General features: G+C 73.6%; 86 protein-coding genes. 37 read left to right on the plus strand and 49 right to left on the minus strand.

Features of this window, described 5'->3' with window-relative positions; genetic code table 11:
- Positions 1 to 1366 (minus strand): FG-GAP-like repeat-containing protein (locus ACIA5A_RS20845; protein WP_396764672.1); only part of this gene is annotated, 1366 nt, incomplete at its 3' end.
- Positions 1367 to 1920: 554 nt separating this feature from the next.
- On the opposite strand from ACIA5A_RS20845, the gene ACIA5A_RS20850 reads away from it, so the two are divergent.
- Complete coding sequence (locus ACIA5A_RS20850) at positions 1921 to 2892, plus strand: LuxR C-terminal-related transcriptional regulator (RefSeq protein WP_396764675.1); 972 nt, start codon at positions 1921 to 1923, stop codon at positions 2890 to 2892.
- A 40-nt stretch (positions 2893 to 2932) separates the two neighbouring features.
- On the opposite strand, the gene ACIA5A_RS20855 is transcribed toward ACIA5A_RS20850, so the two are convergent.
- A complete protein-coding gene (locus ACIA5A_RS20855) occupies positions 2933 to 3607 on the minus strand; it encodes a hypothetical protein (protein ID WP_396764678.1) in 675 nt (224 codons plus the stop codon).
- Between the two features lie 160 nt (positions 3608 to 3767).
- On the opposite strand from ACIA5A_RS20855, the gene ACIA5A_RS20860 reads away from it, so the two are divergent.
- Entirely contained in the window at positions 3768 to 4097 is a 330-nt protein-coding gene (locus ACIA5A_RS20860; protein ID WP_396764681.1) for a nuclear transport factor 2 family protein, read from the plus strand.
- A gap of 16 nt (positions 4098 to 4113) precedes the next feature.
- On the opposite strand, the gene ACIA5A_RS20865 is transcribed toward ACIA5A_RS20860, so the two are convergent.
- From ACIA5A_RS20865 to ACIA5A_RS20880, 4 genes are read right to left on the minus strand one after another with little or no spacing between them, the layout of a single operon-like run.
- A complete protein-coding gene (locus ACIA5A_RS20865) occupies positions 4114 to 4719 on the minus strand; it encodes a response regulator transcription factor (protein WP_396764683.1) in 606 nt (201 codons plus the stop codon).
- Positions 4716 to 5858: a sensor histidine kinase gene (locus ACIA5A_RS20870; RefSeq protein WP_396764686.1), complete on the minus strand. Its 1143-nt coding sequence runs from the start codon at positions 5856 to 5858 to the stop codon at positions 4716 to 4718. The genes ACIA5A_RS20865 and ACIA5A_RS20870 overlap by 4 nt, the downstream gene beginning before the upstream one ends.
- Positions 5859 to 5877: 19 nt before the next feature.
- A complete protein-coding gene (locus ACIA5A_RS20875) occupies positions 5878 to 6606 on the minus strand; it encodes an ABC transporter permease (protein ID WP_396764688.1) in 729 nt (242 codons plus the stop codon).
- 1 nt (position 6607) lies between these two features.
- Complete coding sequence (locus ACIA5A_RS20880) at positions 6608 to 7498, minus strand: ABC transporter ATP-binding protein (RefSeq protein WP_396764691.1); 891 nt, start codon at positions 7496 to 7498, stop codon at positions 6608 to 6610.
- A 112-nt stretch (positions 7499 to 7610) separates the two neighbouring features.
- Here ACIA5A_RS20880 and ACIA5A_RS20885 point away from each other — a divergent pair, with 112 nt between their 5' ends.
- Both ACIA5A_RS20885 and ACIA5A_RS20890 read left to right on the plus strand, forming a co-directional pair.
- A complete protein-coding gene (locus ACIA5A_RS20885) occupies positions 7611 to 7838 on the plus strand; it encodes a hypothetical protein (RefSeq protein WP_396764694.1) in 228 nt (75 codons plus the stop codon).
- Positions 7839 to 7903: 65 nt separating this feature from the next.
- Positions 7904 to 8995, plus strand: coding sequence for a winged helix DNA-binding domain-containing protein (locus ACIA5A_RS20890; protein WP_396764696.1), 1092 nt, complete (start codon positions 7904 to 7906; stop codon positions 8993 to 8995).
- Between the two features lie 117 nt (positions 8996 to 9112).
- Here the strand turns inward: ACIA5A_RS20890 and ACIA5A_RS20895 are convergent, their stop codons facing one another.
- Genes ACIA5A_RS20895 through ACIA5A_RS20910 form a run of 4 tightly spaced genes read right to left on the minus strand, consistent with a single transcriptional unit; the run spans position 9113 to position 11568 of the window.
- Positions 9113 to 9475, minus strand: coding sequence for a hypothetical protein (locus ACIA5A_RS20895; RefSeq protein WP_396764699.1), 363 nt, complete (start codon positions 9473 to 9475; stop codon positions 9113 to 9115).
- A gap of 22 nt (positions 9476 to 9497) precedes the next feature.
- Positions 9498 to 10154, minus strand: coding sequence for a hypothetical protein (locus ACIA5A_RS20900; protein WP_396764702.1), 657 nt, complete (start codon positions 10152 to 10154; stop codon positions 9498 to 9500).
- Positions 10155 to 10172: 18 nt separating this feature from the next.
- A complete protein-coding gene (locus ACIA5A_RS20905) occupies positions 10173 to 10604 on the minus strand; it encodes a hypothetical protein (RefSeq protein WP_396764705.1) in 432 nt (143 codons plus the stop codon).
- A gap of 10 nt (positions 10605 to 10614) precedes the next feature.
- Positions 10615 to 11568, minus strand: a complete 954-nt coding sequence (locus ACIA5A_RS20910) for a LysR family transcriptional regulator (protein WP_396764708.1) — start codon at positions 11566 to 11568, stop codon at positions 10615 to 10617.
- A gap of 91 nt (positions 11569 to 11659) precedes the next feature.
- Between ACIA5A_RS20910 and ACIA5A_RS20915 the strand changes: the two genes are divergently transcribed.
- Entirely contained in the window at positions 11660 to 12898 is a 1239-nt protein-coding gene (locus tag ACIA5A_RS20915) for an MFS transporter (RefSeq protein WP_396764710.1), read from the plus strand.
- A gap of 73 nt (positions 12899 to 12971) precedes the next feature.
- Positions 12972 to 13952 carry a HEAT repeat domain-containing protein gene (locus tag ACIA5A_RS20920; protein WP_396764713.1) on the plus strand — a complete coding sequence of 327 codons (981 nt, stop codon included), beginning with the start codon at positions 12972 to 12974 and terminating at the stop codon, positions 13950 to 13952.
- A gap of 4 nt (positions 13953 to 13956) precedes the next feature.
- Here ACIA5A_RS20920 and ACIA5A_RS20925 read toward each other — a convergent pair whose 3' ends face one another.
- The 5 genes from ACIA5A_RS20925 to ACIA5A_RS20945 all read right to left on the minus strand — a co-directional run bounded on the left by ACIA5A_RS20925 (position 13957) and on the right by ACIA5A_RS20945 (position 17747).
- Positions 13957 to 14562 carry a GNAT family N-acetyltransferase gene (locus ACIA5A_RS20925; protein WP_396764716.1) on the minus strand — a complete coding sequence of 202 codons (606 nt, stop codon included), beginning with the start codon at positions 14560 to 14562 and terminating at the stop codon, positions 13957 to 13959.
- Between the two features lie 62 nt (positions 14563 to 14624).
- On the minus strand, positions 14625 to 15233 hold the full coding sequence (locus tag ACIA5A_RS20930) for a class I SAM-dependent DNA methyltransferase (RefSeq protein ID WP_396764719.1): 609 nt from the start codon (positions 15231 to 15233) through the stop codon (positions 14625 to 14627).
- Between the two features lie 16 nt (positions 15234 to 15249).
- Entirely contained in the window at positions 15250 to 15639 is a 390-nt protein-coding gene (locus ACIA5A_RS20935) for an OsmC family protein (RefSeq protein ID WP_396764722.1), read from the minus strand.
- Between the two features lie 82 nt (positions 15640 to 15721).
- Entirely contained in the window at positions 15722 to 17029 is a 1308-nt protein-coding gene (locus ACIA5A_RS20940) for a low temperature requirement protein A (RefSeq protein WP_396764724.1), read from the minus strand.
- Positions 17030 to 17102: 73 nt separating this feature from the next.
- The gene (locus tag ACIA5A_RS20945; protein WP_396764727.1) at positions 17103 to 17747 is read right to left on the minus strand and encodes an alpha/beta fold hydrolase; all 645 of its coding nucleotides are present in this window, start codon (positions 17745 to 17747) and stop codon (positions 17103 to 17105) included.
- Between the two features lie 90 nt (positions 17748 to 17837).
- On the opposite strand from ACIA5A_RS20945, the gene ACIA5A_RS20950 reads away from it, so the two are divergent.
- Positions 17838 to 18443 carry a YdeI family protein gene (locus ACIA5A_RS20950; protein ID WP_396764730.1) on the plus strand — a complete coding sequence of 202 codons (606 nt, stop codon included), beginning with the start codon at positions 17838 to 17840 and terminating at the stop codon, positions 18441 to 18443.
- A gap of 41 nt (positions 18444 to 18484) precedes the next feature.
- Here ACIA5A_RS20950 and ACIA5A_RS20955 read toward each other — a convergent pair whose 3' ends face one another.
- From ACIA5A_RS20955 to ACIA5A_RS20965, 3 genes are all read right to left on the minus strand, one after another.
- Entirely contained in the window at positions 18485 to 19417 is a 933-nt protein-coding gene (locus tag ACIA5A_RS20955) for a hypothetical protein (RefSeq protein WP_396764733.1), read from the minus strand.
- A gap of 164 nt (positions 19418 to 19581) precedes the next feature.
- Complete coding sequence (locus ACIA5A_RS20960; RefSeq protein ID WP_396764736.1) at positions 19582 to 21900, minus strand: FtsX-like permease family protein; 2319 nt, start codon at positions 21898 to 21900, stop codon at positions 19582 to 19584.
- Positions 21897 to 22571, minus strand: coding sequence for an ABC transporter ATP-binding protein (locus ACIA5A_RS20965; protein WP_396764739.1), 675 nt, complete (start codon positions 22569 to 22571; stop codon positions 21897 to 21899). Before ACIA5A_RS20965 ends, ACIA5A_RS20960 begins: the two co-directional genes overlap by 4 nt.
- Positions 22572 to 22771: 200 nt before the next feature.
- Here ACIA5A_RS20965 and ACIA5A_RS20970 point away from each other — a divergent pair, with 200 nt between their 5' ends.
- Both ACIA5A_RS20970 and ACIA5A_RS20975 read left to right on the plus strand, forming a co-directional pair.
- Positions 22772 to 24022: a sensor histidine kinase gene (locus ACIA5A_RS20970; protein ID WP_396764742.1), complete on the plus strand. Its 1251-nt coding sequence runs from the start codon at positions 22772 to 22774 to the stop codon at positions 24020 to 24022.
- Positions 24019 to 24687, plus strand: coding sequence for a response regulator (locus ACIA5A_RS20975; RefSeq protein WP_396764745.1), 669 nt, complete (start codon positions 24019 to 24021; stop codon positions 24685 to 24687). Before ACIA5A_RS20970 ends, ACIA5A_RS20975 begins: the two co-directional genes overlap by 4 nt.
- Here the strand turns inward: ACIA5A_RS20975 and ACIA5A_RS20980 are convergent.
- A complete protein-coding gene (locus ACIA5A_RS20980) occupies positions 24645 to 25901 on the minus strand; it encodes an MFS transporter (protein WP_396764748.1) in 1257 nt (418 codons plus the stop codon). The two genes, ACIA5A_RS20975 and ACIA5A_RS20980, sit on opposite strands and share 43 nt — an antisense overlap.
- A 75-nt stretch (positions 25902 to 25976) precedes the next feature.
- Between ACIA5A_RS20980 and ACIA5A_RS20985 the strand changes: the two genes are divergently transcribed.
- From ACIA5A_RS20985 to ACIA5A_RS21000, 4 genes are all read left to right on the plus strand, one after another.
- A complete protein-coding gene (locus tag ACIA5A_RS20985) occupies positions 25977 to 26933 on the plus strand; it encodes a sulfotransferase family protein (RefSeq protein WP_396764750.1) in 957 nt (318 codons plus the stop codon).
- Between the two features lie 58 nt (positions 26934 to 26991).
- Positions 26992 to 27399, plus strand: coding sequence for a nitroreductase family deazaflavin-dependent oxidoreductase (locus ACIA5A_RS20990; protein WP_396764753.1), 408 nt, complete (start codon positions 26992 to 26994; stop codon positions 27397 to 27399).
- Between the two features lie 8 nt (positions 27400 to 27407).
- On the plus strand, positions 27408 to 28238 hold the full coding sequence (locus tag ACIA5A_RS20995) for a helix-turn-helix domain-containing protein (RefSeq protein ID WP_396764755.1): 831 nt from the start codon (positions 27408 to 27410) through the stop codon (positions 28236 to 28238).
- Positions 28239 to 28304: 66 nt separating this feature from the next.
- Positions 28305 to 28886 carry a dihydrofolate reductase family protein gene (locus ACIA5A_RS21000; protein ID WP_396764757.1) on the plus strand — a complete coding sequence of 194 codons (582 nt, stop codon included), beginning with the start codon at positions 28305 to 28307 and terminating at the stop codon, positions 28884 to 28886.
- A gap of 8 nt (positions 28887 to 28894) precedes the next feature.
- Here ACIA5A_RS21000 and ACIA5A_RS21005 read toward each other — a convergent pair whose 3' ends face one another.
- Positions 28895 to 29548 carry an AAA family ATPase gene (locus tag ACIA5A_RS21005; RefSeq protein ID WP_396764760.1) on the minus strand — a complete coding sequence of 218 codons (654 nt, stop codon included), beginning with the start codon at positions 29546 to 29548 and terminating at the stop codon, positions 28895 to 28897.
- 4 nt (positions 29549 to 29552) lie between these two features.
- A complete protein-coding gene (locus ACIA5A_RS21010) occupies positions 29553 to 30272 on the minus strand; it encodes a GNAT family N-acetyltransferase (RefSeq protein WP_396764763.1) in 720 nt (239 codons plus the stop codon).
- Positions 30273 to 30384: 112 nt separating this feature from the next.
- Between ACIA5A_RS21010 and ACIA5A_RS21015 the strand changes: the two genes are divergently transcribed.
- The 4 genes from ACIA5A_RS21015 to ACIA5A_RS21030 all read left to right on the plus strand — a co-directional run bounded on the left by ACIA5A_RS21015 (position 30385) and on the right by ACIA5A_RS21030 (position 33791).
- Positions 30385 to 31335 carry a DUF1963 domain-containing protein gene (locus tag ACIA5A_RS21015; RefSeq protein ID WP_396764766.1) on the plus strand — a complete coding sequence of 317 codons (951 nt, stop codon included), beginning with the start codon at positions 30385 to 30387 and terminating at the stop codon, positions 31333 to 31335.
- Between the two features lie 50 nt (positions 31336 to 31385).
- Positions 31386 to 32684 carry a hypothetical protein gene (locus tag ACIA5A_RS21020; protein WP_396764769.1) on the plus strand — a complete coding sequence of 433 codons (1299 nt, stop codon included), beginning with the start codon at positions 31386 to 31388 and terminating at the stop codon, positions 32682 to 32684.
- Between the two features lie 13 nt (positions 32685 to 32697).
- The gene (locus ACIA5A_RS21025) at positions 32698 to 33231 is read left to right on the plus strand and encodes a DUF2716 domain-containing protein (RefSeq protein WP_396764771.1); all 534 of its coding nucleotides are present in this window, start codon (positions 32698 to 32700) and stop codon (positions 33229 to 33231) included.
- 113 nt (positions 33232 to 33344) lie between these two features.
- Positions 33345 to 33791, plus strand: coding sequence for a GNAT family N-acetyltransferase (locus ACIA5A_RS21030; protein WP_396764774.1), 447 nt, complete (start codon positions 33345 to 33347; stop codon positions 33789 to 33791).
- Between the two features lie 94 nt (positions 33792 to 33885).
- On the opposite strand, the gene ACIA5A_RS21035 is transcribed toward ACIA5A_RS21030, so the two are convergent.
- Entirely contained in the window at positions 33886 to 34674 is a 789-nt protein-coding gene (locus ACIA5A_RS21035; RefSeq protein WP_396764777.1) for a DinB family protein, read from the minus strand.
- A 161-nt stretch (positions 34675 to 34835) separates the two neighbouring features.
- Complete coding sequence (locus ACIA5A_RS21040) at positions 34836 to 35834, minus strand: hypothetical protein (RefSeq protein ID WP_396764780.1); 999 nt, start codon at positions 35832 to 35834, stop codon at positions 34836 to 34838.
- A gap of 470 nt (positions 35835 to 36304) precedes the next feature.
- Between ACIA5A_RS21040 and ACIA5A_RS21045 the strand changes: the two genes are divergently transcribed.
- Positions 36305 to 36679, plus strand: a complete 375-nt coding sequence (locus tag ACIA5A_RS21045; protein WP_396764782.1) for a DUF885 family protein — start codon at positions 36305 to 36307, stop codon at positions 36677 to 36679.
- A 113-nt stretch (positions 36680 to 36792) separates the two neighbouring features.
- Here the strand turns inward: ACIA5A_RS21045 and ACIA5A_RS21050 are convergent, their stop codons facing one another.
- The 6 genes from ACIA5A_RS21050 to ACIA5A_RS21075 form a co-directional block, all read right to left on the minus strand.
- Positions 36793 to 38604, minus strand: a complete 1812-nt coding sequence (locus tag ACIA5A_RS21050; RefSeq protein ID WP_396764784.1) for an acyl-CoA dehydrogenase — start codon at positions 38602 to 38604, stop codon at positions 36793 to 36795.
- A gap of 17 nt (positions 38605 to 38621) precedes the next feature.
- On the minus strand, positions 38622 to 40094 hold the full coding sequence (locus ACIA5A_RS21055) for an ATP-binding protein (RefSeq protein WP_396764787.1): 1473 nt from the start codon (positions 40092 to 40094) through the stop codon (positions 38622 to 38624).
- Positions 40095 to 40159: 65 nt separating this feature from the next.
- Positions 40160 to 41332 carry an alanine--tRNA ligase-related protein gene (locus ACIA5A_RS21060; RefSeq protein ID WP_396764789.1) on the minus strand — a complete coding sequence of 391 codons (1173 nt, stop codon included), beginning with the start codon at positions 41330 to 41332 and terminating at the stop codon, positions 40160 to 40162.
- 281 nt (positions 41333 to 41613) lie between these two features.
- Positions 41614 to 43185, minus strand: a complete 1572-nt coding sequence (locus ACIA5A_RS21065) for a glycosyltransferase family 4 protein (RefSeq protein WP_396764792.1) — start codon at positions 43183 to 43185, stop codon at positions 41614 to 41616.
- Positions 43186 to 43305: 120 nt separating this feature from the next.
- Positions 43306 to 44445 carry a fatty acid desaturase family protein gene (locus ACIA5A_RS21070; protein ID WP_396764795.1) on the minus strand — a complete coding sequence of 380 codons (1140 nt, stop codon included), beginning with the start codon at positions 44443 to 44445 and terminating at the stop codon, positions 43306 to 43308.
- A gap of 12 nt (positions 44446 to 44457) precedes the next feature.
- Complete coding sequence (locus ACIA5A_RS21075) at positions 44458 to 45549, minus strand: ferredoxin reductase (protein WP_396764797.1); 1092 nt, start codon at positions 45547 to 45549, stop codon at positions 44458 to 44460.
- Between the two features lie 83 nt (positions 45550 to 45632).
- Between ACIA5A_RS21075 and ACIA5A_RS21080 the strand changes: the two genes are divergently transcribed.
- The 11 genes from ACIA5A_RS21080 (at position 45633) to ACIA5A_RS21130 (ending at position 57618) form a co-directional block, all read left to right on the plus strand.
- A complete protein-coding gene (locus ACIA5A_RS21080) occupies positions 45633 to 46862 on the plus strand; it encodes a PucR family transcriptional regulator (RefSeq protein ID WP_396764800.1) in 1230 nt (409 codons plus the stop codon).
- Positions 46863 to 46996: 134 nt separating this feature from the next.
- Positions 46997 to 48001 (plus strand): Acg family FMN-binding oxidoreductase, encoded by a 1005-nt coding sequence (locus ACIA5A_RS21085; protein ID WP_396764803.1) that lies wholly within the window; start codon positions 46997 to 46999, stop codon positions 47999 to 48001.
- Positions 48002 to 48038: 37 nt separating this feature from the next.
- The gene (locus ACIA5A_RS21090) at positions 48039 to 48779 is read left to right on the plus strand and encodes a serine/threonine protein kinase (protein WP_396764806.1); all 741 of its coding nucleotides are present in this window, start codon (positions 48039 to 48041) and stop codon (positions 48777 to 48779) included.
- Positions 48780 to 49393: 614 nt separating this feature from the next.
- Complete coding sequence (locus ACIA5A_RS21095; RefSeq protein WP_396764909.1) at positions 49394 to 50851, plus strand: DegT/DnrJ/EryC1/StrS family aminotransferase; 1458 nt, start codon at positions 49394 to 49396, stop codon at positions 50849 to 50851.
- Complete coding sequence (locus ACIA5A_RS21100; protein ID WP_396764809.1) at positions 50848 to 52026, plus strand: MFS transporter; 1179 nt, start codon at positions 50848 to 50850, stop codon at positions 52024 to 52026. The genes ACIA5A_RS21095 and ACIA5A_RS21100 overlap by 4 nt, the downstream gene beginning before the upstream one ends.
- Complete coding sequence (locus ACIA5A_RS21105) at positions 52023 to 52985, plus strand: sulfotransferase (RefSeq protein ID WP_396764812.1); 963 nt, start codon at positions 52023 to 52025, stop codon at positions 52983 to 52985. The genes ACIA5A_RS21100 and ACIA5A_RS21105 overlap by 4 nt, the downstream gene beginning before the upstream one ends.
- A 5-nt stretch (positions 52986 to 52990) precedes the next feature.
- Positions 52991 to 53821, plus strand: coding sequence for an SDR family NAD(P)-dependent oxidoreductase (locus ACIA5A_RS21110; RefSeq protein WP_396764815.1), 831 nt, complete (start codon positions 52991 to 52993; stop codon positions 53819 to 53821).
- Positions 53822 to 53852: 31 nt separating this feature from the next.
- On the plus strand, positions 53853 to 54692 hold the full coding sequence (locus tag ACIA5A_RS21115) for a class I SAM-dependent methyltransferase (protein ID WP_396764818.1): 840 nt from the start codon (positions 53853 to 53855) through the stop codon (positions 54690 to 54692).
- A gap of 14 nt (positions 54693 to 54706) precedes the next feature.
- Positions 54707 to 55585, plus strand: coding sequence for a family 3 encapsulin nanocompartment shell protein (locus ACIA5A_RS21120; protein WP_396764821.1), 879 nt, complete (start codon positions 54707 to 54709; stop codon positions 55583 to 55585).
- Between the two features lie 12 nt (positions 55586 to 55597).
- Complete coding sequence (locus ACIA5A_RS21125; protein WP_396764823.1) at positions 55598 to 56875, plus strand: NAD(P)/FAD-dependent oxidoreductase; 1278 nt, start codon at positions 55598 to 55600, stop codon at positions 56873 to 56875.
- Complete coding sequence (locus ACIA5A_RS21130) at positions 56875 to 57618, plus strand: aspartate/glutamate racemase family protein (RefSeq protein WP_396764825.1); 744 nt, start codon at positions 56875 to 56877, stop codon at positions 57616 to 57618. Before ACIA5A_RS21125 ends, ACIA5A_RS21130 begins: the two co-directional genes overlap by 1 nt.
- Here ACIA5A_RS21130 and ACIA5A_RS21135 read toward each other — a convergent pair.
- Positions 57558 to 58433 carry an alpha/beta fold hydrolase gene (locus ACIA5A_RS21135; protein ID WP_396764828.1) on the minus strand — a complete coding sequence of 292 codons (876 nt, stop codon included), beginning with the start codon at positions 58431 to 58433 and terminating at the stop codon, positions 57558 to 57560. The two genes, ACIA5A_RS21130 and ACIA5A_RS21135, sit on opposite strands and share 61 nt — an antisense overlap.
- A 139-nt stretch (positions 58434 to 58572) precedes the next feature.
- Here ACIA5A_RS21135 and ACIA5A_RS21140 point away from each other — a divergent pair, with 139 nt between their 5' ends.
- The gene (locus tag ACIA5A_RS21140; RefSeq protein WP_396764830.1) at positions 58573 to 58743 is read left to right on the plus strand and encodes a hypothetical protein; all 171 of its coding nucleotides are present in this window, start codon (positions 58573 to 58575) and stop codon (positions 58741 to 58743) included.
- Between the two features lie 13 nt (positions 58744 to 58756).
- Here ACIA5A_RS21140 and ACIA5A_RS21145 read toward each other — a convergent pair whose 3' ends face one another.
- Both ACIA5A_RS21145 and ACIA5A_RS21150 read right to left on the minus strand, forming a co-directional pair.
- A complete protein-coding gene (locus ACIA5A_RS21145; protein WP_396764833.1) occupies positions 58757 to 59020 on the minus strand; it encodes a hypothetical protein in 264 nt (87 codons plus the stop codon).
- 18 nt (positions 59021 to 59038) lie between these two features.
- Positions 59039 to 60820 carry an N-acetylglutaminylglutamine amidotransferase gene (locus tag ACIA5A_RS21150; RefSeq protein ID WP_396764835.1) on the minus strand — a complete coding sequence of 594 codons (1782 nt, stop codon included), beginning with the start codon at positions 60818 to 60820 and terminating at the stop codon, positions 59039 to 59041.
- A gap of 157 nt (positions 60821 to 60977) precedes the next feature.
- Here ACIA5A_RS21150 and glnA point away from each other — a divergent pair, with 157 nt between their 5' ends.
- The gene (gene glnA / locus ACIA5A_RS21155) at positions 60978 to 62402 is read left to right on the plus strand and encodes a type I glutamate--ammonia ligase (protein ID WP_396764838.1); all 1425 of its coding nucleotides are present in this window, start codon (positions 60978 to 60980) and stop codon (positions 62400 to 62402) included.
- Between the two features lie 158 nt (positions 62403 to 62560).
- Complete coding sequence (locus ACIA5A_RS21160) at positions 62561 to 63700, plus strand: glutamate--cysteine ligase (protein ID WP_396764841.1); 1140 nt, start codon at positions 62561 to 62563, stop codon at positions 63698 to 63700.
- Between the two features lie 20 nt (positions 63701 to 63720).
- Here the strand turns inward: ACIA5A_RS21160 and ACIA5A_RS21165 are convergent, their stop codons facing one another.
- Positions 63721 to 64548 carry a PIG-L family deacetylase gene (locus ACIA5A_RS21165; RefSeq protein WP_396764844.1) on the minus strand — a complete coding sequence of 276 codons (828 nt, stop codon included), beginning with the start codon at positions 64546 to 64548 and terminating at the stop codon, positions 63721 to 63723.
- 73 nt (positions 64549 to 64621) lie between these two features.
- On the opposite strand from ACIA5A_RS21165, the gene ACIA5A_RS21170 reads away from it, so the two are divergent.
- Positions 64622 to 65338 carry a hypothetical protein gene (locus tag ACIA5A_RS21170; protein ID WP_396764846.1) on the plus strand — a complete coding sequence of 239 codons (717 nt, stop codon included), beginning with the start codon at positions 64622 to 64624 and terminating at the stop codon, positions 65336 to 65338.
- Positions 65339 to 65400: 62 nt separating this feature from the next.
- Here the strand turns inward: ACIA5A_RS21170 and ACIA5A_RS21175 are convergent, their stop codons facing one another.
- From ACIA5A_RS21175 to ACIA5A_RS21200, 6 genes are all read right to left on the minus strand, one after another.
- Entirely contained in the window at positions 65401 to 68217 is a 2817-nt protein-coding gene (locus ACIA5A_RS21175) for a glycosyl hydrolase family 95 catalytic domain-containing protein (RefSeq protein ID WP_396764849.1), read from the minus strand.
- Positions 68218 to 68411: 194 nt separating this feature from the next.
- Positions 68412 to 69446 (minus strand): nitroreductase, encoded by a 1035-nt coding sequence (locus ACIA5A_RS21180; protein WP_396764852.1) that lies wholly within the window; start codon positions 69444 to 69446, stop codon positions 68412 to 68414.
- 1 nt (position 69447) lies between these two features.
- A complete protein-coding gene (locus ACIA5A_RS21185; protein WP_396764855.1) occupies positions 69448 to 70530 on the minus strand; it encodes a GNAT family N-acetyltransferase in 1083 nt (360 codons plus the stop codon).
- On the minus strand, positions 70527 to 70967 hold the full coding sequence (locus ACIA5A_RS21190) for a DUF4188 domain-containing protein (RefSeq protein ID WP_396764857.1): 441 nt from the start codon (positions 70965 to 70967) through the stop codon (positions 70527 to 70529). Before ACIA5A_RS21190 ends, ACIA5A_RS21185 begins: the two co-directional genes overlap by 4 nt.
- A 3-nt stretch (positions 70968 to 70970) precedes the next feature.
- Positions 70971 to 72524, minus strand: a complete 1554-nt coding sequence (locus ACIA5A_RS21195; protein ID WP_396764860.1) for a phenylacetate--CoA ligase family protein — start codon at positions 72522 to 72524, stop codon at positions 70971 to 70973.
- Between the two features lie 52 nt (positions 72525 to 72576).
- Positions 72577 to 73545 (minus strand): hypothetical protein, encoded by a 969-nt coding sequence (locus ACIA5A_RS21200; protein WP_396764862.1) that lies wholly within the window; start codon positions 73543 to 73545, stop codon positions 72577 to 72579.
- 147 nt (positions 73546 to 73692) lie between these two features.
- Here ACIA5A_RS21200 and ACIA5A_RS21205 point away from each other — a divergent pair, with 147 nt between their 5' ends.
- Positions 73693 to 74103, plus strand: coding sequence for a hypothetical protein (locus tag ACIA5A_RS21205; RefSeq protein WP_396764865.1), 411 nt, complete (start codon positions 73693 to 73695; stop codon positions 74101 to 74103).
- Positions 74104 to 74110: 7 nt separating this feature from the next.
- On the plus strand, positions 74111 to 75154 hold the full coding sequence (locus ACIA5A_RS21210; protein ID WP_396764868.1) for a polyprenyl synthetase family protein: 1044 nt from the start codon (positions 74111 to 74113) through the stop codon (positions 75152 to 75154).
- On the opposite strand, the gene ACIA5A_RS21215 is transcribed toward ACIA5A_RS21210, so the two are convergent.
- From ACIA5A_RS21215 to ACIA5A_RS21255, 9 genes are all read right to left on the minus strand, one after another.
- Positions 75151 to 75573: a cold-shock protein gene (locus ACIA5A_RS21215; protein ID WP_396764871.1), complete on the minus strand. Its 423-nt coding sequence runs from the start codon at positions 75571 to 75573 to the stop codon at positions 75151 to 75153. The two genes, ACIA5A_RS21210 and ACIA5A_RS21215, sit on opposite strands and share 4 nt — an antisense overlap.
- A gap of 45 nt (positions 75574 to 75618) precedes the next feature.
- Positions 75619 to 75825 (minus strand): hypothetical protein, encoded by a 207-nt coding sequence (locus tag ACIA5A_RS21220; protein WP_396764874.1) that lies wholly within the window; start codon positions 75823 to 75825, stop codon positions 75619 to 75621.
- Positions 75826 to 75872: 47 nt separating this feature from the next.
- A complete protein-coding gene (mnhG, locus tag ACIA5A_RS21225; RefSeq protein WP_396764877.1) occupies positions 75873 to 76271 on the minus strand; it encodes a monovalent cation/H(+) antiporter subunit G in 399 nt (132 codons plus the stop codon).
- Positions 76268 to 76531, minus strand: coding sequence for a monovalent cation/H+ antiporter complex subunit F (locus tag ACIA5A_RS21230; RefSeq protein WP_396764880.1), 264 nt, complete (start codon positions 76529 to 76531; stop codon positions 76268 to 76270). The genes mnhG and ACIA5A_RS21230 overlap by 4 nt, the downstream gene beginning before the upstream one ends.
- The gene (locus ACIA5A_RS21235) at positions 76528 to 77133 is read right to left on the minus strand and encodes a Na+/H+ antiporter subunit E (protein WP_396764883.1); all 606 of its coding nucleotides are present in this window, start codon (positions 77131 to 77133) and stop codon (positions 76528 to 76530) included. The genes ACIA5A_RS21230 and ACIA5A_RS21235 overlap by 4 nt, the downstream gene beginning before the upstream one ends.
- The gene (locus ACIA5A_RS21240) at positions 77130 to 78701 is read right to left on the minus strand and encodes a Na+/H+ antiporter subunit D (RefSeq protein WP_396764886.1); all 1572 of its coding nucleotides are present in this window, start codon (positions 78699 to 78701) and stop codon (positions 77130 to 77132) included. The genes ACIA5A_RS21235 and ACIA5A_RS21240 overlap by 4 nt, the downstream gene beginning before the upstream one ends.
- A complete protein-coding gene (locus tag ACIA5A_RS21245; RefSeq protein ID WP_181567919.1) occupies positions 78698 to 79162 on the minus strand; it encodes a Na(+)/H(+) antiporter subunit C in 465 nt (154 codons plus the stop codon). Before ACIA5A_RS21245 ends, ACIA5A_RS21240 begins: the two co-directional genes overlap by 4 nt.
- Positions 79159 to 81993 (minus strand): Na+/H+ antiporter subunit A, encoded by a 2835-nt coding sequence (locus ACIA5A_RS21250; protein WP_396764890.1) that lies wholly within the window; start codon positions 81991 to 81993, stop codon positions 79159 to 79161. The genes ACIA5A_RS21245 and ACIA5A_RS21250 overlap by 4 nt, the downstream gene beginning before the upstream one ends.
- A 186-nt stretch (positions 81994 to 82179) precedes the next feature.
- Positions 82180 to 82857 carry a DUF6891 domain-containing protein gene (locus ACIA5A_RS21255; RefSeq protein ID WP_396764892.1) on the minus strand — a complete coding sequence of 226 codons (678 nt, stop codon included), beginning with the start codon at positions 82855 to 82857 and terminating at the stop codon, positions 82180 to 82182.
- A gap of 180 nt (positions 82858 to 83037) precedes the next feature.
- Between ACIA5A_RS21255 and ACIA5A_RS21260 the strand changes: the two genes are divergently transcribed.
- Positions 83038 to 85008, plus strand: a complete 1971-nt coding sequence (locus ACIA5A_RS21260) for an acyl-CoA dehydrogenase (RefSeq protein ID WP_396764894.1) — start codon at positions 83038 to 83040, stop codon at positions 85006 to 85008.
- Between the two features lie 12 nt (positions 85009 to 85020).
- Here ACIA5A_RS21260 and ACIA5A_RS21265 read toward each other — a convergent pair whose 3' ends face one another.
- A complete protein-coding gene (locus ACIA5A_RS21265; protein ID WP_396764896.1) occupies positions 85021 to 85869 on the minus strand; it encodes a hypothetical protein in 849 nt (282 codons plus the stop codon).
- Positions 85870 to 86037: 168 nt separating this feature from the next.
- Between ACIA5A_RS21265 and ACIA5A_RS21270 the strand changes: the two genes are divergently transcribed.
- On the plus strand, positions 86038 to 87345 hold the full coding sequence (locus ACIA5A_RS21270; RefSeq protein ID WP_396764898.1) for an alpha/beta hydrolase family protein: 1308 nt from the start codon (positions 86038 to 86040) through the stop codon (positions 87343 to 87345).
- Positions 87346 to 87550: the final 205 nt, after the last annotated feature.

The following is an 87550-nucleotide window of genomic DNA, read 5'->3' on the forward strand; positions in this document are numbered from 1 at the left end:
TCGAGAACAACCACATCGTCCCGTCGGACTTCACACCCAGCAGATCGGTGAACCCGTCACCGTTCACGTCACCCGAGACGATCCGCGCGTAGTTGCTCCAGCCACTGCCGACCTGACGCACGTCGCCGAACGGCACCCCGCCGTCACGGACGAAGTTGTTCGAGAACAACCACATCGTCCCGTCGGACTTCACACCCAGCAGATCGGTGAACCCGTCACCGTTCACGTCACCCGAGACGATCCGCGCGTAGTTGCTCCAGCCGCTGCCGACCTGACGCACGTCGCCGTAGGCGTAACCGCCGTCCCGGTTGAAGTTGTTCGAGAACAGCCACATCGTGCCGTCGGACTTCACACCCAGCAGATCGACGAAGCCGTCACCCGTCACATCGGCGTTGACCAGACGCTCGTACGCCGACCAGTTGCTGCCGACGTTCCGGACGTCGTTGAACGGGTTCCCCCCGTCCCGGTTGAAGTTGTTCGGGAACATCCACATCGAGCCGTCGCTCTTGGTCGCCACGAGGTCGGCGAAGCCGTCACCGCTGACGTCGGCGATCCATCGCTCCGCCGCCGCCGGCGTCGTCCCACCCGTGACGCCCACCGCCGTGGTGAAACCGACGATGTCCGGGTTGGTGGCGTAGTTGTAGTAGGTGTGGGCCGCCGTCCGGTTGCTGGTGTTCCCCTCGATCGTGTTGACGCTGCTGCCGGAGACGCTGCGCACGATGCCGACGTGGTCGATGACCCCGTCCTGCTGCCAGTCGAAGACCACCGCGTCGCCGGCCCTGGGCACGTAACTGCCCCGGGCGTGCCAGGTGCCGTTGTTCTGCCCGTAGGTCTTGAACGACCGCGCGTATCCGTCGATCTGCGAGAGGCCGGTGGTGACGCCACCCTCCCGCCACACGTATTTCGCGAAGGCCGCGCACCACGCGTACGCGCCCCCGCCGCCACCCCACCCGGACTTGCCGCCGCACGCGGGCCAGCCGAACATCACGCCCCCGTAATAACTGCAGTTGTCGGGGATCTCGTAGTTCCGGCTGGAGTCGTTCAGTTCTCTCTTGGCGATGGTCACGATGCCGTCGGCGGTCGGCGCCGCCAACGCCTGCGACGGGGCGACGGCGGTTCCCAGGATTGCGGCGGCAAGCGCCAGGAAACCTGCCGCCCCACGGATCCTGTACGACTTCTTCATGATTTTCCTCCCGTTGTTTCCGGACGTGACGTGGACATGGATGTGGACGGACCGGTTGGATCCGTGGAGACGCTCAGCGGATTCGCCAGAGCGCGAGTTGAGGTTCGTGGCGGATCGCTCTGCCCACGACGCGATGAAGGCAGCGGGCAGCTTCCTCGCGGTCGCCGAGTTCGACGAAGGCAAGGACGTCGAGGCCCTCCGGCCCCGCCCGGACACGGACGTGTCCGACCGCGTCCGCCGACGTCGCATGGGCCCGTAGCAGCGCTTCCAGGACGCGCGGCGTGACCGTTTCCGCCTGTGGACCGAGCGGCACCAGTCGGAGATAGGCCGGGACCATCACACCGACGCTTCCGGGGCGACCGGACGCGCTCCGCCCCAACCGAATCCCTCGGCCGAAACCCGAATTCCGTCCGAGGCGCCGGCATTCGAGAAACCCGTTCCCGAAAGCCCGAGAACAGCGAGGAGAACGGTGGCGAGCAGGGCGCGGGTCACGTTCGAATTCGATTTCAGGCAGGCAGGCATCAGCGATCGTCCGATCAAGGGAGAGGGAGAGTGATTCCGGCCGAGGATTTGTTTTCCTCCGCTGCAAACAATCCTCGCCCGACGGATCGACGGTGTCACCGGTAAGTGGCTGGCGTGAGGACGCCAGGCGTGATGCCGCCAGGCGCCGTCACGGGGCACCGCGAGCCCGCGCGCTACGGCAAGATGCGAGCATCGATCACGCACCGGGAGGGCCGATGTTCGACCTGTTGGGGTTGTCCACCGAGCACGAGGCGGTCTATCGGGCGATGCTGCAACGTCCCGACCTCACGGTCGCCGGCTTGGCCGCCCTGCTGGCCGTCCCGCCCGAGCAGGTGCATGACGCGCTGGACGTGCTGTCCGACCTCGCGCTGGTCCGGGTCGCCGCCGACGGCGACCGGCTCCGCGCGGTGCGCCCGCAACCTGGGTTGATGGCGTTGCTGGCGAAGGTGGAGGCGGAGGTCGCGGTCCGGCAGCAGCAGGTCGAGGCGACCAGGGCCGCGATCGCCGCGATCGCCGTGGCCCACGACGACTACGGCAGGGCACCGGAGGGGCGCAGTCTCGACGGAGTCGACGCCGTCCGTGAACGGCTCGCCGAACTGGCCCACACGGCGAGCAGCGAGTGCCTGTCCTTCACCCCCGGGCGCGCGCAGAGCCCGGACACCGTTCAGGCCGAAGTGCCACTCAACGAGGCCGCCCTTCGCCGCGGGGTGCGCATCCGCAACGTCTACCAGGACAGCTTCCGCAACGATCCGGCGACTCTTGCGCACGCCCGGTGGATGGCGACGCTCGGCAGCCAGTCCCGGACCACCGCCACCCTGCCCATGCGGATGGTGATCGTCGACCGCCGCACCGCTCTGGTGCCCATCGACCCCGAAGACCCGCGACGCGGGGCACTGGAACTCAGCGGCATCGGCGTCATCGCGGCGCTCGTCGCGCTGTTCGAGCAGGTCTGGCGCAGCGGGGTGCCGTTCGGCACGGCGCCGTCGCGTGACGAGCAGGGCCTCACGCCACAAGAACGTGATCTTCTGGGGCTACTCGCGGACGGCCACACCGACGAGTCGGCAGCCCGTAAGCTCTCCGTCTCCGTCCGCAGCGTGCAACGAACGATGTCCTCGCTGTCCGAGCGGCTCGGGGCCGCCAGCCGGTTCCAGGCCGGCCTGCAGGCGGGCCGTCAAGGCTGGGTCTGAGGGCCCGTGCGCCACCGCGGCCGGGGCGTGCCGCCCCGCGTCAGTCGACCGGATAGCCGATCGCCACGACGTCGTCCCGGACGTCGGCGAGGGCGACGCGCGGGTTCAGCGCCCGCGTCACCGCGTCGGTCAGCGGCCGGTGGGCGACCACGTGCGTGACAGCGGCCCGGTCCACGGCGAACCCGTAGTAGTCGCCGGCGAATCCCACGTACCGGTCCACGATGTCGTCGAGGAGGATCGTCAGCATGCCGGACCCGTCCGGCCCCACGTCGTCGTACGGACCGGCGAGCGGCGGGAAGGCGATGTCCGCGCCGGCGTGCCAGCGGTCGTCGTCGCCCCGCCGCCACAGCACGGCGGTCGCGACGACGTTCCCCTCCCCGTCGTCGAACGCCTGCTCGGTCACCATCGGGCGCAGCGCCTCCGGCATGCCGTCGAGCAGTCCCGGCCACAACTCGCGGTCCGGGTCGGCGTACGGCGACATGGACGACTCGTGGTCGAAGACCCGGACGAACGCGCCGTCGGCGGTGAACACGACGGCCCACTCGTCGCCGCTGCCGTTGCTCATCGACGCCGCCTCGTGCGGGCCCCACGCCGGATCGTAGGTGTAGTACGGATAGCTGCCGTCTAGGACGCGTTCCAGCACGGCCAGCGCACGACACCGCCGTCTGAGCACGTCGACGTCGGGCAGCGCGGCGGCGATGTCGTACACGGTCACCGCGCGACCCTATCCGCTCCGGCACCGAGCGCGGCGCGGGACGACCCTCGTCGACCGTGGCCCGTTCTGCCGTGCGCGAAGCGACCGATCACGACCCGTCCGGACCGGCCAGAATCGAGGGATGACGGACCCTGGACCCGAGGCGTCACGATCGCGGCTCGTGAGCCTCTACGCGGCGTTCAACGCGCGCGACGTGCCGACCCTGCTGGCGTCGATGACGCCGGACGTCTCCTGGCCCAACGGTTGGGAGGGTGGCGTCCTGCGCGGCCGGGACGAGGTGGGCGACTACTGGCGCCGGCAGTGGGCCGCGATCGATCCGACCGTCACGCCTACCGCGTTCGCGGTGGAACCCGACGGCCGCATCGCCGTGTCGGTGCGTCAGGTGGTGCGGGACAGGGCCGGCGCCGAGCTGGCGAACCACACCGTCACCCACGTCTACCGCCTCGTCGGCGGGCTGGTGGCCGAGATGGAGATCCGCGAGCGGTCCTGAGCGCGCGGCAGGCCGGTCAGAGCCACCCGTTGGCCCGGGCGGCGCGGGCCGCCTCGATCCGGTTGCGGGTGCCGGTCTTGCCGATCGCCGCCGACAGGTAGTTGCGGACCGTGCTCTCCGACAGGTGCAGCGCGGCCGCCACGTCGGCGACCGTCGCGCCGTCCATGGCGGCGGCGAGCACCTCGCGTTCCCGGTCGGTCAGCGGGTCCGGCCCGGCCGAGAGCGCGGCCACCGCCAGCGCCGGATCGATCACCCGTTCGCCGGCCAGGACCCGCCGCACCGCCGCCGCCAACTCCTCCACCGGCCCGTCCTTGACCAGGAAACCCCGGGCGCCGGCCGCCATCGCCCGGTGCAGGTAGCCGGGCCGGCCGAACGTGGTGAGGATGAGCACCCGGCAGGTCGGCACGTCGGTCCGCAGCGTGGCGGCGGCGTCCAACCCCGTGCCGCCGGGCATCTCGATGTCGAGCAGCGCCACGTCCGGGCGCAGCCGCCGGGCCGCCTCGACCGCGTCCGCGCCGGTGCCCGCCTCGGCCACCACCTCGATGTCGGGTTCCAGGTTCAGCAGCAGGGCCAACGCGCCGCGCATCATGCCCTGGTCCTCGGCCAGCAGCAGCCGGATCATCGGGACACCACCGGGGTCGGCCGGTGCCGCACCCGGGCGGTGAGCCGCAGGCCGCCGTCGGGATCCGGGGCGACGTCCAGCGTGCCCCGCTCCCGGCCCAGGCGCTCGGCGAGACCGCGCAGCCCGTTGCCGTGGCCGGGTCGACCGCCGACGCCGTCGTCGCGCACGGTCAGCACCGCGCCGTCGGCGTCGACGCGCACGTCGATCTCGCACCGGGTCGCCCGGCTGTGCCGCAGCACGTTCGTCACCGCCTCCCGCAGCACCCAGCCGAACGTGTCGTCGACCGTCGCGTCGAGCGGGTCGCCGTCACGCCGTACCGTCACCGCGATCCCGGCGTCGGCAAGCGCGGCGCGGGCGTTGGCCAGTTCCCGGCCGAAGCTGTGGTCCCGGTAGCCGGTGACCGCCTCGCGCACCTCGGCCAGCGCGGTCCGGCCGATCCGCTCGATGTCCGCCGCCTCCGCCGCCGCCCGGTCCGGGTCCGCCGGCACGAGCCGGCGCACCACCTCCGCCTTCACCACCACCAGCGACAGCGTGTGCCCGAGCAGGTCGTGCAGGTCGCGGGCGAACCGCAGCCGTTCCTGCCGCACCGCCGCGCGGGCCAACTCCCGCTGGGTCCGGCGCAGCTCGCCGACGAGCTGCGCCATCCGGGCGAACGCCAGCGTCATGGCCCCGGCCAGCATGGTGATCAGCGCCGTCTGCGCGGTCTCCGCGGCGGGCGCGCCCCGGGTCGCGCCGATCACCGCGACGGCGGCGACCGCGCCGCCGACCCATCCGAAGCCCCACGCCGGCCGGTCCACCGTCACCGCGCCCGCCGCCGCCACGTACACCAGCAGGATCAGCCAACCGCCGGGGCCACCGGCGTACGCGGCGGCGAGCGCCACACCCAGCAACGCGAAGACCGCCAGCGCGAGGCGTCGCGGCAGCGGCGGGACCGGCAGCGACAGCACCGGTACCGCCACCATCGTCAGGTAGAGCACCGCGAACCCGGTCAGCCCCACGGCCGCCGTCGCGGCGGGGCGCACCTCGCCGCCGGCGATCGCGGCGGCCGGTGGGACGAGCAGCCAGAACCACAGGGTGTGCGCCGCGACCAGCGCGATCCCCCGCCGCCGGGCGGCGGCGTCGACGTCGGGGCGGGCCATGTCAGTCACGGTACGGCGGTCAGCGGCGGGCGGTCGAGCGACGGTACGCGCCTGCCGCCGACACCGCGAACACCCCGGTCCAGACGAGCAGCAGTGCCAACCCGGCCGGCGCCGGCGCCCGCCCGTCGACCGCGCGCCACCCCAGTTCGGCGAACCGGTAGGTGGGCAGCGCGTGGGCGAGGTGGCGCAGCGCGTCCGGGAAGTACGTCACCGGCACCAGCAGGCCGCCGAGCACGGACAGGGCGAGGAAGACGAGGAACACCGCCGGCTGGGCGAGGTGCGGCGCCAGCGCGTACCCGATGGCGAGCCCGAGCAGCGCGAACGGCGCGGTGCCGAGCCACAGCGCGACCACCAGCGCGGCCCACCGCCCGGCGGAGAGCTCGACGTGGTGCTGGAGCACGCCGGTGACGCCGACCGCGACGACCGCCGGTACGCCGCTGAGCATGCCGGTCAGGGCCTTCGCGACCACCACCTGCCGGGGCGGCAACGGGGTGACCCGGAGCTGGCGCAACCAGCCGGACGCGCGTTCCTGCGCGACCGCACCGGTCACCGTGAGCGCGCCGGCCACCGCGCCGTAGCCGGCCAGGCCGACCATGAGCGCGGTGGCGGCGTCGAGGTCCTCCAGCTTCTCGCCGCCGGCAAGCGGCGAGAAGATCAGGTAGGTCACCACCGGCCCCAGGACGGTGAACAGGGTCAGCCGCGGGTCCCGGACCAGCCGCCGCAGCTCGAAGCGCAGGTAGGCACGCATGTCAGTGCTCCGTCGTCGAGGTGAGCACGTGGAAGGCGGCCTCCAGGCCCGGACCGGCGACCTCCAGGCCCCGGAAGCCCCGGCCGGCGGCCAGCGCGAGCACCGTCGCGTCGGCGTTCTCGGTGGTGAGCACCACCCGGTCGCCCCGTACCCGCACCGACCGCACGGCGGGCAGCAGCGCCAGGTCGTCGACCGGCCCGCCGGCCAGGTCGAAGGCGACCGTCCGGGCCCCGGCCAGCGCGCGGACCTGCTCCGGTGTCCCGTCGGCCACCACCCGCCCGGCGGCGAGCACCACGACCCGGTCGGCGTACTCGTCGGCCTCGGACAACTGGTGGGTGCTGAACAGCACGGTGCGGCCGTCGTCGGCGTAGCGCCGGATGGCGGTCCAGAACGTCCGGCGGGCCTCGACGTCCAGCGCGGCCGTGGGCTCGTCGAGGACCAGCAGGTCCGGCTGGCCGGCCAGCGCGAACGCGAACCGGGCGCGTTGCGTCTCCCCGCCGGAGAGCCGGTCGACCCGGCGGGTGGCCACCTCGGTCAGCCCGGCCAGACGCAGGATCCGGTCGGTCTCCCACGGGTGGGGGTAGAGCGTCCGGGCCAGCTCGACCAGGTCGGTGACCGTGGCGCCGGGGACGAACCCGGCGCCCTGGAGCATCGCGCCGACCCGGCCGGCCCGGACCGCCCCGGCGGGCGCCTCGCCGAACAGCGACACCGTCCCGGCGTCGGCCGGCGCGAGCCCCAGCAGGATCTCCAGTGTGGTGGTCTTGCCGGCGCCGTTCGGGCCGAGCAGGGCCACCGTGCTGCCCCGCGCCACCGTCAGGTCGAGTCCGTCGACCGCCCGGACCCGGCCGTAGTGCCGGGTCAGCCCGGCCAGTCGTACCGCGTCGTCGTCCATGTCCGAGACGGTAGGCGGACGGCGACGACGCGGGCAGGGCCGGCGATACCCGGTCCGCCGGTACAAATGTCACCCGGTTTGCCGGCGTGACGCCACGGGTAGACGGGCGTCCATGATGGATTCACGGGGCAAGGCGGTCGGGCGGTATCTCCTGCGACTCGTCGGCGGGGTTTCGGTGATCATCGGGCTGCTCATGGCGTTCAGCAGCCTCGCCGACGGCAATCTGGTCGGGATCGTGCTCAGCGCCGTCCTCATCGGCGGCGGGGTGTTCGCGCTCAAGCGTTCGGGCGGTCCGCGCCGGGCGGAGGCCTCGACCTCCGTGCCGGCCGCGGGACGGTAGGCACGCCGGCCCGACACCGGCCGCGTCTCGCGGCCGGTGTCGGTGCCCGCGCCTAGGCTGTGGCGATGGTCGACCGACGGCAGGTGATGAGCTTCCGCGTCCGGGCCCAGCAGCTCGACCGCGCCGCGGGCTCGCTCGCCGACACCACAGTGCTCGACCTCGGCGCGCAGGACACCGGCCCCGACGGCGGCCGGTGGGCGCTGGCCCTGCGCGGGGTCGACGCGTCGGCGTCCGTCGGCAACGACCTGGTCCTGCTCTGGACCGTGCGCGGCGCTCCGCACCTCTACCGTCGCGCCGACGCCGGGCGGGTAGCGGCCGCGGTCGAGCCGTTCTCCGACGCCGACGCGGCCAAGCGCATCTACGACGCGGCCAAACCGTTGAAGGCGGCCGGCATCGGCATCGTCGCCGCGCTCGACGAGGTGGCGGCGCGGATGCGCACGATCGTCACCGGGCCGACGGTCAAGGGCGACGTCTCGGGCCGCCTCGCCGACCTGCTGCCCGAGCCTTACCTGCGCTTCTGCCGGCCGTGCGGCGTCATCCACCTCTACGAGATGCCGTTCCGGCTGGCCGCCGTGCGGGCCGGCCTGGAGCTGACGCCCGGCACCTCACCGCCGGTGCTGCGCCGCATCCCGTCCTTCCGCCCGGCGGCGGCCCCCGGAGACCGGCTCGACCTCGTCCGCGCCTACCTGCGGCTGCTCGGCCCGGCCACACCGAAGCACGTGGCCGACTACCTCGACGCCCCGGTCAAGGACGTCAAGGCCCGCTGGCCGCAGGACGCGGTGGAGGTGACGGTCGACGGCGAGACCCGCTGGCTGCTGGCCGCCGACGAGGCGGCGCTGTCGTCGGCCGAGAGCACCGCGACCCGCCTGCTCGGCCCGTTCGACCTCTTCCTCCAGGCGAAGGACCGGGCGACCCTGGCGCCCGACCCGGCCCGCGCCAAGGAGCTGTGGCCGGTGCTGGGCCGTCCGGGCGCGGTGCTGGCCGACGGCGACCTGGTCGGCACCTGGCGCCCCCGCAAGTCCGGCGCGAAGCTCACCGTCGCCGTGCAGCCCTGGCGGAAGCTCACCGCCGCCCGCCGCCGCGTCGTGGCCGAGCAGGCCGAGCGCCTCGCCGCGCACCGCTCGGCCACCCTCGCCGGCGTCGAGTTCGCTGACTGAGGGAAGCCGCGGCAGTGGGCGACGAACCGCCGGCACACCTGGATGTTCTTCCAGCTCACAGACGTCTCCGGCGACGGCCTACGGACCGTGCGCGAGCAGTGGTTCCCGCGCGGGTGATCACTCTTGGAGCCAGGACAGCGAGGGTGTCGCCTCCTCCCGGATCCGTCCGGCGCGCACCTCCCACCCGGTGGCGCCACCGCGTTCGTCGGACACGAGGAACAGGCCGACCGGTCGGTCGCCGTCCTCGTCCACCGGCCGCATCGCCGCCAACTCGTCGAGCTGCGCGCGCAGCCAGGGCAGTCGCGCCTCGCGGATGTCCCCGCCGTAGAAGAGATAGAGCGTCCAATTGAACGGCGCCGTCGGGAAGGCCCAGCCACCGGAGTAGAGATCGTCGTGATGCCGCCGGATGATCTCCTCCGCCGCACTCCGCTGCTTGAAGTCGATCTCCAACCAACCGCGAACCGACGCGTACATGCCCATGCGTCCACCGTAGGCACAAGCATCAGCCGAGGCACTCGACGGTCGCGGGCACCAGGCCGTGGCCGCGCACGACGCCGGTGAGCCGGCGCAGCAGCGACCGCAGCACGTCCCGGTCGAGCGGCTCGGCGGTCACGTCCAGGCACCACGCCACCCCGCCGGCGTGCCGCAGCTCCCAACGGAACGTCGTCCCGTCGACGCGCAGCCGGCCGACGCCCTGGTCCGTGCGCCCGTCGAGACGCAGGGCCGACCGCACCGCGGCCAGCCGCTCGGCGTCGAGCCCGCCGGCGAACAGCACCCGGTGCACGGGTGGACCGACGTCGAGCCGCAGCGGCGCCGCGCCCGCCAGCGACACGTCGTCGCGGAAGCGGTCCCGCAGCGCGTCGTCGTCCGGCAGCGCCCCGCCGCCCAGCCGACGGTACGCCTCCGCCGCGCCGGCGCGGCTGACCGCGCGTACCCGGGCCCGCACGTCCGGGTCCGCGCGGACCGCGCGGGCGAAGGCCGCGGAACTCCACCAGCCGCCGTCGGCCGGCGTCCACCCGGCGGTACGCAGGCGCGTCGCCGACAGGTCGTCGGCCAGCTCGAACTCCTCGACCAGCAGCCCGCGCGGGCGGTCCGGGTCGAGCAGGTAGTAGTCGAGCGTGGACGTGACGGCGACCCGTGCCGCCGAAGCCTCGGTCACCCGGGCACGGTATCGCGCTCAGCGGTGGGCGAAGACGAACCCGCCCTCGACACCCGGGGCGGGATGGTGGGCCATCTCGGCCTCCACCGTGAACCCGGCCGCCGCCAGCCAGGCCGCGACCCGCTCCGGGGGGCGACGGTGCACGTGCACGCGCATCGGATGGCCGCCGTACCCCTCGGTCTTGAGCCGGCTGCCGGTCCCGGCGTGGAACCCGAGCAGGCCGAACGCGTCCAGGCCGAGGCCGCGCAGGTGCGCGGTGATCCGCCCCGGCCCGCAGCCGACGTCGGCGACCGGTCCGCTCCCCCGGGCCCGCGCCAGCTCGGCGAAGAGCGCGAGGATCCCCCGCTGGAACGGCTCCCCGGCGAGCGCGTCGCGCAGCAGGTCGGCGTAGCTGACCGCCACCCTGTCGTAGGAGGCCCGGGTGTCGTCGAGCCAGTCGGATTCGTCCACCGCCGGCACCCTAGCCGTCAGTCCCCCGCGCCGCCGGACCGAGCCGCGGCCAGGCCGGGCGCCAGACCGGCTCCGGAAGCGGCGGCAGGGCCGCGAAGTGGTCGACGATCGGGCGGAGCGCCGGGTGCGGGTCCGCCGGCAGCAGCAGCGAGATCGGGTACGCGAGCGTCGGCTCCGCGATCGGGATGCGCCGCAGGTCGTGCCCGGCCGGCCAGAGGTAGCGGTCAAGGGCGCCGACGAGGGTGGCCAGGTCGGCCGAGTCGGCCAGCGCGTCGAGCAGCACCTCGGTGCCGAAGTTCGGGCCGGTGGCGTCGACGCGGAGGTCGAACGCGGTGGTGAGGTCGTCGTAGAACTCCGACCACTCGCTGCCGGCCACGATGCCCGGCACCCAGATCCGGTGCCCGCGCAGCTCGGCCGGGGTCAGCGTGGTGGCGGCGGCGAGCGGGTGCCGGGGGCCGACGAGCAGTTCCAGCGCGGAGTCGAACGCGTGCACCATCCGCACGTCGGGCGGCAGGCTGGCCGGGTCGGTGACGGTGCGGAAGGCGGCGTCCAGGTCGCCGGCCGCGACGGCGGCGGCGACCCGGCGCGGGTCGTCCACCCGCATCGTCACCACGTCGAGGTCGACGCCGGGACGCGACCGCCAGTAGTCGTGCAGCAGGACGGCCTGGGCGCTGCGCAGGCCGAGCACGTCGACGCGCGGCGCCCGCGAGCCGGGCCGGACCGCCGCCGCGGCGCGGTCGGCGTGCGCGACGACGCCGCGGGCGTGCGGGAGGAACGCCTGGCCGTCGAGCGTCAGGTCGACCCCCCGGGCGGTACGGGTGAACAGGCGGACGGCCAACTCACGCTCCAGGGCGGCGATCCGCTTCGAGACGGCCTGCTGGGTGACGCCCAGCTCGTCGGCGGCGTGTCGGAGCTGACCCAGCTCGGCCGCCCGGACGAACGATCGCACTGCCTCGGTGTCCACCGGCCCACCCTAGGGCCGCCCAACCGACGGTTGTGGCTCGCCGACCGGCGGTTGTTTGCTCCCGCACACCGGCGGCCGGTCTGATGCCGGGGTGCGGGAAAAACTGGCTGCCGACTTCGGGCGGCTGTGGTCGGCCTACGCGGTCAGCACCTACGGCACGTGGCTCGCCTTCGGCGCGTTCCCGCTGCTCGCGGTGCGGGTGCTGGACTCGTCGACGGTCGCGGTGTCGCTGCTGGAGGCGGCCGGACCGGCGGTGGCGGCGCTTGTCGCGGTTCCGCTCGGGCCGTGGGTCGAGCACAGGCCGAAGCGCCCGGTGATGATCGCGACGGATCTGGTCCGGTTCGTCGCCTTGGCGAGCGTGCCCCTCGCGTACGGCCTGGGTGTGCTCTCCTACGGCCAGCTCCTGCTGGTCGCGGTGATCTCCGGGAGCGCCGGCATCGCGTTCGGCGCGGCGTCCGGCGCGTACCTGAGGCATCTGGTCCCCGGCGACCGCCTGCTGGTGGCGAACGGGCGGTTCGAGGGCACCGCCTGGGTGGCGACGGCGGCCGGACCGCCGCTCGGCGGCGCGCTGGTCGGGCTGCTCGGTCCGGTCGTCACCGTCACCGCCGACGCGGTGAGCTACCTGCTCTCCGCGCTGGCGGTACGCCGCATCCGGGCCGGCGACGTGGCGACGCCCCGGGCCGGTCGGGTACGCGGCGCCGACCTGCTCGCCGGCTGGCGGTTCATCCGCCACGACCCGGTGCTGCGGCGCCTGTTCCTCAACTCGGTGCTGGTCGGCGCGCTGATCACGGCCACCGTGCCGCTGCTGGCGGTGCTGCTGCTGGGCGAGTACGGCTTCCCGGCCTGGCAGTACGGCCTGGCGTTCGGCCTGCCGGCGCTGGGTGGGTTCGTCGGGGCCCGCCTCTCCCCGCGCCTGGTAGGGCGGTTCGGCGGGCATCGGGTCCTGACCGCGTCCGGCTGGCTGCGGTCGGTGTTCCCGCTCGGGCTGGCGTTCCTGCGGCCCGGCGTCGGCGGACTGGTCACCGTGATCGTGGTGGAGGCCCTGCTGATCGTGTGCATGGGCGTGTTCAACCCGCTCCTGGCCACCGAACGGCTGCGCCGCACCCCTCCGGACCGGACCGCCCGGGTGCTCGCCGCGTGGAGCGTCAGCAGCCGGCTCACCCAGGCCACGCTGACCGTGGCGTGGGGCGTGCTGGCCGCCGTGGTCGGCCCGCTGGCCGCGATCACCGTCTCCGGCGTGCTGCTGCTCGGCACCCCGCTCCTGCTGCCCGGGACGGACGCCTCGCGCCGGACCGCCCGTCCCGTGCCGGTCGGCTCCCCCGGGCCATGACGGCCGGCGGTACGCTGACCCGGCCGCGCGGCGGCCCACGTCCGCGCGTCCCGCCTCTCCGACGGAGGACCCGGTGACGCTGGCCGACCTGCTCGACATCGCCGACGGCACCGTGGACGACGATCCGTGGCCGCTGGTGCGGGAGCTGGCCGCCGGCGGTGACCCCGACCTGGCCTCGTCGGCGCGGGCCGCGTTCGAGCGGTACGTGCGCGAACGCAACTGGTACGGCCGGGACCTGCTCGCCCACGTCCTGGCCGGGCTGACCGGCGCGGACGCCTTCCCGCTGTTGCTGCGCGCGTTCGCCCGCCGCGACGAGGACGACGAGGACGGCGAGCAGCTCGGCATGGCGGTGGGCAGGGCCGCCCGCGCCGATCGCGCCGCCGCCCGAGCGGTCGTCCTGCCGCTGCTGCACGACCCCGACCCGTCGACGCGCCGGGCCGCGCTGTGGGCGCTCGACGACGTCTACGAGCCGTCCGACCTGGCGACACTGCGCGAGGCGCTCACCGATCCCGACCCGGAGATCCGGCGGACCGCGCTGAGCTCGCTGCCGGCCGTGGACACCGACCCGCAGGCGTACGCGCTGGTCCTCGCGGCGCTGCGCGACCCGGACGAGTGGGTCCGGCACCACGCCGTGCTGCGGCTCGCCTGGTCCGCGCCGCCGGCGGTGGTGGACCACCTGGTGCCGCTGGTCGCCGATCCGGCCCGGTGCGTGCGGTCGGCGCTGGGCCAGGCGATAGGCCGCCGGGCCGCCGACAGCGACCGGGTCCCGGCGGCGGACGCCGCGCTGCGCGTGCTGCTCGCCGACCCCGAGTCCGCGGTACGGGCCGGCGCGGTCCGCGGCCTCGGCCTGCTCGGCGTGCCGCTCGACCCGCTGCGGTCCCGGCTCGACGACCCGGACTGGTGGGTGCGGGCGGCCGTCGCCGGCGTCCTCGCCACCGGGCTGCGACGCTGGCCGGCGGGACGTCCGTTGCTGCGCGTGCTGAGCGAGGACACCGACGCGACCGTGCGGGCGACCGCGGCGGCGGCGTTGGGCGACACCGACGACACGCGGTGACTCCTCAGCGGGCCTGCCACATCTCCCGGGTCAGCTCGTACTCGACCTCGCCGTGCTCCGCGCCCGGCAGCGGCTCGTCCCACTCGGGGAAGTAGGTGCGGACGTAGCGCATGCCGACCGCCTCCATCACGCCCCGCGAGCCGGCGTTGACGGCCATCGTCTGCGCGATCACGCGGCGCTGCCCGACGGTGTCGAAGGCATGCCGCAACAGGCAGCGGGACGCCTCGCTGGCGAGGCCCTTGCGCCAGTGCCGACGGACGAGGCGGTAGCCCAGTTCCGCGACGGTGGGATCGTCGGGCTGGTCGGGCCCGTGCGCCGGCGGGAGCATCATCAGCCCGACGAACTCGCCCTCGTCCTCGCTCGCGGGCGCGACCGACTCGCGCCCGCAGTCGCCGGACCCGAACGCCATCCAGAAGCCCAGACCGTCGACCTTGGCCGCCTGGGCGATCCGCCGGGCGTGGTAGTCCGCCACCACGTCCCTGGGGTGCGGCCGGCTGAACAGGTAGCGGAGCACCTCGGCGTCGGAGTCGAGCCGCACCTCCAGTTCGAGGTGCCGGTCCGCCAGCGGAATCATCAGCAGGCGATCGGTGCGCAAGATCGGTTGGGGCATCCGGCCACGATGACACGGCCCCGCCCGCGTGGCGATCGTTTTCCGCCCCCGGCCGGCCCGCCTCAGCCGGCCGTCCTGACCGCCGCGACGGCGGCATGCGGCCGGCGGGTGTCGTCGCCGGGCCAATCCAGGCGCTCGACCTCGGCGAACCCGGCCCGCGCCAGCCGGGCGGAGAACTCGTCGACCGGCCAGCGGTAGGCGGTGGTGACCTTGTGGTCGAACGCGGCGACCTCGTCGCCGACGAAGATGCCGCAGACCACCGTCGCGCCCGGCGCGGTCACCCGGCGGAACTCGGCGAGCACCCCGTCCAGGTCGGGCGGCGGCAGGTGGATGACCGAACCCCAGGCCAGGATGCCGGCGGCGCTACGACCGGCGACCGGAAGCCGCTCCATCGCCCCGAACACGTACCGGCCGTCCGGGTGGGTGGACCGGGCGTGGGCGACGAACTCGGGCACGATGTCGAAACCCGTGGCGTCGCCGCCGAGGCGGCGGAGGAAGTCGGTGAGGTGCCCCGGCCCGCAGCCCAGGTCGAGCACCGGACCGGGCCGGCCGGTCAGGTGCCGCCGGATGAACGCGAGGTCGTCGGCGTGGACCTGCTCGCTCGTCCCGAACAGGTCGATGTAGAGATCGGCCACGGACGCGTACGCCCGCCGGACCTGGTCCGTCGTCACCCGACGACCCTACGGGTCAGCGCCGGCGCACGGAGGCCCCGGCGCGGAGGGCGCGCGGGATCTCCGCCACCTCGTCGACCCGCTCCAGCAGCCGGTCCCGCTCGTCGGCGGACGCGGGTGAGCGAAGTTCGACCTGGTAGGTGATGCCGGTGGAGGCCCAGCTCTGCGTGTCGAAGCCGCCCGAGGCGGTCACCCGCACCCCGTCGACGCGGATGCCGAGCGCGCCGGCCTCCCGGTAGACGTCGTTGAGCACGCAACCCGCCGCCGCGACGTGCAGCAGGTGGGCGCCGGTGAAGTCGGCGTCGACCGTCACGCCCTCCGGCGTCCAGCGGTGCGGGAACCGGACCACGTCGGCAGCGCTCGACCGGAGCGAGCCGGCGCCGACCACCACGGCGAACTGGTCCACGGCCTGCCCCGTCCCCTCGTGCCACATCGGACCGGGTCATTGTGCCCCGGCGCACCCGATCCGGCCAGACGCCGTTCCCACCTCACCGCCCCCGGTCGAGGGCCCGCATGGTGTGCGAGAAGCCGACCGTCTCGTGCCCGACCACCTCGACGAGGGCCGACAGCGCGACCAGGACGACCACGCTGACGAGCAGCGTCAGGCTTCGCCCGTCGGCCGGGTCGACCGGCTCGCCGGAGCCGAGCAGCCAGGCCAGGACAACGGCCGCCACCAGCGGAAGCAGCGAGACCACCAGCAGTGGCACGTGCGTCAGGTCGTAGGAGCGCATGAGCACGCTCCAGGTCACGAAGATCATGATGATGAGCGTCGCCACCGGGACGGCGAGCGCGAGCGCCACCCGGAGCACGGGAAGCTCGTGCTCCTCGACGGCGGCGGTGGCGACCCGCAGCCCGGCGCCGACGGCGGCGATGGCGCCGAAGATCGGCAGGTGCGCGTAGCGCCACCCGAACGTGCGGGCCGGCCACCGTTCGAGGATCGGTCGCGACGGCACCAGGAAGTAGGCCCACCAGAGCGCCGCGGCGAGCACCAGCCCGGAGGCGATGATCACGACGGCGGCCGGCGTCCATCCCCGGCTGCTGGTCAGGGCCGCCACGGCGGCGGTGGTGGCCGCGACGACCTCGCCGAGCGTGATGAGGGTCAGCAGGCTGAACCGTTCGGCGATGTGCCCGGCGTTCCACGGCGGGCTGCCCAGCCTCCGCTCCATCACGACCGGCGCGACCAGCTCGCCGAGCGCCAGCACGACCAGCAGCGCGATGATCACGGGAACGGGCAGCGGGAGCACCGCGGACAGCAGCCACCCGGTCTGCGCGACCGCGATCGCCACCGCGTAGGCGACGGCGATCCGCCGGTGCGCCTCGTCCTGCCGGGCCGCGCGCAACCACAGGGCGATGAGGGGTACGCGCATGACGACGTAGCCGACGACCAGGAGCAGGTTGTTCGGGCTGCCGCCCTCGGCCGTCGTGTCGAAGCTGACCGGGAGCCCGAAGGACAGCACGATCACGCCGATCATCTGGATCAGCGTCGCGGCGCGGAACAACGCGTCGTCGTTGTCGTACGAGGACGCGAACCAGGTGAAGTTCATCCACGCCCAGGTGATCGCGAAGATCGCGAACGCGTACGCGCCGATCGCCGGCCCGACATGGCCCTCGGTGATCTGGTGCGCGAGCTGCTCGGCCGCGACCGCGAAGGCCAACACGTAGGTCAGGTCGTAGAGCAGCTCCAACGGCGTGGTGGAGCGGTCCTTCTCGCCCGGGTCCCGGCCGGTCATCGGGCGCAACCGGTGGCGCAGCTCGTGCCTCAGTCGGGAGGACAGCTCGGACGCGTCCTCACTCATGTGACCCTCCCCGTGACACTGCGCGACCGCCAGATTCTATGGCCGCCGCAGCCGCGCCGGCGGGCATCCGCCGTCAGGGCAGCAGATAGGCACCGAGCCGACCGGCGAGCTGCTTCGGGTGGCTGAGCGCCACCGAGTGGCCGCCGTCCACCTCGTCCGGCGTGACGCCGAGCCGTTCCCGGGCCACCCGGCGCAGGAAGTCCGCCGGGAAGAACCGGTCCTCCCGGGCGACGAGCACCCTGGTCGGCACGTCGGGCCAGGCGTCCAGCGGCCAGGGCTCGTCGCCCTCGGCGCTGACCTGCTCCCGGGTGTGGGCGGCGGCCTCGGCCACGACGTCGGCCGGCACGCCGTTGTAGAACTGCTGCTCCTCGCTCAGCCCGTCGACACCCCGGTAGCCGGTCTCGGTCCACCAGTCGCCGGGCTTCTCCCCCGGCCTCGGGATCATCGGGGCGAGCAGGACGAGCAGCCGGACCGGCAGCCTCGCGGCGATCAGCGGCGCGGTGAACGCGCCGTAGGAGTGGCCGACCACGACGAGGTCCCGCCGGTCGCCGACCGCGTCGACGACGGCGCGGCAGAACGCGTCGAAGCCCGCCGAGCGGTCCTCGATCGGCAGCTCCGGCACCACCACGTCGTGACCGAGGTCGACCAGCTCCGGCACCAGGAGGTGCCAGTCCCAGGCACTGCCGCCGCCACCGTGGATCAGCACGAACGTCGCCATGCCCACCAGCCTCACATCCGGGTACGACAACTCGTCGACGGCGCTTCGGCGGTGATCTCTTGCGTCATACCGACCGGTTAGCCTTCCGTCATGCCGAGCGCCGAGCTGGACGAGCTGGTCGTCAAGGACGCCGAGGAGTTGCGCGCGTGGTTGTCGGCCCACCATGCCACGTCACCCGGCGTGTGGCTGGCGCTGACCCGCAAGGGCGGCACGGTCACCACGGTGACCTGGCAGCAGGCGGTCGACGAGGCGCTCTGCTTCGGCTGGATCGACGGGCAGGCCCGCAAGCGGGACGAGCACAGCTCCTGGATCCGGTTCACCCCACGCCGGGCGCGCAGCTCCTGGTCGCAGCGCAACGTCGCGCACGTGGCCCGGCTGGAGGCGGAGGGTCGGATGCGGCCCGCCGGCCGCGCCGCGGTGGAGGCCGCGAAGGCGGACGGGCGCTGGGAGGCCGCCTACGCGCCGCCGTCCGAGGCGGAGGCGCCGGCCGACCTGCTCGCCGCGATCGCGGCCGAGCCCGCCGCCCAGGCCATGTTCGACGTGCTCACCAAGACCAACCGGTTCGCGCTCATCTACCGCCTCAACGCGGTGAAGCGGGCGGAGACCCGGGCGCGCAAGATCGACGAGTTCGTGGCCATGCTGGCCCGCCACGAGACGTTCCATCCGCAGCGGGCGAAACCGCCGGCCGCACCGTGACGGGGAGGGCCGTGCCGTGCTCGGATCGGTGGACCACGCCGTCACGGAGCGCGATCGGGCATCGCGGTGGCGGCGTGTCGTCGGTTCACGGTCAGCAGGGCCACGGTCCAGGCGACCGGCAGGATGCCGGCGAACTCGCTGTCCAGGAGCCAGAAGACCTGCACCACCAACAGCTCCATCATCAGGGCGACCTCGAACAGGTCGGTGGCTGACCGGCCACGGGTCGAGCGCCACAGCCCGAGGACCGCGAGCACGAACGCGGTGCAGGCGAACGTCGCATAGATGACGTTGGGCAGGGTCGCGTTCCGGGACAGCAGCACGAGCGGTCGGCCCAGCGAGAACAGGGCGAACGACGCGATCGCCGGCGCGGTCCAGCGACGCAGCGACGGCCGCCGACAGAGGTCACCGAGCGCCGCCCGCCACCGCTCACGGATGCGCGTCGGCCATTCACCGCCCGTCGGCGAGCCGGGGTGGCCGTCGGCCGTCCGCTGCGCCGCGTTGACGAGTCGCTCGCGTTCGCTCAGGGGCCGGCGGTGGACGCCGAGCCGTACCACGGCGTAGGTCGCGACGAAGACGGCGTAGATGATGGCGGCGACGGGTTCGTAGAAGTAGTTGTTGTCGGCGGTGAGGAACTTGCCGACCTCGTCGATGAACAGGCCGAAGCCGGCTCCGGCCACGACGGCGGCGGCGTTTCGCACCGCGATGCCGATGAACAGCATGGACATCAGGTGGGCGGCGAGCATCCCGAGGCCGCCCCACAGCACGTGCGCGACGTGCAGCCCGCCGCCGCCGACCTGCGGATAGCCGGTCAGGTGCAGGAACGCCCGGGTCACCAGGATGGTGAGCACCGCGGCGACGAGAAACAGCGTGAAGCGGTCGGCGCCGCCCTCGTCCCGGACCAGTCGATGCGCCCAGGGCCGACGCACCCGGGTCGGCAGCGGGTCGTCGGCGGCGGGGGACGCGGGCAGGGTCACGCCCTCATCCTGGCCGGCGGCCAGGCCCCGGTCATCCGGATGAACTCCCCGGTCGTCCCCCATGCCACCCACTAGGGGCGGCCGGCCGGAGTGGATCGCCTCGTCCACGACGCCCCGCGGCCGGTCGGGCGGCGGATGGTGGGCCGCCCGACCAGCCGCGGCCGCTACTCGGCGCGCAGCGCCACCGCGGTCCTCGTGCGGGCCGCCCACCCGGCCGGCAGGAGCGCCCCGAGCAGGGCGATCAGCGGACCGCCCAGCGCCAGCGCGGTCAGCGTGCCGGGCCCGTACACGTCGAGCAGCGCCCGCGGCAGGTGCAGGCCGCCGCTGGCCGCCATCGCGGGGACGACGTACCGCTGCAGCGCCATGCCGGCCGGCACGCCGAGAAGGCCACCGAGCAGGCCGACCCCGGCGACGGACGCGACCACCATGGCGATCGTCTGCCCCGGGGTCATGCCGAGGGCCTTGTGCACGCCGAGGTCGTGCACCCGGTCGCGCAGGTCGAGCACCAGCATGTTGAGCACGCCGAGCGCGGCGACCGCGATGAGCAGGAGCGTCAGTGTGGCGGTGAGTCCCTGCACGACCAGCAGGAGCGGGTCGGTCCCGACGCCGGCCGGGCTGGCGGTGAGGCCGTCGCCGGCCAGCGCGTCGGTCAGGGTCGCCGCGTAGTCCCCCGCGTCGGTGCCTCCGGTGAGCGCGATGCGGTACTCGCCCGGCGGCCCCAGGTCCGGAACCGTCCCGGCGGTGGTGAACACGGCGCTGCCGGACTCGAAGACCTCCCCGACGACGCGCAGGCGCACCGGCGCGCCGTCGTCGACCCGCACGGTGAGGAGGCCGCCCGGCCGGGTACCGGTGGCGTTCAGCAGGGGCGTACTCACGACCGCCTCCCCGGGGGCGGCGAACCAGCGCCCGGACACCATCTCGAAGCCGTCCCACTCGGCGTCGCCGACGATCCCGCTGACCCGCACCGGGTCGCTCACACCCGCCACCGTCCCCGGCGCCTGCGTCACGCCGTACCCCGCTCGGGTGCCCTGCTGCGACCGGATGGTGGCCAGCACCGCCACGGGGTCGGCGGTGGAGGCGGCGGGCGGGCCGTCGGGGCGTGGGCCGCCGCCGAGCGTGGCGCCCACCGTGACGTCCGCGGCGTTCTGGTCGAGCGCGGTCTGGATCCGCAGCAGCGAGGCGCCGAGCCCGGTCGCGAACGTGACCGCCGCGGCGCCGGCGGCGACCGCCAGCAGGATCGCGGTCGTGCGGACCGGCGCGGCGAACGGGCGGGCCAGGCCGAGCCCGACCGGGCGGGGCACGGGCAGTTTCGCCGCGAGCCGGCCCGCGCGCCGGCCGCGCGGACGCCGCGACACCCGGCCGTGGGCGATCGCGTCCACGGTGGGCAGCCGCCCGGCGCGCAACCCCGCCGACCAGGCGCTCGCCGCCACCACCGCCAGGACCCCACCGGTGGCGAGGACCGTCACCCACCAGGCGATCACCGCGTTCGCGGAGCCGTAGAGCTGTTCCGTCTCGGCCAGCACCGGCAGCGCGACCACGTTGCCGACGACGGCGCCGGCCAGGGCGCCGACGGTGGCCGGAAGCAGGGCCTGCGCGACGTAGGCGCGCACGACCCCGGCCGGGGTGCAGCCGAGCGCCTTGAGGATGCCGATCCGGCGGGTGGCGGCGCCGACCGTCCCGGCGACCACGGTGCCCACGACGAGCACCGCCATCACGATGCCCAGCAGGGCGAACGCGACGAGGAACGGCACGAAGACGGCCGCGTCCTCGACCGCGCGCTGCCGGACGTCGAGCCAGGAGCGGGTGCCGGCGACGGCGCCGGCCGGCAGTCTCGCGGTCACCGCGTCCCGACCGGCCGCCACGTCGGTCGGGGCGTCCGCGGCGGCGAGGCGGTAGAGCATCTGGTACGCGGGCGGGGCGCCCGGTCTGGCGAGCGCGGCGACGGCGGACGGCAGCACCCAGGCGCCGGCGGTGGCGCTTACCGACCGGGCCTCGCCGACGACGGTGAGCACCGTGCCGCTGGCCGTCGTCACCCGGCTGCCGGGCGGCATGCGTACCGCTCCGCCGCCCAGCACGATCTCGTCCGGGCCGCTCGGCCACCGGCCGGCGGTCACCTCGACCCGGTCCACGGCGCCGCCGGGGTCGGGGCGGCCGGCGACGGTCAGCGGCGGCATCGGCATCCCTTCCGGCCCGCTGACCGTGAGGACCAGCAGCGGGTACGGGCCGGCGGCGGCCGCCACGCCGGGAGCCGCCGCCGACGCGGTGAGCTGTGCCGGGGTGGCGGCGCCCGGCTGCGTCTGCACGGTCAGGTGCGCGCCGCGCTGGGTGACGAACGCGTCGTCGAACGGCGCCCGGGACGCGACGAGCAGCCCGGCGCCGAGCACGGACGCGGTCGTGGCGGCGGCGGCCACCATCCCGACGACGAGGGTCTGCACCCGACGGCGGCGTACGCCGGCGCGGATCACCCGCCCGAGGCCGCTCACCTGTCCTCCTCGACGCGGCCGTCGCGCAGGCGGACCACGCGGGTCGCGCACGACTCGGCCAGCCGCAGGTCGTGGGTGACCAGGACGACGGTCTGCCCGTCGCCGTGCAGGTCGGCGAGCAGGCGTCGGACGTCCTCGCCGGCGGCGGTGTCCAGCGCCCCGGTCGGCTCGTCCGCGAGCAGCAGCGCCGGCCGGTTGACCAGGGCGCGGGCGACGGCGACGCGTTGCCGTTCACCACCGGATAGCCGCCCCGGCGCGGCGGTCGCGTGTCGGGTGAGGCCGAGGAGGTCCAGCAGCCGGTCGGCCTGTTCCCGGGCCGCGCGCCCCGGGGCACCGGCCAGTTGGGCGGGCAGCAGCACGTTGTCCCGCACGGTCAGGTCGTCGAGCAGGTTGAAGAACTGGAAGACCAGTCCCACGTGGGCGCGGCGGTAGCGGGCCGAGGCCGCCTCGCCGAGCCGGTCCACCCGGGTGCCGGCGACGGTCACCGTGCCCTCGCTGGGCCGGTCCAGGCCGGCGATCAGGTTGAGCAGTGTGGACTTACCGCTTCCCGACGGGCCGAGCACGGCGACGGACTCGCCCGGTCGCACGGTCAGCGACACGTCGCGCAGGGCGGGCGGGCCCTCGTCGTACCGGCGGGTCACCCCGCGTAGCTCGATCACCGGGTCGGTCATGGCGTCGTCCCCCTCGTGTCTGCGCCGGTCGTCCGGGCGGTGACGACGCTAGGTGCGCCCGTGGGACGCGGTCGTCGGTCGGGCGGCGCAACCGCCGTCCCTCCGGGGGTGGATCCTCGTTCCGGGTCATCCCTGCGATGTAGTCGATCTGCACACCGTGGCTGACGCCCCGGCCGGCGGGAAGCGGCGAGAATGGGTCGGTGCGGAGCATCACGGCGGTGGGGCCGCCACCGAGGCCGGGCTGGCGGGCGTTGCTGCTCGACGGCGTGCTGGCCGCCGCGCTGGGCTTCGTGTCCTTCCAGGCCGCCACCGACGACGTGGCGGACAACCCGGTGCCGCCGCCGCTGCCTCCGCTGCTGCCGCCGCCGGAGGCGACGCCGGCACCGCCGGGCTCGGTCCTCGGCGCGCTGCTGCTGGTCTTCGTGCTCTGCGCGCCGCTGGTGCTGCGCCGTCGCTATCCGCTCACCGTGCTCTGGGTGACCATGGCGGCCGCGTCGCTGGTGCTGGTGACCGGCGGGGAGCGGCAGCCGAACGTCTACCCGTGCGTGGTGCTGGCCTGCCTCGTCGCCGTCTACAGCGCCGCCGCACACACGCCGTACCGGTCGGCGGCGCTGGCCACCGTCGCGGTGGCCGCGCTGCTCGTCGCGGTCCTGCGCGAGTGGATGTCGGTCACGGTGCCCGGGGAGTACCTTCCGTTCGTCCTGTCGGCGCCGCTGGTGGCCGCCGCCGGCGGGCATCACGTGTGGCGACGGCGGGCGGGTGAGGACCGGCGGCGCCTCGACGCCGAGGCGCGGGCGCGCGAGGCGGCCTTGCGGGAGGCGGTCGCCGGTGAGCGGGCGCGGATCGCGCGTGAGCTGCACGACGTCGTGACGCACCACGTGAGCGTGATGGTGATCCAGGCCGGCGCGGCCCGGTCGGTGCTCGCCACCACGCCGGGGCAGGCGCGGGAGGCGCTGCTCGCGGTGGAGGCGACGGGCCGGTCGGCGTTGACCGAGCTGCGGCACGTGATGGGCCTGCTGTCCGGGTCCTCGCCGGACGGGCCGGAGGACCCGCAGCCGGGGATCGAGGGCCTGCCGGCGCTGGTCGGGCGGATGGACGGCGTCGGGGTGCCGGTGCGGCTGACCGTCTCCGGCGACCCCCGGCCGCTCAGCCCCGGCGTCGGGCTGGCCGCCTACCGGGTGGTCCAGGAGGCGCTGACGAACGTGGTGCGACACGCCCCCGGGGCGGTCGCCGCGGTGACCGTCGAGTACTCCCCCGAGGCCCTGCGGATCGAGGTCCGCGACGAGGGGCCCACCGAACCGGTCGCGGCCGGCCCGGCCGGCGCTGCGGGTGGGCGCGGGTTGATCGGGCTGCGGGAACGGCTCGCGGTCTACGGTGGGACCCTGCGCGCCGGGGCCGAGCCCGGCGCCGGTTTCCGGGTCGAGGCGTCTATTCCGTGGGAGGCGTCGTGACGGTGCGCGTGGTGGTCGCCGACGACCAGGCGCTGGTCCGCACCGGTTTCCGGATGATCCTCACCGCCGGAGGGATCGACGTGGTGGCCGAGGCCGCACACGGCGGGGAGGCGGTCGAGGCGGTCCGCCGCACCCGCCCGGACGTGGTGCTGATGGACGTTCGCATGCCCGAGCTCGACGGCCTGGAGGCCACCCGCCGCATCCTCACCGGCGCCGCGGCGGCGCCACGGATCATCATCCTCACCACGTTCGACCTGGACCGGTACGTCTACGCGGCGCTCACCGCCGGAGCCAGCGGCTTCCTGCTCAAGGACGTGTCACCGGAGCACCTGGTCGCGGCCGTGCGCCTGGTCCGCGACGGCGACGCGCTGCTCGCCCCGACGATCACCCGCCGGCTGGTCCGGCGCTTCGCGCGCAGCGACCCCCACACGGCGTCGCTGCACCGCGACCTGGCCACGTTGACGCCGCGCGAGACGGAGGTCCTGCGCCTGCTGGCCCGTGGTCTCAGCAACGCCGAGCTCGCGGCCGCGTTGCACCTGTCCGAGGCGACGGTGAAGACCCACGTCGCCCGCATCCTCGGCAAGCTCGGGCTGCGCGACCGGGTGCAGGCGGTGGTGGTCGCCTACGAGACGGGCCTGGTCAGCCCGGGCTCGCCCGAGGACTGACGCCCGGCGTCGACGGCTGGGCGGACCACGAGCGGCCCCCGACGGCCCAGCGCCCACACGGTGAGCGCGAAGCAGCACAACGCCGCTCCGGCGATCGTGATCGCGGTCCAGCCGCCGATGGCCCACAGCGTGGTCGCGGCGGCGGAGCCGGCGGCCGCGCCGACGAAGTTGCTGGCGGCCAGCGCCGTGTTGAGCCGGCTGCGGGCGTCGTCGGAGAGGGCGAACAGTCGCGCCCGGTTGAACAGCGCCTGGGTCTGGAGCGCCACGTCGACCATGACGACCGCGACGACGACGAGAACCACGGAACGGCCGGCGACCGCCGCGACGGCGAAGGCGGCGAGCGCCAGCGCCCAGGCCGCCCCGGCGGCCGGGAGCGACCAGCCGCGATCGTGCAGCCGGCCGCCGCGCAGTCCGGCGAGGACACCGGCGAGGCCGGCCAGGCCGAACAACCCGATCACCGGCGCCGGGTAGCCAAATGGTGGGCCGCTGAGCAGGAACGTCAGCGCCGTCCAGAACAGCGAGAACGTGGCGAAGCCGGTGGCGGCCAGGACCAGCGTCCACCGGACCGCCCGCTCCCGCGCGACCACCGCGCCGACCGACGCGACGAGCCGCGGGTACGCCAGGCGCGTCCGCGGCGGCAGCGGGGGGATCGCGCGGTGGAGCAGGACCGCGAGCAGGATCGCGACGACCGCGGCGACGACGAAGATCGCCCGCCACCCGGCGACGTCGGCGACCAGGCCGCTGATCGTACGGGAGGCGAGGATGCCGGTGAGGGTCCCGGAGCCGACGACGCCGACGACGCGGCCACGGTGGTCGTCACCGGCGAGGTCCCCGGCGAGCGGGGTGAGGACCTGCCCGGAGATCGTCGTCAGGCCGAGCACGCCGAGGGCGGCGAGGAGCATGCCGATCGACGGCGCCCACGCGCACAGCAGCAGCGCGGCGGCCGAGAAGGTCAGCATCAGCGGGACGAACCGGCGGCGGTCGAGGACGTCACCGAGCGGCACGAGCAGCAGCACGCCGACGGCGTACCCGATCTGCGTCGCGGTGACCAGCCAGCCGGCCGTCGCGGTGGCGCTGCGCAGGTCACCCGCGATGAGGCCGAGCAGCGGCTGGGTCCAGTACAGGTTGCCGACGGCCGCTCCGGCCGTCGCCGCGAACAGGAACGTCAGCCGGCGGCTCAGTCGCCCCGGCGGCGCCCTGCGAGCAGTGGCCACCTCGCCACGTTACGGCTCCCGGCGCGCGGACAAACAGCTTGCCCGGTCGTCTCCCGGAGCGCTTGACTGCGCTCCATGTCCGATCCTTCACCGGTCTTCGTCGCGGGCACGGGTCGTTCCGGGACGTCCCGGCTCGCCGACGTCATCGGCGAGCATCCGCTGATCCACCGGATCCCGATGGAGACCAGGTTCCTCGTCGACCCGGGCGGCCTGCGGGACCTGGCCGACGCGCTCACCCACCGGTACGACCCGACCGTCGGCGAGGACGCCCTGCACCGGCTGAGCGACATGCTGACCGTCCGGGTGCCCGGCCGGCGGGACGACCGCGGCAAGACGGTCCCCGAGCTGGTCGGCGTGCGGCGCTACCGGGACGCGGTGCAGCGGCTCTGGCCCCGGCTGGTCGCGCACGCCTACGACGAGCCGGCGCCGGCCGAGGGTTTCGGCGACGGTGACCGGCCGGCGGGACCGTTCGGCACGCCCGTCCGCCGACGGGTCGTACCTGGGTTCTTCGACGACCGGGGTGAGTTGCTGGGCGTCCTGCGGGGCCTGGTGGACACGCTGTTCGGCGGCGCGGCCGCCGACGCGGGCAAGCCGACCTGGTGCGAGAAGACACCGTTCAACCTGCTGTGCATGGACTTCCTCTGGGAGCTGGTGCCCGACGCGACGATCGTGCATGTCACGCGTCACCCGGTCGCGGTGCTGGCCTCACATCTGGCCCAGCCGTGGGCACCGTCCACGGTCGACGGGGCGCTCGCCTACCTCGTACCGATCTATCACCGATGGCTCACCTGGCGGGACACGGCGGATCTGGCGGGCCGGCGCTACGTCGAGGTGCGGGCGGAGGATCTGGCGGCCGACTGGCCCGGGCAGCGGCGCGCCCTGTTCGCGCGGCTCGGGGTGGACGACGTCACCACCCGGTCGACGTTCCAGGCGCACCGGCTGGCCCACCGCGACCACCAGTTCGACACCGGGACCCGCGAGCGGATCGAGGCGGCGCTTCACCGGATCGTCCCGGCGATGGGATACGAGTGACGCGGGTGACGACCAGGGTAGTGTTCGCCACAGCCGACCGGTCGGACGAGGGGCAGACGTGAGCGACTGGAATGACAAGATCATCGCTGAGTTCCGGGCCAACGGTGGCAGGGTGGGCGGCCAGTTCGCCGGCGCCCCGCTGCTGCTGTTGCACACCGTCGGCGCCAGGAGCGGCAAGCCCCGGGTCAACCCGATGATGTACCAGGAGCTGGACGGCGGCTACGCGGTGTTCGCGTCCAAGGCCGGCGCGCCCACCAATCCCGACTGGTACCACAACCTGCTCGCCGAGCCGAATGTCACGGCGGAGATCGGCACCGACACGATCGACCTGGTCGCCCGGGTCGCCGACGGCGACGAGCGGGAGCGGATCTGGGACGCGCAGAAGGCGGCATACCCGGGCTTCGCCGACTACGAACGGAAGACCAGCCGGCAGATCCCGGTCGTCGTGCTGGAGCCCGCACCCTAGTGCGGTACGTGTCCAGAGCGCCGCGACCGCCGCTGGACGACCTGACCGACGATGTCTACTTCCTGGACGGCTCGCCGCCGTACGCCCGGTTGATGTTGCCGCCGATGCCGGGGGCGTTCCTCATCGTGAACCTCGGAGCGCCGTTCCGCATCCGTGCCGGCGCCGACACGGAGCCGGCGGAGTACGCGGACGGCTGCGTGGTCACCACGCCCACCCGCGCGGTGGAGTTCGGCTACCCACCCCGGACCCGGTCCGTCGGCGTGCACGTCAAGCCGTGGGGGCTGGCACCGTTCCTGCCGATGCCGGCGGTCGAGCTGTGCGACCGGCCGGTGACATTGGAGCAGGTCTGGGGCCGCTCCGCCGTCGCCGGGCTGCGTGACCGGCTGGCCACGGCGGGCGGCCCGTGGGAGATGCTGACGCTGCTCGAGGAGGAGCTGGCGCGACGGCTGCGCGACGCGGCCGGCCTGGCACTGGTGCGCCAGACGAGCGGCGTCATCGCGGCGACCGGTGGGGCGGCGGCGATCGGCGACCTGAGCGTGGCGGCCGGGGTCAGCAGCACCCATCTCGCGCAGCGGTTCAAGCAGCTCGTCGGCGTCACGCCGAAGCGGCTGGCGCGCACCTACCGCTTCGCCGCCACGGTGTTCGCGATCGACCCCGCCGGGCCGGTCGACTGGGGGGATCTCGCCGGCCGCGCCGGCTACTTCGACCAGGCCCACTTCGGTCACGACTTCCGGGCGTTCACCGGGCTCACGCCGACCCGCTACGTCGACGTCCGGCGCCGGTTCCTGCGCGAACATCCCGGTCACGTGCTGGACGGCTGGCCGCTGCCGCTCGATTGATTTCCTACAAGAGCCGCACGTCGCGGACCGCTAGTTTAAGGGAATTCCCCGGCAGAGGAGCGCGATGTGGGCGCGGTCGTGATGTACAGCTCGGTGTCGGTGGACGGCTTCGTCGCGGACGAGAACGACCAGCCCGGACCGCTGTTCGACTGGTTGTCCGGCGGCGACGTCCCGTTGGACGACAGTGGCGCGTTGACGGTGTCGCAGACGTCCTACGACTACACCCGGCCCTACTGGGACGCGATCGGGGTGACTGTCGTCGGCCGCCGCGTCTTCGACCTGACCGACGGGTGGGACGGGAAGCCGCCGGGCGGGATCGCGCACGTGGTCGTCGTGACGCACCGGCCGGCGCCCGAGGGCTGGGACCCCGGGGCGCCGTTCCACTTCGTCGACGGCGTCGAGGCGGCGGTGACCAGGGCGCAGCAGCTCGCGGGCGACCGCGTGGTCGAGGTCGCCGCCGGTGACGTCGGCGGTCAGGTGTTCGCCGCGGGCCTGGTCGACGAGGTACGCATGGACGTCGTACCTGTCGTGTTCGGCTCCGGCAGGCGCTACTTCGGGTCGGTGAGCGCGCCGCATCTGCTGACGGATCCGGAGGTGGTGATCCGGGGCAACCGGGTGCTGCACCTGCGCTACCGCGTACCGCGTTGAGCGGGGCGTCAGCGCGCCCGGATCTCCCAGGCCGGCCGCCGCGGCTCGTCGTTGCGCACGACGACGTCGGCGCTCTCGACCGGGCGGTCCGTGGCGGCGTAGAGCCGCTGGGCGGGAAGGTAGCGCTCCCGCCAGCGCCGCTCGACGTCGGCCCGCGACGACACCCGGCGCTCCCGCACCACGGCACGGGCGACGAGCCGGTCGAGCGCGACCGACACGAGGACGCGCAGCTCCCACCGGTCGACGAGTTCCGGGCGCAGGAGGAAGACGCCGTCGAAGACCAGCACCGCGTCGACCGGGGCCGTCCGGGTCTCGGCATCGTCGTGAACCGCGGGCCGGAAACGTCGGTCCCCGCCCGGGCCGAGCGGATCGAGCAGCAACCGGTTCAGTGCCCCGTGGTCGTGGGCGTCGAGGTAGCAGCCCTCCGCCGAGAACTCCCCCCGCCGGTAGCGCCGCTCCCGGGGAACGAGGAAGTCGTCGACAGTCGCCCGGACGACGTGCCGGCCCCGCGCGCGCAGGACACCGGCCAGCTCGTCGGCGAGCGTGGTCTTGCCGGCGGCGGGCGGCCCGTCGACGGCCACCCGGGTCGGGTGCCCGGCGGTCACGCGTTCGACCGCGTCGGCCAGGTCGCGGAGCAGATCGTCGCGGGTGCCGTACACCATGTCGTCACTCCTGTCTGAGCGCGAGGCTCAGTTGCGCGCCGAGCTGCCGGAAGCCCAGCGCCCGCGCCACCCGCCGCGACGGTTCCGGCCGGGCCCGCCACTGCGGCAGGAGTCCGTTCGTCAGCGCGTCGACGACCGCCGCCGAGGCCACCGCGCGCGCCAGCCCGCGCCCACGCCGGTCCGCCCGGGTGAGCACGCCCAGGTGGGCCACCCGCCCCGGCCAGCGCCGGTAGCCGGCCGCCGCGAGCACGTCGGCCCCCCGGCGCACGACGAACACCGGCGAGGTGACGTCGGCCAACCCGCACTCGTCGGCGTCGTCCGCCGGCACGGCGGCCAGCAGCGCGGCGACATCGGCCGGCGCCCCCGGGACCACGGACACGTCACCGGACGCCGGCCGGAACCGGGGCTCGTCGAGGTAGGCCAGGCTCGCCGGCCCGAGCACCCCGGCCACCGGCAGGAGAGCGCGCAGCCGACCGGCGTCGGTCAGCTCCGCGACGGGCAGCCGCCGCAGCGCCGCACGCACCGTCCCCACCAGACCATCCGACGGTACGGTGACCACGGCGGCGCCGCCCAGCACGACGATCCCGACCCAGCCCGGTGGACAGAGCCGCGACCCGGCCGAGGCGGCCACCTCGACGCCGCCCCCGGCGGGAAAGGCCATCGGCACGCCGGTCAGGTCGAGCCACGCCGCACGGGCGCGAGCGAGCAACGGGTCACCGGCCATGACCGCATCCTCGCGCCCGGCCCGGCGCTCCCGCCAGTTCTTTCACCGCAGCCACCCCAGGAAGCGGCGGTGCAACGCCGCGGGTCGAATCAGACCTGTCAGCATGACGTCCGTGGATCACTACGGGCTCTTTCGGCGAGCGGCGACCGACGCGGGCTTCACCGAGACGGAGACGGCGACGTTCGCCGAACTGCTGCGCTTCGCCATCTCGACACGTCAGCAGCACAACGGCGACCTCGCGGCGCACTCTCGGGATCTGCCGCCCCTGCGGCCCGCCGACCTGCTCGTCGGCCAGGCCGGCGGCGTGCCGCAGCTCCCGGTCGGCATGCCGTGGCCCACCGACCCGGAGGGCTACCCGCTGCCGTTCATCGCGTCCTTCGACTGCGCCGCGCTGCCGCGGGTCGAACGTCTGCCGCTACCGTCGGACGGCTCCCTGCTGGTGTTCCTGCATCACGAAGAGGACTACGACACCTGTGAGCGCAGCGACGAGCAGCAGTACGGGCGGCTGCTTCACGTGAGGGCCGGTACGGAGACCGCGGCGCATCTGTCGGCTGGCCACGCTGCTCATCCCTACTACGCGGACCGTGACTTCATCGCCCCCGAGCAGGACCTTTTCGCTGTCGTCCACGCCGCCCTGCCCTCGTGGTTGACCGCGGAGGATGCGGACCTGTCCGCCTTTCAGCAGAAGCTGGCGCGCGACATGCCGCATCGTCGGGAACTGTGTGCCCTGGTCGACCAGCTCTGGCCGACCGCCAGCTCCGCCGCCTTCCAGTTCGGCGGCTACTCGTGGCACACCGGTGGCGTGTCCTACAGCAACCTGTACGACGATCCTGAGCTAGAGATGGCAGAGAAGAAGCTTCGAGGCCGCCTGGCCGGCATGGACCGCGCCCAGGAGGCATTCCTCGTGGAACAGGAGTTGCAGCGGGTCCGCCGGGAGTGGCTCCCGTTGGTGCAGTTCGAGACTCGTGACGACGTCTACTTCGGCCGCTTCATGATCCGTGTCGAGGACCTCGCCGCCCAGCGGTTCGACCGCGCCGTCTCCTGGACCGAGTTCACCGAGTGAGCGCCGATGTGCGGAAGGACCGACCGCGAGGCGGAGCGTAGGGTGCCGGTGTGGCTGATCAGGTCGGCGTGAAGTGGGTCGTTTCGGGTGGTTCCTTTGTCGAGCGGCTCGTTTGTCATAGCCGGTTGCCACTGAACGCTGGACTCGATTCCGCCCGGCCTGCGGTCCACGTGTGGGAGCTTGGATCTGGCGGGCTTCGGGAACATGGCATCATCGATGCCGGCCCCGACGCCTATCCGCCGGAGGCGTGGAAGCGCCACGGGCTGGCCCCTTCGGTAGCTTGGCATCCGCATGAGCCCAGCCTGGTGGTAAGTGGCGCGGCAGGGCTGCAGAGTTGGACCCTGGGCGGCCTCTTCGTCACGGCCGAGGTCCCTCCGAACGCTGCCTATCGTGATGTCGCGTTCAGCCCGGACGGACGAACGTTGTGGGCGTCGCCATCGTCCTCGCTCGACGAGGACGAGGCTTGGCAGAGATCGGATGCCCTGGACCTTGTCACGGGCGCGTTGCGGGTCGGCCCGCGCTGGGACACCGGAGTCGTCGAGCATCCGGGCGGCAATCTCGTGGTGACGCTGTCCAGCGACCAGGGGGCGACCGATGTGCTTTTCGCCCGGCCGGACGACGCCGTTCCGGCGAGCATGCGGATCCTCCGGCACGCGATCATCCTCGACGCGGACGGCTACACGGCGCCAGTCGTCTCCGACGACGGGCGATACCTGGCGGTCCGAGGAAATGCCTACGTCCAGTCCCTGGACGTCTTTGAGTTCCCCACGATGCGCAAGGTGCTGCACACGACCTTCGGCCAGCCCCACCCCGGCTACCCATATCCACCCGACTGGCTGGAGGAACAAGCCCGCTGGTCCCGCCACAACGTCGCTTTTGCGCCCGGCTCGGGAGTCATTCTCGTGGGAACACCTCAGGGGAACATCGTCCAGATCGATCTCGACAGCGGGAGGGCATCGGAACACCACGTCACCCTTGAGCCGATCAGCGCCCTGGCCGTCATGTCGACGGACCAGCTGGTGGTCGCCGACCGGTCAGGACAACTGGCGATCATGGACGCGCCGGCAGACGCGGGTCGCAACGTCGGGTCAGCCGGTGCGGCGGTTGCCCGGGCACGAGTCGAGGAGTTCGTCGCCGCCGCCACCGAATTGCCAACTGACGCCGACCTGGACGCGAGCCTCGTCCGTCACGATGGCCAGCGCACCTGGAACTCCGACGACCTCGAGACGGTGACCACGGCCGAGGATGCCGATCCGACCTGGCTCCGCCTGCAGAGCGCGATCAATACCCACCGTCAGGAACACGGCGAACACCAACCAATCGTTACGCCGGATGACACGGCTCACTGATGAAGGTGCGGCGATGGCGATGAGGGCGTATCGCGAGCTGACCGGCGACGAAAAGGCCGTTTGGGACCGATTCGACGCGGCATTCGACTTCCGCCCCAGCATGCGCCACTACCCGGCGATCACCGAACCGGCTCCATTGGTCACCTGGAGTCTGAGTGGCCTCGACGACGATCCGGAATATGTGCGCCTGGATCGCCTGGTCGAGGTCGTGCACGCCGGGATCACGGCTGTAACGGGCACCAGTTCGATCCTGTGCCTGGACTGGCAGCACCTCAGTTACCAGGTCTGGCCCGGCCTCGTCGGGCCAGAGAACATCAACCCAGCTGGCCGGCGCGGCTGGCCGTTGTCGCCCTATCCCGACGGCGACTACTCCATATACCTCGCCGAGGACTTCCGGTTCGGAACTTTCGGCCATCCATGGGAGCTGTCGCTGTGTGTGTTCGGCGGTGACCTGCTGGACGTGGTCGAAGTCGATCTCCACAACATCCTCGGGAAGGTTATGAGACGCGACGGCCGTAGTCGGCCGCAGGAACGCCGAAACAGCTGACCGGCTGGTGCTCGTGAGCGAGGTGGATCATGGGTGCTACCTACAGGAACTCCACCATGTCGTCCGGTTGTGCCGGTGCTCCGTCTAGCGCTTGATGCAGGCAAGATGGATCGATGGTGATCGTCAGACGGTTCGACAACGCCGATGCCTCTGCCGTGGCGAGCCTCATCGAACGCTGCCTACGTGAGGTCAACAGTCGTGACTATCCGAGCGAGGTGATCGAGCGGATGTGCGAGCACTTCACCGAACATCGCATCAAGAGGCTCGCCACACAACGGCAGATGTTCGTCGCCGAAGCAGACGGGATCGCCGGCACCGTCTCCCGTGACGGCAACAAGGTCTACACCATGTTCGTGCACCCCCGGGCCGTCGGCCACGGCATAGGACGGCTCCTCATGCGCCACATCGAGGCGCTGGCCCTGATCGACGGCTACGACCACATGGAAACCGGCGCGAGTATCACCGCGCACGACTTCTACCGCCGGCTCGGCTACATCGACGTCCGATCCACCGAGACAGACTTTGGCTTCAACTACATCCTGCGCCGCGATCTGCCCTGAGGGGGACGGCCACCAACTCGGACGGCGGGTGCGCGCTCATGCCGCTGATGGCGCGCGGCCAACAAGCGGGACCGGGCTGTCGGTCCGGCGTCGATCAGATCGCCTGCCGTGGCGCGCCTGGCCGCAGCGCGTCGAGGTCCCGTTCGGCGAACTGCCGATGGTGCCACTCCTCGTTCAGGACGATCAGCAGGCACTCGCGTACCGGGAAGCTTTCCGGCGGCGGCCAGCCGGCCCCCTCGACGGGCTCGGTGTGGCCGGCCAGGGACTCCTCGGTCAGGCCGTCGACCACCGTGCGCACGGTGGCCATCCGGTCGCGGCGCAGCGCCAGGACCTCCTCGAGCGAGGGACGGGCCTCGCGGTCCCGCGGGACCCCCGGGGTGCCCGGCATCTCGTCCCACGGCAGGTCGAGCGGGTCCCACGGCGAGGGGTCGCCCAGGATTGCCCGCCGTACCCACGCGTCGGTGGCGAACACCAGGTGACGCAGGGTCTCGATGAACGACCACTCGCCGTCCACCGACTCGTGCAGTAGCCCGGGTTCCAGGCCGCGAGCCCGCTCGACGGTGCCGTCCCAGAGTCGCTCGACGATGCCCCACGCCTCCCGGAAGCCGTCAGGGTCGGCGGGGCGCATCCTGGCCCGGTCGGGGTCGCGCCGGTCGAGCTCCGCATGGACCAGAGACGCGACGTCGACCCCGTTGACCACAAGGTTCCGGATCTCACCGTCGATGCGGACGTCAACCATCTCGACGCCGCGCATGACCGCCCCACTCAGGTCGACGCCGCGGAACCGGGCGTGGGAGAGGTCGACGGCACGGAACTCGGCATCGGCCAGGTTGACCCGCGCGAAACGCGAGCCGCTGAGGTTGTCCCCGGTGAAGTCAGCCATGGCCGGACCCTAGCCCCGCCCCGCGACAGGCCTCGTACCGAGCGCGGCCCAGACAAGTTTCACTCTCCACGCCGTCCCATCGACATCCGGACATGCCGCTGGCCGCACGCCCGATCGGCGTCCGTTCGTCCCGACGATCGGAGCTGATGGCTCGGCTGCTCTCAGTCCTCGAGTGGATCCCAGTGGTTGCTGTAGCGCAGCAGTGATCGGGCCAGGTCGAGGTGAGTGGCCGCCCACACGGTGTCGAAGAGGAACCACTGCTGGTACCCGAACGACTGACCACAGTGCATGGTGACCTGGGCAAGATGCTCGTCGACCTCGACGCGCGACGCGTCGGGGCGTCGGCCGTCGACGTATCGGCCCGTGGTGAGAAGCGCCATGGCTTCGCCGTGGGCGGCGCCGTGATCCTGAGGCAGGTCGGGCCACGGTTCGGCGTTGAGGTTGAAGCCGGGCCATCTGTTGCACCGGTCCAGCGCCGGACTGATGGCGTCTTCTTCGGGCGCGACGAGCGCTCGCAGGACCAGCAGCTCGGGTGGCCATGCTGCACCGCTGTCGGGGTGCGCGGTCCGGAGATGTCCGGCCAGTTCCCACAACCCGATCCCCGGGAATACCAGCGGCTCGGAGCAAGCGAGGCTTTCGCCGTCGTAGAACGTGAGGAAAACCGCGTACGTGCTGGCGTCACCGGCACTGGCGGGCGTAACGACCGTCACCGGCACATCGGCGACGAACGACGTCGACTCACCTCCCGCACCAGGCAACGGCCACGACTGGAACAGGTATGCCAACCGGTCGGGGGCGGTCGCGACCACCTCTTCATCGAGGAAGAAATAGGCCAGTTCCACCTCGTCGTCATCGGTCCGTACCCGAAGGCTGTGATCGTCGAGGCGGACGAAGTCCTCGTCACCCTCGACGTACAGGTGCTCATGCAGGAGCTCGCGCAGCTCGCCGGTCGTTGCCGGCCGAGGCAGGCCGTGCTTCCGTGCCGCCTCGAAGATCGAAGCGAGGCCGTAGACGTCACCGCCCAGCTCGTTCTCGACCCAGGACTCCGGATCGTCACAGTCCCAGCCTCGTCGGAACCAGCTCAGCACGGTCTCGTCCGGCAGCCGCCGGACCCGCTTGCTCAACCGGCCCTCGTAGTGGGAGCGATACACGAAATGCACGGCATGACGGTACTGCAGCCGGTCACGCGGATGTGGACGGGCAGACTCGCGCGCATACCGGGTCCGACCTGCGGGTCTTCCTTCGTTGGTGCAGCGAACACGGCCTCGACCCGCTCTCCGCAGCTCGCTTGTGCTCCTGCCCCCGACCCTTCTGCCGAAGATTCGGGTAACGCACTCTCACGCCGCGACGCGCTCGTCGCGGGAGGTAACCGGATCGCCGGTGCCGGTCTCCGGAGGCGCCGATGAGCGGAAGTTGTCAGACCGGTCCTGAACCGCGTGCCGCGATCGACGCAAGCTCGCATCACGGCAGCTGGGGCAGGCCCCAGCATTGCCCCCGTGATCGAGGACTTCGCGGATCGACTCCTGTGCGAGATGGCTGGCCTCGACACCTGCACAGCGGTCGTCGAGGCCGGTGAGCGGGATATCGACGGGCTTACCGACTACGGCCCGGAGGGCTGGGACATCTGTACATGCAGCTCCTGCGGGCGGCACGCGTCGTGGTCGACATCGGCTTGCACCTGCGACTGCCGATGCCGTCCGGTGACAACGCGGTGTGGACGCCGGATGCTGCGCTGAAGCTGCTGCGGGACCGCTGTCACCAGGGGCCGTACGCGTCCGCCGAGCTCGCGCGTTACCTGGGCCGGCCCGGGCAGGCGCTGGCCTACAAGGCGGGTGAGCGCGTGTGGCTGGCCGGCCGCTCGTCCTTCCCGGGCGACCGGCGTGCCTTTCACCGTCGGGCCATGGAGCTGGGATCGCTGGGCCTGGATCAGCTGACGGCCGCCCTCCAGAGTGACCGCGCGCCACTCGTGCACCCCGATGCGACAAGCAAGGGGCCGCGCTTGTAGTTGCGCACCCTTGATGCCTGACCAGGCTTTCCACGTCCGGCTCTGCCGCACTGCGCGCCCGGTCATGATCCACCAGGAGGTGAGCGCAGCCGCTCCACCTCCGCATGGACAGATCAGAACCAGCTCTCCCGCATGTCCAGCGTGGTGCGGTCCAGGCTCTCCAGCAGGTCGAACTGTGGCCCGACCGTCGGCAGCTCCCACCGGTAGAAGTAGCGCGCCGCCGCCCGCTTCCCGGCGGCGAACCCGTCCTCCAGGGACCCGGACGCCTCCACCGCCAGCACCTGCTCCAGCCAGAGCCAGGCGACCACCACGTGCCCGACCGCCTCCAGGTAGACCGAGGCGTTCGCCAGCGCCAGCTCCGGATCGCCGGGCGCCCACAACCGCCTGGTGACCACCGCGATCCGGTCCACCGCCGCCGCGAGCGGCCCGGCCAGCTCGGCGGCGAACCCGTCCGCCTTCCAGGCCCGGTCGACGGTGGCGCGCATCGTCTCCAGCAGCAGTTCCAACGCCGCCCCGTCGCGCATGGTGACCTTGCGGCCGAGCAGGTCGAGCGCCTGGATGCCGTGGGTGCCCTCGTGGATCGGGTTGAGCCGGTTGTCCCGCCAGTGCTGCTCGACGTCGTAGTCGCGGGTGTAGCCGTAGCCGCCGTGCACCTGGATGGCCAGGTCGTTGGCGGCCAGGCACCACTGCGACGGCCAGCTCTTGGCGATCGGGGTGAGCAGGTCCAGCAGCAGGTGCGCCCGCTCCCGGTCGGCCTCGGCGGGTGCGGTCTTCTCCTCGTCGAGCAGCCGTCCGCAGTAGAGCACCAGCGCGAGCGCGCCCTCCACCCAGCTCTTCTGGGCCAGCAGCATCCGGCGTACGTCGGGGTGGGCGACGATCGGCACCTGCGGCGTCGTCGGGTCCTTGTCGGCGACCGGGCGGCCCTGCGGGCGCTGCCGGGCGTACGCGACGGACTTCAGGTAGCCGGTGTAGCCGAGCGCGGTGGCGCCGGCGCCGATGCCGATGCGCGCCTCGTTCATCATGTGGAACATCAGCGCCAACCCCTGGTGCGGCTGCCCCACGAGATAGCCGACCGCGCCGGGGCGCCCGTACGGGCGGTGCACGCCCTCGCCGAAGTTGAGCAGCGTGTTTGTGGTGCCCCGGTAGCCGAGCTTGTGGTTGAGCCCGACCAGCACCACGTCGTTGCGCGGGCCGAGCCCGCCGTCGGCGTCGAGAAGCACCTTCGGCACGACGAACAGGGACAGGCCCTTCACGCCGGGCGGCCCGCCGGGGATGCGGGCGAGCACCAGGTGGACGATGTTCTCGGCCAGCTCGTGGTCGCCCGCCGAGATCCACATCTTGGTGCCGGTGATCCTGTGGGTCCCGTCGTCCTGCGGCTCGGCGCGGGTGGTGAGGTCGGCCAGCGAGCTGCCGGCCTGCGGTTCGGACAGGCACATGGTGCCGAGGAACCGACCCTCGACCATCGGCCGGACCCAGGTGTCGACCTGCTCGGCGCTGCCGTGGGCGAGCAGCAGGTTGGCGTTGCCGAGGGTGAGGAACGGGTACGCCGAGGTGCCCACGTTGGCGGCCTGGAACCAGGCGAACGCGGCGGCGGCCACCGCGTGCGGGAGCTGCATGCCGCCGACCGACTCGTCGAGCGTGGCGGCGAAGAGACCGGTGTCGGCGAACGCGTCCAGCGCGGCCTTGACCTGTGGGAGCGTGCGGACCCGTCCGTTGTCGACGGTGGGCTCGCTCGTGTCGGCGGCCCGGTTGTGCGGGGCGAACTTCTCGGCGGCGACCCGGGCGGCGAGGTCGAGGACCGCGTCGAACGTCTCGCGGGAGTGCTCGGCATAGCAGGGTCGCTCGGTCAGCCGGGTCACGTCAAGCCAGTCGTGCAGCAGGAACGCCAGGTCCCGGCGGGAGAGCAACAGTTCGGACGACGACAACGCGGGCCCCTTCCTCCTCAGCCGCGGCGCAACCCGGCGACGGCCTCCCGCAGATCATCCTGGCTGATCGGGGCCGGCGGCGCACCCTCCGTGGCTTCCCGCAGCGCCTTGGCGAGTTGCACCCGGCGCAGCGTCTCGCGGAGGTCCGCGCCGGTGAGCCCGGCGGTGTCGGCGGTCAGGGCGGCCGGGTCCACGTCGTCGGCGAACATCCGGAAGCCCTGGCGTTCGTGCCGCTCGATCAGCTCGCGGATCATCTTGCCCAGGATCTCCGCGCGGCCGGTGTCGTCCGGGGCCGGGATGGCGATCTTCAGGTCGAAGCGGCCGGAGCGGATCAGCGAGGCGTCGACGCGCTGCGGGAAGTTGGTGGTGGCCACCACGATGACGTCGGGGTTCTCCTCGAACAGCGTGTTCATCTCCTGCTTGAAGATGCCGGCGACGGCGTTGACCGCCTGACTGGCCGCGTCGCCGCCGGCCCCGGCGTAGCTGATGATCGAGTCGAACTCGTCGAAGAGCATCACGGTGGGGCGGCGGTAGCGGCGGGCGTCGCGGAAGATGCGCTTGATGTTGCGCTCGGAGCCGCCGAGGTACTTGTCCAGGATCTCCGGGGTGCGGATCTCCACGAAGTCCGCGCCGACCTCGTTGGCGAGCGCCCGGGCCAGCATGGTCTTGCCGGTGCCCGGCGGGCCGTACATCAGGATGCCCTGCGGCCGGCGCGCGCCCCAGCGGGCCATCGCCTGCGGATGCCGGAACGACACCGCCACCTCGCGGAACCGGGCCACCACGTCGGCCAGGCCGCCGACCTGGTCGAGGGTCACCGTCTCGCTGCGCGGCGCGGCCACCGCCACCGGCCGCCGCCCCACCAGGTACGTCCGCCCGCGCAGCACGGTCGGCTCGACGCTGTCGCCGGTCAGTTCGCGGACCGCCTGGAACAGCAGGCCGAGCACGGCGCGCAGGTGCTCCGGCCCCACCTCGGCGCTCGGCACGTCGGCGCGGATGCGTACCGTGCCGTTCTCCTGCTCGACGCGGGGTCGCACGCCGGCGGCCTCGGCGGCGGCCAGCACCGCCCGGCCGGCCGGGTCGCGCGGCGGTGCGGCCAGGGCGGTGCCGGCGGGCCGCAGCCCGAGCCGGCGGCTCGCCTCGGCCGCGGCCCGGCCCACCGCGGCGGCGGTCGGGCCGTCGCCGGCGCGCGCGGCGAGCCGCTCGGCGAGCAGCAGGCCGACCGGGCCGGCCAGCCCGAGGGCGAGCAGGCCCGCCGGCGCGGCCTCCACCCGCAGGTACGCCTCGAAGCGGTGCACCGGCCGCCCGTCGTCGGTGTCGGCGCGCACGGTGCAGCGCACCTCCCGCACCGGGGCGGGGAAACTCGCGCCGGCCAGCAACTCCACCGGCCCGTCCACGGCTGCGGCGAGCAGCCCGACCGGGTCGGTGACGTGCACCTCGGCGCCGAGCAACGACACCGTCTCCTCGTCCGGCCGCACCTCGTACCCGGTCATGGGCCCTCTTCCCTCGCGCGACGTCTGCACCGAGTCTGGCACCGGCCGAGCCGGGCGGCCACCGCTCAGGCCGCGTCGGTGAGCAGGCCGTCGACCAGTTCGCGGGGCAGCCCGTGGGTGTCGTGCAGCCAGTGGTAGTCGCGTTCGGTCAGCGGACCCCGCGCGCGGACCCGGTCGACGAGCGGCCGACCGCGTCGCAGCAGCCCCCGGAACCGGCGCTCCTCGTCGCCGAGCGCCTCCCGCAGCGGGCCGGGATCGCCCGGCCGGCGGAACCGGCGCAGCGTGTCCGGGTACGCGCCGGGCGGCAGTTCGCCCAGGCTGCGCGTCTCGTCGTCGCGCCACAGCACGGTCAGCGCGCGGCGCACCAGCCGGCGCAGCACGTAGCCGCGGCCGGTGTTGCCCGGCCGTACCCCGTCGGCGAGCACGACCACCGCGGAGCGCAGGTGGTCCGCGACCACGCGACAGTCGGTTTCGGGCAGCACCCACCGGTCGCGGACCGCGTCCACCCACTGACGCAGCCCGTCGCCGGTGAACACGGACGTCTCGCCGCGCAGCACCATCTCCAGCCGTTCCAGTCCCATCCCGGTGTCGATGCTGGACAGCGGCAACGGCGTGAGCCGGCCGTCGGGGTGACGGTGGTAGCGCATCTGCACGTGGTTCCACACCTCGACCCAGCGCCCGTCACCGCTCGGGGTGCCGGTGGGCGGCCCGTCGCCGGTCCACACGAAGATCTCCGAGTCCGGCCCGCACGGACCGGTCGGCCCGTTGGACCACCAGTTGTCCTCGCCGAGCGCCTCCACCGGCACGCCGAGCGCGGTCCACGTCTCGCGCGCGGTCTCGTCCGGGCCGAGGTGATCGTCGCCGCCGAACACCGTCGCGTGCAGCCGTTCCGGCGGGATGCGATAGCCCTCGGTGAGCAGGTCGAAGCCCCAGCGCAGGCTGGTCGCGATGTCGTAGTCGCCCAGCGACCAGGAGCCGAGCATCTGGAACACGGTCAGGTGGGTACGGTCGCCGACCTCGTCCAGGTCGGTGGTGCGCAGGCACCGCTGCACGTTGACCAGGCGGCGTCCGCCCGGATGCGGGCGCCCCAGCAGGTACGGCGTGAGCGGGTGCATGCCGGACGTGGTGAACAGCACCGGGTCGCCGGGCGGCGGCACCAGGGAACTCTCCGGCGCGTCGGAGTGGCCGAGGCGGTGGTAGTGGTCCTCGAAGGTACGGATGATCTCGTCGGGTGTCATGGCGGGTGCCTTCCGGGTACGGGCGTCCGGACGATCCGCCGAAGAGGTGGCGTGACACGACGACGCCGGCGGACCGTTTCCGGTCGCCGGCGTGAGGGTGGGTCAGGTCAGGCGGCGGCAACCGGCGAGCGGGAAGCTCGCGCGGCCGCGGCGGTGATCTGTCGCCTGCTCTGCATACCGCCAGGCTAACCCACCCGTTCTCCCCCGCCCACCCCTTTCCCCCCGCCCCGCCACGCCGATCGTGGTGAGGGGAACGGCATGGGTGTTCGGGGGGCGATGGCTCACGGGGTGCGGGTGAGCAGGTGGCGGTAGAGGGCGTCGAGGCGCTCGGCCTGGGACTCCCAGGTCCAGGCGGGCAGCGGTGAGGTCGGGCCGTCGTAGGCGGCGCGGTAGCGGGCCGGGTCGGCGAGCACCGCCCGGACCGCGCGGGCCAGGTCGGCGGCGTCCCGGGCGCGGAAGACCTCGCCCTGGCCGGTGGCCCGGACCGTGTCGGCCATGGTGCGGACGTCGCTGACCACGATCGGCAGCCGCGCGTGCGCGTACTCGAAGAACTTGGTGATCAACGCGATCTCGTGGTTGGGCCAGTGGTGCAGCGGGATGAGCCCGACGTCGGCGGCGGCGAGGAACGCGACGAGCTGCCGGTGCGGCACGTACGGCAGCACGTGCACCCGCTCGGCGACGCCGTGACGGGCGGCGCGGGCGACGACCTGCCGGACGTAGGTGGCGGCCGGGTCGGCGACGACCAGGGCAAGGTGTACGCCGGGCAGCCGGGGCAACGCCTCGACCACGGTGTCCACGCCACGCTGCACGGCCATCGCCCCGCTGTAGACCAGCAGCGGGGTGTCGACGGCCACGCCGCAGCGGGCCCGCAGGTCAGGCGACTCACCGGCCGCCCGAGCGGTGGCGGCGGCCGGCACGGTCCGCCCGTCGGGCGCCGGGACGCCGACGGACACGGCTTCAGCGACGGGCCCGGCATCGACCGACACCGCGACGGCGGGCACGACGGCGGCACCTTCCGCGGCGGGCACGACGGAGGAGCGCTCGGGCACGGCGACCGGGGCGTTGAGCACGACGGTGGGACGCTCCGGCAGGTCGTGGTCGCGGACCAGCAGGTCGGCGAGCGTGTCGGAGACGGTGACGACCGCGTCGGCGTGGCCGACGTACTCGCGGACGTAGCCCAGGTGCGCGGGCAGCCAGCGGGCGTTGTCGCGACGGGGCCGGGCGCCCGGCAGCCACTCGTGCGCGTCCCAGACCAGCCGCACGACGTGTCCCCGCGCACGGGCGCGGTCGACGGCGCGGGCGGCCACGCCGAGCATCCGGAAGTCGTGCGCGTGGATCAGGTCGGGACGCAGCTCGTCGATGACCGGGCCGGCGACGCGTTCGTAGTCCCAGAGTCCCGGCTCCAGCCGGCGCCAGGCCCGGTCGCCGAGGCGGGCCCGCCAGTAGCGGACCTGGGCGTGCTCCAGCGGTCGGCGGGCCAGCCGGGCCACCCGCAACGGCAGTCCGCCCCGCGCCACCAGCCGGCCCCGCAGGCCGGAGCCGCGCGGGCCTCCTACACGGGCGGGGGGACCCGACGCGCGGGTCTCCCCGGTGCCCTCGTCGCGTGGATCGCTCGCGCCGTCGGGGAGGAGGCGGGGCGCGTCCAGGGGCAGCACGCGTACGTCGGCGTCGCCGAGCCGCCAGCGGCGCCCGGTGTCGGTGCGGGCGCAGCCGAGGAGGGTGACGTGCCAGCCCGCGTCGGCGGCCGACCGGGCGGCCTTCTGCACCCGGGAGTCACCCTCGACCGCGTTGTCGACGAGCATCACCACCCGCCGGCCGGCGGGTGGTGATGCGGCGTCCCGCTGCTTCGGCATGGGCGCGAGTGTACGGGGACACGGGACCCGCCCGGGGGCCGCAAAATGCGGCCTGAGCTGCGAGGAAACCGAATGTGCGAGCGCCGGTGGGGGGAAGTTCACCGGCCGTGCACGTGCCGGTCAGGCGGCGCCGGAGGGGACCAGCGGGCCGGACGCGACAGGCTGCCGGCGGTCACGCCGGTTGGGCAGCGACAGGCGGATGACCTTCCACCAGGCGGAGGCCACCTGCTTGGGCAGCGGGCCGGTGGTGTAGCGCAGTCCGTACCTGTCGAACAGCGCCCGCACCTGCGGGGCGATCTCCTGGTAGCGGTTGCTCGGCAGGTCGGGGAAGAGGTGGTGCTCGATCTGGAAGGACAGGTTCCCGGTCATGATTTGCAGCAGGCGGGGGCCGCTGATGTTGGCCGAGCCGAGCATCTGCCGCAGGTACCACTCGCCGCGCGTCTCGCCCTCGATGGAGGTCTTCTCGAACGTCTCCACGCCGTTCGGGAAGTGCCCGCACATGATCACCGAGTGGCTCCACACGTTGCGGATCAGGTTGGCGGTGAACGTGGCAGCGAGCGTGGACAGGAACGACGGGCCGGAGAGCAGCGGGTGGACCACGTAGTCCTTCAGCACCTGCTTGCGGATCTTGCGGCCGACCGCCTTCGCCTTGGCCCGGAACGTCGGGTCCTTGAGCCGCTTCTGCTTGAGGTGGTCGCCCAGCTCCATGTCGTACGCGGCGATGCCGTACTCGAAGAAGGCGGCGTTGAGCAGGTTCCACACCGGCTGGCCCAGGTGCATCGGGTGCCACGGCTGGTCCTCGTCCACGCGCATGATGCCGTACCCGAGGTCGTTGTCCTTGCCGACCACGTTGGTGAAGCGGTGGTGCAGCTCGTTGTGCGACTGCTTCCACTGGTCGGCCGGGGAGACGTGGTCCCAGTCCCAGGTGGTGGAGTGGATCTTCGGGTCGCGCATCCAGTCCCACTGGCCGTGCAGGACGTTGTGCCCGATCTCCATGTTGTCGAGGATCTTGGCGATCGACAGGCCGGCCGTGCCGACGATCCAGGCCGGCGGGAACAGCGAGAACAGCAGCACCGCGCGACTGCTGATCTCCAACGTCCGCTGCGTCTTGATCACCTTGCGGATGTAGCGGGCGTCCCGCTCCCCCCGGTCGGCGACGACCCGATCCCGGATCGCGTCCAGCTCCTTGCCGATGATCTCGATGTCCTCGGCGCTCAGGTGGGCGATCGGGTTGTCGGCCTTCTTCTGGATCACGGTCACGTCGGTGGCTCCTCAGAGTTCGATGTCGCAGGTACCGGCGGCCGCCGACACGCAGGTCTGGATCCGTACGCCGTCGCCCGGCACCGCCGTGGTGACGTCGCCGTTGCGCAGGTCGCGAACCGCGCCCTGGCGCAGCGGCACGACGCAGCCGTAACAGATCCCCATCCGGCAGCCCGAGGGCATGAGCACCCCCGCGTTCTCCCCCGCGTCGAGCAGGGTGGTGGCGCCGTCGGCCTCGACGGTCACCCCCGCCCCGGTGAAGGTCACCGTGCCGCCGTCGCCCGGCGTGATCACGGTGGGTCGGAACCGCTCGGTGTGCAGCAGTTCGTCGACACCCCTGGATGTCCAGTACCCCTCGACCGCGTCGAGCATGCCGATCGGCCCACACGCCCAGGTGTGCCGCTGCGCGTGGTCGGGTACGAGATCGTCCAGCTCGGCCACGTCGAGCAGGCCGGAGGTGTCGGTGTGCCGCTCGACCAGGCGTACCGCGCCGCGCGCGGCGAGCGCCCGCAGCTCCGCGCCGAAGATGACGTCGTCACGGGTGGGCGCCGAGTGCACCAGCACCACGTCGGCCCGGTCGGCGAGCCCGGCGCGCAGCATCCCCATGACCGGGGTGATGCCGCTGCCGGCGGTGAGGAACAGGACCCGCTCCGGCGTCGCCGTAGGCAGCACGAAGTCGCCCTGCGCCTGGTCGAGCTGGACGATCGTGCCGGGGCGGATCCGGCGGACCAGGTGGTTGCTGACCTTGCCGTCCGGGATCGCCTTCACGGTCACGGCGATCCGGCCGTCCGCCGCGCCGGGCGGCGAGGTGACCGAGTACGCGCGCCACTGGCGTACCCCGTCGACGTCCACGCCGAGGCGCACGTACTGCCCCGGCAGGTGCCCCTGCCAGCCGCGACCGGGCTGGATCACCAGCGTCGCCGCGTCCGGGGTCTCCGGGCGGACGGCGACGATCCGGCCGCGCAACGGCGCACCGGCGCGCAGCGGCGCGACCAGGTCGAGGTAGTCGCCCGGCAGCAGCGGAGTGGTGACCGTGCCGGCCAGCCGCAGCAGCCTGTCCCGGAAGGAGACCTTCTGGGAGCGGCGGGGCGCAGTTGTGGTCATATGACCAGCGTGGCTGCGGGATCGCATAACATCTTGACCGGCAAAGGTGAAACGGCCACGGCTTTTTGTTCGAAGGGAACAACATGACGCAGGAGACCGGGACCGGGGCACGCGCCGCCCATCTCGATCTCGACGCCGAGGTGGCGGCGATGCTGCGCGACCGGCTGCCGATGGTCGCCGAACGCACGGTCACCGCGATCACCGCCGAGGTGCCGGACTACTCCGGCACGCTCACCGGCACCATGCGCGCGAAGATCGAGAACGCGGTACGCATCGCGCTGGGCACGTTCCTCCAGCTCATCGAGGGTACCCAGGCGTTCGACCCGAGCACTCCCCTGGCCCCCGCGCTGGAGGCCGCGTACGCGCTGGGCAGCGGTGAGGCCCGCTCCGGGCGGAGCATGGACGCGCTGCTGGCCGCGTACCGGGTGGGCGCCCGGGTGGCCTGGCGGGAGGTCTCCACCACCACGGTACGCAGCGGACTGGCCGCCGAGACGGTGGCCGAGTTCGCCGAGCTGATGTTCGCGTACATCGACGAGCTGTCCGCGGCCAGCGTGGCCGGGCACGCCGACGAGCTGGCCAGCGCCGGCCGGGTACGCCGCCGGGACCTGGAGCGGCTCACCCGACAGTTGCTGGCCGGCGAGCCGGAGGAGTCGTTGCGCCGCAGCGCGGAGCGGGCCGACTGGCCGCCGCCGCAGACGCTGACCGTGGTGCTGCTGCCCCGCCGGCACCTGCGCGCGGTGCTCGCCCTGCTCGGCCCGCAGACGCTGGAGAGCGGCGAGGACCTGCCCGGGATGCGCCCGGCCGAGGATCTGGTGGTGCTGCTGGTGCCGGACGCGCACGGTGGCCGGCGCCGGCAACTGGTCCGGCTGTTGCACGGGCACCGGGCGGTGCTCGGCCCGGCCCGCCCCTGGCACCGGGTCGCCGCCTCCTACCAGCGGGCCACCCGGGCGCTCGCGCTCGGCCTGGGCGAGCCGGACTCCGGGCCGGTCGACACCGAACGGCACCTGTCCGCGCTGCTGCTCAGCATGGACCCGGAGGCGCTGGCCGACCTGCGTACCCAGGCCCTGGCCCCACTCGCCGCGCTGCCGCCGGCCACCGCGCACCGGCTCGCCGAGACGCTGCGGTCGTGGCTGCTGCACCAGGGACGCCGCGACGACGTGGCGGCGGACCTGTTCGTGCACCCGCAGACCGTCCGCTACCGGATGGGCAAGCTGCGGGAACTGTTCGGCGACCGCCTGCACGACCCCGCCACGGTCCTCGACCTGACCATCGCCCTCGCCGTTCCACCCGAGCAAGGCGGGGCCCCCGCTTAACGCCTCCGGTAGAGGAGGGGCCCCTTTTTAACACCCGGGCCGCCGGGCTCGGTGGGCTCGGGACCTCCGGCCCTGCCCCTGGGCCCCGGCGGCGAGCAGCCTCGAAAGGGGATCAGGAACGAGGAGGCGCCGCCATGGACCGGTCATCGACCCGCACGCAGCAGAACCCGGCGGTACGGGTGTTGGAGGCGGCCGCCCGGCAGTCCCTGCACGCCCCCTCGGTCTTCAACACCCAACCGTGGCGGTGGCGTGTCGACGGGGGCACGCTGGAACTGCGCGCCGACCCGGACCGGCAGCTCGCGCACACCGACCCGGACGGCCGGCTGCTGGTCCTGAGCTGCGGCGCGGCCCTGCACCACGCCCGGGTGTCGCTCGCCGCCGCCGGCTGGGCGGTCACCGTCGAGCGACTGCCCGACCCGGCCGAACCGACGCTGCTGGCCCGGCTGCGGGCCACCGGCCCGACCGCGCTGGACGTGGCGGCGCTGCGGCTGGTCGAGGCGATCCCCCGCCGCCGCACCGACCGGCGCGCATACGGCGACCGGCCGGTGCCCGAGTGGGTGCTGACCCGGCTCACCGACGCCGTCGAGGCGCAGGGCGCGCACCTGCACGTCGTCCGCCCGGACCAGATGCCGATGCTGGCCGTGTCCACCGGCCGGGCCGCCGACGCGGAGCTGGCCGACCCCGCGTACCGGGAGGAGTTGCGCCGGTGGACGAACCGCCCGGCGGGCAGCGGCGACGGCGTGCCCACGACCACCGCGGTCCGGCCGGGGCCACGGCGCGTCCCGCTGCGCGACCATGTGCCCGGCGGGGCGGCCGGGCTGGCCGCCGGCGCGGACTTCGACCGCGGCGCGGCGTACCTGATCCTGTTCGGTGACCGCGACGAGCCGGCGGAGTGGCTGCGTGGCGGCGAGGCCCTGTCGGCGCTGCTGCTCACCGCGACCGCCGAGGGGTTGGCCGGCGCGCCGCTCAGCGACGCGATCGAGCTGGCCTGGCCGCGCCGGATGATGCGCGACCTGCTCGCCGGCATCGGCGACCCCTACCTGGTGGTGCGGGTCGGCTGGGGCCCGGACGAGGACCTGCCACCGGCGCCGCGCCGCGCGCCCGCCGAGGTCATCGAGGTGGTGGCGCCGCCGGAGTGACCCGTCGTGGCCGAGCACCCGGCGCTACCCTCGGCGGGTGTTCGAACTGGATCCGGCCGACGAGTTCGTGGTCTTCGGCGACCAGGACTCCGGTTGTCTCTCCTACGGAGTGCGGGCGGCGGGCCGGCGCTGGTTCGTCAAGCGGGCCCGGACACCGGAGGCGCGGGCCTCGCTGACCCGGGCCCTCGGCCTGCACGCCGCCGTCCGGCACCCCGGCATCGTCCGGCCGGAGCTGGTGCGTGACGGCACCGACGGGCCCACGCTCGTCTACCCGTGGTGCGAGGGGACGGTGCTCAACCACGCCACCGTGCACGGATCGGACCGCTCCGGCCTCGCCCGATTCCAGCGCCTGCCGGTCGCCGAGGTGCGCGCGGCTCTCGCGGTGGTCCTCGACGCCCACCTGGCCGTCGACGCCGCCGGTTACGTCGCGGTCGACCTGTACGACGGCTGCTTCCTCTACGACTTCGACGCGCGCCGGATGCGGCTGATCGACCTGGACGAGTACCGGCCGGGCCCGTTCGTGCTGGACTCCGAGCGCTTGCCCGGTTCGCGCCGTTATCTCTCGCCGGAGGAGCTGACCCGGGGCGCGGTGATCGACGGGCGCACGACGGTGCACGCGTTGGGCCGCGCGCTGCACCACCTGCTCGACGCGCCGTCGGGTTGGCGGGGCGGCGAACGAGCCGCGGCGGTCGTGGAGCGGGCCACCCGAGCCGACCCGGGCGCGCGGTACGCGTCCGTGCCCGACCTGGTCGGGGCCTGGCGGGACGCCTGGCGCTGACCGCCCTGACCGCCCTGACGCTCGCCCCGCGCCGGTCTCCGCCGGCGGACCGGCGACCCCCGGATCAGTCACGCTCAGTCAGGACGGGCGCGCTGTCGGGGCAGTCACGCCGAGTAGCGGCCATCCGTTCTCCTGGCGTGACCAACGTTCGGTGCCACATCGGTCTGAACAGGCACTATGCGAGAACGCGTCGTCCGCCGGGATGAGCCCCTCGCTGCCTTTGCTCTGCAGCCACCCACGCAGCGGTTAGCCGTCCGTCACCGATGCGTCCGTGGCTGCAGAGCAAAGGCAGCGGGGGTGAGGTTGCCGATGCTCACCCATTGCTCACATCGAGTCACCGACCGACGCGGGCCGGCGCGAGCGCGCGCCAGGTGTGGCGAGGAGACCGGCGGCACGCTCGGGTCCGGCGGGGCGATCCGGCCGGCGGACCGCCCGTGACGACACCGGCCGCCACGGGCGGTTCGGCGGCGCGGGTCCGCGACGGCGGGTACGGCACGCGCCACGAGGGACAGTTCCTTATTGTCCACTGTCACTGTCAGCAACCATTCTTCGAGATGTTGACGGGTGGCGATCCGGGGGACAATCATGATGGTCACTGGATCCACCGCACGCCAATGTCGGATCTGGTGGCATTTCCCACCCCTCGACGGGATCGCGCCGGGACCGCGAGATTCCGCCGGGCAATCGTGCCCGGCGCGCGCTCGGTTAATCCTATCGATCGGATAGGAATTGCCGCCGCTCGCCCGAGGAGTCCGCCGGTGAACGGGAACAACGACGCTCCCGCCCGGAGCCGGCCGAGGCCGGCTCCGCACGGCGCTGAGCTGGAAAGACAGCTCGCCCTGCACGGCGGTCGACCGGTCCGGGGCACGCCGTGGCCCACCTACGACAAAGGCGCGGTATTCGTACACGCCGAAGACGAGGACGCCGCAATTCGGGCCATTCGCAGTCATCTCTACTTCCGATACGACCACCGGCCGCAGAACGAAACCGAATGTGGCCGTTTCGAGGACGAACTGTGCCACTATTTCGGCACCCGGCACGCTCTCGCCGTTTCCAGCGGCACCGCCGCGCTCGCCCTCGCCCTGATGGGCGCCGGAGTGCCGTCCGGCTCATTGGTCGCCTGCCCGGGATTCACTTTTGTCGCCACGCCGAGCGCCATTGTGCTGGCCGGCTGCCGGCCATTCCTGGTCGAGGTCGACGACGATCTGCGGATGGACCTCGATGACCTGCGCCGCCGGTGGCGGCCGGACATCCGCGCGATCATGGTGGTGCACATGCGCGGCTTCGCCGCCGACGTCGAGGCGCTCGCCGCCTTCGCCGCCGAGATGGGCGTGCCGCTGATCGAGGACGCCGTACCGGCGCTCGGCGCCGAACTCAACGGCCGCAAGCTCGGCACGTTCGGCGCGGCCGGGGCGTTCAGCACCCAGTCCGACAAGGCGCTCAACTGCGGTGAGGGCGGCTTCCTGGTCACCGACGACAGCACGCTCTTCGCCCGGGCGGTCGCGTTGTCCGGCGCGTACGAGGGGCGGCTGCGGCGGCACTTCCCGCACGGCGAACCGTCGCTCACCGGCCTGGACCTGCCCCTGCTCAGCCTGCGCATGGACGAGATCCGGGCCGCCCTGCTGCGGGCCGAGCTGACCCGGCTGCCGCAGCGGCTGGCGCTGTTCCACCGCAACTACGCGCACGTCTCCCGAGCTTTGGCCGACGTGCCCGGCATCGTGGCGCGGCGGCCGGTCGCGCCCGGGGCGTACCTCGGGGAGGCGTTCCTGTTCCGCGTGCCCGACGGCGACGCGGCCTGGTTCACCCGGGCGCTGCGGGCCGAGGGGATCGACGCGCGCAACATCGGCGCGGACGACGACCTCAACGTCCGGGCGTTCTGGAACTGGCGCTTCCTCTACGACAGCGCCGACCCCGGGGAGGTCCGCGCGATGCTGCCGCGCACCGCGCGGCTGCTCACCGAGACCGTCGACGTGCCGCTGTCGTCAAACCTCACCCCGGACGACTGCGACGACCTCGTCCGCGCGGTCCGCAAGGTGGCCGACGCCCGCGACGCCGCGCCGGCGCGGCCGTGAGCGGCGCGACCACCGAGGAGCAGCCGCTGCCCCGGCTCGCGCTGGTCGGGCTGCTCGGCGGCCTGTTCGCGGGCTACCTCGGGTTGACCGCGGTCATCCCGGTGCTGCCCGGATTCCTGCGGGACCGGCACGGCGCCGGTGACCTCACCGTCGGCGTCGTGGTCACCGTGACCGCGGTGACCGCGCTGCTGGTCCGGCCGGTCGCGGGCGCGCTCGCCGACCGGTACGGCCACCGCACCGTGATGCTGACCGGGGCGCTTGTGGTGGCCGCCGGCGGCCTGCTGTACCTGGCGCCGCTGGGCGTGCCGGCGCTGGTGGCGGTCCGGCTGCTGCTCGGCGCCGGTGAGGCGGCGCTGTTCACCGCCGGCGCGGTGTGGATCGTCCAGCTCGCCCCGCACCACCGGCGCGGCCAGCTCATCGGCCTGTACGGCGTGAGCATGTGGGGTGGCATCTCCGCCGGCACGTTCCTCGGCGCCACCGTGCAACAGGCCGGGTACCCGGCGGTGTGGACGCTCAGCGCGGCCGCCCCGGCCGTCGGCGCGGCGCTCGTCGCGCTGGTGCCGGCTCCACCGCGTACCGCGCCGGCGGCGAAGGGCGGCGGGCTGCTGCTGCGCCCCGCGCTGCTGCCCGGCGTGGCGCTGACGTTCGGCGCCGCCGGCTACGCCGGGCTGGCCGCGTTCGTGGTGCTGCACCTGGACGAGCGCGGGATCGGTCACGGGGTGGTGGTGCTGAGCTGCTTCAGCGCGGTCTACGCCGGCACCCGGCTGGTCATCGGGCACCTGCCCGACCGGCTCGGCCCCCGCCGGGTGGCCACCTGGTGCGGGGTCGGCGAGGCGGTCGGGCTGCTGGTCATCGCGGTCGCGCCGAACCTGCCGGTCGCGGTGGCCGGCGCGGTGGTGATGGGCGTCGGGTTCTCGCTGCTGCACCCGTCACTGGCGCTGATGGTGATGAACCGCACCGACCCGGCCCGGCAGGGGGCGGCGATCGGGGCGTACACCTCGTTCTGGGATCTCGGGCTGGCGGTGTGGGGGCCGGCGACCGGTCTGGTCGCCGCCGGGTTCGGCTACCCGGCGGTGTTCGTGGCCGGCGCGGCCGGCGCGGTCGTGGCCGCCGCCATGGCGCTGCGCATCGGCCGTCCCGTCACCGTCGGACAGCCCGTGGAGGTGCACACGTGAGTAGCCCCGTCACCGTGCTCAGCGTCACCGGATGGTGCCGCAACGGCAGCACCATCATCGGCAACGTCCTCGGCGAGGCGCCCGGCGTGGCGCACGTCGGCGAACTGCACTTCCTGTGGAAGAACTCCACCGGACGCGGGGTCAACGACAGGTGCGGCTGCGGGGCCGCGCTGACCGCCTGTCCGCTGTGGTCGGCGGTGCTGCCGGTCGGCCGGCCGGCCGGAACGTCCCCGGACGCGCACGCCGCCGAGGTGATCCGGCGGCAACGGGCCCGGCTGCGGACCCGGCACACCTGGCGGGTGCTGCGTCGGGGCGCGTACGACGCGGACACCCGCGCGCACGCCGACCTGCTCGGCGCGGTCTACCGGGAGATCGCCACGCGCACCGGCGCCCGGGTGATCGTGGACAGCACCAAGATCCCCGGTGAATCGGCGTTGCTGCCGCACGTGCCCGGCGTCGAGCCGTACTGGCTGCACCTGGTGCGCGACCCCCGCGCGGTGGCGCACTCCTGGCGGGAGCCGAAGGACTACGTGTACGCCATGTCGGCGGCGCGCAGCACCGCGTACTGGCACGGGTTCAACCTGGCCTCGGCGGCGATCAACCGCCGGCACCCCGGACGGTCGACGTTCCTGCGCTACGAGGACTTCACCGCCGACCCGGCGGGCACGGTGGACGCCCTGCTGCGACTGGTCGGCGCGGACCCGGCCGGCAACCCGGTCCGCGACCGGACCGTGGAGCTGCGCGGCAACCACACGGTGACCGGCAACCCGGACCGGTTCCGCACCGGCGCGACGGTCATCCGGGACACCGACGACGGCTGGCGGCGGACGCTCACCGGCCGGCAACGCCTGGCCGTGGCGGCGCTGGCCTGGCCGCTGTCCAGCCGCTACGGCTACCGGTCCGGCCGGCCGGTCGGGACCACCGGCGCGGCGACCCGTGTCGGCGAGACGAGAGGGTGACGGACGTGGACCTGGGGCTCAAGGGTCGGGTGGCGCTGGTCGCCGGCGGCACCAGCGGCATCGGGCTGGCCTGCGCGAAGGAGTTCGCCGCCGAGGGCGCGCACGTGGCGGTCTGCGGGCGCGACCCGGACCGCCTCGCCGCGGCGGAACGGGAGCTGGGCGCGGTGGCCACCGGACGGGTCAGCGCCGACCGCGTGGACGTCACCGACACCGACGCCGCGGCGCGCTGGGTCGACCGGGTCGCCGCCGACCTCGGCGGCGTGGACGTGCTGCTGGTCAGCGGCGGCAGCCCGCCGATCGGCACCGCCACCGGCTTCGACACCGGCGACTACCGGGCGGCCGTCGACCGGGTGCTGCTGCCGGCGGTCGCGTTGTCGCTGGCCGCGGTGCCGCACATGCGCGCCGCCGGCCGGGGCCGGCTGCTGCTGATCGCCTCCGAGACCGCCTGCGTGCCGATCGGCCCGCTGGTGCTGTCCGGGGTGACCCGGGCCGCACTGGTCCGCTTCGCCCAGGGACTCGCGGTCGACGTGGGCCGCGACGGCATCACCGTGAACGTGCTCGCGCCCGGCGGGGTGCGTACCCCGCCGATGGAACGCGCGGCCGCCCGGCTGGCCGGCGACGACGGCGACGTGGAGACCCGGCTGGCCGCGATGGGCCACCACAGCGCCGTCGGCCGGCTGGCCCGCCCGGAGGAGGTGGCCGCGATGGCCGCGTTCCTGGCCGGCGAACGGGCGTCGTACGTGACCGCCGGCGTGCACCTGATCGACGGCGGCGCCGCCGCCACCGGCCCCGACCTGCCGCACCTGACCGGGGTCCGCAAGGACACCTACGCCTGAGTCCGCCCGACCGCCGCACAAGGGAGTGCCCATGTCCACGACCAGCCAGTTCACCGAGCGCGACGTCTCCGAGTTCTTCGACCAGACCACGCAGACGTACCTCAGCTTCTGGGACAGCGAGGGCGTGCTGCACACCGGCTACTTCGCCGGCGACGACGACGCCGACTACCACGCGGCGGCGGACCGGACCTCGGACATCCTCGCCGACGACGCCGGCATCGACGCCTCGTCGAACGTGCTCGACGTCGGATGCGGCTGCGGCAACTTCCTGCTGCGGCTGGCCGCGCGCACCGGGTGCCGGGGCGAGGGGCTGGACCTGAGCATCGAGCGGATCCGGTTCGCCGAGCAGCGGCGCGCCGAGCGCGGCGCCGGGCTGGACGTGACGTTCCGGCACGGCTCGGCCACCGCCCTGCCGTACGCCGACGGCACGTTCACGCACGTGGTCAGCCAGGACGCGCTGTTCCTGGTGCCGGAGAAGCCGCGCAGCCACGCCGAGATGTTCCGGGTGCTCGCCCCGGGCGGGGTGCTGGCCGTCTCGGACTTCCTCCAGCCGACCGAGCGGATCGGCGAGGCGGCCCGCCGGCACGTCTACGACCGGGTGCGGTGGAACGGCGGCTACTCGCTGGACGGCTACCGCGAGGCGTTGACCGAGGCGGGATTCGTTGACGTGGTGGCGCGCAGCCTGGACACGCACATCCGCCAGACGTACCGGGTGCTGGGCCGCACCGCCCGCGAGCGCGCCGCGGCCACGAGCGACGAGGCGGCGCGGACCTGGATCGGGAACTTCGCCGACTCCTGCGACGAGATCCAGGCGGCCATCGACCGGGGCGAGTTCGGCTGGGGCATGTTCGTCGCCCGCAAGCCGGCCTGAGGAAGGGACACCAGATGCCGCACCCCACCGACACCGTGAAGCGGACCATCGCCGAGGTGGTCGCCGCGCGCAGGACGCAGATGTCGCCCGGCGGGCTGTTCGTCGAGGCGTTCGCCAAGGACGGCTTCGACACCAGCGTCGACTACGACGTCACGATCACCGACTCGTTGACCAGTTCCCGGCGCAAGCCCCGGTACCCGTCGCGGAACGTGCTGAAGGTGGTCGACCTGTCGAAGGATCCGCAGGAGTTCTACTGGCACGAGAGCCCGCCCCGCCCGGGCGACCCGGCTGTCGACGGCGCGGACCTGCGCCGGGAGGCGGCCAACCACTTCCACCGCTCCCCCATCCCGCCGCTGCTCACCACCACCGCCTGGGTGCAGGTGCCGGACACGCTGTGGGAGGACCCGGTCAGCTTCGCCCAGTTCGTCGACTACCGGCTGGTGGTGCGGCTGGCCACCGCCGAAAACCACACCATCCTGCGCGGCGAGGGCGGGCTGCTGGGCATGCCGGAGCTGGGCCGGCTCACCGACCCGGGACCGTTCGGCTCGACCATCCTGTCCGCCTGCAACGAGGTCGAGCAGATGGGCAGCACCGCCGACGGGCTGATCATCAACCCGGCCGACTACTACCGGCTGCTCGGCAGCGGCACGCTGATGCGCGACGTGGAGGAGAACGGCGTCTTCATCGTGCGTACCCGCCTGGTCGACCCGGGCACCGCGATCGTCGGCGACTTCGGCCACGGCGCGCTGCTGTTCGACGCCGGCCGGTCCCGGATCGGCTTCGCCGAGCCGCCCCCGGGCACGTTCGCCGAGCCGGGGGTGGCGTTGCGGGCCGAGATCTGGGAACGGGTCGTGGTGAACCTGCCCACCTGTTTCTTCGTCGTCACGCTCTGACCGGCGGCGACGATGACGACGTCCGACCGCCGCGACCCCGACGTGCTGGTCATCGGCGCCGGCGTGGTCGGGCTGTGCTGCGCCTGGTTCCTGCATCGCGCCGGGCACACCGTTACGGTGGTGGACCGGGGCGAGGTCGGCGACCCGGCGGCCTGCTCGGCCGGGAACACCGGCTTCGTCGGCACCCAGGGTTCGGCGCCGCTGGCCGAGCCCGGGGTGCCGACGAAGGGGCTCCGCTGGCTGTTCAGCCCGGAGAGCCCGTTCTCGGTCAAACCCCGCCTGGACGGCGCGCTGCTGGCCTGGCTGTGGCACTTCCGCAGGCACTGCACCGAGCGGCACGCCCGCGCCGGCTTCGAGACGCTGCTCGCGCTCAAGCAACGCAGCCTCGCGCTGCTGCGCGAGATCTGCGCCGAGGACGGGCTGGCCGGCACGCTCACCGAACGCGGCATGATCCTGGCCTGCCACACCGAGCAGGGGTACGCGCGGGCGCGCCGCACGATCCCGGCGGCGACCGCGCGCGGAGTGCCGCTGCGCGACCTGGACCGCGCCGAGCTGGCCCGGCTGGAGCCGGGGGTCGACTTCGCGGTGGCCGGCGCGCTGCTCAACGAGGAGGGCGCCGCGCTGCGCATCCCGGCGTTCCTGGTCGCCCTCGCCGCAGCGTTGCGGGCGCGCGGCGTGGAGATCGTCACCGGCGCCGAGGTACGTGACTTCGAGGTGACCGGCCGGCGGGTCCGCGCGGTGCGGACGGCACGGGGCGACCTGCGCCCGGCCGAGGTGGTGATCGCCGCCGGGGTGTGGTCGGCGGCGTGCGCCCGGATGCTCGGCGTGGGGCTGACGCTGCAACCGGCCAAGGGCTACACGGTCACCGTCCCGGCCGGCCCGGGCACGCCCACCCGGCCGGTGCTGCTCAGCGAGGGCAAGGTGGCGGTGATGCCGCTCGGTGACCGGGTCCGGATCGGCGGCACGCTGGAGCTGTCCGGCCTGGACGCCTCGGTGTCGCCGCGCCGGGTGGACGGGATCCTGCACACCGCGCGGCGCTACCTGCCGGCGCTGGAGACCGACCGGCGGCTCGACGTGTGGAGCGGGCTGCGCCCCTGCACGCCGGACAGCCTGCCGTTGATCGGCCGGGCCGGTGGCTTCGACAACGTCAGCGTGGCCACCGGACACGGGCACATCGGGATGGGGTTGGCCCCGGCCGGCGGGGAGTTGCTCGCCCAGCTCGTCACCGGCGCGGAACCGGCCCTGCCGGCGCAGACGTTCGCCCTGGACCGCTTCACGAGGGGGATCTGATGGACGACCGGCCGGAGATCGGCGTGCTCTGCCTCGACACCAGCTTCGACAAGATCCCCGGGCACATCCGCAACCCGGAGACGTTCGACTTCCCGGTGCGCTACCGGGTGGTCGAGGGCGCCACCCCGCAGCGGCTGGTGCGCGAGGCCGACCCGACGCTGCTGGAGCCGTTCGTCGCCGCCGCCCGCGACCTGGCGGCCGCCGGGGTCGCCGGCATCACCGGGGCGTGCGGTTTCCTGGTGCTGTTCCAGGCCGAACTGGCCGCCGCTGTGGACGTGCCGCTGTGGTCGTCGAGCCTGCTCCAGGTGCCGATGGTGCACCGGATGGTCGGGCGCACCGTCGGACTGCTGGTCGCCGACGAGGCGGCGCTGACCGCGCGGCACCTGGCCGCGGTCGGCGCGGCGGACGTGCCGGTGGCGGTCACCGGGATGGCCGGGCAGCCGGAGTTCCGCGAGGTGATGCTCCAGGGGCGGCGCGACGCGCTCGACGTGGACCGCCTCGCCGCCGAGGTGGACGGCCGGGTGGACGCGCTCGCGCGGGCCCACCCGGACCTGGGCGCGCTGGTGATCGAGTGCACCGACCTGGTGCCGTTCGCCCACCGGATCCAGGCGCGGCTGCGCGTGCCGGTGTTCGACATCGTCACGCTGACCACGATGGCCCACGCGACGCTCACCCGCCGCCCCTACGGCCGGGACAGCACCTCGCGGAGCCGGGCGGCGAACTCGGCCGGCTTGCCGGCATAGCCGGCGTGCCCGCCGAGGAAGCCGCCGTGGTGGCTGGGGAACACCACCGCCTCCTGCCCGAGCAGCGCGGCCGTGCCCAGGGCGGTGCGTGCCGTGTAGGTGCCGGCGGACTCCTCGCCGACCGCTACGACGATGCGGGTCGGTGCGGCGGTGAGCCGCGCCGCGTCGGGACGGTAGTCGGTGACCGCCCACGAGTTCTTCGACAGCAGCGGATCGTCGCGCGTGCCGTCGTCGTCGGCGGGCATGCCGAACGCCGCCGGGTCGGCGGCGGGCCGGTCGAAGTAGTCGTCGGTGAACTCGCCCTGCCAGGACGTCATGGCGATGAAGTCGGCCATGCCCGCGCCGGAGCCCCTGGACCGGTAGGCGTCGTGGAAGCGGGCCCGGGCCCGCTCGGCGGCCGGCGCGTCGGGGAGCACCGCGTTGATAGGTGGCTCGTGCGCCACGAGCGTGACGACGTCGCCCGGGTGGGCGGCGACCAACTCCAGCCCGGTGACCGCGCCGCCGCTGCTGCCGAAGACCTCGACCGGGCCGGCGCCGAGCGCCTCGATCAGCAGGTGCAGGTCGGCGGCCTGCTGCCGGGGCGTGTGGTCGGACCGGCCGTCGGTGCGCCGGCTGCGGCCCAGGCCGCGCGGGTCGTAGGTGACCACGGTGCGGTCGGCGAGGTGCTCGGCGAGCGCGGCGAAGCCCTCCGCCGTCATCGGCTGACCGATCATCAGCAGCACCGGGCGGCCGTCGGACGGCGGGAGCGGCCCGCGCACGTCGTAGACCAGGTCGGCGCCGGGCACGGCGAGCGTGTGGGTCCGTGTCGTCGTCATGGCGGTGACCCTACGACCCCGGTACGACACCGGCACCGGACGCGCCGGACGGCGGAAACGCCTGCCCGCCGCGCGGCGGGCACATAGCGTGGGGCAGGAGGCGCCTGGCAGGCGGGCGGCCGGGACCGGAGGGAAAGCCGTGACGGAACCGGAAGAGGACCAGGAGAAGACCCGCAAGACCGACCGGGTGCTCTACTCCCCCGACGGCGACCCGCACCACACGCTCGCCGAGGCGCCCCAGCCGGACGAGCACCTCGACGTCACCGCCACGATCGACGACCGGACCGAGGTCGTCGACGACGAGCGGTAGTCGTCGGGGCAGGTCAGACCGGAGGGATGCCGGAGCGGCCGATCGCGGACATGTCGCCGCCGCCGATCTCGCTGGTGGCGGTGGGCGTCGGCGGGGCGGTGGCCTCGGTGCGGTCCTCGATGCAGGCGTCGCCCAGCCCGTGCATCAGCTCGCCGATGGCGGCCAGCGCGGACCCCTTGTCCGGGCAGGGCCGGCCGGTGGCGAGCACCTGCCCGTCGCCGCCCAGCACGGTGAACCCCACCCGACCGTCGGTCTCGCTCTCGATGACGAACTTCACCGCGCTCCCTCCGCCGAATCAGACGCCGTGGGACTGCAACCACAGCTCCAGCAGGCCCAGTTGCCACAGCTTGTTGCTGCCGGCGGCCGCCTGCGCCCGGTCCGGCTCGGCCAGCAGCTCGTCGACGTACGCGCGGCGGAACAGGCCGCGCCGGCGTGCCTCGGGCGCGCCCAGGGCCTCCACCACCAACTCTCGCACGGGCCCGTCGACGTTGCGCAGCGCCGGCACCGGGAAGTAGCCCTTGGGTCGGTCGATCACCTCGGCCGGCAGCACCTCGCGGGCCACCTCCTTGAGCACGCCCTTGCCGCCCTGGGCCAGCTTGTGCTCGGGCGGGCAGGCGGCGGCCAGCGTCACCAGGTCCTGGTCGAGGAAGGGCGTGCGCACCTCCAACCCCCAGGCCATGCTCATGCTGTCCACCCGCTTGACCGGGTCGTCCGGGAGCATCAGGTGGGTGTCCAGGCGCAGCACCGCGTCCACCGCGGTCTGCGCGCCCGGCGCGGCCAGGTCAGCGGCGACAAGCGCGCCGCTGACGTCGGTGTCGCAGGCGTACGCCGGGTCGACCACCCGGTTCAGCCCGGCGTGGTCCCGGTCGAAGAACGCGGCGGTGAACTCGGCGGCGGTGTCCGGCCGGGCCGCCTCGGCGAGCCGGTGGTGGTAGCCGTAGCCGGCGAAGACCTCGTCCGCGCCCTGCCCGGACTGGGCCACCTTCACGTGCCGGGCGACCTGCTCGCTGAGCAGGTGGAACGCCACCACGTCGTGGCTGCCCATCGGCTCGGTCATGGCCGCCACGGTGGCGCGTACCGCCGGGCCGAGGTCGCCGTCGGCGAGGCGGATGCGGTGGTGGTCGGTGTCGAACGCGCGGGCCACCAGGTCGGAGTAGTGGAACTCGTCGCCGGCCTCGTCGCCGCGGCTGTCGAAGCCGATGCTGAACGTCTGCAGGTGGTGCTGCCCGGCCCCGTCGAGCAGGGCGACGATCATGCTGGAGTCGAGGCCGCCGGAGAGCAGCACCCCGACCGGCACGTCGGCGACCAGCCGCCGGCGGACGGCGGTGCGCAGCGCGTCGCCGATCGCGGCCCGCCAGTCGTGGGCGTCCATGCCGTCGTGGGCCGGGTCGCGCCGGTACGCGGGGCGCCAGTAGACGTGCTCGCGGGTCCGCCCGTCGGCCTCCACCACCCGGACGGTGGCCGGCGGCAGCTTGCGTATCCCGCGCAGGATGGTGCGCGGCGCGGGCACGATCGAGTGCCAGGAGAGGTAGTGGTGCAGCGCCACCGGGTCGATGCCGGTGTCCACGTCGCCGGCGGCGAGCAGCGCCGGGAGCGTGGAGGCGAAGCGCAGCCGGCCGGGTGACTCGGCGAGGTAGAGCGGCTTGATGCCCAACCGGTCGCGGGCCAGCACGAGCCGCCGCCGGGGCCGGTCCACCAGCGCGACGGCGAACATGCCGACCAGGTGGTCGACGAACCGTTCACCCCACTGGGCGTACGCGACCAGGACGACCTCGGTGTCACTCGTCGACCGGAAGGTGTGCCCGGCGGCCCGCAGCTCGTCGCGCAGCTCGGGATAGTTGTAGACGCAACCGTTGAAGACCAGGGCGAGGCCGAGGTCGTCGCGGGCCATCGGCTGGCCGCCGGCCTCGGACAGGTCGATGACGGTCAGCCGGCGGTGTCCGAGCGCCACCCAGCCGTCGCTCCACCGGCCCTCCCCGTCGGGGCCGCGGGAGCGCATCGCCTCGGCCATCCGGTCGACCGCGCCGGCGTCCGGGGCCGCGCCGTCGAAGCGGGCCTCACCGCTGATCCCGCACATGTCGGCGACTACCCGGCATGTGACGGAGGAAACCCGGGATGGGCGGTTGGCGAGCCGCGAACGGCGAGCCGTCGTACGGTGGCCGTACGGGCCATGTCCCCGGGCGGTCCGGCCACGGGACGTGGCCGGAGATCAACAACGCCTGCCAGGAGGACGTGTGTTCGCCAATCCCGAGGAACTCCTGCGTTACCTCAAGAACGAGGACGTGAAGTTCGTCGACGTACGTTTCTGTGACCTGCCCGGCGTGATGCAGCACTTCAACCTGCCGGTCGAGTCCTTCGACGACAGCGTCTTCACCGACGGCCTCGCGTTCGACGGCTCGTCGATCCGCGGTTTCCAGTCGATCCACGAGTCGGACATGCTGCTGCTGCCGGACGTGGCCACCGCGTTCGTGGACCCGTTCCGGGCGCAGAAGACCGTCGCGCTGAACTTCTTCGTGCACGACCCGTTCACCCGGGAGGCGTACTCCCGGGACCCGCGCAACGTGGCGAAGAAGGCGGAGGCGTACCTGGAGGCGAGCGGCATCGCCGACGCCGCCTACTTCGGCGCGGAGGCGGAGTTCTACATCTTCGACTCGATCCGCCACGAGACCTCGGCGCACCAGTCGTTCTACTACATCGACTCGATCGAGGGCGCCTGGAACACCGGCCGCGAGGAGGAGGGCGGCAACCGGGGCTACAAGACCGCCTACAAGGGCGGCTACTTCCCGGTCCCGCCCGTGGACCACTACGCCGACCTGCGCGACAGCATGGTCCGTCGGATGCTCGACGCCGGGTTCACGGTCGAGCGCTCGCACCACGAGGTCGGCACCGGCGGGCAGTCGGAGATCAACTACAAGTTCTCCACCCTGCTGCACTCGGCCGACCAGCTCCAGCTCTTCAAGTACCTGATCAAGAACGAGGCGTGGGCGCACGGGAAGACCGCCACGTTCATGCCCAAGCCGCTGTTCGGGGACAACGGCTCCGGCATGCACACCCACCAGAGCCTCTGGCTGAACGGCGAGCCGCTGTTCTACGACGAGACCGGCTACGCCGGGCTGTCCGACACCGCCCGCTGGTACATCGGCGGCCTGCTGCACCACGCGCCGTCGCTGCTCGCCTTCACCAACCCGACCGTCAACTCCTACCGCCGGCTCGTGCCCGGCTTCGAGGCCCCGGTCAACCTGGTCTACTCGCAGCGCAACCGCTCCGCGTGCACCCGCATCCCGGTCACCGGCAGCAACCCCAAGGCCAAGCGCGTCGAGTTCCGCGTCCCCGACCCGTCGGCCAACGTCTACCTCGCCTTCTCCGCCATGCTCATGGCCGGCCTGGACGGCATCAAGAGCAAGATCGAGCCGCCGGCGCCGATCGACAAGGACCTCTACGACCTGCCCCCGGAGGAGTGGGGCGACGTCAAGCAGGTCCCCGGCTCGCTGTCGCACGCGCTGGAGGCGCTTCAGGCCGACCACGACTACCTGCTCGACGGCGGCGTCTTCACCGACGACCTGATCTCCACCTGGATCGACTGGAAGAACGCCAACGAGGTCGACCCGGTGCGCCTGCGGCCCACCCCCCACGAGTTCGCCATGTACTACGACTGCTGACCCGTCAGCAGTCGTCGACCACCGCCCCCGCCTGTCGCCCGCGGGGGCGGTGGTCAACGCAAAACGGCAGCTCGGAGGTCGCCGGCCTCGTACCGTCGAGGCATGACCCCGCCGAGCGACGACGCACCGAACGGACCCGTGCGACGCGGAGGTCGTCGGTGAGGCCGCGGCCCGCCACCGCCCTCTCCACCCCGGCGACCCCCACCACCCTCACCCTCGGGGTGGAGGAGGAGTTCCTGCTGCTCGACCCGGTGACCGGGGAGAGCATGCCGGTCGCCGACCGGGTCCGCGACGCGCTCTCCGGGACCGCCCGCGAGCAGAGCCGGCAGGAGTTCCGGCACAGCATGGTGGAGATGGTCACCCCGGTCAGCCCGGACCTCGCGGCGTTGCGGGAGCACCTCGTCGCGCTGCGCCGCGCCGCCGCCCACGCCGCCGAGGCCGTCGGAGCGCGACTCGTCGCGGTCGGCGCCACCCCGGTCTGTGAGGCCCACCGCACCGTCCCGGACGAACAGCGCTACCAGGACATGTCCCGCCGGTTCGGGCCGGTGGCGCACGACCCGGCGGTCTGCGGCTGCCACGTCCACGTCGGAGTGCCCGACCGGGAACTCGCCGTGCAGGTCTGCAACCACCTGCGCCCGTGGCTGCCGGTCGTGCAGGCGCTCACCACCAACTCCCCGCTGCACGACGGCCGGGACACCGGGCATGCGAGCTGGCGCTCCATGCAGCTCGAACGCTGGCCCAGCATCGGCCCCACGCCGCACTTCGACTCCGCCGCCGACTACGACGCCACCGTGCGCGACCTGATCACCGCCGGCATCATGCTCGACGCCGCGATGGTCTACTGGTACGCGCGGCCGTCGGCGGCCTACCCGACGGTGGAGGTCCGGGTCGGCGACGTCTGCCCCACCGTCGACGACACCGTCCTCGTCGCCGGGCTGGTCCGGGCGCTCGTCGCCACCGTGATCGACGAGATCCACGCCGGCGTGGCCGCCCCCCGCATCCGCGACTGCCTGGTCGCCGCCGCGCACTGGCGGGCCGCCCACGACGGGGTCGACGGTGACCTCGTCGACCTGCGCAGCGGGCGACCTCGGCCGGCGTGGGACCTCGTCGACGACCTGATCGTCGCCGTCGCGCCCGCGCTGCGCCGCCACGGTGACCTGGATCTGGTGCTGCGCGAGGTGGACCGGCTGCGCCGCACCGGCACCGGGGCCACCCGGCAACGTCAACTCATGGCCGACACCGGCGGCGACGTCCGCGCCGTGCTGGCGCACCTCGCCGCGCAGACCGTCGCGGCCTGACCGGGGCCGGCCCGGTGCCGTCAGCGCAGACCGGCGAACAGGTCGTCCTCCGGCGTCGGCGCGCCGGTGCTGTCGCGGACCCGGACGAACGTCTCCATCCCCATCAGCTCGGTGAACCGCTCCTGCCCCAGGCGCAGGAAGAAGATGTTCTCCGCCTGGCTGGCGTGCGCCGCCAGCGACGCGAACTTCTGCCCGCCGTGGGCGCGGGTGTCCACCCAGGTGGTGATCTCGTCGTCGGGCAGGCCAAGCGCCGGCATCTCGTCGGCCGCGTCCGGCTCGGGGAACTCCACCCCGATCTCCTGCATGACCTTGCCGAACTCCTGGAACGCGCTCTGCGGCACGGTGGTCCAGTAGACCTTCGCCGGGATGCCGGTGCGCTCGACCGCGGCCATGGTGATGCGGTGCGCCTGGATGTGGTCCGGGTGGCCGTAGAAGCCGTTCTCGTCGTAGGTGACCACCACGTCGGGGCGGTGCCGCCGGATCAGCTCGGCCAGCCGGTCGGCCGCCTCGTCCACAGGCGTGTTCCAGAACGCGCCGGGCGCGTCGTTGGTCGCCCAGCCCATCATCCCGGAGTCGGCGTAGTCGAGCGTCTCCAGGTGGGTGACCTTCAACGCCTCACAACTGGCCGCCAGCTCGGCGCGGCGCATCGCCACCACGGCCTGCGGGTCGTGCCCGTCGTCGCCCGGCTTGACGCCGCCGGGCCCGTCGCCGCACCGGCCGTCGGTGCAGGTCACGAGCACCGTCGTGACGCCCTCCGCCGCATAGCGGGCGAGGATGCCGCCGGTGCTCGTCGCCTCGTCGTCGGGGTGCGCGTGCACCGCCATCAGGGTCAGGGATCGCTCTGCCACCCCGTCACCATACGAGCATCCACCGACGCACTAGCATTGCCCGGTCCGCAGACGGCGACGGAAGCGAGGCACGATGGGTTGGCTCCGGCGGTTGCTGGGCGGCGACGGAGGGGTCGAACTGGACCCCGGACGCCAGCAGGAGCTGCTACGCGACGTCCGGCACTCCTACGGCGCGCACGCCCGGATCCGGTTCCCCGAGCAGGTCGACGCGATCAGCCGGCTGCTGTCCGACGACGACGGTCTGGTGGTGGCCGCCGGGATCGTCTGCGAGGCCGCCGAGGAGGCCCACGCCGACCTGCAGTACCAGGCCCAGGAGGTGTTTCGGCGCACCGGCCGGCGGCTGCTGGTGCACCGCCGCAACTACCGGCCCCTGTGGAAGGAGGCCGGGCCGTCGCTGCGCTGGCCGCTGGGCGCGCTGCCCAGCGGGCTGCACCCGTACGCGCAGGTGACCGCCGCCGCCACCGTGGTCGGCGGCCGGGCGAAGCGCCTGGACCGGGTGACCGACCCGCAGCCGTTCGTGGTCCGGCTGTTCGAGGTGCTCGACCTGACCACCGCCGGCTGGGAGTTCGGTCGCGTGCGGGTGGACACCGACGGCACCACTCTCGTCGAGCGGCTGACCCACACCGCCGCGCAGGTCCTCGCCGCGATGGACGACCCGCCCCGGTTGCCGCCGGCGGTGCGGGAGTTGATGCGCCGCAACCACAGCGTCGACGTGTACGACCCGGCCGGCCCGCGGGTGGTCGGCCGGATCAACCTGGGCGCGCGGCTGCGCGAGACGCTCCTGGCCTGACCGCCGGCACCCCGTGGACGGCACGACGCGCCCCGGTCGCCCGGGGCGCGTCCCCGGGCCGCTCAGGACGTGGTGCAGGTGAGGTTCGTCGGCGGGTTGTTGGCGCCGGTGACCGTGCCGATGAAGCCGAACGTGGTGGACGCGCCGGCGGCCACCGCGCCGTTGTAGTCGACGTTGCGCACCGTCACGTTCGCGCCGGACTGGGTGTGCGTGCCGCCCCAGATCTGGCTGACGACCTGCCCGTTCGGGAACGTCCAGGACACCGTCCAGCCGCGGATCGCGGTCGCGCCGGCGGTGACCGTGACCTCGGCCTGGAAGCCACCCGACCACGAACCGGTCACCGCGTACGTCGCCCGCGCGCCCGACGGGGCGGGCGAGCTGACGGTCGGGGTCGGGGTCGGCGACGTGCTCGTCGTCGGTGTGGGTGTGGCGGTCAGGGTCGGTGACGGCGTCACGCCGGGCCGGGCCGCCCGGTAGGTGTGCCCGGCCCGCACGGTGAGCTGGACGACGTCCGTCTCCGGCCGGGTGGTGGCAGGTGTGCTGCCGTCGGCGGCGTCGAGCAGCGTGAAGCCGCCGGTGAAGAGCCGGGACCGGATCCGGAGCGTGCCGTCGCGGTCGGCGCGGACGCCGATCTCGTCGACCTGGCCGTTGCTCCAGGACACGCCGACGGTGTACCCGCCGCGACCGCGCAGGCCGGCGACGCGGCCGGTGGGCCACGCGCTCGGGAGCGCGGGCAGCACGTTCAGCTCGCCGGCGTGGCTGTGCAGCAGCATCTCGGCGATGCCGGAGGTGGCGCCGAAGTTGCCGTCGATCTGGAACGGCGGGTGCAGGTCGAACATGTTCGGCGCGAGCCGGTCGGTGCGTACCAGGTCGCGCAGGAGCTTGTGGGCGCGGGCGCCGTCCTCCAGCCGGGCCCAGAAGTTGATTTTCCAGGCGAGGGACCAGCCGGTGCCGTCGTCGCCGCGCAGCTCCAGCGTCCGGCGGGCGGCCTCGTACAGCGCCGGGGTGCCCCGCTTGGTGATCTGGTTGCCGGGGTGCAGGCCGTAGAGGTGCGAGACGTGCCGGTGGGTCCGCTCGGTCTCCACCCAGTCGGCGAGCCACTCCTGGACGTTGCCCCGGGAGCCGACCCGGCTCGGGGAAAGCCGGTCCCGGGCGGTGCGCACCTGGGACCGGAACGTGGCATCGACGCCGAGGACCTCGCCGGCCCTGGCCGCGGCGTCGAACAGGTCGCGCAGGATCTGGTTGTCCATGGTGGGTCCGGCGCAGACGCTGGCGTTGGCGTGGTGCGGCAGCTCCGGGGAGTTCGACGGGTTCGTCACCAGGTAGCCGAGCGTGGGGTGGGCGACGAGCGTGTCGAGGAAGAACTGGGCGGCGCCCTTGAGGGCCGGATAGTTGGCCTGGAGGAAGCCGAGGTCGCCGGTGAACAGGTAGTGGTCCCAGATCAGGGTGCTCAGCCACGCCCCGCCGGTCTGCCACATGCCCCACAGCGCCCCGTCGACGACCGAGGCGCCCCGCCACGCGTCGGTGTTGTGGTGGGCGACCCAGCCGCCGGCGCCGTACTGGGCCTGGGCGACCCGCGCGCCGGTCACCGTCAGGTCCTTGACCAGGTCGAAGACCGGCAGGAAGCACTCGGACAGGTTTGTGGTGTCGGCCGGCCAGTAGTTCATCGGCAGGTTGGCGTTGATCGTGTACTTCGAGTCCCAGGACGGCGTCAGCGAGTCGTTCCAGATGCCCTGGAGGTTCGCCGGCTGGGTGCCCGGACGGGAGGAGGAGATCAGCAGGTAGCGCCCGAACTGGAACAGCAGCGCGGCGAACTGCGGGTCGTCGACGCTCGCGTGCTGCGCGATCCGCACGTCGGTCGTCTGGTCGGCCGCGGCCGTGCGGCCCAGGTCGATCGTCACCCGGCCGAACAGGGCCTGGTGGTCGGCCACGTGGCGGCTGCGGAGCTGGTCGACGGCGACGCTGCGGGCGGCGGTGAGCCGGTTGCGGGCGATGCCCTGGTAGTCGCCGTTGACGGTGCGGTAGTTGACGTAGCTGGAGCCGATCGAGACCAGGACGGTCACGCTTGTCGCGCCGGAGACCCGCAGCGTGCCACCGGAGCTGCTGACCGTGCCGCCGGTCGCCGCGGCGTTGGCCAGGGCCAGGAACCGCACCGAGCCGGTGACCCCCTCCATGCTGCCGGAGACGCCGTCGAGCCCGATGGTGGCGCTGTCCGGGCTGGACACGGTGGTCCGCTGCGGGCTGTCGAAGGTGGCGGAGAACGTGATCGAGGTGGCCCGGTCGGCGGTAAGGCGGACCACGATCACCTGGTCGGGCGCGCTGGCGAACACCTCACGTTGGTGGCGCACCCCGTCGAGGACGTACGTCGTGGTCGCCGTGGCGGTGGTCAGGTCGAGGGTCCGGTTGTACTGGGTGGCACCGCCGGCGGAGCCGAAGGCGAGCCGGAGGTTGCCCACGGTCTGGTAGGCGAGCTGGCCGCCGGGGGTGCCCATCATGGTCTGGTTGATCAGGTCCTGCGCCGAGGTCCACTGGTCGGCGAAGACCCGGCGCCGGATCTCGGCCAGGTTGGCCGCGCCCCGGGTGTTCGCCGAGTCGTAGGGACCGCCGGCCCAGACCGTGTCCTCGTTGAGTTGGAGCCGTTCGGTGTCGACGTTGCCGAACACCATCGCGCCGAGCCGCCCGTTGCCGATCGGCAGCGCGCGGAGCCAGTCGGTGCCGGCCGGCTCGTCGTACCAGAGTGCCAGGTCGTTCGCGGCCAGCACCTGCGGCGGCGCCACCGAGCCGGCGCGGGCGGTCGCGCTCCAGGCGGCCGGCACCAGGGCCGCGCCGGCACCGGCGGCGCCGGCCTTGAGGATGTGTCGTCGGGTCACGTCGGACATGTCGTCTCCTTGCCACACGGATCGAGCACGGCTGCGGGTGGGGTCCGGAGAGATCGGTCGGCGGCATCAAGCATCTTGTTAGCGCTAACAGGATGGTGCCCACACATCCCGTGCCATGCCGCCGGCAGACGCCCGGGCTCCCAGCCGCGCGTCACCTCCGCCTACATGGACTCTCATGGATGAAGGGCGCACCGTCAAGACGCCACGGGTGTCATGGATGACGTACGGGGGCGTACGCGCCGACGGCCGCCAACGGCCGCCTCCGACCCGGCGGCCTCGACCCGGCGGGCCGAGCGGGGCGCCGGCGCCACCGGCCGGCCCACCCGGGTGACGTGCACGATCCGCGCCGGCGCGACGTCCAGCGACGCGCCGATCGCGTCCCGGGTGGCGCCGACGTCGACGAGCTGGCTCAACGGGTGCGCCGCCAGGCCGGCCGCGTGCAGGGTCAGCCACATCCGCATGAGCACCCGCCCGAACTCGACCTGCCCGGCCGCGTCCAGGTCGGGCGGGGCGACAAGCGCCAGCACCGCCCCGCCGCGCGCGAGCGGGTCGTCGCCGGCGGCGAGCAGGCGGGGCAGCCCCAGCGGGCGCAGCACCGGATAGGCGGCCAGCGCCGCCCGCAGCCCGGTCGCCGCCGGCCGGGACAACCCGAGGCACCTGTCGCTGAGCCCGTCCGACAGGTACTCCGGCCGCGCCGGGTCCAGGCGCAACCAGCGACGCAGCTCGGCGGTGACCGCCGGGTCCGCGTACACCTGACGGTCGGCGGCGCGGCGCAGCGCGCCGAGACGCCCGGCCGGGACGACGTGGACCGCGCCGCCGGCCTGCCGGGCCACGTCGTCCACGGCGGTCAGCGACCCGGCGTCCGGGCCGTCGGTGAACCGGCCCCGGTGGGTACGCCGGTCCGCCACGTCGCCGGCGTCGAACGGCGTCCGGTACGGCTGCCGCGCCGGGCGCAGCCGCCCCACCCGGTGCTCCGCCTCGTCGTGGTCGGCGACCCAGTCGAGCCGGAGCCCCGCGTCGGCGGCCACGATCAGGCAGGTCTCCACGAACGCGCCGAGGGACAGCCGCAGGTCCCGCCCGGTCGGGTCGCCGGCCGGCAGCGCGTCGGCCGGGTCCCAGCCCACGGTGATCGCCCAGCGCTCGTAGCGCAGCCGCCACGGTTGGGTGTTGTGCGCGCTCGGGGCCCGCCAGCACAGCGGCTCCAGCGCGCGGAACGCGGCGAGGTCCATGTCAGCGCTCCTTGGCGTAGAAGGTGTAGCCGTGCAGCGGCCGGCCGCCGAGCCGGCGGTACGGCGCGGCGGAGGCCGGATTGTCCCGCCCGACCCAGGTGCTGCGCAGCGTGGTGTAGCCGCCGGCGTGCAGGTTGTGGTGCAGGTGCGCGGCGAGCAGCCGCTGGTAGCCACGGCCCTGGAAGTCGGGCCGCACGCCCTTGATGATCAGCACGGCCTCGCGGCGGTGGCGGCGGCGGGTGGCCAGCAGCCGGAGCTGGTTGACCGGGTTCAGGTCGCCGCGCACGCGGACCAGGAACTCGCTGATGTCCGGCACGCAGAGCACGAACGCGACAGGCCGCCCGTCCCGGGTCAGGTAGAGCAGCAGCGACTCGTCCAGCAGGTGGGCCAGTCCGTCGGTCTGCCGGCGCAACTGCGCCGCCGAGATCGGGGTGTAGTAGCCGAGCTGGGCGAACGAGTCGTTGAGCATGTCGCGCAGCAGGTCGAGCTGCTCGTCGAGACGCCGCACGTTTCCCCGGTGCAGCTCCAGCCGCCCGCCGTCGGGTTGCGCGCCGAGCGCCGGCGCCGGCCCGGCCGGCGGCGGCACCGGGCAGATCCAGGTGTCCGAGACGAACCGCCTGGTGAACCCGGACGCCTCGTAGGCGGCCGGGTAGCGCGACGGGTTCCACGCGCTGTCCACAAAACCCCGATCGGCCCAGCCGTCGGTGATCACGCCGCCGGCCTGGTTGGGCAGCAGCGCCACCGGCCCGAACAGCAGGTCCCGGCCGGCGTCGGCGTGCGCGTCGATCGCGTCGAACAGCGGCCCGGCGGCGGGCGCGGTGAACTCGGTGAGCCCGAACAACTGGCACCGGCGGCCCAGCTTCGCGTCGAGGTCCGCGTCGGTGTGCAGCGTGGTCCGCCCGACCACCGCGCCGGAGGCGTCGCGCAGCACGTACATCGGCACGCCGTCGCCCCACCAGCGGCGGATCTGCTGCCGGGGCGTCGGCACGTAACGCGGCTCGTCGGCGTAGAGCCGGTCGGTGAGCGCGAGGAACTCGGTCAGGGCGCGCCGGCCGGTGACCCGCTCGAACCGGTGGCCGCTCACCGGCGTACCGCCGGCCCGGTCGTCTCCACGCCCAACGGGGTGAACTGCTCGATGTGGCCCATCGCGCCGTCCTCGGCCCGCCACGCCCCGTTCGAGTAGCCGTCCGGGTCGGCGCTGTAGAGCCGGATGAACCCGGCCGTCGCGTTGCGGTTGCCGTCGGTCAGCCAGGCCATCAGCCTCCGGTGATGCCGGGTGCGGGCGAAGCGCAGCATCGCGTCCCGATCGGCGAAGAACGCGATGGTGCCCAACGTCAGCGGGAACTGCCAGTAGACGGTGTGCCAGCGGTAGCCGGACATCCGGCGCATGTCCCGCACCATCCGGAACCAGTCGGGCGCCAGCCGCAGCAGCACCAGCGGGCTCGCGTACCGGGTGCCGCCGATGAACATCGCGCCGGCGCGGGCCTGCGCCGGGGCCAGGGAGAAATCTCGGGTACGCATGGGTCACCTCACCAGGTAGGCGTTCTTGATCTTCTGCGGGCCGGCGAACGGGCCGGTCCCCGGGTCGTGCAACTCCACCCGCAGGTCGCCGGCGGTCGGGTCCTCCACCAGGGACTGCGCGAAGTCCCGCGAGACCGAGGTGAGGTGCCGGCGCACCCCGTCGCGGCACGCGGTGGCGAGCGCCGCGCGGTCGGCGGCGGCCAGCGGGCCGCGCAGCTCGACGTGGATCACCGGTCGGGTCTCCAGCGCCGCGTCCTCGACCAGCGCCAGGCAGAACCGGCTGATCGCGGCGGCGTGCGGGTTGCCGGTGTAGAGGCCGTACTCGACGTCCTGCGGGTAGAGGTTCGCGCCCAGGTAGGACACCGTGGAGTCGCGCCGGCCGAAGAGCAGCAGCACCGGCAGCGTCATCCGCTCGTCGGCCGTCGCGGTACGGAACTCGGCCGCGCGCACCGGGTCGTCCGCGGCCAGCTCGGCGATCCGCCGGTACGACACCAGCACCGCCTCGTCGCCGACGTTGTAGCGCAGCCGGGGTTGCAGCACGTCCGGGCTGCCCACGGTGCAGACCAGCTCCCGCCGCTCGTTGGTCTCCAGCCAGGTGGCGAACGGGTTGTACTGGAACACCATCGGCAACCGCTGCTCACCGGCACCGAGCAGTTCCGCGCGCAGCGCCGCGTCGGTGCGCAGCCGGCGCCGCAGCCACACCGTGAACCGGGTCTCCGCGCCGATGCCGATGGTCAGGTCCGACGCCCCGTACGCCGAGCGCACCCGGACGAACCGCTGCTCCAGGTAGTCGCGCAGCGCCTCGGTCATTCCCTCGCCGCCGCAGCTACCGAAGATCCGGTAGCGCGACCAGGGGAAGTCCTCGGCGTCCAGCCGGTCCCGCAGGTGCTTGAGGAACGGCGGGTAGGCGGTCACCAGGTAGTCGAAGTCCGGCCCGAACTCGCGCAACGTGTCGATGATCTTGCCGAGGTCCGGGCCGGTGTTCTTCACCACCGCGATCCGGGCCATCGCCGCGCCGGTCGTGGTCCCGGTCGCCCACGCGCCCATCGAGTAGGCGTTGATCACGAACGGCCGGCGCATCGGGAACGCCAGGCCGGTGTAGCCGACGATGTCCCGGTGCACCGCCCGCAGCTCGCGCTCGCCGCGCGGCCAGTTGAACGGCCGGCCCGACGACCCGGCCGACTCGTCCACCACCACCCCGCGCTCCGGCAGCCGCCCCCGCCAGCACCGCGCGGCGGCGTCGTGGCCCACCACGTACCCGAGCTTGTCGGTCTCCGGGAAGTCCCGCAGCCCGCGGCGGACGCCCGCCGGGCGGGCCCGCAGGAACGCCCGGTAGGCCGGCACCCGCCGGGCCGCGCGGACGCAGACCGACCTCGCGTTCGCCTCGGCCAGCCGGTCCAGGACCGGGTGGTGCCGCCGGGCCAGCCACCGCCATCCGGCCGGGTGCCGGCCGACCAGCCGGACCAGCGCGGCCACCGCGCGCCCGGCGGCCTCCTCCCCCGGCAACGACATCTCGACGGTACGCAGGGCGGCGGGTCGGTGCAGTGTCTCGGCCATGACAAGGATCCTGCCGACGCGGCGACGCCGGCACCTGAGCCGTGCGACGGGACTACGGCTGAGTACGGGTACCCAGCGGTCGGCGTGGGGCGTCGCCGACGCTGCCCGGCATCCGCCGGGCCACCCCCGCCAACAGGTCGGCGACCTGCACCCGCGGATCGTCGCGCGAGTCGGTCATCACCAGCCCGGCCAGCGGCGACTCCCCCGCCGGCAGTCCGCCGCCCACGGCCAGCGCCCGCTGCAGCCGGCGCAACCGGTCGGCGGTGAGCGCGCTCTGCTCGTCGTGCGTCACCAGCACCCGCCGCCGGCCGCCGCTCCAGAACAGAACGGTCTCGGCCAGCGCCGGCAGCAGCGGCTCCAACGGCGGCGGGATCGACCGGTCCTCGGCGTAGAGCCGGGCCTGCACGTCGGCCACCCGGGCGCGGTCGAGCGCGCGGAGCACCGGGTCGGCCGGGGCGTGGCGCAGCAGCGCGCCGCGCGCCGCGAGGAACCGGTCGACGCTGCCGTCACCGGAGCGGTCCCGCCGCTTGGTCCGCAGCATCTCCACGAACGCCGCCAGGAAGGCGTGCCAGGCCGGACCGGCGGCGCGCCCGGCCCGGTGCAGCGCGAGGGCGTCGGCCCGGCGCGCCCCGGCCAGGCGGGTGCCGGCGGCGTAGGACGGCTCGTCCAGCAGCAGGTCGACCACCCGGGTGACGAGGAAGACCTGCTTGTCGACCAGGTGCACGTGCGCCCGGCCGCGTAACGCCGCGCGGAACCACTCCCGCGCCTCGGCCGCCTCCGGCCGGCGGAGAAACTGCCGGGACTTGAACTCGTGCGCCGACCACGGGAAACCGGAGCGCAGGGACGCGAGCAGCCGGGTGGCCTCCTCGACGGTCAGGTCGACGCTGGCGTGGCTGATCAACGGGGTGGCCGGGTCGAGCAGGTTGGTGCCGGAGAACCCCGACTCGTCGCAGGCGATCTCCACGACGGCGCCGGTGGGCGCCTCCGCCGGCGGCAGGCCGCCCTGGAGCGGCAGCCTCACGCCCGGTCCCTCGCCATGCCGCCCATGGTCGCCCACCCGGCGCGACCGGGCCACCGGTTTGCCGTCGGCGACGATCCGTCAGGCACGTCGAGTCACCATCTCGACACACTCCTGGCCCGCCGCGCACGCCCGGGTCACACTGCGCCCATGACACACAGTGAGCGTGAGCGCACGAACGAGCGCTTCGAGAAGGTGGCCGAGGAGACCTCCGAGACGGTGACCCACGCGGCCGGCGTCCTGGAGGAGGAACTCGCGGCGGGGCTGGCCGGCGCCCGGCGGCTCGAGGAGAAGCTGAGCGAGAGCCGCCGGGTCGACCCGGAGGCGTTCGACGAACTCGTCGCGCGGGTCCGCACCGACGGGCACTCCCTGATCGACACCGTCGTCGGGCAGCTCAAGATGGCCGACGACCAGCGCGGCGAGGTGATCCGCAGGTACACCTCGGACGCGCACGACGCACTGGACACCGTACTCAATCTCGCCCGGCTCGCGCCCGACGTGGCCAACGGGCTCGCGGACCGGCTGGCCCCGCCGGCCCCGAGAAGCGCGACGGGCCGGTAGCCGCGCGATGGCGCCGACCACCGGGGTGGCCGGCGGGTCCGTGGCGGCCGTGCTGGAACGCTACCGCGGGCTCGCCCTCGACGCGCTGCTGGACGACCTCCCCGACGGCGGGCCGCGCTACCTCTACGACCTGGTCGCGGAGTATCCGCGCCGGTGGGGCAAGGGGCTGCGGGCGGCGATGTGCCTCGCCACCTGCCGGGCGTTCGGCGGCGGGCAGGCGGTGGGGCTCAACGCCGCGGTGACCGTGGAGCTGTTCCACAACGCCTTCCTCATCCACGACGACATCCAGGACGAGAGCGAACAGCGGCGCGGCGCGGCGACCCTGCACGCCGAGTACGGGGTCGGCGTCGCGCTGAACGTGGGCAACATGACGAACCTGCTGGCGCTGCGGCGGCTCGCCGCGAACCGGGCGGCGCTCGGCTCGGGGATCGCCTGGCGGCTGTTCACCGAGACCGAGCTGATGATGCGTCACTCGCTGGAGGGCCAGGCGATCGAGATCGGCTGGATCCGCGACAACGTGTGCGACCTGGACGCCGACGACTACTACCGGATGTGTCTGAAGAAAACCTCCTGGTACACCTGCATCTACCCGTGCCGGACCGGCGTCCTCGTCGCGACCGGCCGGGAGAACGCGGTCGACGTGCTGGACCGTTACGGCTGGTATCTGGGAGCCGCGTTCCAGATCCAGGACGACGCGCTCAACCTGACCGGCGACTACGCCAGCTACGGCAAGGAGATCGCGGGCGACCTGTGGGAGGGCAAGCGGACGCTCATCCTGATCGACTTCATGCGCCGGTGCACACCTGACGAACGCGAGCGGGTGACGGCCTTCCTGGGCCGTACCCGCGCGGAGCGCACCGCCGCCGAGGTGCGCTGGCTGCACGGGCGCCTGCTCGCGTACGACTGCGTGGAGTCCGCCCGGCGCAGCGCGCGGGAACTCGCCCGCGCCGCCCGGCACGAGGCGGAGCGGGCGCTGGGCGCCGCGGCCGACACCGACGACGGCCGGTTCCTGCTCGATCTCACCGACTACGTGGTGGAGCGCGACCGCTAGTCCTCGACCCAGCCGTGCTGCCGGGCCATGGCGGCCAGCGCCCGCCGGGCCTGGACGATCTGCGCGCCGGTCATGGTGGGCACGTTCGCCAGCAGCAGCTCGGTGCACGAGGCCTCGAACTGCCCGACGGTCAGCACGTCGAACTCGTCGTCGGCCACCGGCGAGGACGCGGCGCGGGCCGGCACCGCCTGACTCGCCGCGCTTAGCGACACCGGCGGCGGGTCGAGCGTCACGCTGGCGACCTTGAGACCACGGTCGGACTGCACGACCTCGTAGCTCACCTTCATCCCGACGGCCACCGCGTGCCGCTGGTCGCCGAAGTCGTTCGCGTGCACGAACACGTCGTCACCGCCGCGTGCCGGCGCGATGAACCCGTAACCGCGAACGTCGTCGAAACGAACGATCGTGCCTCTTTCCACGACAACCACCCCGACACCAGAACCAGAGACAACGCCGTCGAAAGCCTAGCGACCCGGATCGCCGCCGGGCGGGCTCGGTGGCTTACGCGTCCAGAGCGCGACGCCCGCCAGCACACACGCGGCGCCGACGACGGCGACCGCGGACTTCGCCACGCCGGAGAGGTCGTCGACGAACGGGAAGGCACGTGTCGCGGCAAGGGCCAGCAAGGCCAGCACGAACAGGGCGACGGCGAGGACGCGATGGGGTGTCACCGGACTATCTGATCAGAGCGCCGAGCGGGAGGCCCGCCCACCGTCGCTCAGGGCACCCGGACCGGCGGTGGGTCCCCCGCCGGATCCGCCCGGTCCGCCCGGATCCGGTCGAGGTCGCCGGCGAGTTCGTCGGTGACCAGCAGGTCCCGCCGGATGTCGTCGTGCGGGTAGGCGGCCCGCCCGACCATGTGCGCCGCGACCGGCGCGGTGGCCAACTGGAACATGCCGACCAGCACGAGCGTGGTGACGTCCACCCCGGAACGCAGCCGCAACGCGCAGCCGAGCAGCACCAGCAACAGCCCGAGGACCTGCGGCTTGGCCGCCGCGTGCATCCGCGACAGCACGTCCGGGAAGCGGACCAGCGCCACCCCGGCGGCGAGGCTGAGCAGCGCGCCGGCGACCAGGCAGACGCCGGCCGCGGTGTCCAGGACCGCGTCGAGCGTCACTTCGGGTCCCTGCGCGCCGCGAACCGCGCGACGCTGACCGAGCCGACGAAGCCGACGATGGCGAGGACCACCAGCACCGGCAGCGCGGTGGCGTCCCGGCTGTAGGCGGCCTCGGTGGCGATGGCGGCGACCGCGACCGCGAGCAGCACGTCGGTGGCGACGGCCCGGTCGAGGATCGACGGCCCGCGGATGATGCGGACGAGGGTCAGGCCCCCGGCCACGGTGAGCAGCACGGTGACGATCACGGCGACGACTGTCACGTCGGTGCCCCTTCCAGGTCGACCGGCTCGCTCGGGCCGGTGGGTTCGGGTTGGCGGAGCCGGCTCAGCTCCTCGGCCGAGCCGACGGCGGCGACGACCCGCTTCTCCAGCTCCCGCACCCCGTGCCGGAACCGCTCCACCTCGTCGAGCGTGTGGACGCCGATGACGTGCACGTAGAGCGTGCCGGTCTCCCGGTCGGCCTCCAGGATCAGGCTGCCCGGCACCAGCGACAGCGCCTCGGCGGTGAGGGTGAGGTTGAGGTCGGTGTTCACCCGCAGCCGGACCGCGATGATCGCCCCGCGCGGGGTGTGCCCGAACCGGACCGCGAGCCAGGCGACCTGGGCGGAGGCCACCACCAGGTCCCACAGGAAACGCGCCAGGAAGCGCAGCAGCGGAACCGGCCGGATCCGTCCGCGGAACGTCACCGGCGGCAGCGGGAAGACCACCACCAGCACGACCGCGACCACCAGGCCACTGATCACGTTCGCCCAGGTGAAGGTGCCCCACAACAGCACCCAGACGGTGACCAGTCCGGTCACCGCGACGGCCCGGTTGCGCCACCGGACGCGGCGGGTCAGCGGGTCACGCGGATGGCTGGTCACGGCGCACCGCCCGGGAACACGGCCTCGACGTACGGGGCGCGGCGCAGCAGGTCGTCGGCCGCGTCGGTGCTGATGTCGAAGAGCGGGCCGGCCACCACGGTGAGCCCCAGCCCGAGCACCACCAGGGCGGCGGTGGACGCGGTCATCAGCCGGGGCAGCGCCGCGCCCGACGGCGTCGGATCGTCGTCCGGCTGCTTTGCGCCGTCGGTGCGCGCCGCCCGCACGCCGTCACCGGGCTCCGGCATGTCCGGGTGCGGGGCACGCCAGAACGCCAGGTTCCACACCCGGGCGATGGCGTAGAGGGTGAGCAGGCTGGTGAGCAACCCGCCGGCGACGAGCGCCCAGGCCAGGACGCCGCCGTCGGACACGCCGGCCTGGACCAGCCCCACCTTCCCGAGGAACCCGGAGAACGGCGGGATGCCGGCCAGGTTGAGGGCGGGCACGAAGAAGAGCACCGCCAGCACCGGCGACAGCCGGGCCAGCCCGCCGAGCCGGTCCAGCGCGGTGCTGCCGCCGCGGCGTTCGACCAGGCCGGCGGCGAGGAACAGGGTGGTCTGGATGGTGATGTGGTGCACCACGTAGAAGATCGCGGCGGACAGGCCGAGCGCGGTGGTCAGGCCGACCCCGAACAGCATGTAGCCGATGTGGCTGACCAGGGTGAACGACAACAGCCGTTTGATGTCCGACTGGGCGACCGCGCCGAGGATGCCGACCACCATGGTCAGCGCCGCGATCACCAGCAGCAGGTCGGCGGTGCGGCCGCCGGGGAACAGCAGCGTCTCGGTGCGGATGATCGCGTAGACGCCGACCTTGGTCAGCAGGCCGGCGAAGACCGCGGTGACCGGCGCGGGCGCGGTCGGATAGCTGTCCGGGAGCCACGCCGACAGCGGGAACACCGCCGCCTTGATGCCGAACGCCAGCAGCAGCATGCCCTGCAGGACCAGGCGCAGGTCGTCCGGCAGCGCGTCCAGCCGGTCGACGAGCTGGGCCAGGTTGAGCGTGCCGGTGGCCGCGTAGATCAGGCCGATCGCCACCAGGAAGATCAACGACGACAGCAGGCTGACCACGACGTACGTGGTGCCCGCCCGGATCCGGTTCTCGGTGCTGCCCAGCGTCAACAGTACGTAGCTCGCCACCAGCAGGATCTCGAAGCCGACGTAGAGGTTGAACAGGTCGCCGGAGAGGAACGCGTTGCACACGCCGGCGGTCAGCACCAGATAGGTCGGGTGGTAGACCGACAGCGGTGTCTCCTCGTTGCCGTCGGCCATGCCCTGCCCGATGGAGTAGACCAGCACGCAGAGAGTGACCGCGGCGGAGACCACCAGCATCAGCGCGGCGAGCTGGTCGGCGACGAGCACGATGCCCAGCGGCGCGACCCAGCCACCCACCTCGACCACCAGCGGGCCGTCGAGCGTGGAGCGGACCAGCAGCAGCGCCGCGACCGCCACCGTGGCGGCGAGGACGGTGATGCTGACCCACCGCTGGGCGCGGGCCCGGCCCACGAGCAGCAGCGTCAGGGCGGCGCCGAACAGCGGCATCACCACCGGCAGCGGGACGAGCCAGGTCATCGGGTCCTCCCCGACCCGCCGGCGGCCACCGGCCGGTCGTCGTGCGCCACGGCCGCCGGGGTCCGGTCGGTGGTCTCCGGGTCGGCCGTGCCCGGACCCTCGTCCCGGTCCGCCAGCTCCATGATCCGGCGGTCCTCGACGTCGTCCTGCACCTCGTCGTGCCCGTTGAGGTGCCAACTGCGGTAGGCCAGGGCGAGCAGGAACGCGGTCATGCCGAGCGTGATGACGATGGCGGTCAGCACCATCGCCTGCGGCAGCGGGTCGGCCATCTCCCCCTCGGCGGTGGTGCCGACGATCGGCGGGCCGCCGGCCCGCCCGCCGGTGAGCAGCAGCAGGTTCGCGCCGTTGCCGAGCAGGATGACCCCCATCAGCACCCGGGTCAGGCTGCGCTCCAGCAGCAGCGTCACCCCGGCGGCGAAGAGGACGCCGACCACCACGACGTAGACCAGGTTCGGGCTCACACCAACTCCTCTTCCCGTACGTCGCTCGGGGCGCTCTCGTCCTGGTCGACCTCCTGCTGGCGGTCCATCTCGGCGCCCAGGCTGCGCAGGATGTCCAGCACCAGGCCGACCACGATGAGGTAGACGCCGACGTCGAAGAAGACCGACGTGACGAAGTGGACGTCACCCAGCACCGGCAGGTGGAGGTCGAGCATCGCGCTCTGCAGGAACTCACCGCCGAGCAGCATCGCGGTGACCCCGGTGCCGACGGCGACGAACAGCCCCGCGCCGAGCACCCGACCGGCGTCCACCGGCGCCGCGCCGTTGAGTTCGGTACGGCCGCCGGCCAGGTAGCGCACGGCCAGCGCCAGCCCGGCGACCAGCCCGGCGGCGAACCCGCCACCGGGCTGGTTGTGGCCGGAGAACAGCAGGTAGATCGAGAAGAGCAGGATCGCGTGGAACAGCAGCCGGGTGACCACCTGGAGGATCACCGACTGGGCACGCGTGGTGGCGCCGCCGGTGAGCCAGCGAGGGCGCACCGAACTCTGCCGGCCCGCGCCGGGGATGCCGCTGCGCATGTCCAGCGCCCGGGAGCGGCGGAAGATCAGGCTGGCCACGCCGGTCGCGGCCACCACCAGCACCGCGATCTCGCCCATCGTGTCCCAGGCCCGGATGTCGACGAGCGTCACGTTGACCACGTTCTTGCCGCCGCCGTAGGACACCGCCTCCTCGGGGAAGCCGACCGAGATGGGCGTGGCCACCCGGGCGCCCGCCGAGACGTACGCCATGCCGGCGGTGACCACGCCGACCGCCACGCCGAGCGCGACGCGCACCCGCCGGCTGGAGCGCATCGGGCGGGCCGAGAACTTCCTCGGCAACCGCCGCAGGACCAGCACGAACATCACGATCGTGACGGTCTCCACCAGGAACTGCGTCAGCGCCAGGTCCGGCGCGCCGTGCAGGACGAACATCAGCGCCGTGCCGTAGCCGGTCACCCCGACGAGGATCATCGCGGTCAGCCGGCGCCGGGCCCGTGCCGCCGCCACCGCCGCCACCACGATCGCCGCGCCGGCGGCGGCCTGCAACGGCGTGTCCCACAGTTGGTGGCGCTGCGACCACGGCACGCCGACCAGCAGCGCGCCGCCGGGCAGGACGACCAGCACCAGCAGGATGACGCCCAGGTAGAACGGGAGAGAACCACGCTGGGTGGCGCCGGTCAGCTCCACCGCCGCGCGGTCCACGGCGGCGACCATCCGGTCGTAGCCGGTCGCGCCGTCGAAGGGCAGGCGCGGCAGGCGCGGCCGACGCCGGTGCAGCAGCAGGAAGAGCGCGACGCCGGCGGCGACGGCCAGCGCGGACAGCCCCAGCGCCGGGGTCAGGCCGTGCCAGAGCGCCAGGTGGTAGCCGGGGTCGGTGCTCGGGTACTGGTGCGCGTACGGCGCGAGCACCCGGTCCACGGCCGGGGCGAGAACGCCGACGGCGAGGCCGGCGACCGCCAGCACCGCCGCGGGCGCGACGAACGCCCGGTCGAGCGGCCCGGGTCGAGTGTCGGGCACGTCGGGCTTGCCGGCGAACGCGCCCCAGAGGAAGCGCCCCGTGTAGGCGACGGTCAGGGCCGAGCCGGCCACCAGCCCGGCGAGGACCACCAGGTCGACGGCGCCGCCGTGCCGGAACGCCTCCAGCGCCGCCTCCTTGGCGACGAAGCCGGCCAGCGGCGGCAGCCCGGCCATCGAGGCCGCCGCCAGCCCGGCGACCACCGCCAGCGCCGGCGCCCGCCGGCCCAGGCCGCTCAGCTCCCGCAGGTCGCGGGTGCCGGCGACGTGGTCGACGACGCCGACGACCAGGAACAGGGTGGCCTTGAACAGGGCGTGCGCCAGCACCATCGCGGCGCCGGCCAGCGCGGTGTCCCGGGTGCCGGCGCCGAGGACCGCCATCAGCAGGCCGAGCTGGCTCACCGTGCCGTAGGCCAGCAGCAGCTTCAGGTCCGTCTGCCGCAGCGCCGACCAACCGCCGAGGAACAGGGTGACCAGGCCGCCGGCCACCAGCACCACCCGCCAGGCGGTGGCCTGACCCACCGCCGGACCCATCAGCGCGACCAGGAACACGCCGGCCTTCACCATGGCGGCGGCGTGCAGGTACGCGCTGACCGGCGTGGGCGCGGCCATCGCGCGCGGCAGCCAGAAGCTGAACGGGAAGATCGCCGACTTGCTGGTCACGCCGAGCAGGATCAGCACCAGGGCGACGGTGAGGTAGCCGCCGTCGGGCAGGTTCTGCGACATCTCCGACCAGCGGTAGGAGCCGGCGTGCTGCCCGAGCATCACGAACCCGGCGAGCATCGCCAGGCCGCCCAGCGTGGTCACCAGCAGCGCCTGCATCGCGGCGTGCCGGCTGGCCCGCTTCGCCGGATCGCTGCCGATCAGCAGGTAGGAGAAGACGGTGGTGAGTTCCCAGAACACGTAGAGCAGCAGCAGGTCGTCGGCGACCACCAGGCCGAGCATCGCGCCGGCGAACGCGACGAAGACCGCGGCGAAGCGGCCGAGCCCGGGGTCGTCGGAGGAGAAGTAGCGGGCGCTGTAGGCGAGCACCAGGGCGCCGACGCCGCCGACCAGCAGCACCATCAGCCAGGAGAGCGTGCCCATCCGCAGGGCGAGGTCCAGGCCGAGCTGCGGCACCCAGGTGACCGTCTCCACGACCGGCGCGCCCGAGCGCACCTGACCGGTGCGGGTCAGCGCCCAGACGCCGGCCGCGGCGGGCACGGCCGCCAGCAGCAGGAGCGCCCGCCGTCCGAGGATGCGTACCAGCGCCGGGGCGGCCACGGCTGCGAGCGCATGAACCGCCACCAGAACCAGCACACATCCCCCTCAAGATCGACAGCGGGTTAGTCAACCCTAACCGGCGTCGAGGGGATCGACCACGTCGAGAGCGTCACCTCCACCGATGCGCGTCGGCGGGGTCGGGCGCGGGTAGGAGCAGCGGCGCGTCCGCGCTGATCGAGTCCGGGGGGTTCGTCGATGCTCGTCGTCGACCCGTCGGCGCCGTCACGCCGGTAACGGCGCGTACCACCGGGCGCCGGTGACCAGGACGCGCTTCGACTGCTGGCGGCTCCACTCCACCCGCATGCCGTGCCGGCGCAGCACCGGAAAGACCGTGTCGTCCAACAGTCGCTCCAGGTCGGCCTGGTAGCGGGCCTGCTGCTCGGCCTCCGGCAGGGCGTCGTAGGCGGCCTCGTCGAAGTCGGCCGGCGGGTAGGCGCCGTAGCCGAGATAGACCGCGCCGTCCGCGCTCGCCAGCAGCGACTCCGTGTCCTGGTTGTGGAACCACACATAGCCCCGCCAGTGCCGGGAGTCGTCCCGCTCGTCGTGGATCTCCGCCGACGCGCAGGTGCCACAACAACTGAAGTCCGCCCGGGCCAGCACGCCGACCTCGTTCAGCTCGGCGAACGCGCGGGTCAGGTTGCTGACCACCACGCCCCACCCGCGCTGCTGCTCCCGCCGCGCCGCCAGCGCCGCGGCGTACGCCGTGGCGAGCTCCTCGTCGGTGGCGCCGTGGCGCTCCTCGTCGTCGTCGAAGTAGTCGACGAACTCGGCGGCGTCGTCCTCGCCGCGCACCACCCAGCTCCAGATCTCGTCGTCGATGCCGGCGCGACCCGGCTCCGCGATCCGGTCGGTCAGGAACCGGGCGCCCTCGGGGCGGTCGTTGTAGATCCATTCGGTCACGACCGTGATCCTCACACGTGCCTGTGACAGCCTCGGGTGTGCCGGCGGTCGCCGTGGCGGACCGGCGCCTGGTCGAGGGACGTCGCCCGCGCCGTGACGGTTCTCACCGCGTCACCGTGGCAGGTCACCGGCGTTGACCGGGTACGAGCGGTACCCATGACGTCGTCTCCCGAGGTAGCCATGAGCAGCGAGACCGGCCCGGTCGACCCGGCCCACCTGCGGGCCGTGCTCGACGGACCGTGGGCCCGGGTCCGCGACGCGCACCGCGCGCACCTCGACGAGCGGTTCCTGCCGGTCTACGGCGAGACGGGTGACCAGGCGCGCGAGCGGATCAGCCGGCTGCTCGGCGAGCTTCCGGTCGAGCTGGGCATCGGCGGTGGCTTCCCCACCGAGTACGGCGGCGCCGCCGACGTCGGCGCCTCGATCGTCGCCATCGAGATGCTGGCCCAGGTCGACCTGTCGCTGATGGTGAAGGCGGGCGTGCAGTGGGGACTGTTCGGCGGCGCGGTCGCCGCCCTGGGCACCCGGCGGCACCACGACGCCTACCTGCGGGACATCATCTCGGGAGACCTCTTCGGCTGCTTCGCGATGACCGAGACCGGCCACGGCTCCGACGTCCAGAACCTGCGCACCGAATGCGTGTACGACCCGCACACGCAGACGTTCGACCTGCACACCCCGCACGAGGCCGCGCGCAAGGACTACATCGGCAACGCGGCCCGCGACGGGCGGATGGCGGTGGTCTTCGCCCAGTTGGTGATCGACGGCCGGCGGCACGGCGTGCACGCGTGGCTGGTCCCGATCCGCGACGAGCGGGGCGCCCCGCTGCCCGGCGTGACCATCGGCGACGCCGGGCCCAAGGCCGGGCTGCTCGGCGTGGACAACGGCCGGCTCCGCTTCGACCACGTGCGCGTGCCGCGTGACATGCTGCTGGACCGCTACGCCCAGGTCGCGGCGGACGGGACCTACTCCAGCCCGATCGAGAACGACTCCCGGCGCTTCTTCACCATGCTCGGCACCCTGGTCCGCGGCCGGGTGAGCGTCGGCGGCGCCGCGTCGGCGGCCACCAAGGCGGCCCTGGCCATCGCGGTGCGTTACGGCGACATCCGCCGCCAGTTCGGCACGCCCGACGCCGAGCGGGAGGTGCTGCTCAACGACTACCTGGCCCACCAGCGCAAGCTGCTGCCCGCGCTGGCCACCACGTACGCGTTGACCTTCGCCCAGGCCGAGCTGGTCGCCGCGCTCAGCGACGTGCAGGGCGGCGACGGGCCGGTCGACGAGCATCGGCAGCGGGAGCTGGAGTCCCGGGCCGCCGGCCTCAAGGCGGCGCAGACCTGGCACGCGACCCGCACCATCCAGATGTGCCGGGAGGCGTGCGGCGGCGCCGGCTACCTCGCCGAGAACCGGCTGCCCAGCCTCAAGGCCGACACCGACGTCTTCACCACGTTCGAGGGCGACAACACGGTGCTGCTCCAGTTGGTGGCCAAGGGTCTGCTCACCGGCCACCGCGACGAGTTCGGCTCGCTGGACGGCTGGGGTCGCGCCTCCTTCGTCGCCGAGCAGGTCCGCGACATGGTGCTCGAACGCACCGCCGCGCGGGCGCTCATCGAGCGGCTGGTCAGCGCCGTGCCCGGCCGCGACGAGGAGGTCGCGGTCACCGACCGGGGCTGGCAGCTCACCGTCTTCGAGGACCGCGAGCGGCACCGACTCGACGGCGCGGTCCGCCGCCTGCGCAACGGCGCCGCCACGAAGAAGGACCGTCCCTTCGACATCTTCAACGACGTGCAGGACCACGTCCTCGCCGTCGCCGCCGCGCACGTCGACCGGGTCACGCTGGAGGCGTTCGTCGCCGGCATCGACGCCACCGACGACCCGGCCGCGCGGGCGCTGCTGTCGCGGGTCTGCGACCTGTACGCGCTCAGCGTCATCGAGGCCGACAAGGGCTGGCTGCTGGAGCACGGCCGACTCACCCCGGCCCGGGCCAAGGCCATCACCGCGGTGGTGAACGGCCTGCTCAAGGAGTTGCGGCCACACCTGCGGACGCTCGTGGACGGCTTCGCCATCCCGGACGCCTGGCTGCACTGCGCGATCCTGCGCGAGGAGCCCGACCGGCAGGAGACGATGACCGCCCACGACGCCGCCGCGTCGTGACCGGCCGGGCCGTCACCGGGCCAGCGCGACGCTGATCCCCCAGACCAGGGCGAGGCAGGCCGCGGCGACCACCGCGGCCCAGATCGCGCATCCCATCCCGTACGTGCGGTCGCCGGCGAGAGTCCGCTCCGTCTCCGCGGGCTCCTGGCTCACCACGAGGTAGCGGCCGGTCCGGGGCAGCGTGAGCGCGGCGAGCCCGTTGTCGAGCACCACGGGCTGGCCGATCACGTGCAGTGCGATGCCGGCCGGCACGATCTGTTCGACCACCCACACCGCGTCCACGCGCTTCGCCGCGTCCGCCGGGACCGCTCCCCGGTCGACGAGGTGCTGCAGCCACCGGCCGTTGCGGCGGTGGCTCGTGGTCTCCTCGCCGACGACGGTCCGCACCGGCCGGGGAGCGGCGTGCGCCACCGGCAGCCGGCTGGCCGCCCACGCCGACAGGCGGGGGTCGGTGACGGACGCCTGGAGCATCTTCGCCGTCACGGCGGCCGTGCCGGTGCGGTCGGCCACCCCGAACGGGTCGCCCGCGGACCGTTCCCAGAGGATCTCGGTCTGGGTGAGGCCCGGGTCGCCGACGCTCTCGGTGGAGTACACGATGGTGCGGCACCACACCGCCTCGGCGCCGGACAGCGGCGCGACGACCGTCCCGGCGGGGCCGGGCACGGTCTCGCCGTACACGGCGAACCGGCGGGGCAGGCCGGGCCCGGGGCGCAACGCGGCACACGGTGAGACGGCGTGCCGGCGGACCCACCGGTGCTGGCGACCGTCCGACACGGCCAGGGCGAACAGGACCGGTGTCAGCATCAGCATCGCGAATCCGACGAGTCCGGCGACCGCGAGAACGACCGTCAGGAAGCCCACCGGGTCAGCGTAGACATCGACCGCCACCACGTCGCCGGGCCGGACGGTGGGGGCTTTCCCCCGGCAGGCGAACGGGTGCTGGCCGCCTTATTCCCGGACCGCGAGGTGCCTAGCGTGAAGCCGGTGACGGGCCGCCGGTCGGCGCGGCCCCCGATCCGGGAGGCAGTCATGGTACGGAGAATCCGCGCGGCGCTCGCCGCGGCGCTCGTCGCGTGCACGGTCACGGTCGCCGCCGCGACACCCTCGTCCGCCTCGCGCCCGGGCGCGTCACCGGCCCCGGTGGGAACCGACCGGCCGGCTCGGCTGACCCTGCCGGCGCCGACCGGCCCGTATCCGGTCGGCACGGCGGACCTGCACCTGGTCGACAGCTCCCGCACCGACCCGTGGACGGCGGTCCCGTCCCACCGCGAGCTGATGGTCAGCATCTGGTACCCGGCCCGGAACGTGGACCGCTTCCCCCGGGCGCCGCACATGTCGCCGGGCGCGGCCGCGCACTTCGGCGGCGCCGACGGCGCCGCGTCCACCCTGTACGGCATCCCGGCCGGGCAGGTGGACTTCGCCGCGACCCGGACCGCCGGCCACCTGGGCGCGCCGGTGGCACGGCACCGACGGCCGTTCCCGGTCGTGCTCTACTCGCCCGGCGCCGGGGATCCGCGCACCTGGGCCACCACCCTCGTGCAGGACCTGGCCAGCCGGGGGTACGTGGTGGTGACCGTCGACCACACCTACGAGACCTCCGAGGTGGAGTTCCCGGACGGCCGGGTCGTGACCGGGCTGCTTGCGCGCCTGTTCCAGGAAGCCCGGCAGCCCGACGACTTCCAGCGGCTGGCGGCCCGGGTGTTCGACACGCGGCTCGCCGACATCCGATTCGTGCTCGACCGGTTGGCCGCCCTGCGCGGCGGCACGAACCCGGACGCGCGCGGGCAAAGCCTCCCCGCCGGCCTGGCCGGCGCGCTGGACCTGCGCCGGACCGGCATGGTCGGCATCTCCGCGGGCGGGCTCACCGCCCTGCAGGCCATGCACGACGAGCCACGGATCCGGGCCGCGGCCGACCTCGGCGGCACCATCGAGTCACCGCTCGTCCCGGACCCGATCGGGTTGTGGCCGGTCGCGCGGCAGGGCCTGGACCGCCCGTTCATGCTCGTCGGCGCCCCGGACGCCGACCACCACCGGACACCGTCGTGGCAGATGGTGTGGGACCACAGCACGGGCTGGCGCGTCGACCTGCACCTCGCCGGGGCCACCGGCGAGGACTCCTACAAGGACACCCTGCCGCTGCTCCCCCAGATCGCCCGGCAGCTCGGCCTTCCGGACAGCTTCGTCACCGGGGTCGTCGGGGACGTCGACCCGCGCCGGGCCGTCCGCGCCGAGGAGACAGTCGTCGCCGCGTTCTTCGACAGGTGGCTGCGCGGCGGCGACGGACGGGTGCTGGACGGGCCGTCCCGCTGTCTCCCCGACGTCGTGTTCGTGCCCTGACACACCGGCGGAACCGGCACGGACCCCGGTAGCCTGGCGGCGGAGGTGCTCCGATGACCGTGCTGGACATCCGTCGGGGGGGGGGCCCCGGGGGGGGGGGGGGGGGCCCCCCCCCGGGGCCCCGGGGGGGGGGGGGGGGCCCCCCCGGGGGGGGGGGGGGGGGGGCCCGCCCCCCCCCCAGCGGCGGCCGGGCCGGGGGGCCCCG

The sequence above is a fragment of the Micromonospora sp. NPDC051300 genome, assembly GCF_044455315.1.
In the GTDB taxonomy this organism is placed as follows: domain Bacteria; phylum Actinomycetota; class Actinomycetes; order Mycobacteriales; family Micromonosporaceae; genus Micromonospora; species Micromonospora robiginosa.

Excerpts from the sequence above, each read along its gene's own strand:
- ACIA5A_RS20850 (WP_396764675.1), top strand. The coding sequence starts at position 1,921 with ATGTTCGACCTGTTGGGGTTGTCCACCGAGCACGAGGCGGTCTATCGG.
- ACIA5A_RS20865 (WP_396764683.1), bottom strand. The coding sequence starts at position 4,719 with ATGATCCGGCTGCTGCTGGCCGAGGACCAGGGCATGATGCGCGGCGCG.
- ACIA5A_RS20870 (WP_396764686.1), bottom strand. The coding sequence starts at position 5,858 with ATGGCCCGCCCCGACGTCGACGCCGCCGCCCGGCGGCGGGGGATCGCG.
- ACIA5A_RS20875 (WP_396764688.1), bottom strand. The coding sequence starts at position 6,606 with ATGCGTGCCTACCTGCGCTTCGAGCTGCGGCGGCTGGTCCGGGACCCG.
- ACIA5A_RS20880 (WP_396764691.1), bottom strand. The coding sequence starts at position 7,498 with ATGGACGACGACGCGGTACGACTGGCCGGGCTGACCCGGCACTACGGC.
- ACIA5A_RS20885 (WP_396764694.1), top strand. The coding sequence starts at position 7,611 with ATGATGGATTCACGGGGCAAGGCGGTCGGGCGGTATCTCCTGCGACTC.
- ACIA5A_RS20890 (WP_396764696.1), top strand. The coding sequence starts at position 7,904 with ATGGTCGACCGACGGCAGGTGATGAGCTTCCGCGTCCGGGCCCAGCAG.
- ACIA5A_RS20895 (WP_396764699.1), bottom strand. The coding sequence starts at position 9,475 with ATGGGCATGTACGCGTCGGTTCGCGGTTGGTTGGAGATCGACTTCAAG.
- ACIA5A_RS20925 (WP_396764716.1), bottom strand. The coding sequence starts at position 14,562 with ATGCCCCAACCGATCTTGCGCACCGATCGCCTGCTGATGATTCCGCTG.
- ACIA5A_RS20940 (WP_396764724.1), bottom strand. The coding sequence starts at position 17,029 with ATGAGTGAGGACGCGTCCGAGCTGTCCTCCCGACTGAGGCACGAGCTG.
- ACIA5A_RS20945 (WP_396764727.1), bottom strand. The coding sequence starts at position 17,747 with ATGGCGACGTTCGTGCTGATCCACGGTGGCGGCGGCAGTGCCTGGGAC.
- ACIA5A_RS20950 (WP_396764730.1), top strand. The coding sequence starts at position 17,838 with ATGCCGAGCGCCGAGCTGGACGAGCTGGTCGTCAAGGACGCCGAGGAG.
- ACIA5A_RS20965 (WP_396764739.1), bottom strand. The coding sequence starts at position 22,571 with ATGACCGACCCGGTGATCGAGCTACGCGGGGTGACCCGCCGGTACGAC.
- ACIA5A_RS20985 (WP_396764750.1), top strand. The coding sequence starts at position 25,977 with ATGTCCGATCCTTCACCGGTCTTCGTCGCGGGCACGGGTCGTTCCGGG.
- ACIA5A_RS21005 (WP_396764760.1), bottom strand. The coding sequence starts at position 29,548 with ATGGTGTACGGCACCCGCGACGATCTGCTCCGCGACCTGGCCGACGCG.
- ACIA5A_RS21010 (WP_396764763.1), bottom strand. The coding sequence starts at position 30,272 with ATGGCCGGTGACCCGTTGCTCGCTCGCGCCCGTGCGGCGTGGCTCGAC.
- ACIA5A_RS21025 (WP_396764771.1), top strand. The coding sequence starts at position 32,698 with ATGGCGATGAGGGCGTATCGCGAGCTGACCGGCGACGAAAAGGCCGTT.
- ACIA5A_RS21030 (WP_396764774.1), top strand. The coding sequence starts at position 33,345 with ATGGTGATCGTCAGACGGTTCGACAACGCCGATGCCTCTGCCGTGGCG.
- ACIA5A_RS21035 (WP_396764777.1), bottom strand. The coding sequence starts at position 34,674 with ATGGCTGACTTCACCGGGGACAACCTCAGCGGCTCGCGTTTCGCGCGG.
- ACIA5A_RS21045 (WP_396764782.1), top strand. The coding sequence starts at position 36,305 with ATGCAGCTCCTGCGGGCGGCACGCGTCGTGGTCGACATCGGCTTGCAC.
- ACIA5A_RS21055 (WP_396764787.1), bottom strand. The coding sequence starts at position 40,094 with ATGACCGGGTACGAGGTGCGGCCGGACGAGGAGACGGTGTCGTTGCTC.
- ACIA5A_RS21060 (WP_396764789.1), bottom strand. The coding sequence starts at position 41,332 with ATGACACCCGACGAGATCATCCGTACCTTCGAGGACCACTACCACCGC.
- ACIA5A_RS21065 (WP_396764792.1), bottom strand. The coding sequence starts at position 43,185 with ATGCCGAAGCAGCGGGACGCCGCATCACCACCCGCCGGCCGGCGGGTG.
- ACIA5A_RS21075 (WP_396764797.1), bottom strand. The coding sequence starts at position 45,549 with ATGACCACAACTGCGCCCCGCCGCTCCCAGAAGGTCTCCTTCCGGGAC.
- ACIA5A_RS21080 (WP_396764800.1), top strand. The coding sequence starts at position 45,633 with ATGACGCAGGAGACCGGGACCGGGGCACGCGCCGCCCATCTCGATCTC.
- ACIA5A_RS21085 (WP_396764803.1), top strand. The coding sequence starts at position 46,997 with ATGGACCGGTCATCGACCCGCACGCAGCAGAACCCGGCGGTACGGGTG.
- ACIA5A_RS21095 (WP_396764909.1), top strand. The coding sequence starts at position 49,394 with ATGTCGGATCTGGTGGCATTTCCCACCCCTCGACGGGATCGCGCCGGG.
- ACIA5A_RS21115 (WP_396764818.1), top strand. The coding sequence starts at position 53,853 with ATGTCCACGACCAGCCAGTTCACCGAGCGCGACGTCTCCGAGTTCTTC.
- ACIA5A_RS21120 (WP_396764821.1), top strand. The coding sequence starts at position 54,707 with ATGCCGCACCCCACCGACACCGTGAAGCGGACCATCGCCGAGGTGGTC.
- ACIA5A_RS21125 (WP_396764823.1), top strand. The coding sequence starts at position 55,598 with ATGACGACGTCCGACCGCCGCGACCCCGACGTGCTGGTCATCGGCGCC.
- ACIA5A_RS21130 (WP_396764825.1), top strand. The coding sequence starts at position 56,875 with ATGGACGACCGGCCGGAGATCGGCGTGCTCTGCCTCGACACCAGCTTC.
- ACIA5A_RS21135 (WP_396764828.1), bottom strand. The coding sequence starts at position 58,433 with ATGACGACGACACGGACCCACACGCTCGCCGTGCCCGGCGCCGACCTG.
- ACIA5A_RS21150 (WP_396764835.1), bottom strand. The coding sequence starts at position 60,820 with ATGTGCGGGATCAGCGGTGAGGCCCGCTTCGACGGCGCGGCCCCGGAC.
- ACIA5A_RS21170 (WP_396764846.1), top strand. The coding sequence starts at position 64,622 with ATGGGTTGGCTCCGGCGGTTGCTGGGCGGCGACGGAGGGGTCGAACTG.
- ACIA5A_RS21175 (WP_396764849.1), bottom strand. The coding sequence starts at position 68,217 with ATGTCCGACGTGACCCGACGACACATCCTCAAGGCCGGCGCCGCCGGT.
- ACIA5A_RS21180 (WP_396764852.1), bottom strand. The coding sequence starts at position 69,446 with ATGGACCTCGCCGCGTTCCGCGCGCTGGAGCCGCTGTGCTGGCGGGCC.
- ACIA5A_RS21190 (WP_396764857.1), bottom strand. The coding sequence starts at position 70,967 with ATGCGTACCCGAGATTTCTCCCTGGCCCCGGCGCAGGCCCGCGCCGGC.
- ACIA5A_RS21195 (WP_396764860.1), bottom strand. The coding sequence starts at position 72,524 with ATGGCCGAGACACTGCACCGACCCGCCGCCCTGCGTACCGTCGAGATG.
- ACIA5A_RS21205 (WP_396764865.1), top strand. The coding sequence starts at position 73,693 with ATGACACACAGTGAGCGTGAGCGCACGAACGAGCGCTTCGAGAAGGTG.
- ACIA5A_RS21210 (WP_396764868.1), top strand. The coding sequence starts at position 74,111 with ATGGCGCCGACCACCGGGGTGGCCGGCGGGTCCGTGGCGGCCGTGCTG.
- ACIA5A_RS21240 (WP_396764886.1), bottom strand. The coding sequence starts at position 78,701 with ATGACCTGGCTCGTCCCGCTGCCGGTGGTGATGCCGCTGTTCGGCGCC.
- ACIA5A_RS21260 (WP_396764894.1), top strand. The coding sequence starts at position 83,038 with ATGAGCAGCGAGACCGGCCCGGTCGACCCGGCCCACCTGCGGGCCGTG.
- ACIA5A_RS21270 (WP_396764898.1), top strand. The coding sequence starts at position 86,038 with ATGGTACGGAGAATCCGCGCGGCGCTCGCCGCGGCGCTCGTCGCGTGC.